This is a genomic window from Amycolatopsis sp. lyj-23 (assembly GCF_046549135.1).
In the GTDB taxonomy this organism is placed as follows: Bacteria; Actinomycetota; Actinomycetes; order Mycobacteriales; family Pseudonocardiaceae; genus Amycolatopsis.
This window is the reverse complement of sequence record NZ_JAJPWN010000016.1, coordinates 165,124-280,466: the sequence shown is the minus strand read 5'-3', so window position 1 is coordinate 280,466 and position 115,343 is coordinate 165,124. Positions and strand designations below refer to the sequence as shown.

The window sequence follows — 115,343 nt, the reverse complement described above, 5'->3', positions numbered from 1 at the left end:
GATCGGGCGCAAGTTTCCGTGCAGGATCAGTACCCGGCCGCGGTCGAGGGTGCGGATGTCGCCGGGGCGCAGCGTCGGGACGGTTTCCTCGCCGCTGGCGCCGCGCCCGACGCTGAACAGCCCGTCGCTGTGGTGCTGATGAGTGCGACGGCGGTGCTGCCCGGACAGCGTCGACAGCCACTCGAGCGTCTTGTCGTCCTTCAACCCTGGGAATGCCGTCAGAGTGAGGGTGTTGTCGATCAGCTGCAGCCGACCCGGCTCGCCGTAGAGCTCGTCCAGCTGCGAGCGGGACTGCGCGGACCAGTGGATCAGCACGCCGCGGCCGGCGGAGTCGGCGATGATCGCCGGCAGCCGCGGCACCGGAGTACCGGCGAACAGCTCGTCCAGGATCGCGGTGGTCGGCGGTTCCAGCCGGCGGCGTTCGCGGCGCAGCGCGGTGTCCTGGGCGGTGGTGAGGATCTGCTCAACCAGCGCGGTCAGCACCGGCCGGGCCTGCGGGGCCTGGTGCTCCCCGGCGATGATGAACAGGCTGCCGCGGCGGTTCAGGAACTCGTCGATGTTCAGTTCCTCGGCCGGGCCTGGGGTGGCGAAGTAGCGGATGGCGGGGTTCATGAACGGCTCGATCGCGCGCCGCACACTCATCCAGACCGCGTCGGAGGTCTCGGCGACCATCCCGATCTCCGACTCCAGGTTCTGCGCCAGCTGCGGATACTGCCGCTCCAGCAGCTCCACGGGTTCCCGGTCGGCGGGTTTGGCGATCGACCACCGCACGAGATGATCGACGGTCCGGTGATGGGTGGCGGCGGCGAGCAGGTAGGCCTGCATGACGATCGTGGCCCGGCCGCGGAACACCGCGTCGTTGCCACCGACGTTCTCCAGCCCGAGCGAGGATGCCTCGATCAGCGTCTCGGCGCGGCGCAGCGCGACCGCGGGGTCGGCGCAGCCGGAGACCGGGGACCAACGAGCGTGGGCCGGCCAGGACAGCGTGCCGGTGGCATCGATCACCAGAACGGGACCGGCCCCTGGGCGGCGAGTACGAGCGAGCAGGCACCACTCGGCGAGGTCGTTCTTGGTCGTTGAGGCGACCAAGGCGCCCGGGGCGGCGAGGACCTTGTGCACCAGGTCGGTGCGGCTCTTGCCCGAGCGAGTTGGGGCGATCGTTCCGGTCGGAGTTTCCAGCGACGTCACCAGTTGCTGGCGGCGGGGCCCGCGGTGCAGCGGGACCGCGATCTCATCGACCGGTGCGGTCCGGCGTTGCTCGTCGGTGAGATCGGCGCGAGTCCACGCGGCAGCTTTGCGCGCAGCCGCGACCGACAGGGTCTTCGCGACGTCCCGGCGGGTGGCGTGCCCGGAATCAGACGGCGCCACCCGTCGCCAGACGGGCACCGCGGCACCGACCGTGAGGCCGGCGGCGAGCATGGTGATCGTGGTGAACCAGACGTAGAACGCGACCTGGTGGTCGCTGACCGCGGCCGACCACGGACCCGGCAGCGCCGGCCCGGGATCGGCGGCGTGGAAGGCGGCCGTGAGCGCGAAGCCCGGCCACGTGGTGATCGGTGGCCAGGTCCACGTGCCGGCGGAGAAACCGGTCACTAGAACGGCCGCAATGACGACGATCGCGCCGAGGGCGCAGAGGATCGCCAGGGCGGCGACCGCGAGGCCCATCAAAGCGACGTCGCGGTCCAGGTTGAGTGTGTCGGTGCGTGTGCGCGGCATCGGCCGCTCCCTCCCGGACAGCGGGAGAAAGCGGGACCACGAGGTTCATCACAGTGGGCTCCCTCCCGGTGGCGGGGAGGGCGAGCTAGGGTCGGCGATCCGGCGGATCGCAACGATCTTCGAGGTCCAGGCCGACAGCGGTTCGAGGATGACGCCGGTGTCGGTGTCGTAGGCGTCGACGATCAGGCCGTGCCCGGCGTACATCCCGACGTGCCGCGGTACCTGTGCCGTGCCGAGGGAGCCGGGGATGAACAGCAAATCCCCGGGCTGCACCTGCTGGAGCGAGGCGACGGCGTGCCCGGCATGGACCTGGCTGACGGTGCCGGCCGGGATCCCGATCCCGGCGGCGGCCCACGCTGCAAGCATCAGCCCGGAGCAGTCGTAGGCGTTCGGGCCTTTAGCGCCCCACACATACGGCTTGCCGAGCTGATTGAGGGCGAAGCCGACCGCGGCGCGCTGGCGGACATCGGTCGGCAACGTGAACCCGAGCGGCAGCTTCGTCGGGTCCACCTGGCCCGGGTCACGCGGAATGTCAGATCCGTCCTGATCTGGGCACAGCGACTTCGCCTGCACTACCTCGGTGCCGCCGCCGGGCGGCACGGTTGGGGTCGGGTTGTCGGGGCCGGTCCAAAACCGATCCACGATGCCTGCGGCGGCGGCCTCGCGTGGGGCGTAACGGTCGGGGAAGCCGCTGCGCTGCACCGCCTGCTCCGCCCGTCCCGGGGCCATGGTGTCCCAGCCGGGCAGCGCAATCAGGGCGTCGAGGAACTTGCCGGTGGCATAAACAGGGTTGAGGATCTGCTCGCGGGTGCCCCAGCCTTGGCTCGGGCGTTGCTGGAACACCCCGACCGAGTCGCGGTCGCCGTAGTCGAGGTTGCGCAGCCCGGACTCGACCATCGCGGTGGCGATCGCGAGAACCGCGGCCCGGCGGGGCAGGCGGCGTTGCTGGACGACATCGACGATGGTGCGGGCGATGTCCATCTCGCTGGCGCCCAGTGGCTGCCGGTCCACCACGATTGAGCCACCACCCGGGCCGCCTTGCTCACACCCGGCCAGTGGCACCATCGACGCGGTCGCTGCGGGCCCGACGATCAGCGCGAGTGTGAGGATTGGCAGCAACACCAATCCGGTCAGCGCACCGCAAGCGGCAGCGAACATCCCGGTGGGCTTCATGGTGACGTCGCCGTCACGTCGTTGGTGGGTGATGGGTTCGGTTTGCGGACCAGCTGGGCGTTGGTGTCGAAGATCTGCCGTTCGATCCGGCTGAGCACGGTCTGAATCCGAAGCCCGGTCCGGTTTTCGATCTTCCACAACGCGCGGCCTTGACGGTCGTTGGCCCAGCCGGTCGTGGCCTCCTGTTCCTTCTCGGACAGGGCAAGGACATCAGCTAGTTCGCTGGCTACCCGCGTGGACTGTCCCAGCAGGACACGGATCGAGCACAGGGCCAGCAGGTCCCTGGCGATGGCGACTTCCTGGGAACCGGTGGCGCCGACGGAGAGGAAATCTCCGGGTTTGTGGCTGACCAGGACCTGGATCTTGCGTTCTGCGCGCGAGAGCCGCAGCTCGCTATCGACGGCCTGCACCGCGCGCAGCCCCAGGCGAAGCTGTCGCCAGATCTCGTCGCGGACGACGATCCGGAGCTCCCCGTCCTCCTGTAGATCCGTGGCCAGCGACGACCATGAACCCAGGCAGGTCAAGGCGACCGCGACGGCTTGGTCGCCGCGGGTGCGCAGCCGCGAGAGGTCCAGGCTTTGGATGGGGGCGTTCCAGTCGACGGTGAAGTTCGTCGGGGCGTCGAACAGCCCGGCCAGGGGTCCGCTGACCAGATTGGCCAGCGCGTCGGTGATCGAGCGCAGGTGGTCCAGGAATTGACGGCGGCCGGCGAAGCGCAGGCTCGACCAGAGCTGCTCGTCCGGGTCGGACATCGCCCGGTGGACGTCGGGGATGGTGATCGGCGCCAGGCGGGTGTAGCCGTCGCTGACGCCGAGCAGCAGCCGCAGCACCGCCGAGAGCGCGGCTTCGTCGGTGACGGTCGGCCGGTAGCCCTGAGCTTCGGCCAGCGCGACCAGCAGCTGCACCCACCGGCCCAGCACCCCGTCCAGCTCATCGCGTTGCCGAGCGGTCGACCACGCGTCCCAGCGAGCGGCCAAGGGGCCGAGGTCGAGGGCATTGAGGCGGGCGCTGCTGCCGCGGCCCAGCATGATCGGCGTGACGCCCAAGGCGTTGAGAAGTGGGGTGTATTCGCCTTTGACATCGCCGGAGATCAGGGTGCGGACCCCGGTGAGCATCATCCGCAGCAGGAACGCCACCACCGTGGAGCTCTTGCCGCGGCCGGGCTCGCCGAACAGGACCATGTTCGGGTTGGTGCAGATCGAGCGCAGGACGAACTCGACCGGATGCAGGTAGAACGCGCCGCCGGAGTGGACGTCGTAGCCCATCCGCGCCCCGACCGCCGGCAGCGGGCTCGCAACCAGCAGCGGAAACAGGCCACCGATCTCATGGGTGCCGGCCTGATAGACCTGCAGCGGCGCCGCCACGGGCGACCACCCGTACCCTGACCGGGCAAATCCCCGCCGCGGTGCCGCCCGGCGGTTTACCCGCGCGCCGCGATCGGCCGGACGCCGACTTCTCGGCGACCGCGTGCCGACAGCGGGCCCGAAAGTGGCGAGCAGTTCCGCGGCGGTCCGCTCGCCGTCGCGGCGGCTCACGATGCACCGCCGCGCAGCCGCGGCAGCCCCACACCGACCGGCAACACGGCCGCGACGAACCCGGCATCCTGGGCGAGTTCCATCCGCAGCAGCTGGAAACGGCCCGCGATGTCGTTCTCCAGCTTGGCCGCGTGGTCCTCGACATTCCACGTATCCGGGATCGTGACCGCCGCGGCGACGGCGAAGCGGACGATCCCGTGCCCGGCCGCGACGGCGTGCTCCTGCGCCCGCGCCCCGCCCGCCTCACGGGCCTCCGCGGCGCCGGAGTTGAAGCCCTTCGAGGACTTCCAGTCCCGCACCACGCCAGTGCGGAACCGCAGCCGCCGCACCGCCTTGCGGGACCGGTGCTGGGACAGGGTCTCGTAGTGGATGGCGAGGCTGCGGCGCTCGCCGGCGGTCTTGACCGCCAGCAGCCCACCCAGCGACCCGAACACCGTCCCCGCCTCCGGCATTAACACCGAGTAGGACACTGTCGCGAATCCGTCGTGGTAGTACGCTCTCGGCGAGGGGGCCGGAGCGTGCGCCGGACCCGCGGTCGCCCAGCGGACACCGGCGTCGCCGCCGGCCTGGTGGCGGCGCGTGGCGAGACTTCGCGCGGTGGCCGGGTTGAACCCGGTGCGGATCGCCACCGCCAGTTCCGGACCGGAGAGCCACTTGACGCCGGTGGCGCCGAGGGACTTCAGCTTGTCCTCGAGCCCGTCCAGCACGCGGTAGAGCACCGCGGCTCGCCCGGCGACCCCACCGCCAGCCGCGGCGGCCGGCCGCCGCAGGGCGTCTTCGGTGCCGGAGAGGGTGACGAACACTTCGTGCCGGACTGACACGGCTCCGACCAGCCGGTCCAGCTCCTCAGACGCTTGGCGAGCGAGCGCGGGGGCGTCGGGGACGTCGTGTTCGGCGCGCCAAGCCTGATAGTCGGCGCCGTCGTCGGGCACGGTGCGCACCAGCAGGCTCATCCGGTCGATGACCTCCCGCTGCCCGATCGACAACAGCAGGTTGCCCAGCCGGTTGGCCAGCCGCTCGCATTGCGCGTCCGACAGCATCCCGACACCGGCGTGGGTCAGCCGGGCGGTAGCACCCCACCGTCCATCGACGGTGTCGTGGATCAAGCAGACGCGGCCGACGTCGCGCAGCGGCGGCCCGTCGGGGAACCGCAGCCGGGCCAGCACCCCAGGCAGATCCGGCTCGTCCAGGTCGTGGGTCTGGCCGGTGACTGCGCGCGACTGCCACCGGGACCACCCCAGCGCGATGCCGGCGCGGTAGAGCAGCAGATGCCCCAGCCAGCGCAGCGCCGGGCGGCCGCGGACGGGCACCACCACCAGCGCCGCCACCGTGCCGCAGAGCCCGCCCAAGGCCAGTGCCTGACCGAATCGCCCCGCCGACACCGCGAGAATGACGGGGACGGCGAGCCCGACACACACAAACGCCTGCACGGGTGTCAGCCCGACGATCCAGCCCGCGTGTTCCTTGCGGGACAGTCCTTTGTAGATCCGGGTCGCGGCGCTCACAGCAGCACCGCTGCTTCCTCGGCCTCCCCGGCCGCCGCGCCACCGCCGTCGTCGGGGGGCGGACCGCCCGGGGGCTTCGGAGTCGGCGGCGTCGGCGGACCGGTATCGCCGGGCGGTTGCGGCGGTGGCGATTCCCCGCCGTCACCACCATCGTCGACGGACCCGGTTACGCCTGCGCCGTCCATACCGGCGGCCTCGGGGGCGGGCGGGTCCGTCACGCGGGTGGCCGGGTCACCGCCCCGATCACCCCCGTCGCCGCTGTCGGGGGTGCCGGCTCCGGGCGCATCGTCTTGGGAATCTGTGCCGCTCCCGCCCTCGCCGTCGGATGCGCTCGCGTCGCCGGCCCCCGTGGGCGGTCCGGCATTCATGGTCTCCTCGGCGGCCGCCAGGTCGAAGCGGTCGATGTTCGCCTGGTCCTGACTATCGCTGCCATCTTCGCTGTCGCCGCCCTTGTCGTTGTTGCCCATCTCTTTGCGGGCCTTCTTCGACAACACTCCGGCCATGCGCCCGGCGATGCTGTTGGAGCCGTAGGAGTCCAACCCCGCGTCCGAGAGCTTGTCCCGGAAAACGCCTTGGGGGTCGGCGTCGGGGTCGATGAAGGCGAACAGCTTGAACAGCACCAGCGGCACACACAGCGCGACGAACAGCACCCCAATACCGGCCAGCAGCCCGGACACCCCTTGCGCGCCACCGACGATCGCCACGGCCAGCACCACAACGAACGCCAGAGCGGGCTTCATCACGACGGCGACCAGGCCCCATCGGACGACTTTCCAGTACCACCGCGCGGTCGCGTCCGCCACCAGCCCGGCCGCGGCGATCGGGACTGTGGCGACCACGATGTAGATCGCGGCCTCGCGGAACACGGCCTCGAACGCGAAACCCAGCCCAGCCGGGATGACCCCAAAGGCGCCGGCCAAGCCGAGCACGACGTTCTTGACCTCATCGGAGAGGGCGTCGGTGAAGCCGGTCATGTTCAACGCGTCGCGGAAGTTCCCCACCCGCAGCCCGGTGGACAGAATCGCCTCGGTCAGGCCGTCGGCGGCGGCGAGGAACGCTGCGAGCACCCCGACTGTCACCGCGAGAGCGATGCCGTACTGAACCGGGCCGGTGATCAGGCGGACGAAGCCGCGGCCACCGTGGAGGACGGTGGTGATGATCTGCCAGAAGAACATCCCCAGTGCGATGACCCCGGAGATCCACAGCGTCATCGGCCACAGGATCGACACCGGCCCGTCCGTGGTGGACACGGTGAAGATGGAGAACTGGTCGATTAGCTGGAATGCCGTGCGCAGGATGAACAAGGCCGCGGACCAGGTCGCTGCCATGAGCTGTTCGAGAACCCCGACGGCGCTCGCTTTGGCCCCTAAGCCGGCTAGCCTGCCCAGTGCCTTCAGCAGCTCGATCTCCGCGGGCGTCATCGGTCACCCTCGCGGTTGAGGGGCCGGTAGCCGGCCGCGACCGATTCGGCGCTGCCCGGCCACGCCGACGCGGCGTAGGCGGCGCGGGCGCCGGGGGCGATCCGCCACGCGGCACCGGTCCAGCGCAGGGCCTGGCAGTCGCCGATACCCATGCGCGTGGACTGGCCTTGGTAGTCGACGCTCAGCTGCCCGAGCGTGCACACCACCGCGAACCGGCCGCCGTCGGCAGTGCCCTTGATCAGGCCCTGGGACACGTCGTAGGTCACCGTCAGGCCAGGCTTGAGCTCGCCGGGGCGGATGCCGGCTTCGTCGCGGAACGCGGTCAGCAACGCGAGCGGACCGCTGCCTTGCGGGGACGGGGCGTGCGGAAGCGCAGATTCGCTGTAGGCCCGCAGGTAGGTGTCCGGGTCGCCGCCGCGCAGTGCGGACTCGTTGAACGCGGTCAGCCAGCCCAGCGCACCTTCCGCGGTAGCCGGAAAGCCGTCGGAGATCACCCGGTTCGCGATCGGCGCACCTCGTGGCACGGTGATCGGCGGGCCGGCCGTGGCGGTGGTGAGTTCGTGCGGCAGGGCCGCTTCGGTCGGCAGGGTCAGCATGGGCCGGGTGGCCAAGGCGGTCGCCTCGTCGACCGGCGCCGTGGGTGTCGGCGAGGGTGCGGCGCCGGGCGGAGTCGCGGCCGGCGGGGGCGACGGTGGTGCTGTTGCCTGCCGAGCGACGAGCACGACCGCGACTGCGGCGACGATCAGGACGGCGATGAGGATCAGGTGGCGCGTTCGCGTGCGGGAGCGCCGCGGCGTGGTGGTGAACATGGCTCAGCCGCCCGCGAAGCTGTTGATCAGCGACCAGCCGATGCCGTAGAGGATCGCGCCGGCTACGGCGCAGAGCATCATGACGACGCCGACTTTCCCGGCACGGTGATGGTCGACCCAGCGGCCGCCGACCCAGACGATCAGCCCGATGAAGAAACCGGCGATGAGCGCGACGCCCGCGCCCCACTTGACGTTGTTGAGCAGCCCGAGGATCTTGTCGCCGCCGACCTCGGGCTGCACCGGATGCGGGTCGGGGATCTGAGCGAGCCAGTCGATGAAAATGTGCGCGGACATCGCGCCCTCCACATCGCACCGCCCGACGTCACGTCGAGCGGGTCAGGTGGGAGGGCGTTGAAGTTCTTCTCGGCTGAACGGCGGGATGGGCTCAGCCGGTGTCGGGGTCCGAGACGCGGCCGCGGACGATTCGCGGCCACCGCAGAGCCAGGCGGCGTGTCGGCGGCTGCAGCATGTGCCAGGAACGGAGCAGCTGTTCGGCGGGTGAGCGAAGCGCAGAGGGTGTCACGTCGGCCGTGATGCCGTGGTCGGCAACGTCACGCTCGTGAGGGAAGAACGCCGCGTCGGGTAGCAGGACGCTGGTGCGGCGTCCCGCGGTACCGGCCACGCCTTTGGGCCATCGGCGGGCACCCACGACGAGCAGTTGCGTGGGCGGAGTCACCGCTGCGGTCCGCACCCACGGCTCTAGCCGGGCCAGGACCTGTTCGGCGTGCGCGAGTCCGGGCACCGTGGGCCGTACCACTAGCGCGGGTATCGGTGAGGGGCTGCCGACGCGCAGCCATTGGCCCGGCCCGAGCGCAGGGTTGGTTGCCAGCCGCCACGGGTCGTGGCCGATGTCCACCACCGTCACATCGATGCCGCGACCACCGGCAGGGTGCCAGTATGGGGGCGGCGGGAACACCACCGGCTCGGCGGCGCTCTCTACCACCTCCAGGCGGGCAAGTATCGCTTGGGCGCGCCGCGAGAACCGGATGCCCGCCGCGGAGCTGGGGCCGTCCCGCCGGGGACCATCAGTGCGCGCGGCCCGCCCAAGTCCGGATCGGACCGGATCGCCGGCGTCGATGAGCAGCACCGACCGGCCCGCCAGCTGCAGCGCGTCGGCGATAACGACGGCAGTACTCGTCGCTCCGGCGCCGGGAGAGGCGGCCAGGATCGGCACGACACGGCCGAACGCCGACCAATCGACCAGCTCGACTGCGCCGTCGGCAGGAGTGGTCTGTTGCCGCCTGGTGGTCGGCGAGTCCACGCTGGAGCGGACATCCGCAGGTAGGTCCTCGAATGCGACCATGACGGGCCTCCCCTCAGCGGTGGTGGTGCGCCGGTGAAGGGTGCGGCGGTCACAGCGGGACCGTGCTCCAACCCCCTGGACGGGGTGGCGTGGGTTGCTTTCTCTCCGTGAACGGAAGATACTCGCAACGAGTGTGGCTCTTTGCTTCGATGGTAGACGCAACTCGCGATGTGTCAAATATGAGCAATCACCGCGTAGTCCACGCGCGGTAATGACAGCGAGGTTCGGGGGCAGCGTGGGACGACGGTATGAAGATGAGCCCGTTTTCGAGGACTGGGAAGAGACGTCGCCGGAGCACCTGACCTCGCCGCTGCCGCATCGCTCCTACGCCGCGCAGCAGCAGCTCACCCTCGAACTGCTCAAACTGGACACGTTCGCCGAGCGGTTGACGTACCTGTTCGATCACGAGTCGACCTACTACGCGCTCGACGGCGAGCCCGTCGTCGATCCCGAGGAGATTGCACGTCTAGTCGCCGACAGAACCCCCGGGTTCCGGAGTTTTGTCGCCCGGGTACCGCTGGTAGCACGATGGGTTCAGGCCCGCAGCGGGATTCCCGTGACCAAACAGGCGCTCCATAACTTCAAGGGCGGGGTCCGGGAGAACACCCGTCCGTCGGTCAACCGGGCATTGGCCGCGTTCTGGCGGATCCATCCGGATTTGCTTGACCCTCGCGTGCCGGCCGCGGAATTCGCGCTGCCGTATGACGAGACCGACCGCAAAGCACACGAGCTGATGACCGAGCTCGGAGGCGTCGGCGTCAATGCTCGGACCATCACCAGCTTCCTGGGCGGCGCTCAAGAGGCCGACAAGCAACAGCTGGTGAAGGTGCTGGAACGGATCGCGCAGACCGCCCGCGAAAGCGGGCACGGCCGGCCTGGCTGACGAGGCCAGACAAGGCCGCCGTCACGCTCTACCTCGGCGGGGTTGCTTCGGTCCGAGCTTCTTCGCCAAGCGCCGTACGCGACGCTCGCTCAGTGCTGCACCAGTGGCAGCCAGCCACCTGGCTCGCTTGTCGTCGTCGACGGGCAGCCGCTCGGTTTCAGGCCACCATGCATCAACATCGACATCGACGGCATCGACATCGTCGGCATCGGCATCGGCATCGGCCTGAGTGCGTCCCGCGGGTTTTGATAACCGCGCGACGATGGCGGCGATGGCGATCTCGATCTCGACGGCGGTCGCGATAGGCTCGATGTCCATCTCGTACATCAGCTCGAGGTCCCGCAGATTGTGGCGTATCGCGGACCGCGTCGTGCAATCGATCAGCTGATCCACGATGAGCAGAGCGTCCTCGATCTCGACTATCTGCTGGGTCGGGGTCAACGGCGGCTGACGGCGATGGATGAGCAGGATCCGCGTGCGCCGCCACAGACGTTCGATCGCGGCCTCCTGGCGTTGTGTGCGGCGCCGGTCGCGCCGGTCGAACGCCCTGCGGGTCACGGCGGCGAACACCGAGCCGGCGGCGAACAGCAGCAGTCCGACACCGTCGGTGAACACCGCGAAGTGGGTGCCGCGGGGCGGATGATGCGGGTCGAGCAGCAGGCGCAGGACGACGCCGAGCCGCCAGGACAGCCCGACCAGCGACACCGCCACCCCCAACTGGGCCAGGGTGACCCCGCCGCGGACCCCGGCCACCTCTCCCATCGCGACCACGGTCAGCCCGAGCAGCAGCGCCGCGAGCCATCCGACCATGTAGGTCAGGTAGATCGCGGTGTAGAGCTGCGAAGGCCACGTCGGGTTCCGAGGCGCCCCGAAGAAGGACGTGTGCGCCCCGGCCAGCACATACAGGCTGACCATCGCCGCGGCGCAGACCCCGAAAATCGTCACCACCGCCGGCATGGGCAGACGCAGCTGTCCAAGGGTGTGCAGGAACCCCGCGGTGAAGACCATCGCCACCATGGCCAGCACGTGGTGCACCACGATCGCCACGTTGTGCAGGCCGGTCAGCTGATCGGCCCAGTTCAGCGTCATCGGGTCCCCTGCCGCCAGCGACAAGGCCATGCACGCGATGCCTGCGGTCAGGAAGTGGCGGCTGAGGGTATAGCCGAACCCGCGGTTGACCAGCGCCTTCCGGACCGATTCGGTCACACCCGCGGCCGCGGCGCTGTACCAGAGCAGGGAGACCGCGTCAGGCATCGGCGCACAGGTGCCGGCGGGATCCGAACGCCGCCCGCAGCGCTGTCCGCCCGGGTGGCAGCCGGTCGCGGTGGCGTGTCATCCCGGCCCGGATGTGCGCCCGCAGCCGGTAGGCGAACTGCTCGGCTTCAACCTCGCAACGGTCGTCGGGGCAGGAGCGGCGGCCGCAGACGTAGTCGCCGGGGTGGCCGAGCAGCCAGTGCCCGATCTCGTGGTAGGCGATGTGGGCGACGTGCGCGGGGACGGCGGCGGCCGCGATCCCGAGCCAGCATTGCGTCCGCGCGCGCACCAGCAGCCCGCTGGCCCCGCCTCTCCCGGTCGGCATGCGGCCCAGAACAACGGCTGTTTCTCGTTGTTCGCCGAGGGCGTCGAGAAAGGCGCGCAGCTCGAATGGGTATTGGATGGGCAGCGTCGCGATGATGCTGTCGCAGTGCCGGATGAGCTCCTGGTCATCGTATCGTGTGGTCCCCACAGTGCCCCCTGAATGTTGGTCGAATCCAGCCGATTCCCGCCGGCTCCCGTTGGTCACGCTCAGCACTGACGATCTTCGTCGAAGCAGGTCAGAGCGTTGCGGCCATATTGACGGACGCAGTACTCCTTGGACGCCCGCAGACGCCCGCCGGATCCCGCAACGTTGGTTTGCGGGGGTCATGCGGGGGTGTTTGCGGTGTTTGCGGGGTCGATGCGGGCCCGCATGTTTCCCGAACGGACCGCATTCTTGCGTGGTGGAGGGTTGATTCCGTCGTCTCTGGCCGACTAGTCAGAAGGCATGGTGCTGAATTCGGGGGACGCGCCGACGCGCGAGACTGACAGTGATCCGGCGACGTTGGCATGGGGGTTCAACCATCTTGATCCCGCGGTTGCCGCGATGGCTTACGAGACGCTCGGGACCATTCGCCGGGGGTGTCCGGTCGCGCGCAGCGGTGAGCTGGAGGGGTTCGTTCTGGTCACCGGCTACGACGAGGTCCGCGAGGCCGCGCACGCCCCGGACCGGTTCAGTGCCTACGTCGACGGGTTGGGCGCGGCGGCGGTGGTCACCGAGATGCGGGAGGCGGTGGCGCCGATGTTCGAGACCGACGACGAGCATCATCATCAGTGGCGGCGTGCACTGATGGACTTCTTCAACCCGGCGGCCGCGGCGGCCCAGGAGCAGTACGTGCGGGCGATCTGCCGGGAGACGCTGCAGGAGCTGATTCCCCGCGGGGCGGCGGACCTCGTCGGTGGCTATACCCAGCAGGTGCCGCCGCTGGTGATCGGGCGGATGCTCGGGCTTTCGGAGCTGGAGCGGGCGTGGCTGTCGGAGCATGTGCGCGCCTTCTACGGCGCAGAGACCTTGACCGAGGCTCAGCAGATCGGCCGGGTGTACGCGGACTTCCTGCTCGGACACATCCGCGAACACCGTGCCTACCCCGGCGATGACCTGCTCTCCTGCATGGTCACCGCCGAGGTCGACGGTCAGGCCGCAACTGAGGACGAGCTGGTCAAGATGACGATGCTGATGGTCGCGGCCGGGCACCTGACCACCGCCGACGCCTGCGCCACCGCGGTCCTGCAGCTTCTGGAAGACCCCGTGCTCCGGGAGCGTGTCGCCGGCGACACGGCGCTGCTGGGGCAGTTCGTCGAGGAGCTGGTTCGCTACGAGCCGACCGTCGCGGCGACCGGCCGGACCGTCACCAGTGACACCCAGCTCGGCGGGGTACCGCTCTCAGCCGGGGATCGGCTGCTGCTGACCTGGGGCAGCGCCAACCGCGACGAACGCCGCTTCGACGACGGCGAGGTCTTTCGGCTCGACCGCGAGCGCACCCGGACACCGCATCTGGGCTGGGGCGCCGGCGAGCATCGCTGCCTCGGCCGGCACCTGGCCCGGGCCGAACTGCGAGTCATGCTGGAGGAACTGCTGCGCGCGCTCCCCGATTTCCGCCTTCAGCCCGACGCCACCGTGCGGTGCACGTTCGGGGTCATGCGCGGTGTGGCGGAGCTGCCGGTGCAGTGGAGCCGTCGCTAGCCGCGACGTGCGTGCGATACCAATCGGCGAGCTCCGTGCGTCCCCGTAGGTTCAACAGCCGGTAGATCTTCGTCAACTCGCCCTCGATCGTCCGCGCCGAATTGTGCAGGGCAGCGCCGATATCCGGGTTCGACTTCCCTTCGCTGACCATGCGGGTGATCTGCCACTGCCGCTCGCTCAGCGACGGCGTCGTGGGGTCGGTGTCGCCGAGCGCGAACGCCACGATCCGGTCGTCCCGCCACCGGCCACCGGTCAAGCGGGCTTTTTCGAATGCCTCTTCGCCGATGCCGGCGATGATCGTGTCGATCGCGATGTCGCGGTGGTGTCGCCATCCGGGCAGGCCGTTGAACCGGACGCCGTGGCGGGCTTGCAGGCTGTCCGAGCCGCCATACAGGTGGGCGCCGCCGACAAGGTCGCCGGCCAGCACGCGTTTGCGGGCTTCCTCTTCCACGCCCCACGCAGGTCCCCACAGGTCGCCGAGTTTCACCTGCGCCCGCAGCGCGTTGCGGGCACTGGCGTGCGGCTGCGATCCCTCGGGCAGGCCGCGGGTCCATTCCGCCCAGGTGATCGCCCATTCCGCACCGCGCGCATGGGCCTGCTCGAGGCACCACTGCGACATGCGGTCGGCCTCCTCGACCGGGCCGTGCAACCCGGCGGTAAAGGCGTGGAACAGCCCTGCCATGTATGCCGAGCCGTCGGCGCCGGCTGCGCGGAAGCCTTCCCGGGCCGCTTCCAGCTTGGCGTAGCCGCTGCGTTGCCCCAGGGCCACGGCGTCGTAGGTGCCGTCGATGAACTGCACCGCGGGCGCGTTCTCCATGCCGATCTTCCGGGCGAGGTTGAGGCATTCGTCGCGGTGGGCTTTGCCGCGGTCGCGGGTTCCGAGTGCGATCCAGATCCAGCCGACCATCGCCAGCGCCGAGACTCGCACCGGCGAAGGCTCCGCAGCGTCGGCCTGCAGAAGCTTTTCGACCTGGCGGCAGACGGGGATTTCGGTGGCGAAGAAGTACGGCGCGCGGGTGCGCAGCAGGTCGACCATGATCGTCAGCCCACGCTGCACCTGCCTGCGCTCCGCACACCAGGTCACGGCCGCGGTGATGTTGCCGGACTCGGCGTTGACCCCGTTCAGCCAGCACATCTCGTCCGGGCCGAACCAGCGTTCAGCCGCGTCGCGCACCAACTGCGCGACCCATGCGCAGTGGCGTTCCTCGATCGCCTCCTGGTCGCCGAAGTGCCGCAGGCGCCGGCGGCCGTACTCGCGCAGGTAGTTGTGCTGCCGATAGCGGCCGTCCGCCGACGCGCCTTCGATGATCGAGTGCTGAACCAGGTAGTCCAGCGTCGGCAGGATCTCGCCGCGGTCGACGGCGGCGTCGGCGCAGACCTGCTCTGCTGCCTCGAGGGTGAAGCCGTCGGCGAACACCGTCAGCCGGGCCCACACCCGCTGCTGCACCTCACTGCACAGGCTCCAGGATTCACCGATCGCCACGTCCAGGGCCAGGTGATGAACCTGAACTCCGCGGGTGCCCGGCGCGTAGCGCAGTGACGATCCGCCTTCCAGCCGTTTGAACACCACCGCCGGCGAGCGTCCGGTACTCAGCTGGGCCGCCACGAGTTCCAGGATGAGCGGAATCCCGTCGGACCAGCGGACCAGACCGACGATGGCCGACCAGTCATCCTCGGGGGTCAGCGGCCGTCCGACCAAGGCGGCGCGGTCAGCCAGCAGCTTCACCGCGTCGCACTCTTCGGCCTCGATGCGGCCGGCGTTCTCCTCCGGGATCTGGAGGGGACTCAGGTGCACGGTGCGCCCGCCGTGGATCTGCAGCCAGGCGCGGCTGGTCGCGATGATCTGCAGCCGCGGCGCCTGGCTGATCAGCAGGTCTACGAGTCCTTGGATGGGCTCGAGCAGCTGTTCGCAGTTGTCCAACACGACCAGGACCCTGTGGTCGCGCAGGAACCCAAGCAGCACATCCAGCGGCCGGGCGTCAGGCTGGTGATTGGCGACGCGCAAATCTGCAAGCAGCAAGTTGCAGATTCGCTCGACGGCCGCTTCTTCTCCGGCTTCGCCCCTCATTTCTGCAAGCCGAACGAAGGCGCCTGCGTCATAGGCATCGCGTCGCCGCCGAAAGACCTCCCCGGCCAGTCGCGTCTTCCCTACTCCACCACTGCCCGTCAGCATCACCAGACGGTCGCCCTGGTCGATATAGTCCCCAACCTCGACTACCTTGTGTGATTGACCGACGAGCGTCGTCGGATACACCGCACCCGGTATACCGACACTCGGCGATGGCCTACGCGCCATGTCGCCAGCGCGTTCCACCATTGACGCCCCTGCTGCGCCCGGCCGCGGTGTGCGACACCGACATCACCCCTCCTCGTGCCGTCCCTGCTCGTCACGGGCTTTTGCCGATGCCCGCATCGCCCCCTCGTCGGCGAGCGCCGCGTTCACCCAGGGTGTACCGCGCTCCGCGTCATGTTTCGTACCACGGGTAACACCGCGGCCCTCAAACATTAACCAAGGGAACACTCGATCGGGTTAATCGTCAACAAACAGATGGCGCCGCCATGACTACACTGCGTAGTCGATAGGCATTTCGACTGTCCGACCGAAACAGCTATGCAGCACGGCTCACCGAGAGCGCTCAGATCGACACTTTTCGTAATGATTCGCCGCAAGGACCACTCAACAGACCGACGAAACGCCGACATTGAGCAACACACGTTGACTTTTGTCGAGATAGGGTTATTGTTCGTCTCAGCAAGGCGGATCGTGTTCCACGCCGGGGGAGGCGTGAACTTGGCACGATCGGCCACCCACGTTGGGACTTACTCGTGCTCAGACCATCGACAGCATTTCACGCCCGGACGGCACGCGGACCGCCTTTGTCGCACCCTCCCGCCGACCCTTCTCCGCACTTCGTTCTCACCGGTCGCGCAGCGACCTTCGCGTTGACCAGGCCCACGCGGCCGGTCCACACCATCCGAAGTCTCCGCTCAGCCCCTCTTCGCGTCACCCTGGCTGCGGCACGAGGCACGCCCTTCAGCACGCCCGTCGATCACACGACGCAGCGCTGGATGGATTTCCCTTTTCATACAAGGAGAAACCTCGATGCACAGCCGTCTTTGGCATGCCCTCGCCGCGACCGCGGCCCTACTCGCCTCCACCGTAGCCACCGCCGTCGCTGCCCCCGGCACCCCCGTCGGCGACACTGGTGACCGCACGCCGATCGCCGGGAGCACCCCGGCCTGGGCCACCCCGAGCACCGAAGTCGCCCGCACCAACGAAAACACCGTCCGGCACATCCAGGTCGCCCTCGCGCTGCGCGACCAAGCCGGTGCCGAACGCCTCGCCGCGCAACTGGCGACGCCGGGCAGCGCCGAGCACGGCAAGTTCCTCTCCTCGCAACAGTTCCTCGACCGGTTCGCTCCCGCCCAGGAGACCGTCGACCAGGTGTCGCAGTGGCTGGCCAAGCAGGGCCTGCATGTGACCGGGGTCAGCGGCAACCGGCACTTCGTCGATGCCGAAGCCCCCACCGCGGCCCTGGAAACCGCGTTCGGGACGAGGATCGCCGCGTTCCGCGCTCGCATCGACGGTGTCACCCGGACGCTCACGGCCCCGGCGTCGCCGGTCACCGTGCCGGCCTCGCTGCGTGCCTCGATCACCGCTGTGCTCGGCCTGGACGACAGCGCCGCCCTGCTCAAGCCCCAGCACACCCGCCCGAACGCGGCCGCGGCCGAACAGCACTGCGCGCGCTGGTGGGGCGAGCAGAACAACACCGACGTCCCGCAGAAGTACCCGGCCGGGTCCCAGTCCAACGCCCTCTGCGGCTACACCGGCACCCAGGTCCGCGCGATGTACAAGCTGAGCAACGGAAACACCGGCGCCGGAACGACCATCGGCGTCGTCGGCGCCTACAACTCCGACACCGTCGTGGCCGACACCAACCAGGCCGCCGCCCAGCTCGGCGTCCCGCCCCTGACCGACGGCCAGTACAGCGCGGTCCTGCCGCAGGGCGGGTTCACCGACGCGACCGAATGCGGAGCCGAGGGCTGGAACGCCGAGCAGACCCTGGACGTGCAGGCCTCGCACACCATCGCCCCGGCCGCGAAAATCCGCTACTACGCCGGGAAGACCTGCAAGGGCACCGGGATCTACGACGCGTTCAACCAAGCCGTCACTGACAACGCCGTCGACGTGATCAGCAACAGCTACGGCAACGCCGACGGCGAGAACTCCCTGCCGCAGACCGCCCGAGACCAGTTCAACAGCATGGCGCTGCAGGCGGCAATCCAGGGCCAGACCATCACCGTGTCCACCGGCGACGCCGGCAACAACTCCGGCCCCGTCGGCCACCCGACCGCCAGCTTCCCCTCCTCCAGCCCGTGGGTCGTCGCTGTCGGCGGGACCAGCGTCGGACTGGACCAGAACAACCAGCCGAAAGTGCTGACCGGGTGGGAGAACAGCGGTAACACCCAATCCGGAAATTCGTGGGCGCCGCAGCGGGACGCGGACGGTCCGTTCGCCTCTGGCGCCGGCGGCGGCACCTCCGCGCTCTACGATGCGCCGGACTGGCAGGCCGGCGTCGTCCCCGGCAGCGGCGGGAAGCGGGCGGTGCCGGACATCGCGGCGCTGGCTGACTCCTACACCGGAATGCTGGTCGGTCAGACAATCAAGGGCCAGTTCGGAATCGGCTCATACGGCGGCACCTCGCTGGCCTCACCGCTGATCGCCGGGCTCGTCGCCGACGCCCAGCAGGCCCGCTCCGGCAATGCCCGCGCCGGGCTGCTCACCCCCATCCTCTACAGCCTCCGCGGATCCAGTGCGATAGCCGACGTCACTCCCCAGCAGGCCGGCGTGTGGACGCCGATGATGCACGCCTTCGGCGGCGTCGCGGTCCCCGGCGGGCAGGGCAGCTACCTGATCAACTTCGACTCCCGACCGCAGAACCTGCAAAGCGGGCCCGGCTGGGACAACGTCACCGGCCTCGGCACACCCGCCGACGGGTTCATCGGCGCACTTTCCCAGTAGCCACAACCTCTTCGTGGCAGGCCCGCTCGACGGTGGGCGGGCCTGCCACGCACTTCATCGACCGTGAGGAAGGACCGTTTCATGTCCGAGATGCCACAGCCGGCGCAGAACCGGTGGCGGGTGCTCGCGCTCTGGGTGGCGGGGATCGCGATGGTCGGCACCGCCGGTGTGCTGCTCCCACCGTCACCGACCGCGCCCCGCACCGCGCGCGGCACTGATCCGGTGGAGCTGGGAGTCGAACTGCACGCCCCGGTCGTCGCGGCCCGGGCGATTCCGAATCTGACCAGGTTGCCCGAAGCCAGCACCTTCGGCACCATTCCGGCCGCCCCGCAGGATGCGACAGTCGACGAGGCACCGGACGGACAGGTCGTGCATCCGACCGAGCCGGTGCCGGTCTTCGGCCAGCCGGGCGGGGAAGCCATCGCGGTCCTGCCGACCACGCAGCTGGGATCCGACACGTGGGTGCCGGTGATCGCCGAGGAACCGGGCTGGGTACAGGTGCTGCTGCCGTCGCGGCCCAACGGCTCCACCGGCTGGCTCTCCACCCAGGACAACACCCTCGACAGTCGGTCGACGACCGACCGGATCGTCATCGACCGGGCCGCGTTCCGGCTCACGCTCTACCGCGACCACCAGCAGATCGGCATCTGGAGCGTCGGCGTCGGCACTGCCGCGACACCGACCCCGACCGGGCGGACGTTCGTCCTCGCCTCGATGACCGACTCGAAGCAGAAATTTAGCCCGGTCATCTTCCCGCTCGGGATCCACTCCACGACCTTCACCACCTACGGCGGCGGCCCCGGCACCACCGGCATCCACGGCTGGCCCACCACCGACGTGTTCGGCCGCCCCTCCAGCGACGGCTGCATCCGCGTCCCCGCCGACGCCCTCGCCACCTTCACCAACCCCATCCATCCGATGCCCATCGGCACCCCAGTCCTCATCCGCTAACCCACCCACATCAACACTTCCGGAGAGAACAGCCATGAACACCACTCGCAACGCACTCGCTGCCGCCGGAGCCGGCGCACTGCTCATCGGCACCCTCACCACACTCGCTTCCAGCTGCACCCCGGCGACCGCAGCGCCGCCTGCCCTCGCCGCTGCCGCTGCGACGTCGACGGCGACCGGGATCTCCGTCTCCGGCGGCGAACATCTCTCGGCCAGTCCGAGCGTGTCCAGCAGTGGCGCGATCAAATCCGCCGGCGGCTCGGTCTCCACCCCGAGCGGCGCGGTCGTGGCCAGCGGAATCAGCCTTCAAGCGGGCGCCGGATTCGCCGAAGCCCGCGTCGCGTCGGTACGGGTCGGCGGAACCACGGTCGGGCCGTTCGTCGCGACCTGCCGCAACGGCTCGATCACCACCAGCGCCCCCAAGAGCGGCACCGGCAACCTGAAGGTCTCACCGGGCGGCCACGGCACCGCCGGGGTCATCACCGTCACCACCAGCACCGCCCCCACCCGCACGAACGAGTCCAGCGCACCGAACAAGCCAACCGCAGGGACGGCGATCACCGTGACCGTGGCGACGGTCAGCTGCGGCACCGGAACGCCGCCGCCGACGAGCACCCCGCCGAAGGGCAACCCGCCAACCGGCACCCGCCCCGCTCCGACGCACAAGCCCGGGGCTCCGGGGACGTCGCGGCCAGGCGCGCCTGGCCAGCGGCACCAGCAGGGCGACAACCCCGGTGACCGGACCGCACCCAAGCCGCAGCCCAAACCCGGCCACGTCGCCGTCACCGGCTGACCACCACCAAGCCGCGCGGGCCCGCACCCCCACCTCAGCCCTCACGCGGGCCCGCGCACCCCCGCTCCCACGTCCCCGCCGGCGGCCCTCCCCACGCCCGCACAACCACCCCGTCCGACTCGCCCATCAGGGGAGATCTCCATGTCCACGCTCGTGTTCAGCCACCCCAGCAACGACTACCTCGACACCGACTCCTCCGAGGACGTCCGGGCCGTGCACTTCGTCGGCTCATTGCCCGCCGCCCTGACCGGAGACCACCGAGCCACGATGCAGTGGTTCCTCGACCACACGCCCGACACGTCGCTGACCGGACTTCCGTGCGACCCGGACCCGCGATGGATCATCGACTGGCTCGACGGCCTCGCCGCCGTCGACGCCCTCGAACCCAACCGCACCGGCGCGTCTGCCGACTACGACGACATGCCGACATATCGACTCAAGGACAGGCGCTGGCTCGAATCCGAGGATCTGTCCCTCGGCCGCGCCGCGCACACCGACGCCGTCATGGCCGCCCGCGCCCAGCTACACGACGACCTCGACCTCCCACCACACCAGGTGTCGATCCCGAACCCGTACGACCTGGCACTGTTCACCTTCGGCAGCCCGAGTGCCGCGGTCACGCACCTACCGGTGTTCCGCCAGGCCGTGCTCGACGACGTCCACACCATCCACCGCCAGCACGGCAGCCAGGTCGTCTTCCAGCTCGAAACCCCCGCCGTCCTCGCAACGCTGGACCGCACACCACGGCCACTATGGCCCGCCGCCGTACGGGCGCTGGCCAAGCAAGTCGCCCGCATCTTCGCCGACGGACCGCGCGAGGCAACGTGGCGGATCCACCTCTGCCACGGCGACCTCGGCCACCAACCTCTGTTCCCTCTCACCCACCTCGTGCCAGCCGTGCAGTTCCTCAACTCGCTGCACAAGCAGCTGCAGCGGCTGCGGATCTCGATGCCTCCTGCGCACATCCCGATGTGCACCGGCACCCAGGCCCCGTCGACGGATCTGCGGTTCTACCGGGCGCTGCGGCACCTGCGCCGCGACATCGACGTCATCGCCGGCCTCGTCGACGAAACCCACCCCAAGGAGTCCCGCAGCGCACTCGGGCTGGTCGAGACCGAACTGGACCGGCCAGTGCTCGCGGTCGCCGCCGCGTGCGGCCACGGCCGCCGGCTCGTCCCCGACGCGGTCGCCAACGCTGCACTCGCCTGCGAACTCGCCCACCACACCACCGACACCCCGGCCCGCTGAATCCACCGAGAGGACTGCCGAGATGGACACTACGACCACGCCGGTACCGTCCGCGGCCGGCCAGCTGGCGGACGAAGACGAGACGCTCACCCCGATCTTGCGCACCGGGATTGTGCCCGCCCGCGCGTTGTCGGGCGGCCGGATGCACCTGCCCGGCGCTACCACCCTCGCGCCACAACGGCACGACACCACCGAAACCGCGATCGCGATCATCAGCGGCCACGTCGCCGTCCTCTCCGGCAACGCCATGCAGCCCTTCCACCCCCGTGCCGGAGACATCATCTACATCCCCGCGACCCTGCCCTACGCGGTAGTCAACCTCAGCAACAACGCCTCCGTCCTCGCCCTGGTCTTCCGCACCGACCCCGGCTTCAACACCGACGTGCACCGCATGCCCGAACTCGACCGCGCCGCTCGTGACCAGATCCCCGACTTGCGCCGCGCCCATCACAAAGCCCTGCTTACCCGCCGTAGCGGCCGCGTCCGCCGCCCGTAGCCCACCTCGGCCCGTCAAAGGCCGTCCCAGCGCCCACGCCACCTACCGGACAAGCCCGGCACCTCCCCGATACCTGGCGTGCCACACCACCGCTCGACCGGGGAGACCCCATGCGCACCTGGATCACCGACACCGCCCGCGACCTGCTCGACCAGCCGCCGCCCGGCGGACCGGTCACGCTCGACGAAATCGCCGCCTGCGCCGGAATCACAACTCATCACCTCCGGGCCTACTACGGCTCGGTCGACGCCGTCATCGCCGATGTCACGGCCGAAGCCGCACGCGCTTCCCGGATTGAGCGGTGCTGACGATGCGCTGGAAAAATCTGCATCTCCGCGGTGTCGGCGCCGCACTTGGCGAAATCGTGGCTGTCGACGACCTCGAGTCAGCCCGAACCCTGCGTGACGCCACCAGCCAGCGCGCCGTGTCGATCGCCCGCGGCAGCACCGGCATGGACCTGGCCGTCCGCGCCGGCCGCAACGCCCTCGCCAGCATGGCCATCACCACGACCGGCCCGCTGCCCGTCCCCGACTTGCACTTCCACGCCGCGATCTGGCGCGGCAGCCGCGGCATCGACTTCTGGTCCCGCGCCGCCTACGTCCGCTCCCGCCTCGGCCTGCCCGCCGGCCGCGGCATCGCCACCGAGCTCAACGCCATGAGCAACAGCCTCGTCGGCGGCATCGACATCTCCGCCCGCGTCCTCGCCGGCAGCCCCGACCTCGACACCGTCCTGCTCACCGGCGGCGAAACCTTCGGCCCACCCGCCTTCGACCACCTCACCGCCGACCACGGCATCGCCTACGGCGACGGCGGCTCCGCCCTCATCCTCGGCCGCCACCCCGGCCTCGCCCACATCCTCGCCACCAGCTCCTACACCGACCCCACCCTCGAACAACTCCACCGCGGCAACCACCGCTTCGCCCCCGCCGGCAGCACCGAACTCGGCATCGAGCGAATACGAGAACGCAAACGCCAATACACCGACGCCGTCGGCGCGGCCTCGGTCGCCCGCCGCAATCAGGACGGTGTCCGCGCCGTCATCGACGAAGCGCTCAGAGACGCCGACCTCGATCTCGACCAGATCCGCTGGGTACTGCTGCCGCACTACGGACGGCACCTGCTCGACACCCACTGCCTGCAACCGCTCGGCATCACCGCCGACCGCACCCTCTGCCACGCCGGCGACCAATGGGGCCACATCGGCCCCAACGACCAGATCATCGGCCTCACCCACCTCCTGACCCGCGGCGCCGTGGCTCCCGGCGACCACGTCGCCCTGCTCGGCATCGGCATCGGCATGACCTGGACCGCCGCGATCCTCCGCATCGACGCCACGCCATCCGGCCTGAGTGTCCTCGCCCCACCTCTGCGCTGGCCCTGGCGTATCCCGGCCGACGCGCCGCGATAACCCACGGGCCCGCCACGCCGAGCTCCGGAGGACTCCCGATGCCAGACACCTACCTGCCGTCGCGCCTCGACCAAGCCGTCTTCGGCGCCCCCTTCATCGTCATCGACGCAGACAATCACGCACACACGATCACCCGTCGCCTCGACGACGCCGCTACGATCCTCACCACCGACGACGCGGCCCGCGCGATCGTGGGCACCCTCCGCCCGCCCCTCCTTGCCATCGACATCGACCCCGAAGACACCGGCGCACATGCCGACGCGGGCGAGGCCGTCGCCGAACAGCTACTCCTGTGGGCCGACCGCTACGGCCTGCCTTGCCTCCGGCGCGCTTCCGGCCGCCCAGGACACACCCACCTCGTCATCAAGACACCGCCATGCCTGCGTCAAGAACTGCAGCGCGTCGTCTACGCGGTCGCCACCAGGCACAACGTCTCCGCCACCGTCCGGTCAACCCTCCGGCTCACCTCCTCACCACACCGACACCGGCTGCCCAGCCCGATCCTGAGCTGCACGCTGAGGACAAGCGACGTGCCAGAGCTCGTCACGTCCACGGCCCCGCGGGTAATACGACCAACGCATCGCCGCGGCAATTCAAACGTCAGCAGGTCCGAACGCGAGTACGGCCACGCCCTCGCACTCGCCCGCGCCGGCCACACCACAGCGCACGCCTGGGCATTCGCCAACCTCGCCGGCACCAAAGCCCGCGAGATCGGACAGCAAGCCTGGCGACGCTGGTTCTGGGCACCCGCCACCACGATCGCCGCCGCCGAACGCGGCCTCACCGAGCAGCAGGCGTGGGACCTCTTCCACCAAGCGTCCCCGACGCAAGCCGCCCACGTCGGGCAAGACGCCTGGCGCCGCAACCGCTGGCTACCCGCAGTTCGCGAGGCGGCCGAACCTAGGCCGCGACGACGACGCCTGGGACCACCTCAAGCCGCCAACCATCAGAACGAACCGTCACCTCGCCAGCTACGACACATCCGTGCCGCGCTTAAGGCGGCCGTGGACGGGCGGCTGGCGCGCGAAGCCGGCTCGGCGGCACGCACCGGCACGATCGCTGGCGTACGGATCAGTAGCTTGCGGGCAGCTCTCGACGCATTCGCGCACGCCGTCCTCACGACGCGGGGATCGATCTCGATTCGGCACTGGGCTGAGCGCGCGAACCTCGATCCGAAGACTGTTCGGCGCGCACGAGATGCCGCTCTCGAACTGGGCATCCTCAAACGCGTGCACAAGTACACCGGAGGCGAGACAGACTGCGACGCATTCATGTTGACCGAAAGTGCAACCGGAAATCCCAACACAGAATTAACTTCCCCCACTCCGTACACCCCCAGCCTCGGCCAAGCGGACCCCCTCAGGCTGTGGTCACAGCATCAGCGCGACAGACGCCAATTCGCCATGAACCACAGCCTGAGAGTCAAGATCGCTGAAGTCGACGATGAGCAGCCCACAGTCGAGCCTTTACCTACTGCCACCACCGACGCCGTTCCTTATCGGCAACGTGAACTCGCTGGAGTCGACAGCGCGCATTTCCGATACAGCAACTTCCTCCATCGCGTCGATTGCCTTAGCGGGGATCGAGATGCGACCTCGGGTTCGAACTGCCGGAAAGCCACCTTCATCCACAGCGCGATAGATTGTCATCGCAGAAACCCCGAGCAACTTTGCCGCTTGGCCAACCGTAAGGAAACGCGGCACACTCACATCAGACTCGGACATCACGGACCTCCGCGCGCTACGTGGTAAAGGGGAGGCCGGCACCGACGGTCCAAGTGACCGCCCACATCGGCACCATTAACTTCAGCATCCGCCAGAAACATCAACTCGTCAACCTGGCCTCGAGGCAACTAACTCAGACCTCGTCGAACCCAACACCGACGCCTTGCCATCTCGCCTCCATAAAGCAGTCGGCTGCCCCCGGCAGTCCCCGGGAGCAACCAGCCCGGAGAGATCGAAGTTGCGACTTCGTCGCAGGCGGCCGGCGTCACGCTGGACATCACACTGATCTCGAGTCATCGCAGAAGTTCGTCGATCGGCGACACGCGGGGTTGCCGACGAGCAACACCGCCTCAGCCCGACACTGACTCGAAGCCTGCCGGCCAGCGTCATGCAACGATGTGCCCCACGCATCCTTTCTCCAACGATGCACCGCCGCCGACACGCCGGCAACATGTGGCGTATGCCACACTTTGAACGGCTCCGCGTGACCCATTTCGTGACCCGAAGCCGCGTCTAACCGTGTGGTTTCTGGGGTCACACGAGCGAACCGTGAGGACATAGTGGCTGGTAGAGGCCTTGGACCGCGCCGTCACCCACTCTCCTAAAGCGGGTGTCGCAGGTTCGAATCCTGCCGGGGGCACTCAGCCAATCCATTCGCCGGAGGCAAGCGCACGCGATGCGCGCCTCGGCTAACCAGCTGTGCTCGTGAGAACCTGCTGCCCGTCCTCACCCAGCAGTTCCGACGGTTCCCCCACCCACGAGACATAGAGCCGCTCGCGCGCGCGCGAACCGGACACATACAGCAAGCTCCTCTCCCGCGCCCACGCCGCGTCTCGCTCCTCGCCTTCGAGCCGCCGCACACCCCACGGCGGCAGCTCCCTCTTGCCGGCACCCGCCACGGCGACTGCGCGATACTCCAAGCCCTTAGCGCGGTGCATTGTCATGACACGCACGACATCACCGAGCGAGTTCTCGTCAGTGTTCGCTTCCACCTTGGCAACGGGCACGCCGACGCCAGACAGCGCCTCATCGAGCTCATCAACTTGTGCCCTAGCGCGCGCCACCACTGCCATCTGCGACCAGGGGATATCCGACTCCGACCACGACCGAAGCTTTTCGGCCAGCGCAGCTCGCTCGGCCGGAGCACTGGCGAAACCACAAGCCTCCGGTTCCGGACCACCGAACTCGGAACGCGCGCCAGCCAGCGAGTCGTTCTGTCCTTCAAGGTCGTCGACAGTCTGCGCGTAGGCAATCCGTGTCGACCAATCGAGAATTTGCCTGGACGTCCGGTAGTTCACCGTCAGCCGTCGCGATCGACCCCTCGTTTCGACGCCGTACCGGGACAAGACAAGCGGCCTTCCGTAAATGCGCTGGTGGGCGTCTCCCACAATGAAAATATCGTCGACGTCAGCCGGAACCAGCGCCCGCAGCAAGCGCCAATGAGCTGGATGCAAATCCTGCGCTTCGTCGATAATCGCGTATCGATAAAGGGAAATCCCCGCTCGACGCACCCCACTTTCAGTGAGATCGCTGTCGCCGCCACCCAGCTGGCTCGCCATCGTTGCGGCGCGTGCCGCGGCCTGCGTGAACGTCATCATCTCTTGCACGTTCAGCAATTGAGTGAAACGTTCGAAAATACCCCACAAGTCGGCCCGCTGCGGACGCGAGACACGGCGACCTCGCCCGCTTCGCGAAGCGCGCAGATATCCGGCTTGTTCGTCGATTCCTTGCGCGAGCACGACATCCACCCATTCTGCTCGCAGGAAGGCGACGTCCCACTCCTCCGACGCGTGTGTTCGGGCTGCTTCCCACGCCTCCCTAACCACAGGATCCGTATCGCTCCGAAGCCGCGGCCGTACACCGGAATCATTGCCTGCAGCGAGGATCCGCTGCGCGAGTGCGTCGATGTTTCGAACCTCGACCCGCTGCAGTACCTCAGGACCGGCAAGTTCCTTGAGCTGGGATTCGATGTTCTGCGCTAAGTTCTTGGTAAAAGTCGTGAAAAGTACTTTCGCCTCACCACCTTCCCGTTCGAGACGGTTAGCCAAGTGACGAGCGCGATGGATCGCGGTCACCGTCTTGCCGGTCCCGGCACCGCCGGTGACTCGGAACGGCCCGCGCCATCCATCGTGATAAGCAAGCTTGCGCTGCAGCGGATGTAGCCATACGCGCCAGGCCTTGAAGTCGCCCTGAAGAACGGCTCGAAGCTCTTCTGCGCCCTCGCCTGCGGTGAAGGTCAAGCGAGACAGGGGTCGGTTCAGCGCTTCCAGCACGTCGCTGGTATCAATCTCCCGCTCTTCTTCTGCGATGAGGTCGGCCCATACGTCATCAGCGCTGCGTCCGGCAGCCAGATCGAGCACCGCATTGCCCTGGATTCCTGGCAACTCCGCCGCTACAGCTAGCAACTGATCCTCATCGGTGATCACCACCAGCTGTTCAGCGATGTCCTCCGCGATCCCGAATGGGTGCAGGTCTCGTGGGCGCACCCCCTTCAGTACCGGTGTTGGAACACCCTCAGCTGGTTGAGCAGCGGCAGCGCGCGTAACCGCCTCGCCAAGCGCCGCCTCGTCCACCACTTCGAGAGCGCCGGTTACCTCGTTGACGCCGAACCGGAGGCTGCCGGCGAACTTGTACGCATCGTCATGTGGCTTCACTCCGACCAGGACATACCCATGGGAGTTCGGGAGTTCGATGAGAATAGCTCGCCAGAACTCGGTTACCCGGGCTGTCTTGATGCGATTGTCGGTGACGCCCTCTGGAATTTTCAGGTCGAGGCCTGGCATATCTGGCCGTTCTTGAAGCTTGACAACGAAGTCAAGCACGCGGTTCTTGACCGAACCGTCTAGTTCGTTATAGCTACGGCTGAAGAGATCTGATACGACGACACGTACGCTCATCGGGCCTGCTTTCCGAAAGCCGCGGCGACCTTGTGCACCAGCTCCTCCTCGTCCTCCGGCCCAGCGTAAGCGAATGCTCGCCAACCGTTGTCCGTCAGCCACTCATCCCGGTGGGCGTCGCTGTCGACGACGACCGCAAGCCGCTCACCTGGCCAGCAGTATTCGACCTGCCACAGTTCCGCATCCCCGACCTCCCCGCCCGCCTCCGGGTCGGGAACACCGATCGCGGCGAGCCGTTCAGCGACAGGCGCCAGGCGATGATCCGTGTACTTGATCACGATCTCCCAACCGGGGTACCTCAGCTCGGGGTAGCTCACGTCGACTTTGATTGGCTGCGCTTCCACTCTCTTCGCGGCCAGCGGAATCGTACGGCCGCGGAACACATCAAGGGATCGCCGGGTCCAGCACTCACCCAAGCGCAGGGGCATCGTGTGGCTGTACCTGGTAAGCCGCAAGAACTGCAGAAGGTTCGACCACCGAAGCCATTCTCGCCATTGCTTGTCGTGTGCAGGACCACCTACTTCGCTGGGTCGATCGTCCAGCACGGCAACAACACCGACGCTGTCAGTGCCGTCTCCCTCCGAGCTGCCAAGAAGCGCGATCGGCAGCCCTGCCAAGCCTGCGCACGAGGCGAGCACGACCGTGCCTCCCTGACTTGAGACCGAGCCTCCGGCGGTCCACGATGCCAGCGCATCGGCAAGCTTGTCGGGTGGGAGTAGCGCCGGCGGTGCCGTGACGTGCCGGGGTGCGCCCATCAGGCCGAGGCAGGTTTGCACAGCCGTGTCGGACCACACCGCATCTCCCGGCGCCTGGAGGTACGCCATCAACGCAGCCATGGAGTTGCCCCACAGCAGCGGCGCCCTGCGATCGACCACGGCAACACGAGCAGTATTGCGCACCGTGACATCAACCAGGTCGGTCTGCCTACTCTCGTACCCATCCAGAATCCGCGCGAAATCCTCAACGTCCTCCCAGGTCAACGACCAGACTCGATAGCCATCATCGCGCAGGGCCGCTCGCTTACGCGCGTCGTCCGCGGTTCGATCGGTTTCGGCCGAGGCGTGGTACGCCTTGCCGTCCAGGTAAATCGCCACGGGTGCGTCTTGCGCGTCCTGACGAGTGAGCACGAAATCCGGCTCGGTCGTGACTGTGCCGGCCTTCACCGTGACGAGTGGCCGGAGTGTCCAGCGCCGCGGCGCACCTTCCGGTCCGAGCAGGCGGATGTCCAGTTCCTCGCCCTTGTTGCCGATCGCACCAGACCACGACTGGCCGCTGTAGCCGTCAACGGCCCGCTTGAGTTGCTCGCGGAACCGCAGCTCGAGCTCGGACAGCTGCACCGAGGAGATGTCGATGCTGGTGACAGTGCCGATGTCCGACACGTTCCAGTCCGCAAGCAGGTCGGTCAGCATATCGAGCGCGACACGCCGGTTCGCGTGCTCGACTTCGGCAGTCGACGCGACGCCCAGCAAACAGCGGTGGCACGCCGTACGGCCTTCGAACTGACAAGGGCAGGCGGCCAGCACATCGTGTGCCTGCTGCAGAATGCGGCGCATTCGATCGGGATCCCCGAACCGGTCGAGGTACCCGGTGCCGCCGGGAACCGTGTCATGCAGCACCAGGAACTGACGTGTGCGCCGGTGTTCATCGGGCATCCGGGCGGTGACGACGTCGAGATGCTGCGGGTCGCCCCCGAAGTCACGCCGCAAGCCGAGCAGCAACGCGGTTTTGAGCGAGGTCAGGCGTACGTTGACATGGAAAGTGGAGACCGGCAGCAACAGGCGCACGGCTTGTGTGGTGATCTCGTGCGAAAGCAGCAGATCTTCCCATTGGGCCGGGGTCCCGCGCCGGGTGGAGCACCAGCCCCGGTGCCGTACCTTGTCCTCCGGCCCCTGCCGGACGACACCGCAGTAGGTGCAGGTGGGGAAGCGCGGAGCCGATCCCCGCTCGCCCGCGATTGCCGTGTCAGGACCAGGACGGTCACTCCGCCCGACGTTGATCGTGCGGATCGTGGCCTGCCGGACGTATTCGGCACCGAATGCGCGGCCGGCCAGCTGCCAGGCACGCTCGACGTGTTCGGGCTCCACGTCAACGCCGGTTACCGTGGTGAATCTCGTCCGGGTGCGTTCTTCGGCCTCGTCCTCGATCAGCGCGTCGTCACGCCGGTGCACGGCGGACACCCGCCGCAGCTCCAGCACCTTGTGTACCGCTCCGGCGTCCGCTACCGAGGTGTCCCCGCAGCGCGGGCAGGACGCCGGCGCGGACTCAACGGATTCGGTGCCCCAGCCACATTCCGGGCACAGCCGTCGCCGCCGCCAGTGTGGCTGGCCCGATGGCCCGATTTCCAGTGCGTCGATCTCCACGCGGTAACCCCGGGCGTAGAACACGGCACCGGGGGCGAACTCGGTGAGTGCTGTCCGGCTGCCCCGCGCGTAAGTGTGCTCGCTGGCTTGTAGGTTCTTGTCGCCCTCGTCGTCCGTGGTCCACCACAGCGAGACATCCAGTTCAGTGTAGTCGTCGCGCAGGTTGTAGTTGGGCAGCAGCGACAGCTCGCCGAGCCCGGTAAGGGCATTGCGGTTCGAGCTGTCATGCAACATCGCCAGCATTGCCTTCAACTCACCGGCCCAGCGTCGGCGGTCCTCCTTCTGCGAGTCGTCAAGATGCCCCTGTTTGTCCAGGTCGCCGATGGATTGGGTCAGCTCTCCCACTCGCCGCTGCAACTCATTGCGGTGCGCGGTCCATTCGGCGACCGCCCGGGCAAGGGCGTCCCGCATGCCTTTCCCAGCGAACTGACGAACAGCGTTCTTGGCGGATTCGTCAAGGTGGCTACCGTAAAGATCAAGGAACTGCCGAGCCATCTCGTCTGCGTTGCCCGTGACCAGGTCCACGAACTGCCGGACCCAAGTTCCCTCGGCCAACCCCTGCTCGAAGAGCGGACCGAGCAACCTGGGCATGTCCCGGTTCAGCGTGATTTCGCCAGTGGCCACTCGGTCCAAGCAGAACGCGAGGTACTGTCGACACAGGAGCTCGGTTGCCGCAAGATAGGCAGCCGGCGGTGTGACCTCGCCGTCGATGAGGTATTTCGGCTCGGACAGGTAGTAGAGATCGCGGGGGCTGCTCGGCACGGTCGCGAGCACCAGGGCGTTTCCGGTGGAACGCCCGGCCCGGCCGACACGCTGGAGGTAGTTGGCCGGGCTACGCGGCAGCGAGGCCAGCCCGACCATCGAAAGGTCGCCGATGTCGATACCCAGTTCGAGGGTCGGCGTGCAGGTGAGCACGTTGGGATCGATAGGCGAGTCACCCTTGGCGAACCTGCGCTCAACCTGTTGACGCGTCTGATCGTCGAGCAACGCGGTGTGCTCGTGCGTCACCAGGTGCCGCAACCTGCCGGACTGGTAAAGCGTCCGATAGAAGTTGTCCCGCCGGACTGCGTACGGCTCCAGGCGGCCGGAGCAGCGCATCCGTGGACATGGTGCCTGCTGCCACAACTCGGCCCTTACGGGCGGGACCGGCTGGATGTGGTGGCACTTCGGGCAACGCAGGTGCGCGGATTCGAGTTCCGCGTCGGAGAGCGGGATGAGCAGGATATGCGCGGGATCCAGACCGAACACCGATGCACCCGACTCGGACGTGTACCGCAGCAACGGCGGTGCCTCGCCCTCGGAAAGCTGGCGCACGACCGGTTCAACCAAGGTACGGGCTTCCACGGTTCCCACGCCGAGGCAGCGCTCGGTCCAGCTGGTCAGCCACGATTCGCCGCGCGGGCGGATATTGTCGAACTCCGTCTTCGCCGCCGTGGTGAAGAACCTCGGGGCCGGCCGGCCCCGAGGGAACTTCTGCATGCCGCGCGGGCTGCCGCCCCAGATAGGCCAGCGCTTGCCGTCCCTGGCGACGTAGGTGGTCAACCACTGGTGGGCGATGCCGCCACGGCGGCGCAGCCGGTCCAGCAGCCCGAAGATCCAAATCTGGTAGGCGTCCTCGCCGGGCAGCGGCATACCGCGTTCCGGCAGGTTCTCATGCGCAGCACGGGCAAACTCAGCGTGCCGATCCAGGTCGACGTCGTGGTCGACAGCGAGAGCGCCGGTGAGTTCGAGCGTGCGGCCCAGACGCGAGCGCAGGCCCAGTTCGAGCTGAGCCTGGAAGGTCAGCCGGGTGCCCAGCAGGGAACGCCGCTTTCCGCCGGGATCGTGGTCGAGCCATTCCCCGGTCAGGCCGAGCCGCTGCGGGAAGTCGGGTGGCGCGATGGCGTAGAGGTCCTTCGTACTGCTTCCTGCGAGGTTGCGCGTCACCTCCTGGAGGCTGCGAGGCTGCTGGCCGACGGCACGCAAGACGGCCGAACGCAGGTTGAACTGGAACGCGCGGCCTTCGATGAACGCCGCACGGTGCGCCGCGTCCTGCACGGAGTCGGTGAAGACCAGCGTCTTCTTCTCTTCCTGAGCAACGAGATCCGAGCCGAACAACTGGGTGAGGGCGACGCTGACCAGCGTCGCGACCGATGAGCCGAGGAAGCGGATTCCGTCATCGGTGTCGCATGACGGACAACGCTGTGCGCTCGCCGCCTCGGCATCCGGCGTCACCAGCACGGGCAGGCCGTCCTCGCCGTCGCGGCAGTAGACGAGCGTGCGCGGGTCGATACGCCGTGCGCCGGGCTCGTCATCGTTCGCCAGCAGGATCGTGCGACTCCGGGCGCGCTCGCCGATGCTGGCGCGCCAGATCTTCTCCGGCGATCCTTCCAGTTCCTCGCCCAGCTCGGTGGCTACGGTTTGCCAGCCGGAACGCCCGCAGACACGGCAGTACGCTGCCGGCAGGTACCGGACTTCCTCTTCGGACGGCCCGTCGTGCCACCAGGCGAAGCGAGGGGTGCGCTCGACCGCACGCAGCATCCGGGTGAGCTCGCGTACCCAGAGCTGCACCTCGAGATTCAGCAACGGCCGAGTACGCCGAGGACCCGCGTCGACCCGGGCGGCCGAGATCAGCGCGAGGAATCGCAGCAGCGCCTGCTCGACGTCTTCGGGTGACTGCTGCCTGGCCACGCCCCACTGCAACACACCCGAATTCGTCACCGCGTCGACAGCTTCCGGGAGGGTCAGCGGCCCAGACGACAACGCCTGGATCACCGCCCTGGTCAGGAAGCTGCGGCTCAGCCGGCGGCCGAGGCCCAGCCGATCGGGTATCGCACCACCGAGGAATTCATGCGCCAGCGCCTGCCAGGAGTCCGGCCGCGCGGCGTCCGGGGCAGGCAGTTCCTTCACCGACAGCACGTCCGGGATGGGCAACGAAAAGTCGACGTCGGAGACCACGTCAGCGGCTTCCAGCCGGTCCTCGCTGATCACCGATTCCGGCTCGAACGGGACACCGAACACCGTCTGGGCGAACGCACGCAGCTCGGCTGAACGCGCCGTACCACCGAGCGTGGCCGAGGTGGCGACCGGCGTAACGCGCCCCAGCGGCCGGCCGGGCTCGGCGACCTTGAGCGTGGCACCGAGCCGCCGCAGGAGCATCGCCACGTCGGTGCCCTGTGCGCCGTCGTAGGTGTGGAACTCGTCCAGCACGAGAAACCGGAGGCTGGTCGCCGACTGCGACCACAGCGGTGCGTCCGCTGCCCGGAGCAGCAACAGGTCCAGCATCTTGTAGTTGGTGAGCAGAATGTCCGGCGGGTTCTCGCGTAACACCTGCCGTGAATCCACCAGATGGTCCCGGGACGGCTGGGTGTGCCGTCCCTCTCCGCCGATGTACACGCCCGCAGTGACCGCGCGCAGGTGGGGCTCGTCGTGCAGCAGTTCGGCGATGCGGCGGGCCTGATCGGAAACCAACGCGTTCATCGGATAGAGCAGGATCGCCTTGATGCCACTCTCGCTACGGGCCTTGGCTCGCGCGGCATGGTCGAGCAGGGGGACCAGGAAGGATTCGGTCTTTCCCGAACCGGTACCGGTGGTGACGATCGTCGGCTCGGCCGGGGTGCCCCGGGTGGACAACCGTTCGAATACGCGCGCCTGGTGGAGGTAGGGAACGAAGCCCTCGGGCAGCCAGTCCAAGGGGGAACGCCACCCCCGCCGCACGGGGTGGAACGGCGTGCGGACCCGCAAGTACGGCCCGCGGAAGACACCGGTTTCGCGAGCCAACAGGAACGATTCGAGCGCCTCACGCGCGTCATCGTCAGCCAGCGCGAATGTCGTCGACAAATACTCGGTAACCGCGCGCTTGGTTTCGTCCGCAAGCAGCGACGGATACATCGGCGCTCCCTCCCCTGCCTTGTTCGCTCAAAGCCCCTTCCCGATCATCGTGTCAGAGACCGCAAGCGTTAAGGTCGTTACTGAGTTGTCACGTAAGGTAGCCGACCCACGAGATCCACTCGCCTCAACTCTGATCCCAGCCCTCTGGGCCTGGCCAAATCCGGACCAGCTGCGCTGCGAGCCACCCACCGTGTTCATCGATGCTAGCTTCGTCCCATTTATCACGCTCGGCGAGCTTTGCGTTCAGCGGGAGAACGCTGTGCCGGTTCAGCTCGGCGCGTTTCACTGCCCAAGGCGAGTTCGACATCGACGAGTTGAGCGGATGCGTGACGATCGTCAGGTTCCCGAGCCGGTGCAACCGAGCCGTTCGTGCAGCCGCGTCCGTCTCACTCCCGGCGAGCGGCCACGTGTTCTCCCACTCCTGCGGCAACAGGTGCTCCAGCGATAGCTTGCCGGTGATCGGTGCTTTCTCGGTCTTCGCCGAGCGCAGACTCGCCTCGACGGCGGTCAGCGCCATCACCAGGCGCGGCGCGGAAACTGTGCCGTAGATGTCCCGAGTGCGCAGGAACTCGACGAACTCGTCGTCGCCGGGCCAACGGCTGACCGCACCCTCCGCGCCGGACAAAGCCTCATGGAGGGCGTCGTCAGCATAGCCGACGTCAGCCTTCATCTTCGCGACCAGCCTCGGCACCAGACGGTTGTAATTCTTCGCGGTCAGTCGCATGAGGACACGTCTGGCCAGCCATGATTCGAGGATGCGCAGCGCCCGTCGCCGCCGTTCGGCCGTCACCTCCGGTGAGCGGAACAGCAACAGCACGACAGGCAATACCGTTCCCGCGTCCAGCGGCTCGAACCGTGCAAAGAACTCGCCCTCCGGCGAAGCGGGCGACACCGTGTCGAACGACCGCATGATGGCGGCGTCCGCACAGAGCTCGCGGATCAGCGCTTCCGCGTCGGCCGACTGGGTCAGCACACCTTGCCGGAAGGCTGCGAACAATTCAGTGGCCGGGATGACGCGTTCGAGCCGCATGGTCAGCCAGTGCATCAGGAACAGCTCGCCGACCGGCCGGTTGAGCCGGCCCTGACGGCGCTCCTGCCGCCAGTACTCGTCGTCGAGCTGCGGCCGCCAAACCTGCTCGTACAGCGCGTCCGTGTCACAGCCCTGGGTCGATGCCAGACGGAACACCGCGTTCTTGACGAGATCCAGCGAAAGTAGCGGGGTGCCCCGTGCGTTGAGAGTCTCGAAGATCACCTGCGCGTTGTCGTCACGGTCGAGCGTGATCGAGACGACCTTGAGCAAATCGCACAAGGTGATGCGAAGCCGCTCGGCCCGCACCGCTTCGCCGTCCGCCTCCTCGCCATCCCCGGCAAGGTAATCGGCGACCTGGCGGGTGAAGTAGTCGAAGGCCTCGTCGATGAGGTTGTCGGGGTCGTCGGCGTGGCCGGGTGGAGGGCCATCTACCGCCATGACCGCGGTGAACGACGAGCGATTGGCGTTGGTCGGCCAGACTTTCAGTCGATCGATGTCCTTGGCCTTACGCGGATTGTTGACGACCAGCTCGCGCAGCAGCGCCGCGTCGTCCTCCGCCCCTGCGGCGGCAATGGCCTTGGCGGCCGCGGCGATCAGCAGCTGGAGCGTCGTAAGACGCTGCTGACCGTCGATCACCGTGTAACGCGGGATCTGGCCGGGCACGGTCTGATCCTGATCGAGCACGATCGCGCCGAGGAAATGCGACCACAGCTCGGCGCTGGTGGCGTTCTCCTGGTGTTGCAGCAAGGCGGTGATGTCGTCCCACAGCGGCGCCCACTGTTGGTCCTCGTTCCAGACGTAGGGTCGCTGGTAGAGCGGCACGATGTACCTGACATCGCGCTCGAAGAGCTGCTGGACGGTGTGGGTGTCCGGCTTCATCGCTTCTCCTGCTGGTCGAGCCTGCGGGTGAACTCGGCGTAGGCGGCTCGCATCTCGGCCTCGCGGTCGACCGGGGTGATCGGAAGTTCGTAGCGGTCGAGCAGATCGCCGCTATCCTCGCCGTTGAAGTGTGCCTGCAAGAGCTTGAAATCCTCGGGCTGCTGCTTGACCCCGTGCGTGTGATATTCCTTGGCGATCTTCCGGCCCAAGTTGTCGAAGTACATGGTGTACTCGTACTTGCGCAGTACGGCGAACTGCCCGCGGTACATCAGGCAGAGCTGATCGGCAGTGAGACCGAGCATGATCGCCACAAGCGCGTCAATCTCGACGAGTGCCGCCCGCCGCTCAAATTCTGAACGCAACGGTGTTTCCATATCCCATTCACGCTTCGCCACACCAAGCTGCGGCCAGTCCTTGAACGGCTCAGTCCACGAGTCCTCCACAAAACTCGACTCGTACAAATGCTGCCACAACGGAGCGTAGTCTCGAGTAAGACAGTTTAGCCGAAGAGTGCGCAAAAGAAGATACGGAGCTACAGGATGATCAATCGGAGCTGGCAGACGCTTGATGAGCTCATCCGAGATATCAGACTTCCCGCTCACTTTCACGAGATAATCGAAAGCCAATGACACCCAGAGGCCGCTCAATAGCACTGTCCCCCGCTTCGACTCGGCAGCCAGCGAGTGCACGGTATGGACATGTGATGCCCCTGGAAGGATCAGAGCTGCTTGTAGCGTTCGCTCGTGTCCGGATTGCACCATCCGCCGCCAGGCGAGGCGGTAGTAGTCGGTGTAGGGCCTACCGTTCCACATAGCGAGGCCCGCGTCGTAGCGTTCACGGTCGGTGGCGCGCTGGTAGTTGGTCCGCGGGATCACCCGCTCCGGCAACTCCTCCAAATCCCACTCGGAATAGTCCTTGTTGCTCCTACAACTCTCGTTCGGCTCCTTGGCGAAAGGTGTCGCAACCGAAAACTGTGGCCCTTGCAGGATCACCTCATCCCAGACCGAGGGGTACTGTGTTCGCCACTCGATGTAGTTATTCTCCTTTGCTACCTTCTCGTTCCAACCACCTGTCCATCGATAGTCGATTTTGGTCATCCTCTCGCCTTGTCCGGCAAGTGTGGCGAGCGCCTCCAACTGTTCTCGTGTCAACGGCCGAAGCAAGCGAGCATGCGGCGCCGGAGTTCCCGCTTCGTCGAAGAGAGCGACCCACTGGTCAAGCGTCTTCTCGGCAATCTCGACGATTCGCGAGGCATGTGGACGGAGATCCCAGCCGCCCCAAGGGAATTGGATGCCGGGCACCTCACCGCTGCCATCGTGGTTCAGCGAACCTTCTATGGTGTCTGGTACGAGCAGGTTAGCGATCTGCCGGAACGCAATCACGCGTGGTGACCCATAAATCTGCACACCATAGACGGTGTGATTATCCACATCCTCAAAAAGCTTCATCTCGTTGATGAACTGCCAGTGTCGCCGCAGCCTTCGGTAAGTTTCCGCACGAAGTCGCCCTCCTTTCGGGTCGGTGAAGTGACTCTCCGGATGCAGCAACCCAACAATGCCGTGTCTGCTCATGGAGCGCCAGGCACGTTCCATGAAGCTCATATAGAGATTCCCACGCAGTCCAGACAGAACGGGATGCTGCACCTCGTCACCAAGGTGCTCAACGCTGCCCGCCCACGACGCCAACTCTCCCAGATATTGACGTTCGGCCACTGGCTCGGCGATCACTTCGGCACGGCGTCGACGGAAGGTCAGATCCGGAATCTTGTCCTGGAGTACGAAGAATGGCTCGTGCTCGGCGAGCACCTCGTCATCCTTCCAGTCCAGACGTACCCAGGGCGGGTTTCCGAGTTGCAGGTCGAAGCCACCGTCGGCGAAGACCTGCGCGAAGTCCAGTTCCCAGTGGAAGAAGCCTTCCCGCTGCGCGATCTCCCGCGCCAGGCCGAGCCACCGATGCTCCAGGATCACCGACGTCACGTCGCGCATGCCGAAGTAGGTCTTCTCCAGACCGTCCACAGTAGCGAGCTCGTCGAAGCCGTCCACGCCTTCGACGAGTTCCGCCTGATCACGCACCTTGTTCTTGCCGCTGACGCCGAGCAGGCCTTCCAGCGCCGTGATCCACCGGCCCAGATCGGGCAGCTCGACATCGGTTGTGATCGGCCAGAAGAACAACGCGCACCAGGCGTCCATGGCCAACCGCAGCCGGAGGAACGGGCCGTCCGGATCACTCAGCTCGGACTCCACCCGTTCACGGGACACTGAAAGGGATTCCTCGGGCACCGAAGTGCCCCAGACGTCGATGTGGCGAGAGACCTCGCGCTCGCTGATCGCTAGGCGGTTCAAAGAGATCTTCCATAGGCGTTCGACCCGGCGGGCCAGGCCGCGCAGCCGTACGATCTCCTCCTTGCCGGGCTTGCGGGTGATGGCTTTAGCCCAATCCTTGAGCCGTTCAACCTGTTCGGGGGCGAGTTCCTTGGCTTGTTTGGCGTCCTTGACCGCGCCCCAACCGGCGGCGGGCAGCAGGAAGTGGTGGATTTCGCCTTCTGGAACAGCACCATCGATCAGCGGACGGTCGATGGGTGGGGTCGTCAGCCAGCTCTGCTTGGCGCGGCCCAGCGCGGTTAGGTCGTAGGTCGCGCGGCGGGCGCCGATGAGAGAGTTTCCGCGCTTGAGGTGCAGGCCGAACCACGGGGCCTTCAAACCCCGGTGCATCACGTTCAGCCACAGCGACACCTCGGCCAGCTCGCGGGCGGTGTCATTGAGGTCGACGCCGTAGCAGCGGTGCAATGCCAGGTATGCCTTCACCTTTTGCAGCTCGTCGCGGTAGTCCTCCGGATCGATTCGCTGCTCCAGCTCAGCCTGCCGCCGTTCCAGGTACTCAGCCGCGAGCTGGTTGATCGCCTCGTTCAGGAACGCGCCGCTCCCCATCGCGGGTTCGCAGATCCGGTACTCGAGGATCTTCGCCGCCGGCGTGGCGTCGCTGATCAACTCGGCCAGCGAGTGACGGACGACGCAGCGGGTCAACACCTCGGGCGTGTAGTACGAGGCGCTGCGCTGGCGGTCCCGGCCGGACAGGCGGTAAACGAACGTGCCGGTCGGGTGCACGACCTGGCTCTTCTCGCCGGTGAGCGGGTCTTCCCGGTGAACCACATGCCGCGCGTCGTACTGCGCTAGGTTCTCCCGGGGCACCAGCCAGATCCCCTTGGCGGGATTGGCACCGTCCTTGGCCAGTTCGACGAGTTCACGCTCGGCGATGAAGCCGCTGTAGGCCATCAGGCCTTCATAGACGGCGCCGAGCTGGTTGATGCCGAGCTGTGCGTACGAGACATAGCCACGTCGTGCGCCCTTGCTTTTCGACGGCTTGGACAGCAGCAAGAGAGCCAGAACCTGTTGCAGCACCGCGTTGCTCAGGTTCACGTTGTCGATGTGATAGGCGTGTTGCCGGTCGAAGAGGTCGGCGCGCAGTGGCTCGAACACGAGACCGTCTTCCTTGGCGGTGCCGGCACCGTGGCCCTGGTTGACCAGACGGAACAGCAGGCGCAAGGAGTCGTGCAGGTGATGCCCGTCCCGGGAGCGGCCGGTCAGCGGCCGCTGGATCAGGTCACGCAGCCGGTCCAGCCCGTAGCCCGCGTCATACTCCGGCGCGCCGACCGGAAGGATCGCCAGCTCCGGACGCGCCTCGGCGTAGAGCAGAAACAAGATCCGGTACAGGAACCGCAACGACTGGGTGGTCAGCTCGCGGGGCAGCTCCGGGATGCCCTCGACCGGGTCGCCGTTGGCACGCCGCTGGGCAATCACCTCGTTGGCGATCAGTTCGACGGAGATACGCAGTCCCTCACGCAGATCCTCGCTGACGCCGACCGCATGCTTGATCGAATCTTCGGCATACTCGTTCTGCAGGCTCGCGCCGCCATCGACCGGCAGAAGCACATCGGCGGAAACAAGACCGGCGTGCCAGGCCAGCTCCCCCGCTGCCTTGTCGTCCTTTCTGGACAGTGCCGTGTCGACGTCGAGAGCGAGATACCGGCCCTCCGCCCAGCGCTCTACATCGGACAGAACCAGCCAGCCGCCAGCCAGCACCAGCACGAACCGCGGTGCATGTTCCGTGAGGAACAGCTGCCGCACCGCCTTCGTCACCGAGGCGATCGACTCGATCTTCTCCTTGCCGTTATGGACCTTCATCGGGTCAAGCAACCAGCCGTCTTCGCCGAACAGGTCGTCGATATCGTCCACCGGTGCCGCCTGCAATACGTGCAGCGCTTCACCGGCGGGCGCCTGGACACGCGACAGGAGTCGCACCGACACGGGCGTCTCGGATTGCTCGGTTTCCAGCGTGGTCGAGGCAACAGCGAAGCCCAGCGCCTCAAGCAAGAGGGCATGCAGTCCGGTGACGGCGGCCGCGTAGCCCTCTTCGCGCGGCCGCGGAAGCGCTGCCTTGGCGTGCAAGTACCGGCCGCTGATACCCGACAAACCACGCAGCGGGTTCTGCTTTCCATGCTCGGCGCGCTCGCGCCATTCCTTGGTCAGCGTTTTGAGCTTGCCGGGAAAGGCTTCGGACAGCCAGTGCGGGGATAAGAAGTCGCCGACATTGTGGACCGAGTCGTACATTCTCTTGCCTCTCCGGCTACGCCGCGTCGGTGGGCACGATCAGGCCGATCACCCGAACGAACGGCTCATCCGCGGTCGCGAGCGAGTCGATCAGCTCCGCGGTCTCATCGCGGGTGGTGAGCACATCGTCCTTCCGCTTGCGGGAGCCGCTGCCGCGGTCGACCAGGAACAACGCGTGCTGTTCCCAGGCACCGAGCCGTTGCCGGTGCCGCTCCAGGCGAGCGAGGAGCTCACCCTCCATCTCGTCACGCCGACGCCGAAGGTCCTGCATCGCGACGTCCACCGCGGTCGGGACCAGGGGCTGCATCTTCTCCAGCCAGTGGCTCACCCCACCGCGGTTGCGGGCATGTTCCCGCAGCCCCGCGTGCTCCAGCGCGTCCCGCAAGTCACCGACGTCAGGATGATCCGGCAGACCGGTGATCGCGCCCCAGTGCGTCAGCACCGGCTGTCCGAGGGAGTTGGACCAGGTCGCCTGGGTGAGAAAGATGGGCTCGCGGACGTCGGCCGCCATCACCGGGGCCTGATCGCGACCGAACCGGGCCAGCGCCCGCCCGGCCGCCCACTCCAGGACCGGGTGGATCGGCGCGAGGTAGCTGACGTCCGGCCACAGCGTGTCGCCGTCGGCGCGGGCCTTGGCGAGGCGCTGTTCCGCGAAGCGGGGTTGCGCCGACAACCGGATCCGGGTCCGTACCTCCCGGTCGCGCAGGTAGCTTTCCGGTAGATCTTTCAGCCGCTCGGCGAGGTCCTTGGGGGTGTCGAACGCGACCAGGTCCGTTTCTTCGTCACGGTGAAGGTCGAGTGCGCCGGCGTTGGTGGTGAACTCGGCCAGCGCCTCGGCAAGGAAGTTGTCGTCATCCTCGAACAGGGTGCGCTTGGGCGTGGTCGGCACGGGCGGGTCGGTCGTGTGCTCGCCGCCGGTGGCCATGAGCGCGGCGAACGGGTTGAGCTGCGCCGGCTCGGGCTCCGGCACGACGTCGTCGAGGTCGCGGCCTTCGTCCAGGAACTTCATCACCGTGTCTTCCTCGATCTGCTCATCGTGCAGGTCGAGCAATGCGCCCGCGTCGCCCAGCGCCTGGTTCGCGGTGTGCTCCTTGACCAGGAGCTTGGTGACGACCCGCAGATCGCTGTCGGTCGTGGGGTCGTCGGCTGTCAGTGCGAGCGCGGTGATCTGCGGCTCGCGTTCCTGCAGGTAGCGGTCGATGCGGCCGTTGCGCTGCTGGATCCGGATGAAGCTCCACGGCAGGTCGTAGTGCACCAGCTGGTGGCATTGGCGATGCAGGTTGATTCCCTCCGACGCCATGTCACTGGCCAGCAGCACCCGCAGCGGACTCGCCGCGAGAGCGAAGGACTGCACGACGTTCTGTACGTCGCGATCCGGCAGCTGCGCGTGCAGCATGGCGACAGCCTTCTCCGGCAACTTGAGCCGTGCGCGAAGCTCGTCGCGCAGCCACTGCAGCGTGTCGATGCGCTCGGAGAACACGACGACGCGGGTATCGCTGTTCTTCGCGATACCGATCTCACGCAGGTGGCCCAGCAGGGCGTCGAGCTTCGCCGGGCCGGCGTGCTGGGCATCTTCGGCGAGTTTGTCGAGCCGAGTCAGTGCTGCAACTTCCGCGGCGCCGTCGGTACGTTCACGCACGTTACCCAGCCGACGCCGGATGCTGCTGCGCAGTGCGTCCGGAGACGACAGAAACGCCTTGAGCAGCGTCCAGGGGAACAGCGTGCGTCCCCTGCCGGTGACCGGAGCCTGCCCGGACGCCGGATGCAGCCAGACGTCCCGCAGTTCGTCGAGCACGGCGTGCTCTTCCGCGGTCGGAGTCACCGGCACGATGCGCGGGTCCCGGCGCGCGGCCCAGCGATGGCCGACCTCAAGCTTGACGTCCGGCGAATTCCGGTGCCGACGTACATAGAGGTGCTCGATGTCGCGGGCCAGATAGTTCGTCGGGTCGGCGATCGCCGTCGGGTCGAGAAGCTTTATCAGTTCGGCGAAGGATTCCGGCTTGCCGTTGTGTGGAGTCGCGCTGGCCAGGATCAGCGCGTCGGTCTGCCTCGCCAGCAGCCGTGCCAGCTCGTTGTTCTGCGTGCCGCGGTTGATCAGGTTGTGGCATTCGTCGATGACGACGGCGTCCCAGTGCTGGCCGGCGAGATAGTGGCGGTAGCGCGCCGGATTCTTCAGCGTGTCGATCGAGATGATGACGCGCCGGTAGTAGCTGAAGGGGTTGCGGGACGCCGGAAGCGTCTGCCGTACCTTCTGGATGCCGTCGGAGTCGAGCCGGACCAGCGGAATCGCGTACCGCGTCCACATCTCGTGCTGGAACTGCTCCAGGACCGCGCGCGGGGTGACCACCAGAATGCGTTCGCCGCGGCCGCGCTGGATCAGCTCGGTGAGCGTGATGCCGATCTCCAGGGTCTTGCCGAGGCCGACAGCATCGCCGATGAGGATGCGGGGGCGCAGGTTTGACAGGGCCTGGTGCGCTGGGCGCAGCTGGTAGTCCATCCGATCAGCCAGCCCCCGGTGCCCGGAGACGATGTCGGTGTCGGTCGCCGGCGTGGGGCTCTGTCGCAGCAGGGACTCCAGCCAGAGCCGGGCACCCCGGAATCCGGAGCTGTCGTCGGCGACCAGGCGTGTCTTGCGTGGGTCCAGCACTTCGACGTCGTCCAGCGCTGTGAAGAACCATGCGTCCTGGTCACGGACCAGCTCCGAGACACCGGTAGCTTCGATCCTCACGCCGTCATGCTCGGTGCGACGGACTGAGCGGACCAGCCACTCCTCGTCCCGCACGACGATCTGAGCGCCTGCCGCGATGTCCGCTGTACCCTTCTCCCCTGCCATTCTGGTGAGCGTACCCAGCGGGTACACGGGCTCGCCAAGTGATGACCGCGCCTCCGGCTGCTCCGTTCGAGTCACGGATGCGGTATCGATCAACGCCTATCCCGCGCTACGTCCAGATACCACATCGAGACATTGATCTGTGATAACCCTGTCCTTCGAGGAGGGAGATCAGGTGACAGAGCGTAAGGCGCTGAAGGGCCGCTACGAGCTGGAGCGGCTTCCCCTCGCCCGGGGTGGTATGGGCGAGGTATGGGTGGGCCACGACGTTGAGCTCGATCGCGAGGTCGCCGTAAAGTTCCTGCGCGTCCAGGAGGAGGTCGACCGGGATGAGCTGACTCGCCGGTTCGTCCGCGAGTCCCGCATCACGGCCCGCCTGCAGCACCCCGGCGTGCCCGCGGTTTTCGACGTCGGCACAGACGAGGGACGCCCCTACTTGGTGATGCAGCGGGTGCGTGGCATGAGCGTGAGCGATCTGCTCGCGGTGCATCATCAACTTTCAATCGGCTGGTCGGCCGCCATCGCGGCGCAGGTGTGCTCGGTACTCGTGGAGGCCCATCAGGCGTCCCTGGTACATCGTGACCTCAAACCGGCCAACCTCATGCTGGAGCCCGACGGCACAGTCAAAGTGCTGGACTTCGGGCTGGCCGCTGCACTGGGCGTCACCGATACATCGACGATCACCCGATCTGGTCAAGGCATCGGCACTCCTGCCTATATGGCGCCTGAGCAGGTGCTCGCGGCCATGAGCGGCCCCAGGACGGATTTGTACTCGCTGGGGTGCTCACTTTATGAGATGTTGACTGGTCGGCACGTCTTCACGGGTCCAACGTCGTACGCTGTGATGAACAAGCAGGTCGACCAGCTGCCTACCGCGGCACGGGAGCACCGGCCGGAGATCCCGTTCGCCCTGAATACCGTGCTGAACGGGTTGTTGGAGAAAAAACCGGAAAACCGGCCGGATTCGGCGCAGGTTGTCTATGAGCAACTGTTGCCGTTCGTCAGAGACGTCGGCTCCATCCCCAGCTTGTTGAATCCGCCGACGGACCTCAGCCCAGTTCGAATGTACGCCGCTGTGCTGAACAAGGCATTCGACGATGATTCGGCGAGTGCAGGTGCCCTGACTGCGGCGCCGAACACAGCCGCGCCGGACATCATCTCAGGTGATCTCGACGAAGCACGTGCCGCGGCCAGCGAACTGGCCACACAAGCACGCTTCAAGGAAGCCGCGCAGCTTCTGGGCGCGATGCTCGACCCCGATGTCGTCGACCTGCTCGACCCAGAGGTCGTCAACGCGCGACTTGAGTGGGCGAACATACTCTTCGAAGGCGGCGACTACCATGCCGCTGCACCCGCGTATCAGGCGTTGATCGCCGATCTGGCCGCGCGATCGGGACCTGACTCGGAACTAGTCTTTCGGTGCAGGGCACAGTACGCGGAATGCCAGGCAATGCTCGGGAACATGACCGTCGCCATCGAAACCGCGCAGCGGCTCCTAGCGGATGAGCAGCGGGTATATCACCCCACAGACCCACGGCCGTTCGAACTGCGCAGGAAGGTCGGCCAATGGCAGCTGGCGGCCGGACAGCGCGACGAGGCTGAACAGACACTGCGGACGTTGCTAGACGATCTGCTTCGCAAGTACAGCGAAACGCATCCCGCCGTTGCGAAAGTACGCGACCTGCTTGCCAGCTTGACAATTCGATAGAGCAGGACTGGAATTTCTAGCTCCACTGACCTGTCAGTAACGTAGTCATGGCCTCAGGGCAGACGGTCGGGGGCGGAGACTCTTCGAGCGATCTAAAACCGGCCGCGCTGGCATTGGAAGTTCCTGCAACGAGTGCCTTCCGTCCCTGAGATGGACAGCGAGACCGTCTCAGACCCATTATTCTAACTCAGAGTATTAAGGTGACTACTCTCGATACAAACCGAGGGGAACTGTTTGGTGTTCTCGCTTGACCGAACACCGAACACGTGCCATGATCTCGACATGTCCGTCGCGCGTGACCGTGCTGTCGATGCCGCGATCACTGCGTTCAATGCCGTTGGCATCACGGCTGCACCTTCGGCGGAGGACCTCTCCACCGGCCTCACGATCGAGATCAATGGCGTGGATTTGGAGATCGACGTCGAAGTTGCCGCGACGGTGACGCCGGAGTCACTGGCGAACCAGCTTCGTCGGCATTCCGGCGCGAGTCCTCAAGTCGCCCCGGCTCGCCTGCTCGTCGCTGATCGAATCGTGGGAGCCGCCCGCGAAGTACTCCGGGAGCAGGGTTGGAGCTGGCTCGATCTCCGAGGTCACCTGCTTCTTTCCGGCCCAGGTGTACTTGTCGATACCGCAGTTCCTGCAGCACCCGACGTCGCCCGCCCGGTCGACCTGTTCGCCGGCAAAGTCGCTCTCGAGGTCGCCTGCGCCTTGCTCCTCGCCCCTGGACGTCCAGGCTCCGTGCGACAACTCGCGCGAGAACTCCACCGGTCGCCCAGCTCGGTCTCCGTTGTCATGAACTCGCTGCGAGAAGCTCAGCTCATCGATTCACAGGGACTTCCGGTGACTCCGGAGCTGTTTTGGGAAACGGCGAGCGCCTGGCGACCAGCACGGACAATGATCGCGCGCGCGGCGCTCCTTGACGACTCCACGATTGCAGGCGCGTTGCACACGGGTTGGGAAGAGCCGCCGACAGGCGTTGGCTGGGCTTTGACAGACACAATGGCGGCTGCCGCCTACGGCGCTCCCGCCGGTGTCCGGGTTGGCTATCCACCGGACTTCTACGTCCCCGACGCGACGACGGCACACCGGGCCGAAACCCTCCTGGGCATGCCGACATCCGACGCCGCCCGTGGTGCGACCATCCGGATCGCGCCAGTGCCCCAAGTGTGTTCCCTGAGATTCCCGGCACCACCGGATGGGCCACCGTGGCCACTGGCACATCCACTGTTCGTAGCGCTCGATCTGGCCGCCGACCCCGGCCGTGGCCGGGAGATCCTCGAAGGTTGGGACCCGCCGCAAGAGGTAACGCGTGTCTGGTGATCAACCCCGCGAAGTGGAGCTGTTCGGTCCGGTTACGGCGTCCCTGGTTCAGGCGCTTCCAGAGATCGAGCGGCGGCTCGATCGGAGGATCACCGTGGTCGGCGGCCTCGCCGTCCTGTCACGCCTCGGTTCGGCCGCGCATCGGGTGACCAGTGATGTCGACACGGTCAACCGGCGGCTCGGCGGCGAACCTGGCCAGCTCGATGTCCTGCTCGCCACCGGGGCCACCGCGATCGACGGGACAGGTGCAATGATCACCACGCCGACCGGCGATGTTCGGGTGGACGTGCTCGAAGTCAGCGAGGAGCAGCTCGACGACCTCCCCGAGGATCCGACCGATCGGCTCTACCTGCTCAGTCACGACTGGGCCTTACGTTCGGCGACACCACTGCGTATTCGTGCCGTGGGTGGCGGCACAACAAGCGAACACACTGTCCAGGTCGCCGAGCCAGGACCGCTCGTCGCGACAAAGTTGCAGGCGCTGCCGAACCGGGCCCGCGTGAAGGAAGCGACCGACCTGCTCGACATCGTCCGGCTCGCCCTCGACGACGAAACAGGACCAGCCGTCCGCGCTCAGCTCGCCGCCGCCGGCGGCGTGCTTAAACAGGACGCGGCTCTGCACGTCGAACGATGGTTTGGGACGGCCGCCGAGCGGAGCTTGCGCCTCATCAGGACAACACCCAGTGGCTCCGACACCACGCCGGACACGGTTGCCCTGGTCGGCGAGCTTCTCCTCGCTTCGCTCGCGCACTGAGGACATTCAGACGGCGCCGGCGTTGAGCTGGCTCGGCATGCCGCGTGATATTCCGAGCCAGCTCGTCGTCTTACGCCGCGACGATGCCGAACGGCAGTTGCAGCTGACCAGCCGGCTCACCCGCAGCCAAGTTCGCCGCGGCCGTCAACGTCACGGCGAGGCGACGGGCCTCGTCTTCGGTCAGGTGCCAGCCCTGATTGGTCACTCCCTTGCCGCACCAGATCCGCGGGACCTCCTCGCGGACGCCCTGGTCAAGGCTCACGACCACGTGCTCGGGCTGCCACCCCAACCCAAGCCCCATCTCCTGGGCATCCTCCAAGGTCAAGGGAACCTGTTCCTCCCAGCTGGAGAAGTGACGACGATCCGGGCTGGAATCGCGATCGTCGTGTCGACCGTTGCACCAACGCGGGCAGGGCTTCGCCAGCCAGAACACCGGCCGCGAACAGATTGCCGCATCCTCGTCGGCGCAGGCGATCAGGTCTGGCGCGCCGACCTGCGTCAGGTCGACTCATTGAAGCGGAACGCGTCGGCACCGGACGCAGGTGTGCCCTCCACGCTGCGCCGCATCGAGCACGCCCAGATCCACCCCGGGCACGCTGCCCAACAGAGCCTTGTTCTCCATACCGTTCTCCTTCAACACAGAGCACGTAGACAGATCATCGAGTAATACGGCGGAGCGACACGCCGTGCAGGTGTCGCACAATCGAGTGGTTCCTTTCATGATCACGCCGCAAATTCCGTATTAGGAGGTGTCGACCTCCCCCGACAAGGAAGGCAACGCAATGCCTGACCATCAGCGGTCGCTCACCTCGCTGGAGATCATCGAACGACGCTTCAACGAGTTGACCGCGCAGCCGACCTCGCTGTCCCTCGACGGACGTGTCATCGGATTCGGCCTCCCCGACCGGCCGATCCCCCTGGATGAACTCCGGATCACGCTCCTCAAGCGCCAGACCAGCAACCAGGTGAAGAACGCCGTCTGGAGCGAGGTCGTGCGACGCGCGCAGGAACAGGGCGACCCGTGGACCACCGCGGCACTCGGGTTGATGATGCCCGGCTTGAAGAAGGTCGCCGGCAGCATCGCCCGCAACTTCCGCGGCGACATCGCCGACTTCGACGCCGAGGTCGTCGAAGGGTTTCTCCAGGCACTGAACTCCCTGGACCCGGACAAGCCGATGCTCTACTCGTCCCTGCGGTTCATGGCCCACCGCTACGGCCTGGAGGCTCGCGGCAAGGAAGACCGGATCAACGGAACACGCTCCACCTACGACGAGAGCACATTCGTCAGGTACCGAGCCAGGACAACCGGACATCCGGACCTCGTCCTGGCACAAGCCGTGAAAGACGACACTCTGACTGAAGACGAAGCCAGCCTCATCGGACGAGTACGGCTCGACGGCGAGGGAGCCGCATCCGTCGCCCACGAACGCGGCGTCTCCTCCTACCAATTCCGGCAACAACTGTCACGAGCCGAGCGTCGACTGACAGACTCCCTCACTCGCCATTCCGCCGCAGCATGAACCTCCTGGTGGTGTCGGCGGCCAATTCTGGCCGCCGACACCACCAGCGATGAAGGCTTCTCAGTGCCTCACCCCAGAAAGTTAATGCCGTGAATCATGGAATAGTTCGCAAACTCGACCGGCCTCGGTTCTACCGCGTCGCCGAGGCAGCAGCGATGCTGAACCTGTCAGCCATGACCCTCTACCGGGCAATTCAGGCAGGCGAGTTCCCCGCCATCAGAGTCCGGAACCGCATCATCGTCCCGGCGCGCGCAATCGACGACATCGAGCAAGCCGCCGTGACCAGCAACAGCGTCGTCGGCACGGCCAGCTTCACCACGCCGGCTCCACCTGCGAGACCTCAGGCGTGATCCACGCCACCGCCGGGGGTGAGCGACCAGCGCGCACGGCGCCCGCCGGCGTGTAACCCTCAAAGCCGCGACACGCCCGTGCAACAGTCCGGGATCTCATGACCCATTTCATGACCCGAAACGCTGCTACCTGGTGATGTTCAGGAGGACACCACAGAGAACCGTGAGGACAAAGTTGCAGGTAGAGGCGTCAGTCAACGCTGTTGCCCACTCTCCTAAAGCGGGTGTCGCAGGTTCGAATCCTGCCGGGGGCACAAACCCTGGTCGGGGTGATGACCAGCAGCGCCGCACTAGCCGACCCTCGCTCAACTGTCAGCCTGACAGGCGCTCGCGCCGATCCCGGGTGGGAACGAAGTCGCCGGAGCCGTGCGAGAACGGCCCCTTCCGCGAGATCACCGCAAGGAGGCCCGGCCGTGTCGGCTGAGCAGATTTCCCGTTCGACGCCTGAACCCGCGGACGTCGTGGGTTGCGTGCCGTGCGACATGATGCGCGGGCGAGTGCCTCTCCCCGGCGGGCAGATCCACGAAACGCCGGGATGGTTGGTCATGCACGTGCTCGGCACGTTCGGCCTGGGCGCCTTGGCCGTGGTGCCACGGCGGCACGTCGTCCACGTCGCCGACCTGAATGAGGAAGAAGCTGCCGGACTGGGCGGCTTGCTCACGGAAACCGCCGCCGCCGTCACGGCGCTGACCGATCCGGCGCAGGTCTACACCTGCCAGTGGTCCCACACCAACGGCGAAGCAGCCCACATCCACTTCATCCTCCAGCCGATCCGGCGCTCCGACATGGAGCGTCATCCCGGGAAGCTGGGACCCGTGTTGCAGTCGGCCATGTTCACCGCGGAGAACAAGCCCGGACTGGCCGAGGTGGAAACGTTCGCGGAGCTCGCCCGTGCGGCGTTCGCCCAGCGCGCCGGCGCGGTGAGCCCCCCGCTCGCCGGCGGACCGTCCGGAGCCGATGGTGAGTGAGCGGCCTTAGTCCCGCGCCGGCGGATCAGAGCCGGGTTTCCGGTTCGTTCGTCCCCGTTCCGCTGGGGGACGAACGAACCGATCAAGCTTCACAGCGCCAAGGTGTCACTGCGGGCAGTGTCGTGGAACCAAGCGAGCACCTCGACCAAAGTTTGCTGCCGGGCGTGATCCGTCAGCAGGTCGAGGTTGAAGCCGGGACGGTGCTCGAGCTTCGACTCCGGCAGGTCGACGCCGTCGATCTTGTTGAGCCGTTGACGCAGCTCCTCGCGGTGGCTGCGCGAGTCGAACGGTGGGCGGATGCTGAGGTGCTGGAACACCACCTCGAACTTGCCGCTCGGGTACAACGCCGCCGGCCAGATGTTGCCTCGGGGGTCCGATTTTTCCCGTGACATCAGGAAGCACGATGTTTCCTGCTCGATCCCGTACTCGAGCTGGCCGCCGAGGCTCGTCCACGCGTTGATCACCTCGGCCACCGCGCGGGCGACGTCGGGGCCCTGCCGGTCGATGAGCTGGGTCATGAACCGGTCGGCCAGCTGCCGGTCCTGGCCCGGGCCGATCTCCGGCACGCCGTCCGGGATCTCGGCCCCCAGCAGGACGGCGAGCCGTTCCGTCGCGAACCGCCGCTCCGGTTCGGCGCGTCCGTGTGCGTCGAAGGGCAGGCCCTCGGCTTCCAGCAGCGCACGCGGGTCGTCGGTCCGCGACGGGTCCACCCAGGCGAAGTTCGGCGACACCTTTCCGTCCGACTGCAGCACCCGGTGCGCGTTCGGCGTGACCACCGTCGCCAGGCGGTGGCCGACGGCGATGGCCTGGCTGCCGATCAACGCGGCCAGGTCGCCGTAGGCCGTCCACGATCCGGCGGGCAGCGCCGCCAGGGCCCGGTCCACGGCGTTCCAATCCGGGCCGGAACTCTCGGCGGCGCGCTCGGCGGGGGCGGGCCAGACGGCGATCACCCGCTCGGCCATCGCGTCGGCGCGGGCGTGGATCTGCGGACGGCTCCACCGCTCCTGTTCGGCGATCTCCTGGTTCATGCGCACGCCACTGGCGGCCAGCTGAGGCCGCTTCACGGCGAAGGAACTGTTGCTCAGCTTGGCGTTGTAACCGGTGAGAGTCAGATTGCCCAAGGTGTGCACCAAAGCTTCGTACGCCTGCCCGAAGTCCTCGCCGGTGTCGAGGTCTTCGCCGAGCATCTGCCGCCAGTCCTCGGTGGGCGTCTGGGGAAGCACGTGCTCGATGGTGAGCTCCGAAAGGTCGACCGGTTCCTTGCTGGCGTACGTCTCCTCGAGCCAGCGCAGCACCAGGGACCGTTGGGCCGGGCGGCCGTTCAAGTAGTACGGGATCGACCGGATCGCCGCACGGATGTCCTGGTCGGTCGCGTAGTACTTGCGGCCCGTCGAGAGGTACCGGTGCAACGCCTGGTCGACCGGCAGCTCACCGTCCATCTCGGTCACGATCGACAAGAGCACGCGGTTGATGCTGGCCGTGGCGCGGCCGATGAGGAGGCGGCGCACGAAGAAGCTTTCCAGGTACAGCATGCCTCGGGCGATCTGCTCCGAGTCGGCCGAACCGCGATCCCGCCGATCCAGCAGGTGCAGCAGCACCGGGTACACCGTGGTGGTGCCCCAGTCGCGGAGCCGGGCGAGCCGTCGCCGCACTTCCGGATCGGCTTCGAGGGACGGGTTGTAGATGGTCCGCAGAAGGTGCCCGAGGCGGCTGAACCGCGCCACCTCTTTCTCGATCTCTTCTTCGGTGCGCAACCGGTCGAGACGTTGCTGCTGGCGAGCGTAGGTGTCGGTCTGTTTGATACGCGGGTCGCGTTGCACGAGGTCGAGCCAGAAGAGCTGCTCCAGCTGACCGCGATCGAGGTGCTGCTGCAAGGGCAGCCACAACGATCCGTAGACCGCCTCGCCGCGGTTGGGCAACCGCATGAACAGGTAGTTCCGCAGGAGGTCGGCTTGGCTCAGGCTCAGGCCGGTGTTGTTCAGCGACTCGAAGATCCGGTGGGGGTTGTCGCCGCGCTGGGCGGTGACCGAAACCAGCGCCAGCCCGGAAATGACGGCGTCCTCGATCCGTTCGATGTCTTCCGGGTCGTCGGGATCGTCCGCCGCGACGAGCTTGGCGGAGAAGTACCGGTACGCGGCACCGATCGAATCAGTTCCGCCGGCCTGCGGCGCGGCGTAGAGGCAAGCTTGGTAGGCGGGACGATCCGCCTGGGTCGGCACCAGCTTGAGCCGCTGCCGCTCGGGCTTCCACCGGTTCACGAGGTACTGCTGGTCGATCCGCTCGCGGTGCTCGGCACCTTCCTTCTCCGCCCGGTGATCGCGGATGGCGCAGAGGAGGATGGACAAGGTGGTCAGGCGTTGCTGACCGTCGATGACCAGGAACTCCTGTACGCCGGTGGGCCCGTTGGCCGGGCTCGGCGCGAGCACGACGGATCCGATGAAGTGCGTGAGCCCGGGATCCTCGACCCGGTCGGCGGCGAGCTGGACGATGTCGTTCCACAACCGATCCAGCTGGGCGTTCTTCCAGGAGTACGTCCGCTGGTAAAGCGGAACCTGGTACTGCTTGGAACCCTCCAGGAGTTCCTGCAGCGTCGTCTCGCGAGCCGCGACCACGTTGTCCCCTCTCCGTTCGTTGTAACACCATTCATCAAGCAAGGCCGAGCCGGTGTTACTCCCCGATCGGGTTCACAACCGGTCCGTCCACCGGGCTCCATAAGCCAGCCCCGGTGTCAGGTGGCGGAACTGCAGGTGGACCTCCCCCGCCGCGTCCACCTGCAGCTTCCGGCCCCGGTAGCCCGGGTCCGGCACGTCCCTCTCGAACGCGCCGTCCAGTGCCAGCACCTCCGGCGGGGCCTCCTTGCCGAAGCGGAGGCGGAGGTCGAACACCTCGCAGCGGTGTCCCGGGACGTACACCAGCTGCGACTCCGGCTCCACCGTGAACACCGCCGCGAACTCCCACGACTCGCCGCGGCGCAGCGGGGTCGGCAGCTCCACCGTTCCCTCCGTCAGGGTTCCGCCGTACAGCACCAGGCCCTTCGCCGCCGGGATGGCCAGGGCGAACGATCCGACGCCGTCCTCGTCCGCCGACACTCGGTGCTGCTCGAACACGCACGACTCTTCCGTCACCACCGCCACCGTCAGCGCCGCCGTGTGGTACGTGCCCGGGGGTGCTCCTGGTGGGGCGCTCATGGCCAGCTCCGCCAGGAGCTCGATCGCCTCGTCCACGCGACGCCGGACCGTTCGCGGGTCGCGGTCGACGCGCAGGGCCGCCCAGCGGACGCGGTCCTGGTACAGGGGCTGGCGGGCCTCCGCCGTGATCGCGAAGGCCGCCAGCACCGCCACCCGCAGGTCCTCCGGCAGCTGCAGGGACAGCTCCGACAGCCGGCCGGAAACCTTGTCCCGGATCGTCATCATGCCGTCGGCTTCCGACACCGCGCAGGCCGCGCGCAGACACGGGCCGACCCGCTCCGGCAGCCTGCTCGCCTGCAGGCCGCGGCCCTTTCGCAGCGACTTCAGCTCACTCACCAGGTCAGCGCGGTCCACCGTCGTCTCCTTCAGTGCGTTTCCATGGCAACCCCCTTGCGGACCCCCTTTTGGACAGGGTGCGGTCAGCCGGTGGACGGGAAGTGGACAGAACGTGCATCACCGAGGCGATCAGGGCCGTCCCCACGCGGATGCCGTCGCGACCCAGGAACGTGCGGAACGTGCCGATGCGGTCCAGCGACTCCTCGTCCGCGTCGCCCACGCCGAACGTCACCACCCGGGGGTGGAACGGCCAGGCGGGGTCCGTCAGCGCCGCGAACGCGACCGGCCACGTCACCGGGTCCGTCGGCTGGCCGTCGGACAGGAAGAACACCAGCGGGCGGTGGACCACCAGGCGGTGGCGCTCCAACGTGCGCACGTCCCGGTCGATCTCGGCACGCAGGAACGTGAACACCGGGCCGAAGTTCGTGCCCGCGCACGCGCCCGGGCCGGGCACTTCGGCGAGGTCGTCCATCGGGAGCAGCGACTGGACCACCCGCGGCCGCTCCCCGAACCCCACGACGCTGCAGAACACGCGGCCGGCGATCGACGCGTCCCCGTGGACGGCGCCGCGGAACTCGCGCAGCCCGGTGTTCAGCTCGGCGATGTGGTCGGTCATCGAGAGCGAGACATCGCAGGCCACGTAACACGGCAACACGTCGGACCCCATACCGGTTTCTCCTTCACACCCCTGATCGACCGGCGGAGTCTGCCAACGCCGTGTGCACCGAACGTGGAAGAAATGCGGATTTCCGAAACCCGGACGGCCGCTTGCGCGACATCGAAAGAGGACAGCAAGCTGACGCCGGGGAGGCCGCGTGGAGTTTCGGATGCTCGGCCCGCTGGAGGCGTGGCACGACGGCGTGCCGGTGCCGCTGGGCGACCAGCAGCAGCGGTTCGTCCTGGTCGTGCTGCTCCTGCACGCCAACAAGCCGGTGACGGCCGCCCGCCTCGCCGAGATCGTCTGGGCCGACCGCGAAGCCAAGCCCACCCTGGTGCGCAGCTACATCAAGCGGCTGCGGGACGTCGTCGGGGACGCCACCATCGAGACCACCCCGACCGGCTACCTGCTGCGGGCCGGCGAGGACCAGCTGGACACCGCGCGGTTCAACCGGCTGCGCGCCGCGGCCGCCGACGTCCGGGCCGACGACCCGCGCCGGGCCATCGCGCTGCTGCGCGAGGCCGTCGCGCTGTGGCGGGGGAAGTTCCTCGAAGACATCGACATCGACCGCGTCGGCGGGGCCGAGGTCATCTCGCCGGACGACAGCTACCCCGATGCCGTCGGCGACCTGGCCGAACTGGAGCTCGAGTCCGGCGACCACCGCTCGGCACGCGACCGGCTGCGGCCGCTGGTCCAGGCCGATCCGGCCAGCCAGAAGCACGCCGAACTGCTGATGCGCGCGCTGCTGGCCGGCGGCGACCGGGTCGCGGCCCTGCGCGTCTACCACGGCACCCGCGACGCCCTCGCCGCGCTGCGCATGGCGCCCGGGCCGGTGCTGCGCAAGCTCGCCGCCCGGGCCGAACAGGGCGATCCGCCCAGCTCGCTGCCGTCCCGGCCCGGCGGGTTCACCGGCCGGGCCGCGGAAATCGCCACGATCGAAGCGGCCGCGTCGGCCGGCCGGCGCGCGGTCTGGGTCAGCGGCGCACCGGGGGTCGGCAAGTCGGGTCTGGCCATCGAAGCCGCCCACCGGCTGCGCGACCGGTTCCCCGACGGCCAGCTCCTGGCGCGCCTGAACGGCTTCACCCCGGGGGTCGACGCCGTCGACGTCGGCGACGCCCTCAGCGAACTGCTGGTCGAACTCGGCGTTCCCGCCGAGCAGATCCCGGCCACCGTCGGCCGGAAAGTGACGCTCTACCAGGCGACGCTCTGGGGCACGCGCACGCTCGTCGTCCTGGACAACGCCGCGTCGCCGGAGCAGATCCGGCCGCTGCTGCCCGAAGCGGACGGCTGCCTGGCCGTCATCACCAGCCGCCGGATGGGCGACGCCGACACCGGCGAGAACATCCGGCTCTCGCCGCTGCCGCCCGAGGAGGCGGCCGAGCTCTTCCAGGCACTGGCCGGTCCGTCGCGGCTGCGCGGCCGGGCCGCCGACGTCGCCGCGGTCGTGCGGCGGTGCGGTTTCCTGCCGATGCCCATCCGCGTCGCGGCGGCGCTGTTCCGGCGGCACGACCGGTGGCCGGTGGAGCACCTGCTGCGCCTGCTCGAGGAAAACGGGCCGTGGGGCGAGGACGCCGGCATCGCCGCCGTGCGCGTCTCCTACCAGCAGCTCGGCGAGCCGCAGCGCGCCCTGTTCCGGCTGCTGGGCAGCCTGCCCGGGCCGGACGTCGACGTCGTGGGCGGCGCGGCGCTGGCCGGCTGCGACGTCGCCGAGGCGCGGTCGCTGCTCGACGACCTGCACGAGGTCAGCCTGCTGGAGGAGGCCGCGCCCGAGCGGTACCAGATGCTCGACCCGCTCAAGGAGTTCGCCTCGGACGAGCCGGCCCCCGAGCCCGCGCTGGTCCGGCTGCTCGACTACTACCTCGTCACGCTGGCGGCCGCGGTCTGCGCCGCGTACCCCTTCGACCGGGCCCAGCTGCCGTCGACGACGGACCGCTCCTGCGCGGTGACGCCGGTCTTCGCCGACGCCGACGCCGGGTTGCGGTGGATCGTCACCGAACGCGACAACCTCGTGGCCGCCATCCGCTACGCCGCCGCGCACGCGCTGCCCGAGCACACCTGGCGGCTGGCCGTGCTGCTGTGGCGCTACTTCAACACGACCAACCAGTTCGAGGACTGGATCGGCACGCTCGAGCTCGCCTGGCGGACCGTCTCCGCCGACGCGGGCAACGACTACGGCCAGGCCCACGTCCTGCTGCGGCTGGCCACCGCGCACGACCGGCGCGGGCAGCTCGCCGAGGCCCTCGAACTCGCCGCCCGGGCGCTGCCGAAGTGGCGCCGCCTCGGCGATCCGCGCGGCGAAGCGGCGACGCTGTGCGCGCTCGCCATCCCCACCATGGAACTGGGCCGCCACGACCAGGCCATGGCCCACCTCGAAGCCGCGCTCGCCAAGTATGAACAGACCGAAGACCGGCGGGGCGAGGCCCACGCGCTGAGCATGCTGGGCTACCTCAACGAACTGCACGGCAACCTCCAGGTCGCGCTGGGGCAGCACGCGTCCGCCGCGCGGATGCTGCGGGAGATCGGCCACGTCCAGGGCGTGGCGCACACGCTCAACAACCTCGGGTCCGTGCAGGAACGGCTCGGCCTGCTCACCGAAGCGCTGGCCAGCTACACCGACGCGCACGCACACGCCGCAGCGATCGGCGACCGCTGCGTCGAGGCCTACGCGCTCAACAACATCGGCAACGTGCACCGGCAGCGCGGCCGGTACGCCGAGGCCGTCCGCTACCACGACAAGGCCCGCGAAGTGGCGGCGAACGTCCCCGACGCGGACCTGCGCACGCAGCTGTACCTCGACCGCGGCGCGACGGCGCTGGCCCGCGGCGCCCGGCAGGAAGCGCTCATCGCCTGCCAAGCGGCCCTCGACCTGGCCGACGGCAACGGCAACCGCGCCTACCGGGCCCGCGCCCACCGCCTGGTCGCCGAGACGCTGCACGCACTGGACGAGCACGAAGGCGCCGTCACGCACTGGGCCGCCGCCGAGGCCGAGTTCGCCGCGCTGGACCTGCCGGAAGCCGGTGAGGTCCGCGAAGCCCGCTCGGTGCTGGGCTGCGCCTGCGGCCCGCGGTGAGCCGTGAGTGGCGGCGCCACTCACGGCCCCGGGTTCCTCAACCGTGCCAGGGGTTGCCGTCGGTGGTGGGCGTCGGGGTCGGCGTGACGACGGGAGCGGCCGGCGCCCCGCCGTTGTCGTCCGCGTACGCGGTGGTGGAGCCGATCACCGGCAGCGCGGCCAGCGCGCAGATCGCGAACGCCGGGCCACCGATTTTGGCCAGCTTTTTGAACATGGCGAATCCCTCCTCGGGAATGGTGATTTCGCGGGCTTCGGATGATTTCCGTGCCCACCACCGAGGATTCGCGACACCGCATTCAGCGACAAGGGGTTTCCTGTTTCATAAACGAACAGGAAACAGCGACCGCTCCGGCGAAGAGCACGCCCGCGGCCGTGCACAGCGCGATCGACGTCGTCGTCGCGGTCAGCAAGGCGCCCAGGACCGCCACCCCGAGGGACGCACCCGCCTGGCGGGACGCGTTCAGCGCGCCGCCCGCGACGCCGGTCAGCTCGGGCGGAGCCGCGGCGACCACCATCGCCAGCAGTGACGGGATGGCCAGCGAGACGCCGAAGCCCAGCAGGGCCAGCGCGACCACCGACAGGGCCGCCGACGTCGTGCACGCCTGGAGCAGGGTTCCGCCGGACATCAGCGCGAACCCCGATACCGCCGGAATCCGCGGACCGGACCGAGCCACCAAGCGGCCGGTGAGAATCGGGTTGAACGCCGTCGGGATCGTCAGCGGGAGAAAGGCGATGCCCGTCGCCGACGGCGGATAACCGCGGCTTTCCTGGAAATACAGCGACAGCACGAACAGCACTCCGGACAACCCGAAGTTCACGATCGCGCCGGCCAGCAAACCGAGCGGGAACGCGCGAGCGCGGAACAGGGACGCCGGGAGCATCCGCTGGAACCGCACGAACACCGCGGTCGCCGCCGCGGTGACCAGCAGGACCGCCCACGAGCTCTCGATCAGCGCGTACACCAGTGTCGACAAAGCGACTACGGCGGCCGTCTGACCGACAACATCGACGCGGCCGGGCCTCGCCGGGCTCGGCGGAGCCGAGCGGGACAGCGCCCGAGCGACCGCGGCGACCGGCACGTTGACCAGGAAGATCGCCCGCCAGCCGAACGCTTCCGTCAGGACGCCGCCCAGCAACGGGCCGGCCACCAGGCCGATCCCGCTCACCGCGGCCCACACGCCCATCGCCTTCGCCCGCGCCGATGGCACCGGGTAGGCCGCCGCGATCAACGACAGCGAGGACGGCACCAGCAGCGCGCCCGCGACGCCGAGCAGCGCCCGGAGCGCGATGAGCACCGGCGTGGTGGACGACAGCGCCGACAGACCGGACAGCACCGCGAAGGAAACCAACCCGAGGGAGAACACGCGGCGGGCGCCGAACCGGTCCGAGCACGCTCCCGCGGTGAGCAGGAACGCCGCGAACGTCAGCGTGTAGCCGTTCGAAATCCACTGCTGTGCCGCCAAAGACGGCGAAAGGGCCGGAAGCGCGACCGTCACGATCGTCGTGTCCAGCATGACCAGGAAGTAGCCCAGCGAAAGGCCGGTGAGAAGTCTTGCCACGCCCGGAAGCCTGGACGCTCGGTGACATCGGCGGAAGCAGGCAGTTACGATGGCGGGTATCGGGACCGCCGATGGGGGATGCCATGGAACTGCGCCACCTGCGCACCTTCCGCGTCGTCGCGCGGACGCTCAACTTCACGCACGCCGCCGCCGAACTGCACTACGCGCAGTCCAGCGTCACCGAGCAGATCCAGGCGCTGGAAGCGGAACTGGGCTCGAAGCTGTTCGAACGCGGGCGGCGGCTGCGGCTCACCGGCGCCGGCGAGCGGCTCGTCGGCTACGCGGACCAGGTGCTCGAACTCGTCGAGGAAGCCAGGGCCGCGGTCGACGAGGAGCGCGGTGAACCCGAAGGCGACCTGACCATCGGTGCACTCGAAACGCTGTGCGCAAACCGGATTCCCGCTCTCTTCGGCGAGTACCGGAAGCGGTGGCCACGCGTGCGGATCACCCTCGGAGAGGGCGGGCGCGGTGAGCTCTACCAAGCCGTGCAACGGTCCGAAATGGACGTTTGCTTCACCTTCGGCGACCCACCGGCCGACCCGGCCCTCGCCAGTGCGTCGCTGGGCACCGAACCGCTCGTCGTGATCGTCCCGCCGGGACACCCGCTGGCCCTCGAACCGGAAATCCGGCCCGGTGACCTCGACGGCGTCGGGTTCCTGGCGACGCCGAAGGGCTGCGGCTTCCGGGAGATGCTGGACCGGCTCGACGGACCGGTGGTCGAAGCCGAGGTCGGCAGCCTCGCCGCGCTCGCGCGGTGCGTGGCCGCCGGCCTGGGGTGCGCGATCGTGCCCGCCCTCGTCGAGCACGAGGGCGCGATCGCCGTGCCCCTGGCCGGCGCGGCCACCGACGTCACCATGACCTGGCGACGCCGCGACGAGCACAAGCCGAGCGTCGCCGCGCTGCTCGCCACCGCCTACGCGTTGTCCAGCACGGACACCAGCCCGTCCGGCAGCTCCAGGGTGAAGGCCGGCGCGATCGACTCGTAGTGTTCCCACGTGCGCGGGCCGATCAGCGGGATCACGCCCTTGCGCAGCAGCCAGGCCAGCGCCACCTGGTTGCCCGACGCACCCAGTTCCGAAGCCACCTTCGCGACCGCGGCCAGCCGCGCTTCCGAGGCCGGGCCCGCGTAGGACCGCCAGACCGGAGTGGACTCGCGGTAGGCAGCGTCGTCGTAGATCCCGCGCAGCAGCGAAGAATACGCCGCCAGTGACACGTCCGGGTGCACCGACAGCCAGTCCAGCAGCTCGGCGCCCGCGACCGAAGGGACGTCGGCGCCGGTGGGGCGCAGGTACGAGTGCTGGACCTGGACCGCGACCGGTGACGCCCAGCCGTTGGCCAGCGCCAGGGCGCGGATGCGCTCCAGCCGCCAGGTCCGGACGTTGCTCCAGCCGATGTACCGCACCTTGCCGGACCGCACCAGAGTGTCCAAAGCGGACAATGTCTCTTCGAGCGGGACGCGGCGGTCGTCCACGTGGACGTAGTAGAGGTCGAGGTGGTCGGTGCCCAGGCGGCGCAGGCTCGCCTCGGCCTCGCGCTCGATCACGGCGGCCCCCGCGCCCTCGAACGTGCGCTCCACCGCGTCCCAATCCACCGTGCCGTCCGGACGCCGGGCCGCGCGGGCCGCCGGGAGGTCCGTGATGCCCGCCGACACTTTCGTCGCCAGGAAGACGCGGTCGCGCCGGCCCCGCAGCAACCGGCCCAGCAGGGACTCGCTTTCGCCGCCGGTCGCGTCCGGCGCCCACCAGGCGTAGCAGTTCGCCGTGTCCAGGAAGTCGCCGCCGGCGTCGAGGTACACGTCCAGGATGCGAGCCGACACCGGCTCGTCGGTCGCCGTGCCCATCGTCATGCAGCCCAGCGACACCTGGCTCACGTACTGGCCGGTCCGGCCCAGTTCCACCTTCTTCATGCCGACCACGCTAGGCCCGGATCGGTCCGGTACTACGATCCAATTCCGTGGCCGGATCGCAGACCGATTGGGGCGTGCTGCTGGACCTGACCGGCCCGGGCCCGAAGCACGAACAGCTGGCCAGGGCCCTGCGCCAGGCGATCCGCGACGGCGGTCTCGAAGACGGCGTCGAGGTACCGCCGAGCCGTCGGCTGGCCGCCGACCTCGGATGCTCGCGCTGGGTCGTCACGCAGGCGTACGCACAGCTCGTCGCCGAGGGCTACCTGGCCGGGCACGCCGGGTCGGCGACCCGGGTCCGTCGCATGGCGAGCGGGACCGGGCCGAAGGCCCCGGCACGAGCCACCCCGCCGCCGCGGTACGACCTCGCGCCGGGTCTGCCCGACCTGCGGAACTTCCCCCGCCGGCCGTGGGCGGACGCCGTGCGCGAGGTCCTCGCGAACACGCCGTACACCGACTTCGGCCTGCCCGAGCCGGATGGCCATCCCCGCCTGCGGCGGGTCATGGGCGACTACCTCCGGCGCGTCCGCGGCGCCGCCCCCGGCACCGTGCTGATCTGCGGCGGCGTCACCGACGGCGTCACCGGCGTGTGCCGCGCCCTGGTGGAGCGCGGCCACACCCGGCTCGCCGTGGAGGATCCGGGGTGGACACGGTTGCGACGGGCGGCCGAAGGCGCCGGGATGACCGTCGACCCGGTGCCGGTCGACGACGAAGGCCTCGACGTCGGGCGCATCCCGGCGGGCGTCCGCGCGGTGCTCGTCACGCCCGCGCACCAGTTCCCGACCGGTACCGTCCTTTCGCCGCGGCGGCGGGCCGAGCTGCTGGCCTGGGCGTGGGACGTCGACGGGCTGATCCTCGAAGACGACTACGACGCGGAGTTCCGGTACGACCGGCGGCCCGTCGGCACCGTCCAGGGCACCGCCCCCGGGCGGGTCGCGCTCTTCGGGTCGGTCAGCAAGACGCTCAGCCCCGCGCTCGGGCTCGGCTGGGCCGTCTTACCTCCACAGTGGACAGTGCGCGCGCACCCGCCGCCGGTGGTCGACCAGCTCGCGCTCGCCGGGTTCGTCGAAAGCGGCGGCTACGACCGGTACCTGCGCAGCGCCCGGCTGCGCTACCGCGCCCGGCGCGACCGGCTCGTCGCCGCGCTCGGGCCGGCGCGGCTCTCCGGGGTCGCCGCGGGGCTGCACCTGCTGCTCCACCTCGACGGGGACGCCGCGGTCGTCGTCCGGCGGGCGCGCGCGGCCGACGTCAAGGTCGCCGACCTCGACGACTACCGGACGGCTCCCGGCGAGCCCGCGCTCGTTCTCGGGTACGGCAACCTCGCCGACTCCGGCGTCGAAGCCGCCGCGGCGCTGCTGCGCCGAGCTATGACAACGGCTTGACCTGGTTGCCGCCTTCCCAACGGGGTGGCGATGTGAAAAGCTGCTGGACGGTCCGCTCTTGACAACGTTGTCACCCGGGAGGTGCGCCCCATGGGGTCGCAAAGCAGACGGCTGGTCGCCGCCGCGGCCGCCGCGCTCGTGGTCGCCGCCACGAGCCAAGCCACCGCACACGCCGCCGCGCCGGTCGATCCGGTGAGCCTGGTCAACCCGTTCGTCGGCACGCAGAACTTCGGCAACACCTTCCCCGGCGCGAGTGCGCCGTTCGGGATGGTGCAGGTCAGCCCGGACACCGGCGGTCAGGGCGGCTACGACTACCTGCAGAACGCGATCTACGGCTTCAGCCAGACGCACCTGTCCGGCGTCGGCTGCGGCGTGATGGGCGAACTGCCGGTCATGCCGACCACCGGCGCCGTGGACAACGTTGACAAAAATGCCTACAAGTCGGAGTACAGCCACGACGACGAGCACGCCGAGCCCGGCTACTACCGCGTCGGCCTGAAGAAGTACGGCATCGACGCCGAGCTGACGGCGACCGCGCGCACCGGCTGGCAGCGCTACACCTTCCCGTCGACCGGGCAGGCGAACGTCCTGTTCAACACCGGCCAGGCCAACCAGTCGGTCAAGGACTCCGAGATCCACGTCGTCGGCGACCGCACGCTCGAAGGCCGGGTCAAGGCCGGCGGGTTCTGCGCCGGGCACGACGAGCACACCGTCTACTTCACCGCCACCTTCGACCGGCCGTTCAGCTCGTTCGGCACCTGGCGCGGCTCGACGCGCACCCCGGGCGGCCGCGACGCCGCGGGCACCGGCGACAACGGCGCCTGGGCGAGCTTCGACGCGACCACCGACCACGACGTCGTGCTCAAGGTCGGCCTGTCCTACACCGGGCTCGACGGCGCCCGGAAGAACCTCGCGGCGGAGACGTCGGGCCACGACTTCGACGCCACCCGGGCCGCCCTGCACCAGCAGTGGGTCGACCGGCTCGGCGCGATCAAGATCGGCGGCGGCACGACCGAGCGGCAGACGGCGTTCTACACCGCGCTCTACCACGCGCAGCTGCACCCGAACCTGGCCGGCGACACCGACGGCGCGTACACCGGCTTCGACGGCAAGGTCCACACCGCGAGCGGCTACACGCCGTACCAGAACTTCTCGCTGTGGGACACCTACCGGCCGCAGAACCAGCTGCTGGAGATGCTGGAACCACAGGTCGCGCGGGACGTCGCCCTGTCGGTCGTCGCGATCGGCCGCGACGGCGGGTGGCTGCCGCGCTGGGCGCTGGCCGGCAGCGAAACCAACATCATGACCGGCGATCCGGTGACGCCGTTCCTCGTCGAGGCGTGGTCGAAGGGCCTGCTCGCCGGGCACGAAGAAGAGGCGTACGCGCTGCTCAAGAAGAACGCGACGAGCACGCCGCCCGCCGATTCGCCGTACAACGGCCGCTCCGGCGTCAACTACTACAACGAGCGCGGGTACATCCCGAGCGGGCTGGAACTGGGCAAGGACTGCGCGGCCAAGGGCGGCGACAACGACTGCGAGCACCCGGCTTCGGCGACCATGGAGTACTCGGCGGCCGACGCGGCGCTCGCGCTGATGGCTCGTGGTCTCGGCCACCAGGCCGACGCGCGGATGTTCGCCGACCGCGGCCAGTGGTACCGCAACCTGTGGGACTCGTCGATCCAGCAGTTCCGCCCGCGCACCACCGAGGGCACCTTCCTCACGCCGTACAACCCGGTCGACGCCGACCACCAGTTCCACGAAGGCGGCGCCTACCAGTACCAGTGGCTGGTGCCGCAGGACCCGGCCGGGCTCGTCTCGCTGATGGGCGGCCGTCCGGCGACGGAGAAGCGCCTCGACTCGTTCTTCGCGTACAGCAATCTGTTGAAGGACCCGGCGGGCACCGCGCGGAAGGACTGGATCGCCAGCCCGTACGACTACTACGGCAAGGCGACCTACAACCCGAACAACGAGCCGGACCTGCTCGCGCCCTACACGTACAACTGGGTCGGCGCGCCGGCGAAGACGGCGACCGTCGTCCGCGCGGCGATGACGCTGTTCACGACGGGCCCCGACGGCATGACCGGCAACGACGACCTCGGCACGATGTCGGCCTGGTACGTCTTCTCGTCGCTGGGGCTGTACCCGACGATGAGCGGCGCGAACTTCCTGGCCGTGTCGAGCCCGCAGTTCGAGTCGGCGACCGTCCGCATCGGACAGTACGGCCGGGCGCAGGGCGGGACGCTCACGGTGTCGGCGCCGGGTGCGAGCGACACGAACCGGTACATCCAGAGCGTGTCGCTCAACGGCCGGGACGTCCGGCAGACGTCCCTCGACTGGTCGTCGCTGGCCCACGGCGGGACGCTCTCGCACAAGCTCGGGTCGCGCCCGTCTTCGTGGGGCACGTCGGTGGCCGCGGCCCCGCCTTCGGTGAACAACGCGGTGGGCGACCTGCGGCGGCACGTCGACGCGTCCCTGCGGCAGACGTCGGTGGTGATCCCTGCCGGGGCGGCGCAGCAGGTCCACCTCGACCTCGACGTCCTGGCGCAGAACCCGGCTCTGCAGCCGGTGACGGTTTCGGTCACCTCGCCGTGGAAGGCCCGGGTCCAGCCGCTGGTGCTGGTCTGGTCCGGACGGCTGCCGGTGCAGCAGTCCGTGCCGATCACGGTGGACGTGCCGGCCGGGACGGCCGTGGGCACGTACCCGGTGCAGGTGGCGGTGTCGGGACTGGGCGCGAACAAGGTGACGCGCTCGGCGACGATCGAGGTCCGGACGCCGTCGACGTGCGTCTCGCCGGGTCCGCAGTGCGCGGTCGACCTTGGCCGCGACCGCAACCACGACGGCACGGCGACCGTGGCCGCCTCTTCGGAAGGCAACTTCGACGGCAGCGGCTGGAGCTACGACGCCGCGTTGCTGCCGCCGGCGGGTCCGGTGACCTGGGACGGCGTCACGTACGCGGCGCCGGACGCTTCGGGGACTTCGCCCAACTTCGTGGAGGCCCGCGGGCAGTCGCTGCTGCTCCCGGCCGGTCAGCACACGGCGCTTCGCGTCGTGGGGGCCTCGCACAACGGCCCGGTGTCGACGACGGTGACCGCGCACTACACGGACGGGACGAGCGCCGATCTGGCGTTGACGTTCGGTGACTGGGCGGGGTCCGGGAGCCCGGTGGTGCTGGAGATGCCGCACCGGATCAAGGCCGGGAGCGGGGTCGACGGACCGCCGGTGCGGCTGTTCGGGATCTCGGGTGAGCTCGACGGCGGGAAGACCGTGCAGTCGGTGAGCCTGCCGAACGACCCGCGGGTGGAGATCTACGCCCTCACCCTGGTGTGACGGTCCGGTTCGCCGGGGACTCCGGTCCCCGGCGAACCGTTCCGCCGGATCAGGGCGACGCCAGACTTCCGGGGTTGCGGCGGCCGGTCGGCTTGCGGAATCGATCGACTGACGGCTCGCTTCCGCCCAGGTCGCCTGGTGCCGGTCAAAGAAACGTTTCCAGTCCGCCGACATAGTCACCAGCGCCACCATCGGCAGCGCGATCGACGCCTCAATCAGCAGCAACGTGGCGTGCGCACGATCGAGGCGTTGCGGCGGAAGATCCTCCTGCGGCTGTCGACTGATTCCGGGTCGACCGCGACCAGGTCGGGGAGCTTGAGCAGCACCTCGTGCAGGGGCGGTCGGCTTCAGGACCGGCGATCGCGAGGTAACCGTGTTCGAAATCGAGGGGCGACCGGGCACCTGGCACGGAGGCAGCATCCGGCCAGGGTCGTGGGACATCAGCACCCCGGCAAGGCCGTCAGGCGACGATCCGCGGTTCGGAAGCCAGCCGCGACAGGACGTGCGTCAGGCGGCGAGCCGCCACGTCCCACTCCTCCAGCGCGCTCCCGCGGCCCAGCGCCGCCGTGCGCAGTGACCGGCGTAGCTCCGGGTCGGCGTACCACCTGTGCAGCGCGTCCGCCAGTGCGAACGGGTCGTCCGGGGCGACCAGCAGGCCCGGCACCTCGCCGTCGGCGTCGACGCCCAGTGCGTCGTACACCCCGCCCACCTCCGTGGCCAGCACCGGGATCCCGCGGGCCAGTGCCTGCGCCACGAACATGCCGGACGTCGCCGCGCGGGCCGGGATCACCAGCAGGTCCGCCGCGTTGTAGGCCGCGGCGAGGTCGACCGCGTCGCCCGCCAGCGTGATGCGGTTGCCGAGGCCGAGGCGCTCGATCGACCAGCCGAGCTCGTCGACGTACGCGCGGTCCGCCGCCAGTGAGCCCGCGAACACGCACGACAGCGCCAGGTGGTCCACCTCGCCGAGGGCCTGGACCAGCACGTCGTGGCCGTTGCGGCGGGTCACGTCCCCGACGCAGAGCAGGCGGGACACGCCGTCCGCGCCCGCCGCGAGCGGGGCCGCGTCGGTGCCCGGCTTGGCCACGTAGACGCGGCTCGGGTCCAGGTCGTGGCGGTCGATCAGCAGCCGGGCCAGCCACGGGCTGGTCGCCACGACCATCCCGGCCATCCGCAGCGTCTCGCGCTCGCAGGCGTCCAGCTCGGCAGCGTGCGCCGGGGTGAGGCCCGGCTCGTCGGCCAGGGCCTGGTGGACCAGCACGGCCAGGCGCAGCCGCCGCGCGTGCGGGACGACGATCTCGGGGACGCCGGCGGCGATCATGCCGTCGAGCAGCACGACCGTCCGGTCCGGGAGCGCGGCCAGCGACCGCGCCAGCCGGCGTCTCGACGCCGCGTCCGGTTCCGGCCAGTCGCCGGCGATCGGCAGTTCCAGCACCGGCTGGCCGACGGCGGGCAGGTTCTGGCACATCCGCTTGTCGTAGGTGTCGCTGCCCGGCGGCGCGGCCGGGAGGATGAACACCATCGGGTCGGCGGGCCTCATCGCGCGCGCCGGAGCAAGGCGGTGGGAACGGGCACAGCTACCTCCAGCGTGGGTCGACGGCGGTGACGGCTCATACGTCACACGCACCCCGGCGCGGGAAGGTTCAGTTCTGCGCGTCGATCATCCAGACGCCGTTCACCTGGACCATCGTGAAGGTGTCGTTCTCGCCGTTCCCGCCGTCGTAGCTGACGTGCGCCGTGACCCGGTTCGGCCCGGCCTCCTTCACGCCCGACACCTGCACGGACCGGTAGCGCGACCAGAAGCTCTTGTACGTCTCGTATGTCTGGTTGCGCGAGGCCCGGAAGTGCGGGGTGAGCAGGTTCCACGCCGCTTCCGTGTTGGCCGGCAGCAGCCCGTAGTAGGCGGTGAGGGCGTCGACGGCCGTCTTCGACGAGGCCACGGTCGAGACCGTCGGCGAAGTCGACGGCGCCGAGGTCGGCGTCGGCGAAGGGGACGGCGACGGGGTCGACGCCGGTGTCGAGGGCGGCGCGGACGCCGAAGACGACGAGGTGGACGACGGCTGCGACGGCGGCGGGGCGGCGACGTTGCCCTCCGGCGGCTTCTGCCGCACGATCAGCAGGATCGCCACGACGACCGCGATGCACAGCAGCGCCGCGCCCGCGCCGACGGCGATCAGGCCCTTGCGCGCACCCGGCGACACCGCGGTGACCTCGCCCTTGGGCGCGGCGGCCGCGGCCGGCGCGGCCGCCACCGCCGGGACCTCGGTCTCGGGGATGGTCGCCGCGAGCACCGAGTCGCCCGGCTCCGCGTCGTGCAGCAGCGCCAGCAGCTCCTGCTCGACCTCGTCCATCGACGGGCGCTCGGCCGGCTCGGAGGCGAGCATCCGCAGCAGCAGCGGCGTCAGCCGGCCCGCCTTCTCCGGCGGCACGATCTCGCCGCTGGAGGCCTTGTAGAGCAACGCGATCGGGTTGTCGGCCGTCCCGTACGGCGACTGCCCCTCGACGGCGGCGTACAGCGTGGCGCCGAGGGAGAAGACGTCGGCGGCGAAATCCGCGTCCTCGCCGCGGGCCACTTCGGGCGCGAGGTAGGCGGGGGTGCCGGCGATCTCGCCGGTGGCCGTCAGCTTGACGTCACCGATCGCGCGCGAGATGCCGAAGTCGGTGATCTTCGCCGTGCCGTCCTCGGAGACCAGGATGTTGGCCGGCTTCACGTCGCGGTGCACGACCCCGGCGCGGTGCGCGCCGGCCAGCGCCGAGCTGATCTGCACGCCGACGCGGATGGCCTCGTCCACCGTCGCCGGCTTCTCGCCGAGCACGAGGGCCAGGCTCTTCGACGGCAGGTACTCCATCACCAGCCACGGCCGGTCCTCCTCCTCGAGGACGGCGAACACGGTGATCGCGTGGGAATGCTGCAGCCGCGCGGCGATCCGCGCCTCGCGCATCGCGCGGTTCTTCGCCTCTTCGGTGCGTTGCTCGTCGTGGTCGTGCGGCAGCAGGAGTTCCTTGATCGCCACGGTGCGGTCGAGCTTTTCGTCCTGGGCCCGCCACACCGTGCCCATCGCGCCGCCGCCGATCGGCTCGAGCAGCCGGTACCGATCGCGGATCCGGCGACTTTCCACGAGCATCCACCATTCTCCGAAGTGGCCGACGAGATCCGGTCAGCATGCCAGCCGCGGCGGCCGACCGGTACCAACGTAACCGAAAGCCTTGCGCGGACAGCGCAAAAAAGCGCTGTGGCGCCGCCCACGGTGTACCCAGGAATCCTAACGAACAACCCCGTACGCGCGATCAAGTGCGTCCACGATCTCCTTGCGCAGCCCGGCGCCGACGGCGATCGTCGCCGCGGAACCCACCGTGTGCTCGCTGCCGTCGCGGTCGGCGACGGCGCCGCCGGCCTCGCGCACGAGCAGTACGCCCGCCATGGTGTCCCACGGGTTGTTGGAAAGGATCAGTGCGGCGTCGAGCTTTCCGTCCGCCACCCAGGCGAGGTCGATGGCCGCCGTGCCGAGCATCCGGATCTTCTGCGCCCGCGCGCCGAGGTCCGCCAGCAGGGCCAGCCGGGCGCGGTTCTTCTCCTCGGCGAGCTCGCCGATCGCGAAGTCGCCGACGGCGATCATGGCGTCGGAAATCTCCGTCGCGGTGGAAGCGCCGACGCGCTCTCCGTTCGCGAAGGCACCTTCGCCGCGCGCGGCGGTGTACGTGACGCCGAGGTACGGCAGCGTGATCGCGGCGACCGTGCTGTGGTCGCCGTCCACCAGCGCCAGGGAAATCCCGCAGAGCGGAATTCCGCGGGCGAAGTTCGCCGTCCCGTCGATGGGGTCGAGCGCCCACCAGCGGCCACCGCCGTCCCCGCTGCGGCCGCGCTCTTCGCCGAGGATCCCGATCTCCGGCGTCTCGGCGGCGAGGAACTCCCGCAGCGCGTCCTCGACCGCGGTGTCGACGTCGGTCACCAGATCGCGATCGCCTTTCGCGGACACCGAAAAACTCGGGCGCGACCGGACGATCTCCGTCGCCTTCGCCACGGCCTCGCGCGCGACGTCCAGTAGTGCGGCATGCTCGGTCATGACTCCAACCTAGTGAAGGGCCGCAGCGATGACCGATCCGTTCCCGCTCGCCACCACCGCCGACGAGCAGGAGCGGCGGGCGCCGGTCGCGGTGCTGCCGGTCGGCAGCTTCGAGCAGCACGGCGCGCACCTGCCGCTGGCGACCGACACGATCATCGCGGCGACGCTGGCGAAAGCCGTGGCCGAGGCGTACCCGGTGCTCCACCTGCCGCCGATCACGATCTCGTGCTCGCAGGAGCACGCCGGGTGGGCCGGCACGGTGAGCATCTCGGCGCGCACGCTGCACGCCGTGGTCACCGACGTCGCCGCGTCGCTCGAGGCGTCCGGCGTGGACCGGCTCGTGCTGGTCAATACGCACGGCGGGAACTACGTACTGTCCAATGTGGTCCAGGAGGCGGCCGGCGCGATGGCGCTGTTCCCCGGCGTCGCGGACTGGCAGGCGGCGCACACCGCAGCCGGCCTGCGGACGTCGCTGGACGACGACATGCACGCGGGCGAGCTGGAGACGTCGATCCTGCTGCACGCCCACCCGCACCTGGTCCGCCCGGGACACGAGACGGCCGACCACGTCACCGACCGGGAACACCTGCTGACGCTGGGCCTGCGGGCGTACACGGAGTCCGGGGTGGTCGGCCGTCCTTCGCTGGCCAGTGCGGCCAAGGGGCACGTCGTGCTGGACACGCTGGTCCAGCGCTTCGCCGGCGTCCTCGAGGTGTTAGGCGCCTGAGGACGCCTGGCCCAGGTGCGGCAGCAGGTGGGCCATCCGCTCGGCCTTCGTCCGCAGGTACCGCAGGTTCTCCGGATTCGGCGGAACCAGCAGCGGCACCCGCTCGCTGATCCGGATTCCGTACCGGGTGAGCTGTTCGACCTTCTGCGGGTTGTTCGACAGCAGCCGCACCGAGCGGACGCCGAGGTCGGTCAGGATGCCCGCCGCCGCGTGGTAGTCGCGGGCGTCGACGGGCAGGCCCTGCACCAGGTTCGCGTCGACCGTGTCCAGGCCCTCGTCCTGCTGCAGCCGCATCGCCTCGAGCTTCGCGAGCAGGCCGATCCCGCGGCCCTCGTGGCCCCGGACGTACACCAGCACGCCCGAGCCCTCCTCGACGATCCGGTCCAGCGCCGCCGCCAGCTGGTCTCCGCATTCGCAGTGCGTGGAGCCGAGCACGTCGCCGGTCAGGCACTCGCTGTGCACCCGGGTCAACGCGCCGAGCGGGGAGATGTCCCCGTAGACCACCGCGAGCTGTTCGGTGCCGGCGCGGTCGAGGTACCCGACGGCGCGGAACGTCCCGTGCCGGGTCGGCAACCGGGTTTCGACCACCCGCTCGACCACGGCCCGGCGCGGCAGATCCCCGGCGACCTCACTTGCGGTCATGACTTCAACCCCACTTCCGTTTCCGTTCCCGTGTCGGCCGCGACGCGCGGAGCGGGCACGACACCGGTGTGCGGAGCGCGGGTCGCGCGGAACCCGGCGACGCTCCGGACGAGCAGGACACCGGCGCCGGGCAGGCTCGCGACCAGCGTGAGCACGCCGTAGACGACGGCGACGGTGACACCTTGGGCGGCTCCGAGCCCGGCCGCGCCGAAGAGCAGGGCGCAGACGCCCTCGCGCGGGCCGAAGCCGCCGACGTTGAGCGGGAGGCCCATCGCGAGCAGCGCGAGGACCATCAGGGGCACGAGCTGCCAGACCGGCGCACCGACCCCGGCGACCCGGGCCGCGACGACGAACAGCGCCAGGTGCCCGGCCAGCGTCGCGACGGACAGGAAGCCCACGCTGGGCCACGTCTCGCGGGTCAGCAGGCCGAGCCGCACGTCGGCCAGGGTGGCGGCGAAGCCGCGGCGGGCCTTCGACGAGCTGCGGATCCAGCGGCCGCCGAGCAGCCGGCCCACGACCAGCGCGGCGACGGCGGCCAGCACGACGACCACCCCGGCCACCACGACGACCTCGCGGAACGCGCCGGGCACGACGTCCGGCGAGGCGAGCACGACGGCGACCGCGGACGCGATCAGCACGACCTGGCCCGCGGTGCGTTCCAGGACGACGGCCCGCACGCCACGCGGCACGTCCCCGCTGTCGCGGCCGTGCTGCACCGCGCGGTGGACGTCGCCGAGGACGCCGGCGGGCAGCACGCCGTTGAGGAACAGCGCGCGGTAGTAGTCGCCGACGGCGGTGCGCAGGGAAAGCCGCAGGCCGAGCCGGGTGGCGACGATCTGCCAGCGGCCCGCGCTGAACAGCGTCGTCGCGAAGCCGATGACGAGCGCGGCCAGCACCCCGGGCACGCTGATCCGGCCGAGGCCGTCGAGGAAGGCGGCGCTGCCGAGCTGCCAGACGAGGACCGCGAGGATGCCGGCCGCGCCGAGGATGCGCAGCCAGGCCAGCGCGCGCTTCACGCCGCCACCTCCCGGCTCGGCGGCAGGACCAGCAGGTCACCGTGCCCGATCACCGCGTGCAGCTCGCCGGCCGCCGCCAGCTCGAGCCGCCGCCGCAGGTAGCCGCCGGCGGCCGGACGCAGCTCCGGCGACTGTTCGACGGCGGCGCCGACCCAGCCTTCGAGCCACTGCCGCTGCAGTTCCGCCTGGTCCGGGCCGAGCCGCCAGGCGCTGCCGGCCCGGACGACCGTGGCCCCGAGCCTGCCGAACTCCGCCGCGGCGACGTCGACGGCGTCCGGGCCGAGCAGCCGGCGGCTGTCGTCGGCGACCCGGCGCTGGTGGGCGTTGAACGCGGCGGTGACGGCCGGGTCGAGCGGGTCGGCGGGCGAGAGCTCCACCTCGCCGGTGACCGACAGCACCAGCAGCGCCGCGCAGCCGGCTTCGGCGACCGCCGCGGCCAGGGCCGTGACCTCCTCGCGGGTCAGCAGGTCGAGCAGCGCGGACGCGGTGACCAGCGATGTCCCGGCGAGGTCGGCGGCCCGCAGCGCGGTGACGTCCCGCTGCTCGGCGACGACGTCGACCGGGCTGCCGTCGAGCGCGGTGCCCGGCAGGCTCTCCTTCGCGTGGGCGAGCAGTTCGGTGTCGTGGTCGTGCAGGATCCAGTGCTGGGTGCCGGGCAGGCGGGCGGCCAGCCAGCGGCCGAGCGAGCCGGTGCCGCAGCCGAGGTCGCGGATCACGACGTCCTCCGGCAGGAACGAGCGCAGCGGGTCGAGCAGCTCGGTGGCGCGGGCCGCGGCGTCGGCGGGTTCGCGCAGGTAGAGCCAGTCCGGCGCGAACGCGGTCATGCCGCCGCCTCCTGCCGCAGGAGGATGTCGGCGATCCGGCGGGCGGTGTCGTCCCAGCCGGTCAGGGTCTCGCGGCGCAGCTTCGCCGACGCGCGCAGCCGCGTCCGCAGCGCGGGCTCGGTGAGCCAGCGGCGCAGGGCGGCGCCGAGCGCTTCGACGTCGTCGCCGGGCACGAGCATCCCCGGCACCGAACCGTCCGGGGCGACGCCGACCGTGTCGGGCAGCGCGTCGACGTCGGTGGTCAGCACCGGCACGCCCCGGGCGAGGGCCTCGGTCACGACCATGCCGAACGTCTCGGCGCGCGAAGGCAGCACGAGCAGGTCGGCGGTGTGGTAGGTCGCGGCCAGCGCCGCGCCCGTGCGCGGGCCGGTGAGCGTGAAGCGGGCGCCGAGCCGGTGCTCGCGCAGCCGCTCGACGTACTTGGTCTCGCGGCGGATCCCGCCGACGCATTCGCAGGTCCAGCGCAGGTCGGCGACGGTCTCCAGGGCCTGGGCGAGCACGCCCTGGCCCTTGCGCGGGGTCACGTTGGCCACGCAGACCAGGCGGGAGACGCCGTCGGTGCCGACGGCCGGTGGCGCCGGGTCGACGCCCGGCGTCACCGCGTGCACGCGGTGCGGGGCCAGGCCGTGGTGGCCGATCAGCCGCCGCGCGGCCCACTCGCTGGTCGCGACGACCGAGCCGGCGGCCAGCAGCGTCTCGCGTTCCAGCGCGTCGAGCTGGGCGGCGAGCGCGGGCGGCAGGCCGGTCTCGTCGGCCAGCGGCAGGTGCACCAGCACCGAGATCGACAGCCGCCGGGTCTGCGGGACGACGACCTCGGGCACGCCGCAGGCGACCAGCCCGTCGAGCAGCACGGCCGAGCCGGTGGGCAGCGCGGACAGGAGGTGGCCGAGAACCGCGCGGGTCTCGGTGTCCGGCCGCGGCCAGCTGCCGGACACGGCGATCTCGTGCACGTCGAAGCCGGCGGCGGCGAGCCGGTCGCACATCCGGCGGTCGTAGGTGTTGCCGCCACTGGGGACGGACGAGTCGTCGACGTCCCCGGGCAGGACCACGTACACGCTGTTCACAGTGCACGCTCGTAACTCGCCCACGCGACGTGCGATTCGTGCAGCGCCACGGTGATCCCTTCGAGGCCGCGCGCGCCTTCGCCGAGGCGTCCGGCGTGGACGGCGCCGGCCAGGCGGTCGGCGATGACCTTCGCGAGGAACTCGGTCGAGGTGTTGACGCCCTTGAACTCCGGCTCGTCGTCGAGGTTGCGGTAGTTGAGGTCGCTCAGCACCGCCCCGAGCTCTTCCGTGGCCTTGCCGATGTCGACGACGATGTTGTCCTCGTCGAGCTCGGCCCGGCGGAAGGTCGCATCCACCAGGAAGGTCGCGCCGTGCAGGCGTTGCGCGGGTCCGAACACTTCCCCGCGGAAGCTGTGGGCGACCATCACGTGGTCACGGACGGTGATGCTGAACACGAGACCTCCGATGCGGTTTTCGGGTGGACGTGGTCATTGCGGCTGATACATGACACGGAGGCAGGAGGCGGAAAGTTCATCCGCGGCCAGCCGGGGTAACACGGACGGAAGATCTTCAAACCTGCATTCGCCGCTGACCAGCGCGTCGAACGCGGGATCGGCCAGCAGATCCAGGGCGACGGCGAGGCGCTCGGCGTAGTCGCGGTCCGGCCGGGCGACCGTCCCGACCTGGCTGCTGCGGATCACCAGGCGCCGCGAATGGAAGTTTTCGCCGAGCGGCACGCTGACCCGGCGGTCGCCGTACCAGGACATCTCCACGACCTCCCCTTCCGGCGCGAGCAGTTCCAGTGCTTTGGCGAGGCCGCCTTCGGACGCGCTCGCGTGCACGACGAGGTCGCAGTCGCCGAGCGCCTCGTCCGGGGTGGAGAAATCGACTCCCAGCGCGGCGGCGACGTCCGCTTTGGCCGGATCGACGTCGACCAGCTGCACGCGGGTCGCCGGGAAGCCGTCGAGGAGCTTCGCGACGCTCGCGCCGACCATGCCTGCGCCGATGACGGCGATCCGGTCGCCGAGCCGCGGCCGCGCGTCCCAGACGGCGTTCACCGCGGTCTCGACCGTGCCGGCGAGGATCGCGCGCCCGGGCGGGACGGCGGCCGGGACCGGCGTCACCGCGGTCGCCGGGACGACGTAGGCGGTCTGGTGCGGGTAGAGGCAGAAGACGGTCCTGCCCTGCAGGTGCGCCGGGCCCTGTTCGACGACACCGACGTTGAGGTAGCCGTACTTGACCGGGCCCGGGAAGTCGCCCTCCTGGAAGGGGGCGCGCATGACCTCGTGCTGGCTCGCCGGGACACCGCCGCGGAAGACGAGGGTTTCGGTGCCGCGGCTCACCCCGGAACACAGTGTGCGCACGAGCACGTCGTCCGGTCCGGGCACCGGCAGCCGCGCCTCGCGCAGCTGTCCCGTGCCGGGGCGTTGAACCCAGAAAGCCTGTTCCACGTGTTTCTCCTCGAGCGGGCGACCGGAGGCTGTGTCGCCACCCTATGAGCAATCCGCGGAGACGACGATGATCAGACAGGACCTTCTCCTGCGCGCGGTGGTGCCGGCACCGGTGCTCACCGCGGGGGTCTTCGCGGGCGGCTTCTCGCCGCTCGCCTGGGCGACCGGAGTCGTCTACGGGCTGGCGCTGGTGCTGCTTACCGAGTGGGGGCTGCGCCGCAGCGGCCGCGGCGCCTTCGGGCCGGCGGACTGGATCACGTTCGCCCGCGCGCTCCTGGTCGGCTGCGCCGCGGCGCTGATCGCCGAGGGCGGCTTCTCGCTGGGCTGGCTGGCCGGGCTGGTGGGGGTGGCGCTGCTGCTGGACGGCCTCGACGGCCAGGTCGCGCGGCGCACGGGGACGGCGTCGGAGTTCGGGGCGCGGTTCGACATGGAGGTCGACGCGTTCCTGATCCTGCTGCTGTGCATCCAGGTGTCCCACGCACTGGGGCCGTGGGTGCTGGCCATCGGCCTGATGCGGTACGCGTTCGTTGCCGCCTCCTGGGCCGTGCCGTGGCTGACCGCGCCGCTGTACCCGAGCATGGCGCGCAAGACGGTCGCGGCCGTGCAGGGGGTGGTGCTGGTGGTGGCGGTCTCGGCCCTGCTGCCGCCGTCGGTGACGCTCGCGGCGGTGGCGCTCGCCCTGGCCTCGCTGGTGTGGTCGTTCGGCCGGGACGTCGCCTGGCTGGCCCGGCACCGCGTCGAACCGGCCCGGGTCACCACGCTCACCCGCGCGTCCCTGCGCCGTCCGCTCGGCTACGGCCACAACCAGGCCGCCTAGCTCGACTCCCGGGCCGCGCGGGCCCGGCGTTTCCCCTCGTGCATCGCGACCACCCGGGCGATCGGGATCGTGTGCCCCTCCTGGACCAGGTCCGCGGGCAGCACGAACGGCTCCGGCATCTCCGCCGTCCACGGGTCGCCGTCGTCCAGCAGGTCCGGGACCGTGTGGACGGTGAAGTCACCCGGCCGGACACCGTCCGCGTCGGCCCAGCGGACCGGGAACGACACCGGTGCGCCCGGGCGGTGGCGCGGGCTGTAGACCGAGACGACGGTCGCGCCGCCGGCCCGCGTCGAATCCAGGAACACCTTGCCTTCGCGACGCTCGACCACGAACTCCGTCGTGCCGAGCGCCGGGTCGATCCGCTCGGCCCTGGCCGCGACCGCGCGGGTCGCCGCCGCGATGTCCTCCGTCGCCTGGCCGGGCGCGAGCGGCACGAAGACGTGGACCCCCTTGGAGCCGCTGGTCTTGAGCGCGCCGTCGAGGCCGTCGTTGCACAACGCCTCCCGCACCAGTTTCGCGGCGCCCACGGCCAGCGAGAACGGGGCGTCCGCGGGCGGGTCGAGGTCGAGGACCAGGTGCGTCGGCCCGCTCGCGGGCTCACCGCGGAACAGCGACGTGTGGTACTCGATCGCGCGCTGGTTGCCGAACCACAGCAGTGTGCGCAGGTCGTTGCAGAGGCCGTAGGTGACTTCGCGGCGGGATCGGTCGGCCCACAGCGCCCGGCGCGCCACCCACTCCGGCGTGTACTTCGGCAGGTTTTTCTGCATGAACGGCTCCTGGCCGCGCAGCACCCGCACGACGCTCAGCAGCCGGTCGTGCAGCTCCGGCAGCATCCGGCCGGACACCGCTTCGAGGTAGTCGAGCAGCTCGCGCTTGGTGACGCCCGCCTCGGGGAAGACTTCCTGGTCGAGACTGCTCAGCTTGACGCCGTGCCGCACTTCGTCGCCGCTCATCGGCCCACCCTCGCGCCCCCGCGCGCAGTGGTCAACTCCGAACGGGCGGACCCGGCGCCGGCACCGTCATGAACGGTAGGCCGCCCGGGCGAAGGCGATCAACGCGCGCGCGGCCGGGCTCAGCGGCCCCTCCGTCCGCCAGGCCAGCGCGAGCATGCCCCGCAGCCCCGGCCCGCGCAGCCCGATGATCCGCAGCTCCGCCTGGTGGTACCGGGCCAGCGACTCCGGCACGATCGCGACCCCGAGCCCGCGGGTCGCCAGCTGCACCAGGACGTTCGGGTCGGCCGCCTCGAACGCGATCCGCGGCGTGAGCCCCGACCGCGCGAAGGCGGCGTCCAACGCCGTACGCAGGCCCGTCCCCTTCGGCAGCGCCATCAGCGGCAGGCCGTCGAGCTCGGGGATGTCGACCTCGTCCCGGCCGTCGAGGGGACCGCCGGGCGCGGTGACGGCCAGGAACGGCTCCTCGAGCAGCACCTGCGTCGCGATGCCGGACGGCGGCGCCGTCGAGATGCCGACGACGGCCAGGTCGAGGCGTCCCTCGCGCAGCGCCGCGAGCATGGTGTCGGAGTCGGCCTCGGAGAGCGTGATCTCCACGGCCGGGTAGCGCTCGTGGAAGCCGGCCAGCAGGTCGGGCAGCCCGACCGGCCCCACCGACGTCACCATGCCGATCGCCACCTGCCCGCGGACCAGGCCGGCGAGCTCCTCGACGGCTTCGCGCACTCCGCGCACCGCCGCGAGCGCGGCCCGGGCGTGCGGCAGGGCCGCGGCGCCGACGTCGGTGAGCCGGACCGTGCGGCCGGAGCGGTCCAGCAGCTCCTGCCCCAGCTCCCGCTCCAAGCGCTTGACCTGCGCGCTCACCCCGGGCTGGGCGACGTGCAGCCGCTCCGCCGCGCGGGTGAAGTTGCCTTCCTCCGCGACGGCGACGAAGTAGGCGAGCTGGTGCAGTTCCATAAGCAGTGATTCTAGCTAGTAGAAAAACCAGATCTTGGACTTCTGATCGCGTTCGCCCGAAGCTGGGAGCAGCGAACGGAAGGAGCCGAAATGAACACCCTCGTCCCAGGTCAGGACGGTTACCTCGAAGAAGTTGCCGGGTTCCAGACGGCGGTGCCCACCTCGCCCGCGGTGGTCGTCGCCGCCGAAACCGCCGAAGACGTCGTCGCCGCCGTGCGGTACGCGGCCGAGCACCGGCTGCCCGTCGCGGTGCAGGCCACCGGGCACGGCCTGACCGCCGGCACGGACGGGGTGCTGATCAGCACCCGCCGGATGACCGGCGTCGAGATCGACGCCGAAGCCCGCACGGCCCGCGTCGAAGCGGGGGCGCGCTGGGAAGCGGTGATCGAAGCCGCCGGCCGGCACGGCCTGGCGCCGCTCAGCGGCTCGTCCCCGGACGTCGGCGTCGTCGGCTACACGCTCAGCGGCGGCTTCGGGCTGCTGGCCCGCCGGTACGGCCGCGCGGCCGACCACGTCACCGCCCTCGACGTCGTGACCGCGGACGGCGAGCTCCGGCGCGCCGAACCCGGCTCGGACCTGTTCTGGGCGCTGCGCGGCGGCCGGGCGCGCTTCGGCGTCGTGACGGCGATCGAGTTCGGCCTGGTCCCGGTCACCGAGCTCTACGGCGGCAGCCTCACCTTCGACAGCGCGGACGTGCCCTCGGTGCTGCGGGCCTGGCGGACGTGGTCGGCGGCCGCGCCGGACACGCTCACGACGTCGGTGGCGATGATCCCGTACCCCGACCTGCCGGTGGTGCCGGAGCAACTGCGCGGGAAGCACGTCGCCCAGGTCCGGATCGCCTACCTCGGCGAGGACGGCGACGAGCTCGTGGCGCCGCTGCGGGCCGTCGCCCCCGCGCTGGCGGACACCCTGCGGGTGCTGCCGTACACCGAGTCGGGGTCGATCGCGGCCGAGCCGCGGCAGCCGCACGGTTACCACGGCACGAACGCGACGGTGTCCCAGCTGAACGACGCCATGCTCGATGCGGTCGTCGAGCACGCCGGCCCGGGCGCGGCCGCGCCGCCGGTGCTCATCATCGACCGGCTGGGCGGCGCGCTCGCCCGGACCCCCGGGATCCCGGGGGTGGGCTGGGACCGCTCGGCGGAGTTCGTCGTCCGGGCGTTGTCGATGGTCGGCGACGACGGCGTGGCGGCCATCCGCCGGGGGCACGCGAAGCTGTTCGACGCGCTGGCGCCGTGGACGACCGGCCGGCTGCTGCCGTTCGTCTACGGCGAGCACGCGCCGGAGGAGGTCGCGGAGAGCGTTTTCCCGGCCGCGGACCTGCAGCGGATTCGGGAACTGAAGCGCCGGTACGACGCCGGGAACGTCTTCCGCGCGGGGTGAGGCGGCGGAACGAGCGGGAAATGCGGGCCATATACTCGGCCGTCGAGCACACCGATTGGGGAACCGTCTTGCGCACGATGAGCCACGAGGACTACCTCGGCATGCGGCGGTTCCCCGGGCTCGACGGCCTGCGCGCGCTCGCCGCGACGATGGTCATCTTCTTCCACTTCGGCGGGCCGAACTGGACGTGGCTGTCGGGCTGGGTCGGCGTCTACCTCTTCTTCGTGCTGTCCGGGTTCCTGATCACGACGCTGCTGCTGCGCGAGCAGGACCGGACCGGCCGGATCTCGCTGTCCAACTTCTACATCCGGCGCGTGTTCCGGATCCTGCCGCCGTACCTGGTGATCCTCGGCGGGATCGTCGCTTTCGTCATCCTGCGCGGCGAGTTCTACTCCCGCGACTTCCCACAGGCGCTGAAGTACTACCTGACGTTCCTCAACGAGTTCCTGCCGGCGGCCACGCACGGCGCGGACAACTTCTTCAGCGGCTCGTGGACGCTCGGGATCGAGGAGAAGTTCTACCTGGTCTGGCCGTTCCTGCTGGTGGCGATCGGGATCGGCGCGGCGAAGCGCAAGTTCCTGCTGGTCGGCGCGGCGATGATCGCGCTGCTGGCGCTGGTCCCCCTGACCACCGGCGGCTGGGTCCTCGAGTACTCGCAGACGGCGATCTACCGCTCGACGATCCACTACTTCATCCTGGCGGGCGGCTGCCTGCTGGCGATCCTGCTGCACTACCGCCGCGGGTTCGCGCTGCTGAAGCCGCTGACGCACCCGCTGGCGGCGATCCCGATCGTCGCGGCGTTCGCGGTGCTGCACACGAACTTCGACGACCTCTGGCACGAGACCCGCAACAACCTGTGGCTGCTGGTGGCGTACGCGGCGCTGACGATGCTGCTGCTGATCGTGCTGGTCAGCCCGGGCCCGCTGCGCTGGCTGCTGAGCACGGCTCCGCTGCGGTTCGTGGGCGAGCGGTCGTACTCGCTGTACCTGCTGCAGGGGCCGGTGCACTTCGTCGTCGTCCAGGCGGTCCCGGGCCTCGGGCCGCACCGGACGGTCTCGGCGGTGACGGTGTTCATCGTCGGCCTGGCGATCGCGGACCTGATCCACCGCTGGGTCGAGAAGCCGCTGATCGACGTGGGCAAGCGGGTCATCGCCCGCAAGGAGGCCCGGCACGCGGAGCGGCGGGAAGCGGAACGGCCCGCCGAAACGCGCACCGAACCCGAGCCCGCGCCCATCGGGTCCTGACCGGAGGGTCCGCTGCCGGTCCGGGCCTGGACGCGGCCGTTCTGGCGCTGGTCACGCACCGGCACCCTGTCCGCGCCGGTGGCGCAGGTCCGGGTGGTCGCCGAGGCGATCGACGAACTCGACGCGATGTCTCGGTCAGAGTGAGCCAGGTGATCATGCCATCGGCCGGTCCCGCGGCGGACTCACCGCCGGGATCCACCTGGCCTGTGACGGCCACAGCCCCGGCCCTTGCCGGTGTGCTGACCGGCGGCAAGGTCTACGGCTGCACCATGTTCACGCAGGTCATGGCGGGCCTGAGTTCCGTTGGACCGGGGCCGGGCCGGTGGGCGCCCACCGACCGCGTCGCCTACAAACGCCGAAACGTCGTCGAGCGCTGCTTCAACCGTCTCAAGCAGTTTCGCGCCATCGCCACTCGCTTCGACAAGACCGCCACCTCCTACCGAGGCCTGATCGACCTGGCCACGGTGCTCCTCTGGCTTTGAGGACAGGCCCTAGCAGGCCGGCCCGTCGCAGGTGCCGCGTTCGTAGGCTTCCAGCGTCGTGATCACCAGCCGGCGTTCGGCGGGCGACAACGGCGTCAGGGCGTCGCTCCAGGCTTTCGCGCCGCGGGCGAGCCAGGCGTCGACGGCCGGGCGCTTGTCCTCGGTGATGCTGACGATCGTGCGGCGGCGGTCGGCCGGGTCCTCGTCGCGGTTCAGCACGCCCTGGCGGCTGAGGTCGCCGACCATCAGGCTCGCCGTCGTCGGCGCGACCTGGAGGCGGGTGGCCAGCTCGGTGACCGTCATCGGGCCGTCGAAGAGCAGGTACGACAGCAGCGAGAGGTGCCTCGGCGCGAGTGCGCAGCCGTTGAGCTCGGCCGGCACCGGCGTGCGCTTCGCGCGGCCGACCAGGCGCGGCATGAGCAGCAGCAGCTGCCGCACGCCGTCCTCGACACTCGGCCCGGCCTCCGTTGACACCACTCACCTCCCGTCGGTAGCTTTGCTTGCAAAGCAAACACTTACGAGCCTACCTCGCGTTCGGTAGAGCCTACCGGCCAGAAACAGGGGATCCCATGACCGCGCCAGCCGACATGAACGAGTTCAACAACCAGGTCGTCACCGAATTCCGGGCCAACGGAGGCAAGGTCGGCGGCATGTTCGAGGGCAAGAACGTGCTCTTGCTCACCACGGTCGGCGCGAAGAGCGGCGCCGAGCGCCTGTCGCCCCTGGTGTACACGAAGGACGGCGACCGCTACGTCATCGCGGCGTCGATGGGCGGCGCCCCGAAGAACCCGGCCTGGTACCACAACCTGGTCGCGAACCCGAAGGTCACGGTCGAGGTCGGCACGGAGAAGTTCGAGGCGACGGCCACGGTGATCGCCGACCGCGCCGAGCGCGACCGCCTGTACGCGGGCATGGTCGCCCACGCGGAGGGCTTCGCGGACTACGAGAAGAAGACCGACCGGCTCATCCCGATCGTGGTCCTGGAGCGCTGAGCCGCCGGGACCCGATGGACGCGGGCTCGGGCCCGGCGCGCGTTTCGGCGAGACTCGCCGTTCCGCGTGCCGGGCTTTCCTGCGGGCGGTGGTCGTCAGGCGGGCACTAGGCGTCGCCGCGTTTTTCGCGGGCCAGCTTGCGCTGGGCTTCCGCGCGTTCCCGGCACCGGCGGAGGAATTCCTCGTCGTCTTCCGGGCTCGTCGCCGCGAACCGGCCCGGGCGGTCGTATTCCGGGAACGCCGGCGCGTGGCGCTCGTACGGGCCGCGCGCCCGCACCGACTGCTGCGGCCGCCCCGCCACCAGCCAGATGATCGAACCGACCAGCGGCACCACCAGCACGAGCAGCAGCCACAGCCCCTTCGGCAGGTTGCGGCAGGACGATTCGTCCGTCGTGATCACGTCGACCAAGCAGAAGATCCACAATCCGAGCGTGACGAAGCCGAGCAGACCGTCGAAGTAGAGCAATTCCCCGCCTTCCCCCAAGAAATGACGCGGTAAGTCTTAGCAGACCGCCCCCGTCGTGCGGCCGCGGGTCACCGGCAACGCCGAGGGCATCCGGAGATTCGGCGACGAAACCCAGCTCGGTTCCGTTTCTGTCAGGCGGAAACCGCGCAACGCCGCCAGAACACCGGCGGCGAGGGCACGCGCGTGCCGCGACCCCGGGCACGCGCGCGGTCCGGCCCCGAACGGCGTCCCCGCGAGGGACACGATGACGTCCTCGCCGTCGATCCGGCGGCGCGTGGCGAGTACCGGCTGCCCGGCCGGTTTTCCGGTCAGCGCCGCGAAAAGCTCGTTGCCGATGAGGCCCGCCGTGGCGTCGCAGGCCTGGACGAGCAGCCCGATCCGCGCCGCCGCGAGTTCCGTCGGGCCGCCGCACACCGCGACCAGCCGCGTCAACGCCGCTTCGGCGGCCGCCGAAGCCTTGACGTGCGGGTGGTAGGCCGCCGCGACCGGGACGACGTCGGCCGAAACGTCCGGCAGGCCCAGCGCCTCGGCGAGCACCCCGACCGGCACCGGCCGCGCGAGCTCGGCCATCACGTCGACGACGTCGAGGCCGGACACGATCCGGCGAGTTCGTGAGAAAGCGTTGTCCCGCAATGCGTCGGGATCGACCGGAGCCAGCAGGTCCACGGCGAGCGCCCGCCGCCGGACGTGGTCGGGGCCGTTGCTGAAGCGCGCCACGGACGCGCGCAACCACGCGACGCTGCCGCGCGGGACGTCGTGCGGCACGGGCGGAACCGGAGCGGAAAGCGAGGTCATACAGGGAAGTTAGCCGCGGAAAACGTCGGCGACGGCCGAAGTGTCAGAGCAGCGGCGGCACCGGGAACCACGTCGCCTGCGGGCCGCCGCACCGCGTCGCGCGGGGGACGTCGTGCTGGAACCACCACGCCTCGGTGACCCGGCCGTCCGGGAGCCGGTACGTCGGCGGGCCGCCGACCCGGACCAGCCCGGCGGCCTGCAGCGACCGCGCGCTGGCGAGGTTGCCGACCTCCGCGCCGGCGCGCACCCGCGCCAGGCCGAGGTGCTCGTGCGCCAGGGTCAGGCCGGCCGCGAACAGCACCCGGCCGTGGCCGCGGCCGCGGTAGGCCGGGGCGAGGTAGCCGCCGGTCTCCGGGCCGCCGTCCTCGCCGGTGTGCACGCTCACCAAGCCGGCGCAGCGGTTCGCCTCGACGTCGATCATCACCAGGTCGATCGACTGCGGATCGGGTGCGGCCCAGTCCGGGCCGGTGCCGGGCACGACCCGCAGCGCGTCGGCCCGCGCCGGCTCGGCGACGATCGAGTCGCGCTGCCAGCCGAGCCACCGCTGCGCGGCCGGATCACTGCCGCCCGCGACGGCGGCGGCGTACTCCCACGCGGTCGGGGTGCGGAACAGGAACCGGCCGCTGCGCAGCACGTGACCCTGCCGGTCGCAGGCCCGTTTGGTCATCAGGCGGCCGCGGCGGGTGAGCCGGTCGAAGATCCCCTTGGTGGCTGGCAGCATCGCGGCGAAATCGTAGCGGAGCGATCGGGGCGGTTGTTGCTATCGTGGCGCGATGACGGCCGTACCCGAGGCAACCGAACTGGACGGCTCCGGCCGGTCCGCCCAGCCTCGCCAGCTCATCGTGACGGTGTACGGCCTCTATTCGCGCACCGAAGGCGGCTGGCTCTCGGTCGCCTCGCTGATCGACCTGCTCGCCGCCGTCGGCGTCGACGAGCCCGCCGTGCGATCGTCGATCTCCCGGCTGAAGCGGCGCGGGATCCTCGAGGCGGTCCGCCGCGACGCGACGGCGGGGTACGAGCTGTCCGACGAAGCCCGGGAAATCCTGCGCGAGGGCGACGAGCGGATCTTCCGCCGCGAGCGCGCGACCGCGGACGACGGCTGGCTGCTCGCGGTGTTCTCGGTGCCCGAGACCGAGCGCCACAAGCGCCACCTGCTGCGCACGCAGCTGGCTCGGATGGGGTTCGGCACCGCGGCCTCCGGCGTCTGGATCGCCCCGGCGCACCTGCACGCGGCGACCGAGGAAGCGCTCACCCGGCTGGGCCTGGCCGGGTACGCCGACCTGTTCCGCGCCGACCACCTCGCCTTCGGCGACGTCGCGGCGAAGGTCCGCGACTGGTGGGACCTCGACCGGCTGGACGAGCTGTACACGACGTTCCTCGACGAGCACGGCCCGGCGCTGCGCCGGAAGTCCGTGACCGAAGAGCAGGCCTTCGCCGACTACGTCCGCGTGCTGAGCGGCTGGCGGCGGATGCCCTACCTCGACCCGGGCCTGCCGGCGGAGTTCCTGCCGGCCGGCTGGTCCGGCATCCGCGCGGCCGAGCTCTTCTTCGCGCTGCACGCGAAGCTCGAGACGCCGGCCCGCGCGTACGTCGCCAAGGCGATCAACCTCGGCTGAGCACCGCGAAGCCCTGCACCTCGACCAAGGCTTCCTCGTCCCACAGCCGGGAGACGCCGATTCCTGCCATCGCCGGGTATTCCGTACCCGCGAGCCGTTTCCAGACCCGGCCGATCTCGCGCGCGTTGGCCCGGTAATCGGCCATGTCGACGATGTAGATCGTCACGCTGCAGAGGTCCGCCGGCGTGCCCCCGGCCGCGCGCAGCGACGCCAGCAGGTTGCCCAGCGCGCGTTCGAACTGCGCGACGACGCCGTCGCCGACGATCCTGTTCGACGCGTCGAGCGCGGTCTGCCCGGCGAGGAAGACGACCCGGCCCTCGGCCACCACCGCGTGCGAGAACCCGGACGGCTTGCCCAGCTCCGGCGGGTTGATGCGTTCCATGCCGGACACGGTACGCCATCTATCGCATCATTGACGGTCGTAGCCACCACGACATACCCTGGACGGCGTGCGTATCGCGGTCATCGGTGGCGGCCCGGCGGGTCTGTACTTCGCCGCGCTCGCGAAACAGCTCGGGCCCGGCCACGAAATCACCGTCTGGGAGCGCAACGCGCCGGACGACACCTTCGGCTTCGGCGTCGTGTTCTCCGACGAGACGCTCGGCGGCATCGAGCACGCCGACGCGGCGGTGCACGAAGCCATGAAGGCCGAATTCGCGCGGTGGGACGACATCGACGTCCACTACCGCGGCACGGTCACCACCTCGGGCGGCCACGGCTTCGCCGCGATGAGCCGCAAGCGCCTGCTCGGCATCCTCCAGAGCCGGTGCGCCGAACTCGGCGTCGGCCTGCACTTCCGCGAAGAGGCGCCCACGGACCTGGCAGGCTACGACCTCGTCGTCGCGGCCGACGGCGTCAACTCGGCGGTGCGCGCCCGGTACGCCGAGACGTTCCGGCCGAGCGTCGAGACGCGCCGGTGCCGGTACATCTGGCTGGGCACGGACCTCGTGTTCGACGCCTTCAAGTTCTACGTCCTCGAGACGCCGGCCGGGATCATGCAGATCCACGGCTACCCGTACGGCCGCGACGGCAGCACGTTCATCCTCGAGGTATCCGAGGACGTCTGGCAGCGGACGTTCGGCCCCGTCGCCGCGACGTCGCTGCCGCCGGGTCAGAGTGACGAGAAGTCGATCGCGCTGATCCGCGAGCTCTGCGCCGACGTCCTGGACGGCCACCAGGTCATGGCGAACAACTCGAAGTGGGTTTCGTTCGGGACGGTCCGCTGCGAGACGTGGGTGCACGAGAACGTCGTCCTCCTCGGCGACGCGGCGCACACCGCGCACTTCTCGATCGGCTCCGGCACGAAGCTCGCGATGGAGGACGCGCTCGCGCTGGCCGCGTGCCTGCACGAAAACGACGGTGTCTCGGCCGCCTTGAAGGCCTACGAGCTGGAACGGCGGCCGGTCGTCACGTCGACGCAGCGGGCCGCGCAGGCCAGCCTGGAGTGGTTCGAGAACATCGCGCAGTACGCCCACCAGGAGCCGCCGCAGTTCGCGTTCAACATCCTGACGCGCAGCCGCCGCGTGACCTACGACAACCTGCGTCTGCGCGACCCGAAGTTCGCCGCCGAGCTCGACCACTGGTTCGCCCGCTCGCTCGGGACGACGTCGCGGCCGCCGATGTTCCAGCCGTTCTCCCTGGGCGGGCTGGAGCTGCCGAACCGGATCGTGGTGTCGCCGATGGACATGTACTCCGCGGAAGACGGCGTGCCGGGCGACTTCCACCTCGTCCACCTCGGCAGCAAGGCCCTGGGCGGCGCCGGGCTGGTGATGACCGAGATGGTCTGCGTCTCCCCCGAAGGCCGGATCACCCCCGGCTGCGGCGGGTTGTACACCCCGGAACAGGAAGCGGCGTGGCGGCGGATCGTCGACTTCGTGCACACGCAGACACCGGCGCGGATCGGCGTCCAATTGGGACACTCCGGGCGCAAGGGTTCGACCAAGCTGATGTGGGACGGCATCGACGAGCCGCTCGCGGACGGGAACTGGGAGGTCTGCGCGCCGACCGCGTTGCCCTACTCGGAGCGGAACCAGGTGCCGCGGGAACTGTCCACAACGGATCTTGCGGAGATCCGTGCGCAATTCGCCGAGTGCGCTCGCGCGGCCGCTCGCGCCGGGTTCGACGTCCTCGAGCTGCACTGCGCGCACGGCTACCTGCTGTCGTCGTTCCTCTCGCCGCTGACCAACCACCGCACGGACGCCTACGGCGGCTCGCTCGAGAACCGGCTGCGGTTCCCGTTGGAGGTCTTCGACGCGGTGCGGGCGGTGTGGCCGGATTCCCGGCCGATGACGGTCCGGATCTCGGCGACCGACTGGTGCGAGGGCGGCATCGACGCCGACGACGCCGTCGAGATCGCGCGCGCGTTCGCTGCCCACGGCGCCGCGGGCATCGACGTCTCGACCGGGCAGGTCGTCAGCGAAGAGCGCCCGCAGTACGGCCGCAGCTACCAGACACCGTACGCCGACCGGATCCGCAACGAAATCGGCGAGGAGTACGGGATCGCGGTGATCGCGGTCGGCGCGATTTCCTCCTACGACGACGTCAACTCGCTGATCCTGGCCGGTCGCGCGGACCTCTGCGCGCTCGGCCGGACGCACCTGTACGATCCACAGTGGACGTTGCACGCAGCGGCCGAGCAGGGCTACCCGATGCCGTGGCCGAAGCCGTTCGCCGCGGGCAGCCGCAAACCGCAGACGGGCCGCTCCGACGGGCCGGAGCCGCGTCTCGACCTCGTCCGGTCCGGTCCGGCCGGTACCGCCCACGCCCGCTGGCGACCGGGAGCTTCGTCATGACTTTCGCACTGGATCCCGCTCAGCAGGCCTTCGCCGCCGACGTCCGCAGGTTGGCGGCCGAGCAGCTGCTCCCCCTCGCCGAGTCCGGTGTGGAGGGTGCGGTGAACCGCCCGCTGCTGAAGGCGATGGGTGCGCTCGGCCTGCTCGCGCGGCTCTTCCCCGGCGTCGGCTCGGGCACGCCGTCACGGCAGGCCGCGGCGACGGACCTGTGCATCCTGCGCGAGAACCTCGCCACCGTCAGCACGGAGGCCGAGACGGCGCTGGCCCTGCAGGGGCTGGGAAGTTACCCGGTGCTGCAGTCCGGAAGGGACGAACAGGTGGCGCGCTGGCTGCCGGCGGTGGCGGCGGGCGACGCGGTCGCGGCGTTCGCGCTGACCGAGCCGGATGCCGGTTCCGACGCGGCCGCGCTTTCGCTGGCCGCGGAGCCCGACGGCGACGGCTGGCGGCTGACGGGGTCGAAGATGTGGATCTCGAACGCCCCGGAGGCCGACTTCTACACGGTGTTCGCCCGGACGACGCCGGGTGCGGGCGCCCGCGGGGTGAGCGCGTTCGTCGTCCCCGCCGACCGCCCCGGCCTGGGCGGCGAGCACCTCGACCTGGTCAGCCCGCACCCGATCGGCACGGTGACGTTCGACGGCGTTCCCGTGCGGCGTGAGGAACTGCTCGGCGAGGAGAACCGCGGGTTCGCGGTGGCGATGCGGACGCTGGACCTGTTCCGCCCGAGCGTCGGCGCGTTCGCGGTCGGGATGGCCCAGGCCGCACTGGACGCCACGGTGGCCCACACGGGTTCGCGCGAGGCGTTCGGCGGCCCGCTGATCAAGCAGCAGGCGGTGGCGCACACGCTGGCGGAGATGGCCACGCGCACGGAAGCGGCCCGCCTGCTGGTCTACGCGGCGGCGAGCGCGTACGACGCGGGCGAGCCGAACCTCGGCGGCCGCGCGGCGATGGCGAAGCTGTTCGCAACGGAGGCGGCCCAGTTCGTCGTCGACTCGGCGGTGCAGTTGCACGGCGCCCGCGCGCTGCGGCGCGGGCACCTGCTGGAGCACCTGTACCGCGAGGTCCGCGCCCCGCGCATCTACGAGGGCGCGTCGGAGATCCAGCGGACGATCATCGCGCGCTGGCTGACCTCCCGGAGGCCGTGAGGGGTACCACGGGCTGAGCAACCAGGGCTCACCCGAAGACCAGGTCGACGCCCTTGTCCACGCAGAGCTGCAGGACGACCACCAACCGGCGAGCGTCATCTCCGTGCCGCCGGAGAAGGGGATCGGCGCTTCCGCCGCGAGGCTCGTCGGCGATCTCCCGCAGGCGGGGCAGGAGCGCGGCGCACTGCGCCGGTGTGAGGTCGGGACCTCCGTCGTCGGGATGGTCGAGGAGCGGGGCCAACGTGGTGGCGACACCCGCCCACGGGCGCTCGCCGCCGAAGCCGTGCATGTCGTCCAGGGCGAAACCCTCGACCGCGGCCAGCCACCGGCGGAACGCGTGGAAGCTGTTGTAGGACCAGGAGACGTCCGCACTGCCGGTATCGCCGTCTCCTGGGAACAACGTGAGCCCCACGCGCCCTCCTTCGTCGCCCGAGCCCCCAGCATCGCTCCTGGGCCCGGGCGCCGGCAACCGGAATACCCGGCGCCCGAACACGCACGACCGCGTTCGGGCGCCGGACCGGCGTGAACTCAGCTGCCGCGGACCCGGCGGACCGTGTCGCGGTAGAAGTACCCGCTCTGCTTGATCGTCCGCTCCTGCGTCTCGTAGTCCACCCGGATCAACCCGAACCGCTTCGCGTACCCGTACGCCCACTCGAAGTTGTCCAGCAGGGACCACGCGAAGTACCCCCGCACGTCCGCGCCGGCCTGGCGGGCCGCTGCCACCGCGGCGATGTGCGACGCCAAGTACGCCGTGCGGGAATCGTCGCGGACGAAACCCGACGAGTCCGGGTCGTCGTCGAACGCCGAGCCGTTCTCCGTGATGTACATCGGGAGGCCCGGGTAGTCGCGGCCCAGGCGCGTCAGCAGCTCGGTGAACTTGCCCGGCAGGATCTCCCAGCCCATCGCCGTCGTCGGCTCGCCGAACGGGACCACGCGCGAGGCCGGGGCGCCGTCCGCGTCCACTGTGGAACCCGATTCGTCCACTCCGGAAAACTGCTGGCCGAAGTAGTAGTTCACGCCCAGGAAGTCCAGCGGGGCCGAGATCACGTCGAGGTCGCCGTCCTGGACCGGGAGGCGGACTCCGCGCGCCGCCAGGTCGTCGACCACGTCCGCCGGGTAGCGGCCGTGGACCAGCGGGTCCAGGTAGATGCGGACGCCGAGGCCGTCCGCCTGGCGCGCCGCGCGGACGTCCTCCGCGGAGTCCGTCGCCGGGTCGGCCGTGCACATGTTGAGCGTGATGCCGAACTGCGTGTCCGCCGGAGCCGCCTCGCGCATGCGCTGCACCGCCAGCCCGTGGCCGAGCAGCAGGTGGTGCACCGCGTGCAGCCCGGCCGCGTAGTCACGGCGGCCCGGTGCCATCACGCCGTGCACGTACCCGTGCATCGCCGAGCACCACGGCTCGTTCAGCGTCGTCCAGTGGCGCACCCGGTCGGACAGCCGGTCGAACACCAGCATCGCGTAGTCGGCGAACCGGTACGCCGTGTCGCGCGCCGGCCAGCCGCCCGCGTCCTCCAGCTCCTGCGGGAGGTCCCAGTGGTACAGCGTCAGCCACGGCGTGATCCCGCGGCTCAGCGTCTCGTCGACGAGCCGGTCGTAGAACCCGATGCCCGCCTCGTTGACGCCGCCGCGGCCGCGCGGCTGGACCCGGGGCCACGCCACGGAAAACCGGTACGTGTCCGCGCCCAGCTCGTGCACCAGCTCGATGTCCGACGGCATCCGGTGGTAGTGGTCGCACGCCACGTCGCCGGTGTCGTTGTTGTCGATCGCCCACGGCACCCGGCAGAAAGTGTCCCAGATGGACGGAGTACGGCCGTCCTCCGCGACCGCGCCTTCGATCTGGTACGCGGCGGTGGCCACGCCCCAGCGGAAGTCCGGCGGCAGGGTGTCGATCAGCGCCTGCTGCTCGGCGGTCGCGGCTGTGGTCTCGGTCAAGGCGGCTCTCCTCCAGGGGTTTCGGACACCGGCGGTCAGGAAGTGGCGACGGGGTGCAGCCAGCACGCCACTTCGCGCGCCGGGTCGCCCGGCGTGCCCAGTAGCGGCACGCGGTCGGGACACGGCTCGAAAGCCTTGGGACACCGCGGGTGGAACGCGCAGCCGGACGGCATCCCGCGCGTGTCCGGTGGCGAGCCGGGGATCCCGGCCAGCTCGCGCCGCGGTCCCCGCAGCGCGGGGAACGAGTTCAGCAGACCGTGGCTGTACGGGTGCAGCGCGTCCCGGTAGAGGTCCGCCGCCGGCGCCTGCTCGACGATCCGGCCGCCGTACATGATCGCGATCCGGTCCGAGAACTCCACCAGCAGCGAAAGGTCGTGCGTGATGAACAGGACGGAGAACCCGAGCCGCTCCCGCAGTTCGACCAGCTGGCCGAGGATCTGCCGTTGCATGACGACGTCGAGCGCGGTCGTCGGCTCGTCCATGATGACGACCCGCGGCTCCAGGGCCAGCGCCATCGCGATCATCACGCGCTGGCGCATGCCGCCGGACAGCTGGTGCGGGTACGCCTCCAGCCGGTCGGCCGAGATGCCGACCAGCTTGAGCAGGTCGCGCGCCCGCGCCACCCGGCTCGCCTTCGTCGACTTCGGCTCGTGCGCCTTGATGACGTCGACCAGCTGCGTGACGACCTTGTGCACCGGGTTCAGCGAGTTCATCGCGCCCTGGAACACAATGGACGTTTCGGCCCACCGGAAGTCGCGCAGCTGCTTGTCCGTCAGGCGGAGGACGTCGTACGGCTCGCCGTCGGCGGGGTGGTAGATGACCTCGCCGCCGCGGATCACGCCCGGCGGCGCGAGCAGCCGCGTCAGCCCGTAGGCCAAAGTGGACTTTCCGCTGCCGCTTTCCCCGGCCAGGCCGAGGACTTCGCCGCGGTGCAGCGTCAGGTGCACGTCCCGCACCGCCCGGACGGCCTCGTCGCCGACGCCGTAGTCGACGTCCAGGCCCTTGATCTCCAGCACCGGGTCCATCACGGCCGTTCCTCCCGCCCGAGCACGGGCGTGAAGCCCACGCGCATCCGATGCGTCCGCCCGTCGGCCCCCTTGACGCGGGACTTGCCGCTGCCGCGCAGCCGCGGGCTGACGAACTCGTCGATGCCGAAGTTGAGCAGGGACAACGCCGTGCCCAGGATGGCGATCGCCAGCCCGGCCGGCACGAACCACCACCACGCGCCCTGGGCCAGCGCCTGCTGGCTCTGGGCCCAGAACAGGATCGTGCCCCAGTTCCAGTTGGACAGTCCCGAGACGCCGACGAACGCCAGCGTGATCTCCGACATCACCGCGAAGATCACCGTGCCGACGAAGCTGGAGGCGATCACCGCGGTCAGGTTCGGCAGGATCTCGAAGAAGATGATCCGCCACGTCGACTCGCCGGTCGCCCGGGCCGCTTCGACGTACTCCCGGCCTCTCAGTGACAACGTCTGCGCTCTCAGCACCCGCGCGCCCCACGCCCACGACGTGAACCCGATGATCACCGCCACCAGGATGTCGCCGCCGGTCGGCACCGCGCTGCCGATGATGATGATCAACGGCAGCGCGGGGATCACCAAGAACACATTGGACAGCGCGGACAGGCCTTCGCCCGGTGTGCCGCCGAGGTAGCCGGACGTCACGCCGACGATCACCGCGAGGATGGTCGCCACGATCCCGGCGGCCAGCCCGACCAGCATCACGCTGCGCGTGCCGACCACGACCTGGCTGAAGATGTCCTGGCCGAGGTGCGTGGTGCCGAACCAGTGCCGTCCGGACGGCGCCTCCAGCAGGTCGCTGCTGCGCGCCGACGGGTCGTACGGCGCGATCCAGTCGCCGATGACCGCGATCACCAGGAAGAAGACGATGACGGCGAGGCCGGTGCCGGTCTTGCCGCCGGTCAGGAACCGGAAGCGGCGCCGGCGTGCGGCCACCGCTTCGAGCGGGAGGGCCTGGGCGACCTTGACGTCCGCCGCGGGTACGGCCATGTCAGCCCTCCTTCCGGGTGCGCGGGTCGAGCGCCAGGTAGGCGACGTCGGCGAACAGGTTCGCCACCAGCACCGAGAGCGTGATGATGAGGAAGATGCCCTGCATCAGCGGGTAGTCCTGCGAGCCGACGGCCTGGAACAGCTGGTAGCCGACGCCGGGGTAGGAGAAGACGATCTCCACCAGCAGCGTGCCGCCGACGATGAACCCGAGCGCCAGCGCGAAGCCGGACACGCTGGGCAGCAGCGCGTTGCGGGCGGCGTACCCGACCATCACCCGGCGTTCCGGCAGGCCCTTGGCGTGCGCGACGGTCACGTAGTCCTCCGAAGCGACGGTGACCATCATGTTGCGCATGCCCAGGATCCAGCTGCCCATCGAGCTGATCAGGATGGTCAGCGCGGGCAGCAGGCTGTGCTGGATCGCGCTGCCGATGAACCCGGGGTCCCAGCCCGGGACCGTGCCCGGGTCGTAGCCGCCGGACGACGGGAAGAAGCTGCCCGGGCCGGCCAGCAGCGTCAGCGCGATCAGGCCGAGCCAGAAGTACGGGATCGACGAAAGGAACGTCGTCACCGGCAGCAGGCCGTCGACCCACGAGCCGCGCTTCCAGCCGGCGACCACGCCGAGCCCGGTGCCGACCGCGAAGCCGACGACCGTGGTGATGCCGACCAGGATGATCGTCCACGGCAGACTGTCGCCGAGCAGGTCGGACACCGGCGTCGGGAAGAACGTGAACGAGATCCCGAGGTCGCCGCGGAACAGCTGGCCCCAGTAGTCGAAGTACTGGGAGATCAGGCTTTCGTTCTTGTCGAGTCCGAACAGGACGTACAGCGACTGGATCGCGTCCGCGCTGATCATGCCCTGGTTCTTCGCGATCAGCGACTGCACCGGGTCGCCCGGGATCAGCCGCGGGATGAAGAAGTTGATGGTGACGGCGGCCCACGCCGTGAAGACGTAGAAGACCAGCCGTTGCAGCAGGTACCTCATCGGGCGGCCCCGTCGTAGAGCCAGCACGCGGCCCAGTGGCCGGGCGCGTCGCCGACGTCGAACCGCGGCGGCAGGTCGGTCGTGCACCGCTCCATCGCCACCGGGCAACGCGGGTGGAACCGGCAGCCGGACGGCGGGTCGATCAGGCTCGGCGGTTCGCCGGACCCGCGCTCCGCCGGGGTCTCGGCGGGGCCGGCGCCGCCCGCGATCCGGTCCGGGTCGGGTGCGGATTCGATGAGCAGCCGCGTGTACGGGTGCGCCGGCCGCTGCGTGATGGTTTCGCTGTCGCCGCCTTCGACCATCCGGCCCGCGTACATCACCATCGTCTCGTCGGCGAAGTAGCGCGCGGACGCGATGTCGTGCGTGATGTACAGGATCGCCAGGTGCAGGCGCTCCTTCAGGTCCCGCAGCAGGTTCAGCACGCCGAGCCGGATCGAGACGTCCAGCATGGAGACCGGCTCGTCGGCCAGCAGCGCCTCCGGGTCGGCGCCGAGCGCCCGCGCGATCGCGACGCGCTGGCGCTGGCCGCCGGACAGCTCGTGCGGGAACTTGTCGATGTAGCGCTCGGGCGGGGTCAGCTGGACGCGCGAGAGCAGCTCGTGCAGCGACTTCTCGAGGTCCTCGCCCGCCCGGCCGTGGATCTTCAGCGCCCGCGTCAGGTGGTAGCGGACGGTGTGCACCGGGTTCAGCGAGGCGAAGGGGTCCTGGAAGATCATCTGGACCCGGCGGGCGTAGGCGCGGAACGCCCGCCCGTGTTTGACGTCCACCGTCTCGCCGTGCAGCCGGATGTCACCGCCGGTGCGCGGGTACAGGCCCGCGAGCAGGCGCGCGACCGTCGACTTGCCGGAACCGGACTCGCCGACCAGGGCCGTGACGCGGCCGCGGCGGAGCGTCAGGGTGACGTCGTCGACGGCCTGGATGCTGCGGCGCGGCCCGGTGAGCGCCGCGCGCCCGCGCCGGCGGACCGGGAAGTGTTTCGTGAGGCCCGCGGCTTCGAGGACCACGGGGAGGTCCCCCTCCGACCCGACGGCGACGGGGTCGGAGGGGGACTGCTCGGTCGTCACGGCTGAATCCGCCATCGTCAGGCCGCGGGCTTGAGGTGCAGGACGATGTCGAGCGCGTTGCGCAGCGTCGGCTGGGCCGGCGCGTACGGGTTGGCGTCGTCGGGCCAGCCGACCCAGTTCTTCGTGCTGTACTCGCCGCCGGAGTTGGCCGCCGACGTCGGGATCATCGGCTGCTGCTCGATCATGATCTTCTGCAGCGTCGCCATGGCCGCGGTGCGGGCGGCGTCGTCCTCGGCGTTCGCGTAGGTCTCGAGCGCCTTGGTCGCCTCGTCGTTCTTGAAGCGGCCGTAGTTGCCGTTGATGCCGCCCTGGCCGGTCGGCTTGTAGCGGTTGCCGTCCATGACGTCGCGGTACATGTCGTACGGCGTCTGCCCGTCGTTGGTCCAGTGCATCAGGCCTTCGAAGTCACCGGTGTCGACCGACTTCATCCACGCGTCCTGGTTCATCTTGTCGACCGTGGCGGTGATGCCGAGCTGCGCCAGGTTGTCCTTGATGATCTCCAGGTCGGTGATGTAGTCCGACCAGCCGGACGGGACGGTGAGCTTGATGGCCACCGGCTTGCCGCTCGGGTCGGCCAGCTTGTCGCCGTTGTACTTGTAGCCCGCGCCGGTCAGCAGCGCCTTGGCGCCCGCGACGTCGACCTGCACCGACCGGCCCTTGTACTGCGGCGCGATGAACGGGTCGCCCGCCGGCGTCGGGATGCCGGTGACCTGGTCGTTCTTCGGGTAGAAGTAGCCGGCTTCACCCTGGTTGAAGATGTCGTCGCGGTTGACCACCTTGTTGATCGCCTGGCGCAGCTTCGGGTCGTTCCAGGGAGCCTTCTCGGTGTTGAACCACAGGCCGTGGACGGCCAGCTGCGCCGGGAACCACAGCTTGTAGTGCTGCGGGTCCTTGTTGGTGTAGACGGCCTTGTAGTTCGGGATGAACACGAAGCTCCACTCGGCCGCCCCGTTGACCAGCGCGCTCACCTGCGCGTTGTTGTCGGTGTAGGAGGTGTAGCGGATCTCCTTCACCTTCGGCGCTTCCTGCCAGTAGCCGCTGTCGCGCCGCACGACGATCATCGTCTGCGGAGTGGCCGACTTCAGCGTGTACGGGCCGGTGCCGATCGGGTTCTTATTGAGGTCCAGCGCCGGGTCCTTGACGTCCTTCCAGACGTGCTTCGGCACGACGAGCGTCTGCAGGATCTTGACCTGGTTGACGAACTGCGAGTTGTCGAAGCCCAGCGTGACCTGGTTGCCGGCCGCGGCGATGTCCTTGTACGGGACGGCGTCGACGTTCAGCGCCTTGTTGTCGCGCAGCAGCTGGAAGGTGTAGGCGACGTCCTCGGCGGTCATCGGCTGGCCGTCGGAGAACTTGACGCCGTCACGGACGGTCAGGACGAGCTTCCGGTAGTTGTCCGACCAGTCCCACTTGGTCGCCAGCCACGGCTTGCCCGGGTCCTGCGGCTTGACGCGGTTCAGCATGACCAGGGGCTCGTAGATCATCCACCGGTAGCCCATGTTCGACAGGGCGGACGTCTCCAGGAACGGGTTGTTGTTCTCGGCCTGCGGGCCGTCCGGCTTGCCGACGCTCAACACGGCGTCCGGATTGCTCTGGGCGGCGTTGGTGCTGCCGCTGCCACATGCGGTGAGGCCGCTCAGGGCCATACCCGCGACCAGCGCTGCGACCACTGCGCGCTTGACTCGCATCGGTCCTCCTAGTCATCGACGACTACTTGCTGTCGACTGGTAGCGAGCCCCGACCGCCGGCGACCGAACGACGTCCCGAAGTCAACCTGGGTGACTCCGGTCACGTCAATAACACGGTGGTAACATTTCGTGCCTAAGTTTAAGTGCTGAAAGAACGCGCGGTCTGGACCTGTTGATCGAAGTACTCCCTGCGACGCAAGGGTTTCAGCCGGTCCGGCCACCGTTCGCCAGCAGTTCGGCGATCGGCAGGGTCGCCGCGCCGAGCGCCACCGCCTCGGGCCCGAGCCTGCCGAGGACGACTTCGGTGCGCTCGGCCAGGTAGCCGAGGGCGTGCCGGCCGACGGCGTCCCGGACCGCCGGGAGGATCGCCTGCCCCATGATCGCCCCGGCCGAGCCGGAAAGCACCACCCGATCGGGGCTGAGGAGGTTGATCAGGTTCGCGATGCCGATGCCCAGGTACTCGCCGGTCTCGGCGAGCACGTCGGCGGCCGGGCCGCCGCCCGCCGCCTCCGCGACGATCCGGGCCAGTTCCCCGTCGCTTTCGTCCCCGATGACCGGTTCGATGCCGGCGCGCTCGGCGTAGTGGCGGACGACCGCCTCGGTGCCGACGTAGGCCTCCAGGCAGCCGTGGGAGCCGCACCGGCAGGCCGCCCCGGCCGCCTTGACGACGGTGTGGCCCCACTCGCTGGTCGTGATGTCCGGGTGCGAGCGCCCGGCCGTCGCGACGGCGGCCCCGACCCCGACGCCGAGGAGGGCGACGATGGCGCGTTCGGCGCCCCGGCCGGCCCCGCGCCAGGTTTCGACCTGGCCGAGCGTGCGGGCCCGGTTGTCCAGGTGGACCGGCAGCTTCCGGGGCGACTTGCCGTCCGGCCGGGGCAGGCCCGCCGGGAACAGCGCCTCGATGTGCGGGTCGATCAGCTCGGCGAAGTCCACCCCACGCCAGCCGAGGGTCGGCGCGTGCACGATCCCGCCGTCGCGGACCGCCCCCGGTACGCCGATGCCGACGCCGAACACCGCCTCCGGGTCGCCGCCGTCGAGCACCTCGGCGATGCCCGTGCGCACCAGCCCGGCCACTTCGTCCGGGTCGAGCCGGGTGCCGACCAGCGGGTGGCGCACGGTGCCGAGGGTGCCGAGCGCGCAGTCGAAGAGGCCGACTTCGACGTGCGTTTCGCTGACGTCCACGCCCACGACGTGCCCGAACTCCGGCCGCACGGCCAGCAGCGTCCGCGGCCGCCCGCCGTCCGATTCGACCGATCCGGCCTCCGCCACGACGCCGTCCGCGATGAGCTCGGAGACGACGTTGGTAACGGTGGCGGCCGAAAGTCCCGATTCAGCTACCAGTTCCAGTCTGCTGACGGGACCGCGGAGGTAGAGCGAGGAGAGCAGTGCCGCGCGGTTGTGCCGCCTGAGGTCACGGGTCGTCTGGCGCACCACCTGGGTCACCGGGAGGATTCTGCCAGACCGCGGCCCCGCCACCATGGGTTCGGGACTTAGTTCACCACTTAATACATAGCCACAACTTACGGTGATCAGGCATCCTGTCAGTGAGCCGGTAAGAAGTTCAGATGGGTTGCCCATGGCGAGCAAGCGCACCACCGTCCGCGATCTGCGGCGGCACAACCGATCCCTGCTGCTGTCGAAACTGTACTTCGACGGCCCGCTGTCGAGGCACGAACTGAGCCAGCTCACCGGATTGAGTGCCGCCACGGTGAGCAACGTGACGGCCGAGCTGGGTGAAGAACGCCTGATCACCGAGGCCGGCCAGGTCGAGTCGGACGGCGGGCGGCCCCGGGTGCTGCTGCGCGTGGACCCGGCGTACGGGCACGTCGCAGGCGTCGACATCGGCGAAACCGGCGTCAAGGTGGAGCTGTTCGACCTGGCGATGAGCCGGCTGGCGACGGTCGAGCACCCGCTCCCGAAGGCGCCCGACGCGGCGACCGCGGTCGCCCAGGTGACGTCCGGCCTGCGGGAGGTGTTCGCGAGCGCGGGCATCGACGAATCGGGTGTGCTGGGCGTCGGCATCGGCGTGCCGGGCACGGTCGAGCAGGGCGCCCAGGTGCTGGTGCACGCGCCGACGGTGGGCTGGGACGCGGTGCCGTTGACGGCGTTGCTGCAGGAAGCGGGGGTCGGGCTGCCGCTGTTCGTCGACAACGGCGCGAAGACGCAGGGCCAGGCGGAGATGTGGTTCGGCGCGGGCCGCGGCGCCCGCCACGCCGTGATAGCGCTGATCGGCTCCGGCGTCGGGGCGGCCGTGGTGACGGACGGGACGACGTACCGCGGCTCGACGAGCAGCGCGGGCGAGTGGGGCCACACGACGATCGCGTACGGCGGCCAGGAGTGCCGCTGCGGTTCGCGAGGGTGCTTGGAGGCGTACATCGGCGCGGGCGCGGTCCTGGCGCGCTACCGCCGCGCCCGCGGCAAGGACATCACGGGCGAGGACGAGCAGGCCCAGTTCTCGGCGCTGCTGTCGGCGGCCACGAAGTCGAAGACGGCGGCGCGGGTGCTCGACGAAACGGCGGGCTACCTGGGCGCGGGCATCGCGAACCTGATCAACTTGTTCAACCCGGAGCGCATAGTGATCGGCGGCTGGGCGGGCCTGGCCCTGGGCGAGCAGCTCCTGCCGAGAATCCGCGAGGCGGCGGGCGACCACGCGCTGCAGCACCCGTTCAGCCAGACATCGATCCAGCTGGGCTCACTGGGCCTGGACGCGGTGGCCACAGGAGCGGCAACGCTCCCGGTAGCGGACCTGCTGGCCCAGGGAGCAACATCGAGGATCGCCAAACCGGGAGCCCCGAAGTCGGACGCGGCGTAAGCCCAGGAAGCTGGAAGCCCGGACACACACGACGGCGGCGCAAGCCGCCCGCCCCGCCACACGCCCAACGGGCAGCGGTCACGAAAACCGGCACCGCCGAAGACCCACACCTGCCGAGCACCCAACAGGCAGCGGTCACCAAAACCGGCACCGCCGAGAACCCACACCTCCCCAGGCACCCCGATCCGAAGCCAGAACACGGCCGGCGACGCCGGGTCAAGGCACGCTTTCCCGCCTTGACGCGGCGCCGCCGGCCGTAGTCACAATGGCGGCTTCGGGGTGCCGGAGGAACGCGAAGCCAGAGCTACTGGTCCGGCAGATCACCCGAGATGGATCAAAGCTCACCCGGCAGACCGCGTTCCACTGAGCGGGAACCGCAAACTCCTCCACCCCACCACCCCTTAATTCGGGTTGAAAAAAATGACCCGTGCGAGTGTTGCCCGGCTTGTCTGGACCATGCATACTTTGTTGCCAAGCACAACAAAGTGCCCGCCGACGCTCACCAAGTCCGGCCCCGCCCAGGACCGCGAGCGACGGCTGACCGGTCACGCCTGCCGCCGCCCCGGCATGCGCGGCCACCTCCCCTCCCCCGCGTTCCGTGCTGCGCGCGGAACGCCGATCCCCACGGTGAGAGAGGCGACAACGATGTCCACCTCCAGGAAATCCCGCTGGGCGGCACTCCTCGCCGCCTGCGCACTGCTCCTCCCCGGGCAGCAGGTCCTCACAGCGACCGAGGCCGCAGCCGCGGCCACCTTCACCGATGACTTCAACGGCCCCGCGGGCGCCGCCGTCGACGGGTCGAAGTGGCAGCTGGAAACCGGCGACAACGTCAACAACCACGAGCGGCAGTACTACACCTCCGGCACCAACAACGCCCAGCTCGACGGCCAGGGCCACCTCGTCATCACCGCCAAGAAGGAAAACCCCGGCAACTACAACTGCTGGTACGGCCGCTGCGAGTACACCTCCGCCCGGCTCAACACCGCAGGCAAGTTCAGCCAGGCCTACGGCCACTTCGAAACCCGCATGAAGCTCCCGCGCGGGCAGGGCATGTGGCCGGCGTTCTGGATGCTCGGCGGCGGCAACTGGCCCACCGACGGCGAAATCGACGTCATGGAGAACGTCGGGTTCGAGCCGAACACCGTGCACGGCACCATCCACGGCCCCGGCTACTCCGGCTCCGGCGGCATCGGCGCGGCCTACAACGGCCCCAACTTCTCCGACGACTTCCACACCTACGCCGTCGACTGGGCGCCCAACCAGATCAAGTGGTACGTCGACGGCAACCTCTACCAGACGCGCACACCCGCGGACCTCAACGGCAACCGCTGGGTGTACGACCACAACTTCTTCATCATCCTGAACCTCGCCGTCGGCGGGTACTGGCCCGGCGACCCCAACAGCAGCACGCAGTTCCCGCAGCAGCTGATCGTCGACTACGTGCACGTCACGAACACCTCGAGCCAGGGCGGCGGCCGGACCGGCACCATCACCGGCATCGGCGGCAAGTGCGTCGACGTCGCCGGCGCGAACTCCGCCAACGGCACGCCGATCCAGATCACCGACTGCAACGGCAACGCCGCGCAGAACTGGACCGTCGGCACCGACGGCACCATCCGCGCCCTCGGCAAGTGCATGGACGTCTCCGGCGCGGGCACCGCGGACGGGACGGCGGTGCAGCTCTACGACTGCAACGGAACCGGCGCCCAGCAGTGGGTCGTGACCGGCGCCAAGGACATCGTGAACCCCAACGCGAACAAGTGCCTCGACGCCACCGGCAACTCCAGCGCGAACGGCACCCGCCTGCAGATCTGGACCTGCGGCGGCACCGCCAACCAGAAGTGGACCACTCCCTGATCGCCCGGGCCGGGAGCGCGTAGCTCCCGGTCCGCTCCCCAAGGAGAACTACAAGTGCGGCGAATCCTCGTCGCGCTAATGGGGTGTGCCCTGTTAGCGCTTTCTTCCTTCACGACCGGCTCGGCCCAGGCGGCGGTCGAAGCGGGTCCGTCCGCGAGCCAGCTCCTCGCCAAAACCCAGACGTGCCAGCAGATCTCCAACGGCAAGTACTCCTTCGACGAAGGCGGCGCGGCGACCGTGCCCGTCTGCCAGGCCAACGGCGCGGTGTTCTTCACGGCCGACATGGACGTCGACTGCGACGGCGTCCGCACCACGCAGTGCAACGAGAACACCGACTGCTGCTTCTACCCCGACACCGCGTTCCACACTTCCACCGATCAGCCACTGAACGCGGCGCAACTGCCCTACATCGTGCTGCCGCAGCCGACGTCCACTTGGGACTACCGCAACTACGGCATCGACGGCGGCTCGGTCGTGGCGGTGGTCTACAACAACCAGGTCACCTACGCGGTGGTCGGCGACACCGGCCCGACGAGCATCATCGGCGAGGCCTCCTACGCCACCGCCGCGAGCCTCGGCATCAACCCGGACCCGAAGAACGGCGGCACCGAGGGCCCGGTGACCTACATCGTGTTCCCGAACACGCACGTCAACCCGATCGAGAACCACGCCAACGCGGTCAGCCTCGGCGAGCAGGTCGCGACGCAGTTCGCGGGCGGCACGACACCGCCGCCCACCGGGAACGGCGGCGCGATCACCGGCATCGGCGGCAAGTGCGTCGACGTCGCCGGCGCGAACAACGCCAACGGCACCGCCGTGCAGCTCTACGACTGCAACGGCACCAGTGCGCAACAGTGGACGGCCGGCAGTGACGGGTCGCTGAAAGCCCTCGGCAAGTGCCTCGACGTCACCAGCGCGGGCACGGCCAACGGCACGACGACGCAACTGTGGGACTGCAACGGATCGGGCGCCCAGAAGTGGACGGCGAACGGTTCGAAGAACCTCGTGAACGCCGGCTCGGGCAAGTGCCTCGACGCGACCGGCAACTCCAGCGCCAACGGGACCCGGCTCCAGATCTGGACCTGCGGGTCCGGCGCGAACCAGAAGTGGACTCTGCCATGAGAAAGCGTTCTCTCCTCGCGGCGACAGCCGCGGCCGCGCTCACCGCGGCCACCTTCGCCGTGCCCGCGCAGGCCGCCGGCGAAACGGTCAACATCTGGCTCACCACGACCAGCGACGCCGGCGGGCGGACGGTCACCCGCGGCCTCCAGCAGCAGACTCCGGTGGCGTTCGCCGCGGGCACCGGCAGCGGCGGGGTGACCATCAACGTCAACGAAAACACCACCTACCAGCAGTTCGAAGGCGGCGGAGCGTCCTTCACGGACACCGCGGCCTGGCTGATGAACTCCAGCGGCGCGCTGTCACAGGCCACCCGCGACGACACCATGCGGAAACTGTTCGACCCGAACAACGGCATCGGCCTGAGCTTCATCCGCAACCCGCTCGGTGCGTCCGACCTGGCCCGCTACAGCTACACCTTCGACGACGTGCCGGCCGGCCAGACCGACCCGAACCTGACGCACTTCTCCATCGCCCACGACCAGGCCGACGTGCTGCCGCTGACCAAGCAGGCCAAGCAGCTCAACCCGCAGGCCAAGGTGATGGCGTCGCCGTGGAGCGCGCCGCCGTGGATGAAGGACAACGACAGCTACCTGCTGGGCTGGGTCGAATCGCAGTACTACCCGGCCTACGCGCAGTACTTCGTCAAGTACCTCCAGGCCTACCAGGCCGCGGGCGTGCCGATCGACTACGTCTCGATGCAGAACGAGCCGACGTGCTGCTCGAGCTACCCGTCGACCAACTGGAACGGCGCCGGACTGGCGTACTTCGCGAAGAACAACCTGCTGCCCGCGCTCCAGAACGCCGGCCTGTCCACCAAGGTGCTGGCCCTGGACTGGAACTGGGACACCTACGCGTCCTACGGCGCACCGACGCTGGACGACCCGGCGATCCGCACCCACCCGAACTTCGGCGGCGTCGCCTGGCACGGGTACGGCGGGGACATCGCGCAGCAGACGACCACGCACAACCAGTACCCGAACGTCAACGCCTACTCGACCGAGCACTCCGGCGGCACCTGGATCTCGAACCAGCAGGCCGAGGACATGAACAACATCGTCGACTACACGCGCAACTGGTCGAAGAGCGTCACGAAGTGGAGCCTCGCCGTCGACCAGAACATGGGCCCGCACAACGGCGGCTGCGGCACCTGCACCGGCCTGATCACCGTCCACAACGGAGACTCGCGCAGCGGGCAGGTCGACTACACCGTCGAGTACTACACGATGGGCCACCTGACGAAGTTCGTGAAGCCGGGCGCGTACCGGATCGACTCGAACGACAACTCGACCGTCCGCAACGTCGCCTGGAAGAACCCGGACGGCTCGAAGGCGCTGATCGCGTACAACTCCGGGACCGGCAGCCAGAGCGTCCGGGTGAACTGGGGCGGCTCGTCGTTCAGCTACACCCTGCCCGGCCACACGTCGGCGACGTTCACCTGGAACGGCACCCAGGGCAACGGCGGCACCACCGGCAAGACCGGCCCGATCACCGGCCTCGGCGGCAAGTGCATCGACGTCGCGGGCGCGAACAGCGCCAACGGCACCGCGGTCCAGCTCTACGACTGCAACGGCTCGACCGCGCAACAGTGGACCCTCGGCACCGACGGCACGCTGAAGGCGCTCGGCAAGTGCCTCGACGTCACCGGACAGTCCACAGCGGATGGTGCTCAGCTGCAACTGTGGGACTGCGGCGGGACGGCCAACCAGAAGTGGGCGGCCACGGCGGCCAAGGACATCGTCGGCGCGGGTTCGAACAAGTGCGTCGACGCCACCGGCAACACCAGCGCCAACGGCACCCGGCTGCAGATCTGGACCTGCACCGGTGCGGCCAACCAGAAGTGGAACGTGCCCGCATGAAACTCAAGGCAGTTTTCGGCGCACTGATCGCCACCTCGGCGCTGGTGCTCGTCCCCGGCGTCGCCCACGCGGCGACCGGGCCGATCACCGGCATCGCGGGCAAGTGCGTCGACGTCAACGCGGCGAGCACGGCCAACGGCACCGCGATCCAGCTCTACGACTGCAACGGCACCAATGCGCAACAGTGGACGGTCGGCAGCGACGGTTCACTGCAGGCGCTGGGCAAGTGCCTGGACGTCACGAGCGCCGGCACCGCGAACGGCACCACCGTCCAGCTCTGGGACTGCAACGGCTCCGGCGCCCAGAAGTGGACGGCCAACGCGGCGAAGAACCTGGTCAACACCGGGTCCGGCAAGTGCCTCGACGCCACCGGCAACTCCAGCGCCAACGGGACGCGGCTGCAGATCTGGACGTGCGCGAGCACGGCCAACCAGCAGTGGACGCTCCCGTCCGGCGGTACGACTCCGCCGCCCGGGCCAGGCGTGATGGCCGTGGCGCCGTACCTCTACAACGGCTGGGGCGACCCGCCCAACCCGGCGACGATCCAGAACGCCACCGGCGTCAAGTGGTTCACGCTGGCGTTCGTGCTGTCCAACGGCTACTGCAACCCGCAGTGGGACGGCGGCCGGGCGCTCACCGGCGGCGTCGACCAGGGCACGATCAACACGGTCCGCGCGGGCGGCGGCGACGTCATCCCGTCGTTCGGCGGCTACTCCGGCAACAAGCTGGAGTCCTCCTGCGGCAGCGCGGGCGAGCTGGCGGCGGCCTACCAGAAGGTGATCAGCGCCTACGGCCTCAAGGCGATCGACATCGACATCGAGGCCGACGCCTACAGCAACGCGACCGTGCAGCAGCGCACGGTCGACGCGCTGAAGACGGTCCGGGCGAACAACCCGGGCATCAAGATCTACATCACCTTCGGCACCGGCCAGTCCGGACCCGACAACAGCCTGGTGAACCGCGCGGCGCAGGCCGGCCTCACGGTCGACGGCTGGGTCATCATGCCGTTCGACTTCGGCGGCGCCGGCCAGAACATGGGCACGCTGACGCAGCGGGCGGCCGAAGGGCTCAAGAACGTCGTCAAGAGCGCGTACGGCTACGACGACGACACCGCCTACCGGCACATGGGCATCTCGTCGATGAACGGCATCACCGACAACGGCGAGACGGTCACGCTGAACGACTTCACGACCATCCTGGGCTACGCCAACGCGCACCACCTGGCCCGGCTGACGTTCTGGTCGGCGAACCGCGACCGCCCGTGCCCCGCCGGCTATCCGAACAACGACACCTGCTCCGGTGTCTCCCAGCAGGCGTGGGACTTCACGAGGATCTTCGCCCGCTACGCCGGCTGACCCCGCACCACCCCGAAGGCCCGGCCGGAGTTCCGGCCGGGCCTTCGTGCGTGCTGGGCTGCCGGGCCGCGGCCCTGGGGAAGCGGCGACCCGGCAGCGAGGGGTCCCGCCTGCCGCTGGGGGTCTCCGGCGGCGGAACCGCCTCCGAGGCTATCGACCGGATATCGCGTCCGGCTCGTGCTCGGACCGTCCGAACGCTCAACCCTGCCCGAACGCCCCGCTACTCCGCCGCGATGGCCGCGCGAGCCGCCTCGGCCCGGTCGGCGTACGCGCCCACCAGCTGCTCCTCGGCGTCGTCGAGGTACTTCATCAGCAGCTGCTCCGCGCCCGGGCCGTCGCCGGCCTCGATGCGGTCGAGGATCTCGTGGTTGCGGGGCAGGTAGCGCTCGTGGAAGCGCCGCGGCTCGGCCATGATGTGGAACACCAGCCGCAGCTCGGCGGTCAGCCGGGCGACCAGCTCGTTCACCCGCTCGCTGCCCGACAGCGCGGCCAGCTCCTGGTGGAACCAGACGTTCGCGGTGCCGAGGTCCTTCCAGTTGCCGCTGCGCGCGGCCTCGTCGCCGATCTCGACCTTCTCCTTGATCCGCGCGAACGACGGCGGCTTGGCCGTCACCCCGCGGACCGCCGCGCATTCGATGATCTTGCGCACCCGGTAGATGTCGACGACGTCCTCGACGCTCGGGATGCGGACGAAGACCCCGCGGTTGAGCTCGTGGGCCAGCAGCCGCTCGTGGGTGAGCAGCCGGAACGCCTCGCGCAGGGTGTTGCGGGAGACGCCGAGCGCGGTGCCGATGTCCTGCTCCGACAGCCGGCCGCCGGGGAGGAAGAACCCCTCCGCGATGCGGTTGCGCAGCACGCCGGCGACCCGCTCGGCCGTGCTCTTGCGCGTGACCAGGCTCCGATCGGCCGCCAGGCCCGCGGCGCCGCTGTCTTCGATGACCACGCCACCAATGCTACCCGGCACCCAGAGGACGATCGAATTGGTGTCTTGTGGAATTGTTCAACAATCTCTACCGTGTGAGGCACGCCACGATGAGAGACACTGGCCAGGAGGTGCTCCATGACTGCCACGACCGCTACCGAGTCCCGGCCGTTCGACTGGTTCCGCACACTCGGAAAACGGGGCCGCCGCGCCTTCGCCGGTGCGTTCGGCGGGTACGGCCTGGACTCGTTCGACTACCAGACCCTGCCGCTCGGCCTGGCCGCGATCACCGCGTACTTCGGCATTTCCAGCGGCGAGGCCGGTCTGCTCGGCACGACGACGCTGGTCGTCTCGGCCGTCGGCGGCGTCGGGGCGGGCATGCTGGCCGACCGGATCGGCCGCGTCCGCACCCTGCAGATCACCATCGCGATGTACACGGTCTTCACCGTGCTCTGCGGGTTCGCCCCCAACTTCGAGACGCTGCTGGTCTTCCGCGCGCTGCAGGGCCTCGGCTTCGGCGGCGAGTGGGCGGCCGGCGCCGCGCTGGTCGCGGAGTACTCGCAGGCCAAGTACCGCGGCCGGACCGTGGCGTTCGTGCAGAGCGCCTGGGCGGTCGGCTGGGGCCTGTCGGTGATCGTCTACACCGTCGTGTTCAGCGTGGCCAGCGACGACGTGGCCTGGCGGATCATGTTCTGGACCGGCGTCATCCCGGCGTTGCTGGTGCTGTGGGTCCGCAAGAGCGTCCAGGACGCGCCGCGCGCCGAAGAGCGGCTGAAGACCGAGCGCCCGAAGGGCACGCTCGGCAAGATCTTCAAGGGCGATCTCCTGCGCACGACGTTGTTCGCCGCGCTGCTGGCCACCGGCGTCCAGGGCGGGTACTACACGATCTCGACGTGGCTGCCGTCCTACCTCAAGAAGACGCGCGAGCTGACCGTCATCGGCACCGGCGGCTACCTGGCCTTCCTCATCACCGGTGCCTTCGTCGGGTACGTCTGCGGCGGCTACCTGACCGACCTGCTGGGCCGCAAGAAGACCTTCCTGACGTTCGCGCTGCTCTCGGCCGCGTTGATCGTGGCGTACACGCAGATCCCCAAGGGCGCCAACGGGCTCGTGCTGGTGCTGGGCTTCCCGCTCGGGTTCTCGATGTCCGCGATCTTCAGCGGGTTCGGCGCCTACCTCGCCGAGCTGTACCCGACGGCGCTGCGCGGCACCGGGCAGGGCTTCACGTACAACTTCGGCCGCGCGGTCGGCGCGATCTTCCCGACCGTCGTGGGTTTCCTCGGCGCGGGCGGCGCGATCGTGTTCGGCGCGCTCGGCTACGGCATCGCCGTGCTGGCCCTGCTCGGCCTCCCGGAGACCCGCGGCATCGAACTCGCCGACTGAGGGGGACCCATGACGACCATCGACGAACTGGCCACGTTCACCCCGGCGCAGGCCCGGGCGGCGTTCCGCTCCGGCACCGCCCACCCCACGACCGGCTGGGCCGGCGGCTTCACCCAGACCAACCTGATCGCCGTGCCCGAGGACTGGGCCTACGACGTCCTGCTGTTCTGCACCCGCAACCCGCAGCCGTGCCCGCTGCTCGACGTCACCGACCCCGGCGACCCCGCCACCCGGCTCGCCGAGGGCGCGGACCTGCGGACCGACCTGCCGCGCTACCGGATCTGGCAGAACGGCGTGCTCGCCGGGGAGGTGGCCGACGCGACCGGTCTGTGGCGCAGCGACATGGTCGCCTTCTCCATCGGCTGCAGCTTCACCTTCGAGACGGCGCTGGCCGCCGAGGGCGTCCCGCTGCGGCACGTCGAGCAGGGCCGCAACGTCGCCATGTACGTGACGAACCGGCCGTGCGCGCCCGCCGGGCGGCTGTTCGGGCCGATGGTGGTGTCGATGCGGCAGATCCCGGAGGACCGCGTCGACGACGCCATCCGGATCACCCGCGCGATGCCGGCCGTGCACGGCGCCCCGGTGCACATCGGTGACCCGCGCGCGCTGGGCATCGAGGACCTGGCCCGGCCGGACTTCGGCGACCCGGTGGACGCGCAGCCCGGGGACGTGCCGGTGTTCTGGGCATGCGGCGTCACCCCGCAGGCAGCGCTGATGGCGTCGCGGCCTCCCTTTGCGATCACCCACGCGCCGGGGTACATGTTCATCACCGATCGGCACGACAGCGAATACCGGGTGGGCTGAAATGGACCTGAACAGCGATCTCGGCGAGGGCTTCGGCGCCTGGGAGATGGGCGACGACGAAGCCATGCTCGACATCGTGACCAGCGCGAACATCGCGTGCGGCTTCCACGCCGGCGACCCGTCGGTGATGCGGCGGGTGTGTGAACTGGCGGCCGAGCGCGGGGTGGCGATCGGCGCGCACGTCGGCTACCGCGACCTGGCCGGCTTCGGCAGGCGGGCGCTGGCCATCGCACCGGACGAACTGGCGGACGAAGTGCTCTACCAGATCGGCGCGCTCGACGCGTTCGCGCGCGCGGCGGGCAGCTGCGTGACGTACGTGAAGCCGCACGGCGCGTTGTACAACACCGCGGCCGTGGACGTCGAGCAGGCGGCGGCGATCGTCGAGGGCCTGCGCCGGTACGACCCCGAACTGGCGTTGCTGTGCCTGCCGAACTCGGAGATGCAGCGGGAGGCGGAGAAGTCCGGCGTGGTGGCCTACGCCGAGGCGTTCGCCGACCGGGCCTACACCGCCGACGGCAAGCTCGTGCCGCGCGGGCGGCCGGGCGCGGTCCTGCACGACGCGGCTTCGGTGGCCGAGCGCGCGGTCGGCATGGCGACCGGCGGCGTCGTCACGGAGAACGGCACCAAGCTCGAGCTGCGCCCGGATTCCCTGTGCGTGCACGGGGACACCCCTGGCGCGGTCGAGCTGGCCCGGCGGATCGAAGCGGCCCTGACCGAGGCGGGCATCCAGCTCGCCGCGTTCACCGGATGACCGTCCGGCTGCTGCCGTGCGGCCGGCGCGCGGTGCTGGTGGAGACGGCCGACGTCCTGGGGTTCCAGGCGGCGGTCTCCCGCCTCGAACCGGACGGGGTGGAAGAGCTGGTCCCGGCGGCCCGGACGCTGCTGGTCCGCTTCGACCCCGCGGTGACGAACGCGGAACGGCTGGGTGCGCTGCTGCGTCGAGTGTCCCCTGTGGACAGTGCGGCGGCGGACGCGGGCGAGGTGGTGGTCCCGGTGGTGTACGACGGCGAGGACCTCGCCGACGTCGCCGCGGAGACGGGGTTGAGCGTTCCTTCCTTGATCTCGCGGCACACCGCCGGAACGTACGTTTCGGCGTTCTGCGGATTCGCGCCCGGCTTCGCGTACCTGTCGGGGTCGGACCCGGTGCTGCACGTGCCGCGCCGGTCGTCGCCGCGCACCCGGATCCCGGCGGGCTCGGTGGCGATCGCGGGCGAGTACAGCGCGATCTACCCGAGCGCGTCCCCGGGCGGCTGGCGGCTGCTGGGCCGGACGGACGTGCCGGTGTGGGACGTCGAACGCGACCCGCCGAACCTGCTGCCGCCGGGTACCCGGGTGCGCTTCGAGGCGGTGCCGTCGTGAAGCTGGAGGTCGTCCGGCCGGGGTTCGCCACGACGGTGCAGGACCTCGGCCGTCCGGGCCACGCGGCCCTCGGCGTCGGCCGGTCCGGCGCGGCCGACCGCGGGTCGTACCGGCTGGCGAACCGGCTGGTCGGGAACCCGGAGGGGGCGGCGGCCCTGGAGGTCACGCTCGGCGGGCTGGTGCTGCGCGCTTGCGGCGTCACGACGGTGGCGGTCACCGGCGCCGACTGCCCGCTCTCGAAGGTTGGCCTGAACGGGCCGATCACGCTGCGGCCCGGGGAGGAACTGGCGCTGGGCACGGCGGTGTCGGGACTGCGGTGCTACGTCGCGGTGCGCGGCGGCATCGACGTGCCGCCGGTGCTCGGGTCCCGGGCGACGGACACGCTCGGCAAGCTGGGCCCGCCGCCGGTGACGGCCGGGACGCTGCTGCCGATCGGCCCGGCCCCGCGGACGTTCCCGGTGGTGGACCTCGCGCCACGGGCGGCCCGGCCGGCGGACCCGGTGCTGCGCGTGACGCCGGGCCCGCGTCGCGACTGGTTCGCGGCGCCGGACGAGCTTTTGTCCACTGTGTACACGGTCTCGCCGGACTCGGACCGCGTCGGCATCCGGTTCACCGGGCCCGCGCTGTCCCGGGCCCGCCACGACGAGCTGCCGTCGGAGGCGTGCGTGCCGGGATCGGTGCAGGTACCGCCGTCGGGCCAGCCGATCCTGTTCCACGCCGACCACCCGGCGACCGGCGGTTACCCGGTGATCGCCGTCGTCGAGGAGGAGGACCTCGACCTGGCCGCTCAGCTTCGCCCCGGCCAAACCGTGCGCTTCCGTCCCGCGTCGTGCGGGGCAAGGCGGGGGTGCTAACCCGCCTTGCCCCGCACGACCACCAGCCAGGCGACGTTCGTGACCGCGATCGCGAGCCACGCCGCCCAGGCCACGCCGGGTGCGACCCAGGCGGTGGCGACCCCCAGTGCCACCGTCACCACCACGGGCCACGCGCGCGGCGGCCGGCTCGGCCGCCGCTCGGCGAAGTAGGCGTCCAGGGCCTCGGCGACCTGGTCGTCGATTTCGTCGCGCAGCCGGGCGTCCAGGTCAGACATGCGCCGGCGCCGGCCGCGGCACCGCGGCCGACAGGCACGCCAGCGCCAGCGGTACCTCCAGGCCGGCCATGAGCAGGGAAAACACCACGTCGTCGCCGGCCGTCACGACGTCGAACCAGGCGTCGGCCAGCAGCAGCGTGGCCGTGGCCGTCGCGACCAGCGGCGTTCGCGCGTCACCGCGGCTCAGCAGCCACGCCGTGAGCAGCAGACCGAGCGCTTCCGCCGCGTCGAGGCCCGTCCAGGCCAGCCGCCAGTGCTGCGCCGCCACGACGTCCGGCAGCGTCGTCCCCAGTACCGCGATCCACGGCAGCAGGCCCAGCCCCGCCGCCCAGAACAGCTTTTTCATGCGAACCCCCGTGCTCTCTCCCGACCCAAGGTAGCGATTGCAGAGGTTCTTTGCAAACAATCTCTGTAGTACGCTCGCGGCATGGTCGAACGTCCCGAAAAGCGCGTCCTGACCGGCGCGGACCTCAAGGCCTTCTACAAGGCACTGGCGAATCCCGTGCGCCGGGACATCCTCGGTTACCTGGGCAAACACGGCGAGGCGAACTCGACGAGCGTCGCGAAGGCCCTCGGCGAGAGCACCGGGACGACCAGCTACCACCTCCGGCGGCTCGCCGACTTGGAGCTGATCGAGGAGCTCACCGACCGCGGGGACGGCCGTGAGCGCTGGTGGAAGTCGCGCTCGAAGGACATCTACACCCCGCCGGGGCTCGAGCTCGCGCCGGACGAGCGCGAGGCGATGCTCAAGCTCGGCGCCCTCAAGATGAGCCACGACCTGGGCCTGGTCACGCGGGCGTACGCGGGCTACGAGCACTCCGAAGGCTGGAACCAGATCCACCGCGCCGGGCTGTACCTGACGAAGGAGCAGGTCACGTCCTTCGTCGAGGAGTACCAGAACCTGGTGTGGAAGTACGCCACCGAGCCGGGGCAGCACCCCGAAGGGTCGCGCTCGGTGGCCGTCCGGTTCGTCGTGGTGCCGGACGAGGAGTCCACAGAGGACTAGAGGCCGGACACCCGCAGCGTGATGTTCAGCCGCCCGGTCAGGCCCAGCGCCGGGTCGGCCGTGCCCGGCAGGATCTTCGGCACACCGTGGTAGGCCAGCCGGGACGGGCCGCCGAACACGAACGCGTCCCCGGAGCGGAGTTCGACATCCGTGTACGGCCGGCCGCGGGTTTCGGTGTTGCCGAAGCGGAACACGCAGGCGTCACCGAGGCTGAACGACACCACCGGTTCCAGGCTGCGCTCGTCCTTGTCCTGGTGCAGCCCCATCTTCGCGGTGGCGTCGTAGAAGTTCACGAGCGCGATGTCCGGCGCGTACGTCTCGGACGGCTCGCCGTACGCGGCCGCGAGCGCGCGGCGGCCGAGGTCGCCGAGCCAGTCCGGGAAGGGCAGCACCGGCGTCCCCTCGCCGGTCGTGCGCGAGTAGCCGTACGGGTACCAGTGCCAGCCGAGGCAGACCGATTTCACCGACATCACGCCGCCGTTCGGCAGCCGGGTGTGGCGGTAGCCGGACCACCCGCGGCAGGCGGCGACGAGCTCGCGCTGCTCGTCGAAGGCGAGCCAGTCGGGCAGGTGCACGGCGCCGGGCGCGAGCTCGGCGCGCGGGCGCGGGAGGAGGGCGTCCATCACCTCGATTGTGCCGGAGTCCCCCGCCGCACACGGTAGGTGATCATCGCGGGCACCACGCGGTGACCGCGGAACGTGATGCCCGCGGTGGCGAACAGCCGCAGGAGTCGCCCCGATGGACCAACGGGACGGTCCTGCGGCCGCATCCCCTCGCTTTGGGCCACCATGGACTAGACGTTCCCACACCTGAATGTCCCAAGCCAGCGTGGATCAGCTACGAACGGGTCTCTTGACCGCGGCGCCGCCGATCACTCACTGAACGTCACAACGGTGACGCCCGCCTGCGCCGGCACCGGGTCGTTCATCGCGGCCAGCGCGGCCGGGACGTCGTCGAGCCCGATGCGCCTGCCGATCAGCGCGGCGAGGTCGATGCCCGCCGTCTCGACGACGCGCAGCAGCTCCGGGTATTCGTGGGCGGGCAGCCCGTGGGTGCCGACCAGCTCCAGCTCGCCGCCGATGACCCGGTGCATCGGGATCGGCGCGATGCCCTGCGCGGGCGGCATCAGCCCGGCCTGCACGTGCCGGCCGCGCTTGCGGAGGCTGCCGACCGACGCCGCGCACGTCGATGGCGCGCCGAGGCAGTCGAGCGAGACGTGCGTGCCACCGCCGGTCAGCTCGCGCACGTGCGCGGCGACGGCCTCCGGACCGTCGAAGGCCGACGAGTCGACGGTGACGGCGGCACCGGATTTCGCCGCGAGCTGCAGGGCGGCCGGCGAAACGTCGACCGCGACGACCTTCGCCCCGGCCGCGACGGCCAGCAGCACCGCCGAAATCCCGACGCCGCCGCAGCCGTACACGGACACCCACTGGCCCGCGGTGACGCGGCCCTGCCGCAGCACCGCGCGGAACGCCGTGCCGAACCGGCAGCCCAGCGCCGCGGCCTCGGCGGCGCCGAGCGAGTCCGGCAGCGCGACCAGGTTCGTCTCGGCGTGCTCGATGGCGACGCGCTCGGCGAACGAACCCCAGTGCGTGGCCCCGGGCTGGAACTCGCGGTCGCAGATCTGCTGGTCACCGCGGGCGCACTGGGCGCAGGTGCCGCAGGCGCAGACGAAGGGCACGGTGACGCGCGCGCCGAGTTCCCAGCCGCGGACGCCGTCGCCGAGCGCGACGACCCGGCCGGCGAGCTCGTGTCCGGCGACGTGCGGCAGCGTGACGGCGGCGTCGTGGCCCTGCCAGGTGTGCCAGTCACTGCGGCAGACGCCGGTGGCGTCGACCTCGATCACCGCCCCGCCCGGCGCGGCCACCGGCTCCGGCACGTCCCGCACGACGGGCGGGACGCAGAACTCCTCCATCACGACAGCTCGCATGGCGCGAGCCTAACCGCCCCTCAGGTGAGCGCGTGGAACCTCGTCCGGTGCCGCGGCGGGCCCAGCAGCTTGCTGAGCGAGCCGTCCGGCACGTTCAGGATGTCCTCGAGATTCCGCAGGGCCTCCAACGATTCCGGCCGCTCGGGACGGCACCGCCCGGACTGCCAGTGGCTGAGGGTGGCCAGGCTGACCGTGGTTCCCCTGCCGCGCAAGCGATAGCGGATCCGCTCGAGGCCGAGGCCGCGGGCCCGGATCGCCGCCCGCAGGGCCACGTCGAACGGCCCGGCTGCCAGCAGCCGGCTCAGCTCCGCCTGTTCCCCCCGGTCGATGGTGCGTGTTCGCTGACCGGTCATCACAACGCTCCGAAGCACTCCCGTTTACAGAACATTGGAGCGTAGGCGCCGCTTCCCAAGATCGGAAGGGCCCTCACCCACCTGCCTTGCGCGTCTCGTCGGCGATCGCTGCGAACGGTTCCGCGTAGCCGGAGTTGATCGTGACGTAGGAAATCCCCCACCGTTCCCGCCACCGGAGAAGGGTTTCCGCGGCGTGGCCGGGATCTTCGGGCAGGACGGTCACGGCGCCGCCCGCGACGAGTTCGGGCACGTCGACCCCGGCCCACCGCGCGATCCCCGGCGACGGCGCGGTCCCGACGGCCATCAGGTTCAGCCCGAGTTCGATCTCCGGCAGCCGCGGCCCGGCGAGCGCCCGGAATCGATCCACAATGGACTGCGCCTCGGCTTCGGTCGTCGTCGGCGCCCAGCTGAACGTGACGGTGTCGGCTTCTTGCGCGGCGAGCGCCAGCATTTTCGGCCCGCCGCCCGCGAGCACCAGCCGCGGCCGGTCGGCGCGCTGCTTCAGGTGAGCGATGGTGGCGGCCATCCGTGTGATGCGCTCACCCGGTGAGGGGAACTCCCGGCCGAGGCCTGCGGCGTGCGCGTCGGCCCCGGGCCGCCCGACGCCGAGCCCGAGCTCGAACCGGCCGCGGGTCTGCTGGTGAAGGGTCTGCACCTGCCAGTCGAGGGCCCGCGCGTCGCGGAAGGGGTCGGCGA

General features: G+C 69.7%; 93 protein-coding genes and 1 pseudogene (2 of these 94 only partly in view). 39 read left to right on the top strand and 55 right to left on the bottom strand.

The features are described from left to right. The 8 genes from ACLJPY_RS35745 to ACLJPY_RS35710 form a co-directional block, all read right to left on the bottom strand. Positions 1-1,716, bottom strand: the 5' portion of a protein-coding gene (locus ACLJPY_RS35745; protein WP_410595400.1) for a type IV secretory system conjugative DNA transfer family protein. Its footprint begins 141 nt before the window's first position; 1,716 of the gene's 1,857 nt are visible here — the first part of the coding sequence; it begins with the start codon at positions 1,714-1,716; its stop codon lies beyond the left edge, outside the window. A 48-nt stretch (positions 1,717-1,764) separates the two neighbouring features. Next, positions 1,765-2,889 carry a C40 family peptidase gene (locus ACLJPY_RS35740; RefSeq protein ID WP_410595399.1) on the bottom strand — a complete coding sequence of 375 codons (1,125 nt, stop codon included), beginning with the start codon at positions 2,887-2,889 and terminating at the stop codon, positions 1,765-1,767. Beyond that, a complete protein-coding gene (locus tag ACLJPY_RS35735; RefSeq protein ID WP_410595398.1) occupies positions 2,886-4,424 on the bottom strand; it encodes an ATP-binding protein in 1,539 nt (512 codons plus the stop codon). The genes ACLJPY_RS35740 and ACLJPY_RS35735 overlap by 4 nt, the downstream gene beginning before the upstream one ends. Then, entirely contained in the window at positions 4,421-5,929 is a 1,509-nt protein-coding gene (locus ACLJPY_RS35730; protein WP_410595397.1) for an SCO6880 family protein, read from the bottom strand. Before ACLJPY_RS35730 ends, ACLJPY_RS35735 begins: the two co-directional genes overlap by 4 nt. After that, on the bottom strand, positions 5,926-7,350 hold the full coding sequence (locus ACLJPY_RS35725; protein ID WP_410595396.1) for a hypothetical protein: 1,425 nt from the start codon (positions 7,348-7,350) through the stop codon (positions 5,926-5,928). Before ACLJPY_RS35725 ends, ACLJPY_RS35730 begins: the two co-directional genes overlap by 4 nt. Continuing rightward, complete coding sequence (locus ACLJPY_RS35720; protein ID WP_410595395.1) at positions 7,347-8,159, bottom strand: hypothetical protein; 813 nt, start codon at positions 8,157-8,159, stop codon at positions 7,347-7,349. The genes ACLJPY_RS35725 and ACLJPY_RS35720 overlap by 4 nt, the downstream gene beginning before the upstream one ends. A 3-nt stretch (positions 8,160-8,162) precedes the next feature. Next, complete coding sequence (locus ACLJPY_RS35715; protein ID WP_410595394.1) at positions 8,163-8,453, bottom strand: hypothetical protein; 291 nt, start codon at positions 8,451-8,453, stop codon at positions 8,163-8,165. A gap of 91 nt (positions 8,454-8,544) precedes the next feature. Next, positions 8,545-9,462, bottom strand: a complete 918-nt coding sequence (locus ACLJPY_RS35710) for a hypothetical protein (protein WP_410595393.1) — start codon at positions 9,460-9,462, stop codon at positions 8,545-8,547. Between the two features lie 235 nt (positions 9,463-9,697). On the opposite strand from ACLJPY_RS35710, the gene ACLJPY_RS35705 reads away from it, so the two are divergent. After that, a complete protein-coding gene (locus ACLJPY_RS35705; protein WP_410595392.1) occupies positions 9,698-10,345 on the top strand; it encodes a hypothetical protein in 648 nt (215 codons plus the stop codon). A 21-nt stretch (positions 10,346-10,366) separates the two neighbouring features. Here the strand turns inward: ACLJPY_RS35705 and ACLJPY_RS35700 are convergent, their stop codons facing one another. After that, positions 10,367-11,599, bottom strand: coding sequence for a hypothetical protein (locus tag ACLJPY_RS35700; RefSeq protein WP_410595391.1), 1,233 nt, complete (start codon positions 11,597-11,599; stop codon positions 10,367-10,369). Continuing rightward, positions 11,592-11,924 (bottom strand): ImmA/IrrE family metallo-endopeptidase, encoded by a 333-nt coding sequence (locus ACLJPY_RS35695; protein WP_410595390.1) that lies wholly within the window; start codon positions 11,922-11,924, stop codon positions 11,592-11,594. The genes ACLJPY_RS35700 and ACLJPY_RS35695 overlap by 8 nt, the downstream gene beginning before the upstream one ends. Before the next feature lie 444 nt (positions 11,925-12,368). Between ACLJPY_RS35695 and ACLJPY_RS35690 the strand changes: the two genes are divergently transcribed. After that, positions 12,369-13,604 (top strand): cytochrome P450, encoded by a 1,236-nt coding sequence (locus ACLJPY_RS35690; protein WP_410595389.1) that lies wholly within the window; start codon positions 12,369-12,371, stop codon positions 13,602-13,604. On the opposite strand, the gene ACLJPY_RS35685 is transcribed toward ACLJPY_RS35690, so the two are convergent. Then, on the bottom strand, positions 13,558-15,777 hold the full coding sequence (locus ACLJPY_RS35685; protein ID WP_410595415.1) for a helix-turn-helix transcriptional regulator: 2,220 nt from the start codon (positions 15,775-15,777) through the stop codon (positions 13,558-13,560). The genes ACLJPY_RS35690 and ACLJPY_RS35685 overlap by 47 nt on opposite strands. 930 nt (positions 15,778-16,707) lie before the next feature. Here ACLJPY_RS35685 and ACLJPY_RS35680 point away from each other — a divergent pair. The 7 genes from ACLJPY_RS35680 (at position 16,708) to ACLJPY_RS35650 (ending at position 23,523) form a co-directional block, all read left to right on the top strand. After that, positions 16,708-18,627 (top strand): protease pro-enzyme activation domain-containing protein, encoded by a 1,920-nt coding sequence (locus tag ACLJPY_RS35680; RefSeq protein WP_410595388.1) that lies wholly within the window; start codon positions 16,708-16,710, stop codon positions 18,625-18,627. A gap of 81 nt (positions 18,628-18,708) precedes the next feature. After that, positions 18,709-19,578 (top strand): L,D-transpeptidase family protein, encoded by an 870-nt coding sequence (locus ACLJPY_RS35675; RefSeq protein WP_410595387.1) that lies wholly within the window; start codon positions 18,709-18,711, stop codon positions 19,576-19,578. 34 nt (positions 19,579-19,612) lie between these two features. Continuing rightward, complete coding sequence (locus ACLJPY_RS35670) at positions 19,613-20,371, top strand: hypothetical protein (protein WP_410595386.1); 759 nt, start codon at positions 19,613-19,615, stop codon at positions 20,369-20,371. Positions 20,372-20,512: 141 nt separating this feature from the next. Beyond that, positions 20,513-21,619, top strand: coding sequence for a hypothetical protein (locus tag ACLJPY_RS35665; protein WP_410595385.1), 1,107 nt, complete (start codon positions 20,513-20,515; stop codon positions 21,617-21,619). A gap of 22 nt (positions 21,620-21,641) precedes the next feature. Beyond that, entirely contained in the window at positions 21,642-22,115 is a 474-nt protein-coding gene (locus ACLJPY_RS35660; protein WP_410595384.1) for a cupin domain-containing protein, read from the top strand. Positions 22,116-22,225: 110 nt separating this feature from the next. Continuing rightward, a complete protein-coding gene (locus ACLJPY_RS35655; protein ID WP_410595383.1) occupies positions 22,226-22,423 on the top strand; it encodes a hypothetical protein in 198 nt (65 codons plus the stop codon). A 56-nt stretch (positions 22,424-22,479) separates the two neighbouring features. After that, positions 22,480-23,523, top strand: a complete 1,044-nt coding sequence (locus tag ACLJPY_RS35650) for a 3-oxoacyl-[acyl-carrier-protein] synthase III C-terminal domain-containing protein (RefSeq protein ID WP_410595382.1) — start codon at positions 22,480-22,482, stop codon at positions 23,521-23,523. Between the two features lie 1,466 nt (positions 23,524-24,989). Here the strand turns inward: ACLJPY_RS35650 and ACLJPY_RS35645 are convergent. The 6 genes from ACLJPY_RS35645 to ACLJPY_RS35620 form a co-directional block, all read right to left on the bottom strand. Continuing rightward, a complete protein-coding gene (locus ACLJPY_RS35645) occupies positions 24,990-25,172 on the bottom strand; it encodes a hypothetical protein (RefSeq protein WP_410595414.1) in 183 nt (60 codons plus the stop codon). Positions 25,173-25,936: 764 nt separating this feature from the next. Then, a complete protein-coding gene (locus ACLJPY_RS35640) occupies positions 25,937-28,144 on the bottom strand; it encodes a UvrD-helicase domain-containing protein (RefSeq protein WP_410595381.1) in 2,208 nt (735 codons plus the stop codon). After that, positions 28,141-34,374: a DEAD/DEAH box helicase gene (locus tag ACLJPY_RS35635; RefSeq protein WP_410595380.1), complete on the bottom strand. Its 6,234-nt coding sequence runs from the start codon at positions 34,372-34,374 to the stop codon at positions 28,141-28,143. The genes ACLJPY_RS35640 and ACLJPY_RS35635 overlap by 4 nt, the downstream gene beginning before the upstream one ends. Before the next feature lie 124 nt (positions 34,375-34,498). Beyond that, positions 34,499-36,283, bottom strand: coding sequence for a DUF262 domain-containing protein (locus ACLJPY_RS35630; protein ID WP_410595379.1), 1,785 nt, complete (start codon positions 36,281-36,283; stop codon positions 34,499-34,501). Next, the gene (locus tag ACLJPY_RS35625; RefSeq protein WP_410595378.1) at positions 36,280-40,890 is read right to left on the bottom strand and encodes an Eco57I restriction-modification methylase domain-containing protein; all 4,611 of its coding nucleotides are present in this window, start codon (positions 40,888-40,890) and stop codon (positions 36,280-36,282) included. Before ACLJPY_RS35625 ends, ACLJPY_RS35630 begins: the two co-directional genes overlap by 4 nt. A 16-nt stretch (positions 40,891-40,906) precedes the next feature. Continuing rightward, on the bottom strand, positions 40,907-43,723 hold the full coding sequence (locus ACLJPY_RS35620) for a helicase-related protein (RefSeq protein WP_410595377.1): 2,817 nt from the start codon (positions 43,721-43,723) through the stop codon (positions 40,907-40,909). Between the two features lie 172 nt (positions 43,724-43,895). On the opposite strand from ACLJPY_RS35620, the gene ACLJPY_RS35615 reads away from it, so the two are divergent. The 3 genes from ACLJPY_RS35615 to ACLJPY_RS35605 all read left to right on the top strand — a co-directional run bounded on the left by ACLJPY_RS35615 (position 43,896) and on the right by ACLJPY_RS35605 (position 47,502). Then, positions 43,896-45,428 carry a protein kinase domain-containing protein gene (locus ACLJPY_RS35615; protein ID WP_410595376.1) on the top strand — a complete coding sequence of 511 codons (1,533 nt, stop codon included), beginning with the start codon at positions 43,896-43,898 and terminating at the stop codon, positions 45,426-45,428. A gap of 282 nt (positions 45,429-45,710) precedes the next feature. After that, on the top strand, positions 45,711-46,748 hold the full coding sequence (locus tag ACLJPY_RS35610) for a hypothetical protein (RefSeq protein ID WP_410595375.1): 1,038 nt from the start codon (positions 45,711-45,713) through the stop codon (positions 46,746-46,748). Positions 46,749-46,761: 13 nt separating this feature from the next. After that, on the top strand, positions 46,762-47,502 hold the full coding sequence (locus ACLJPY_RS35605) for a hypothetical protein (protein ID WP_410595374.1): 741 nt from the start codon (positions 46,762-46,764) through the stop codon (positions 47,500-47,502). Positions 47,503-47,572: 70 nt separating this feature from the next. On the opposite strand, the gene ACLJPY_RS35600 is transcribed toward ACLJPY_RS35605, so the two are convergent. Next, positions 47,573-47,935, bottom strand: a complete 363-nt coding sequence (locus ACLJPY_RS35600; protein WP_410595373.1) for a DUF6907 domain-containing protein — start codon at positions 47,933-47,935, stop codon at positions 47,573-47,575. 316 nt (positions 47,936-48,251) lie between these two features. Between ACLJPY_RS35600 and ACLJPY_RS35595 the strand changes: the two genes are divergently transcribed. From ACLJPY_RS35595 to ACLJPY_RS35585, 3 genes are all read left to right on the top strand, one after another. Continuing rightward, a complete protein-coding gene (locus ACLJPY_RS35595) occupies positions 48,252-49,022 on the top strand; it encodes a hypothetical protein (RefSeq protein ID WP_410595372.1) in 771 nt (256 codons plus the stop codon). Between the two features lie 89 nt (positions 49,023-49,111). Then, entirely contained in the window at positions 49,112-49,372 is a 261-nt protein-coding gene (locus ACLJPY_RS35590; protein WP_410595371.1) for a helix-turn-helix domain-containing protein, read from the top strand. 413 nt (positions 49,373-49,785) lie between these two features. Then, positions 49,786-50,340 (top strand): hypothetical protein, encoded by a 555-nt coding sequence (locus tag ACLJPY_RS35585; RefSeq protein WP_410595370.1) that lies wholly within the window; start codon positions 49,786-49,788, stop codon positions 50,338-50,340. Positions 50,341-50,429: 89 nt separating this feature from the next. On the opposite strand, the gene ACLJPY_RS35580 is transcribed toward ACLJPY_RS35585, so the two are convergent. The 3 genes from ACLJPY_RS35580 to ACLJPY_RS35570 form a co-directional block, all read right to left on the bottom strand. After that, on the bottom strand, positions 50,430-52,952 hold the full coding sequence (locus ACLJPY_RS35580; protein WP_410595369.1) for a DUF262 domain-containing protein: 2,523 nt from the start codon (positions 52,950-52,952) through the stop codon (positions 50,430-50,432). A 72-nt stretch (positions 52,953-53,024) separates the two neighbouring features. After that, positions 53,025-53,882, bottom strand: coding sequence for a hypothetical protein (locus tag ACLJPY_RS35575; protein ID WP_410595368.1), 858 nt, complete (start codon positions 53,880-53,882; stop codon positions 53,025-53,027). Then, entirely contained in the window at positions 53,869-54,531 is a 663-nt protein-coding gene (locus ACLJPY_RS35570; RefSeq protein WP_410595367.1) for a vWA domain-containing protein, read from the bottom strand. The genes ACLJPY_RS35575 and ACLJPY_RS35570 overlap by 14 nt, the downstream gene beginning before the upstream one ends. A 148-nt stretch (positions 54,532-54,679) precedes the next feature. On the opposite strand from ACLJPY_RS35570, the gene ACLJPY_RS35565 reads away from it, so the two are divergent. Next, entirely contained in the window at positions 54,680-57,592 is a 2,913-nt protein-coding gene (locus ACLJPY_RS35565) for an AfsR/SARP family transcriptional regulator (protein ID WP_410595366.1), read from the top strand. Positions 57,593-57,629: 37 nt separating this feature from the next. Here ACLJPY_RS35565 and ACLJPY_RS35560 read toward each other — a convergent pair whose 3' ends face one another. Both ACLJPY_RS35560 and ACLJPY_RS35555 read right to left on the bottom strand, forming a co-directional pair. Then, on the bottom strand, positions 57,630-57,806 hold the full coding sequence (locus tag ACLJPY_RS35560) for a hypothetical protein (protein WP_410595365.1): 177 nt from the start codon (positions 57,804-57,806) through the stop codon (positions 57,630-57,632). Positions 57,807-57,888: 82 nt separating this feature from the next. Continuing rightward, positions 57,889-59,151: an MFS transporter gene (locus tag ACLJPY_RS35555; protein WP_410595364.1), complete on the bottom strand. Its 1,263-nt coding sequence runs from the start codon at positions 59,149-59,151 to the stop codon at positions 57,889-57,891. 83 nt (positions 59,152-59,234) lie between these two features. Between ACLJPY_RS35555 and ACLJPY_RS35550 the strand changes: the two genes are divergently transcribed. After that, entirely contained in the window at positions 59,235-60,137 is a 903-nt protein-coding gene (locus ACLJPY_RS35550; protein WP_410595363.1) for a LysR family transcriptional regulator, read from the top strand. Here ACLJPY_RS35550 and ACLJPY_RS35545 read toward each other — a convergent pair. Continuing rightward, entirely contained in the window at positions 60,065-61,057 is a 993-nt protein-coding gene (locus ACLJPY_RS35545; protein WP_410595362.1) for an aldo/keto reductase, read from the bottom strand. The two genes, ACLJPY_RS35550 and ACLJPY_RS35545, sit on opposite strands and share 73 nt — an antisense overlap. 47 nt (positions 61,058-61,104) lie before the next feature. On the opposite strand from ACLJPY_RS35545, the gene ACLJPY_RS35540 reads away from it, so the two are divergent. Both ACLJPY_RS35540 and ACLJPY_RS35535 read left to right on the top strand, forming a co-directional pair. Beyond that, a complete protein-coding gene (locus ACLJPY_RS35540; protein WP_410595361.1) occupies positions 61,105-62,436 on the top strand; it encodes a PLP-dependent aminotransferase family protein in 1,332 nt (443 codons plus the stop codon). Between the two features lie 90 nt (positions 62,437-62,526). Further along, on the top strand, positions 62,527-65,763 hold the full coding sequence (locus ACLJPY_RS35535; protein ID WP_410595360.1) for a GH92 family glycosyl hydrolase: 3,237 nt from the start codon (positions 62,527-62,529) through the stop codon (positions 65,761-65,763). Positions 65,764-66,223: 460 nt separating this feature from the next. Here ACLJPY_RS35535 and ACLJPY_RS35530 read toward each other — a convergent pair whose 3' ends face one another. The 3 genes from ACLJPY_RS35530 to ACLJPY_RS35520 form a co-directional block, all read right to left on the bottom strand. Beyond that, positions 66,224-67,282 (bottom strand): glycosyltransferase family 4 protein, encoded by a 1,059-nt coding sequence (locus tag ACLJPY_RS35530; RefSeq protein WP_410595413.1) that lies wholly within the window; start codon positions 67,280-67,282, stop codon positions 66,224-66,226. A gap of 121 nt (positions 67,283-67,403) precedes the next feature. Next, complete coding sequence (locus tag ACLJPY_RS35525; RefSeq protein WP_410595359.1) at positions 67,404-68,885, bottom strand: serine/threonine-protein kinase; 1,482 nt, start codon at positions 68,883-68,885, stop codon at positions 67,404-67,406. Positions 68,886-69,023: 138 nt separating this feature from the next. Continuing rightward, positions 69,024-69,824 carry an inositol monophosphatase family protein gene (locus ACLJPY_RS35520; RefSeq protein WP_410595358.1) on the bottom strand — a complete coding sequence of 267 codons (801 nt, stop codon included), beginning with the start codon at positions 69,822-69,824 and terminating at the stop codon, positions 69,024-69,026. Positions 69,825-69,852: 28 nt separating this feature from the next. Here ACLJPY_RS35520 and ACLJPY_RS35515 point away from each other — a divergent pair, with 28 nt between their 5' ends. Then, the gene (locus ACLJPY_RS35515; protein ID WP_410595357.1) at positions 69,853-70,551 is read left to right on the top strand and encodes a creatininase family protein; all 699 of its coding nucleotides are present in this window, start codon (positions 69,853-69,855) and stop codon (positions 70,549-70,551) included. Here the strand turns inward: ACLJPY_RS35515 and ribA are convergent. Genes ribA through ACLJPY_RS35485 form a run of 6 tightly spaced genes read right to left on the bottom strand, consistent with a single transcriptional unit; the run spans position 70,540 to position 75,488 of the window. Next, complete coding sequence (gene ribA, locus ACLJPY_RS35510) at positions 70,540-71,193, bottom strand: GTP cyclohydrolase II (protein WP_410595356.1); 654 nt, start codon at positions 71,191-71,193, stop codon at positions 70,540-70,542. The two genes, ACLJPY_RS35515 and ribA, sit on opposite strands and share 12 nt — an antisense overlap. Next, positions 71,190-72,209 carry a lysylphosphatidylglycerol synthase transmembrane domain-containing protein gene (locus ACLJPY_RS35505; RefSeq protein ID WP_410595355.1) on the bottom strand — a complete coding sequence of 340 codons (1,020 nt, stop codon included), beginning with the start codon at positions 72,207-72,209 and terminating at the stop codon, positions 71,190-71,192. The genes ribA and ACLJPY_RS35505 overlap by 4 nt, the downstream gene beginning before the upstream one ends. Then, positions 72,206-73,033, bottom strand: coding sequence for a methyltransferase domain-containing protein (locus ACLJPY_RS35500; protein ID WP_410595354.1), 828 nt, complete (start codon positions 73,031-73,033; stop codon positions 72,206-72,208). The genes ACLJPY_RS35505 and ACLJPY_RS35500 overlap by 4 nt, the downstream gene beginning before the upstream one ends. After that, positions 73,030-74,097 (bottom strand): glycosyltransferase family 4 protein, encoded by a 1,068-nt coding sequence (locus ACLJPY_RS35495; RefSeq protein ID WP_410595353.1) that lies wholly within the window; start codon positions 74,095-74,097, stop codon positions 73,030-73,032. Before ACLJPY_RS35495 ends, ACLJPY_RS35500 begins: the two co-directional genes overlap by 4 nt. After that, positions 74,094-74,492: a 6-pyruvoyl trahydropterin synthase family protein gene (locus ACLJPY_RS35490; RefSeq protein ID WP_410595352.1), complete on the bottom strand. Its 399-nt coding sequence runs from the start codon at positions 74,490-74,492 to the stop codon at positions 74,094-74,096. The genes ACLJPY_RS35495 and ACLJPY_RS35490 overlap by 4 nt, the downstream gene beginning before the upstream one ends. Positions 74,493-74,525: 33 nt before the next feature. Beyond that, positions 74,526-75,488, bottom strand: a complete 963-nt coding sequence (locus ACLJPY_RS35485; RefSeq protein WP_410595351.1) for a zinc-dependent alcohol dehydrogenase — start codon at positions 75,486-75,488, stop codon at positions 74,526-74,528. 67 nt (positions 75,489-75,555) lie between these two features. Here ACLJPY_RS35485 and ACLJPY_RS35480 point away from each other — a divergent pair, with 67 nt between their 5' ends. Further along, positions 75,556-76,305 (top strand): CDP-alcohol phosphatidyltransferase family protein, encoded by a 750-nt coding sequence (locus ACLJPY_RS35480; protein WP_410595350.1) that lies wholly within the window; start codon positions 75,556-75,558, stop codon positions 76,303-76,305. Here the strand turns inward: ACLJPY_RS35480 and ACLJPY_RS35475 are convergent. Next, entirely contained in the window at positions 76,302-77,258 is a 957-nt protein-coding gene (locus ACLJPY_RS35475) for a DNA polymerase domain-containing protein (RefSeq protein ID WP_410595349.1), read from the bottom strand. The genes ACLJPY_RS35480 and ACLJPY_RS35475 overlap by 4 nt on opposite strands. A 66-nt stretch (positions 77,259-77,324) precedes the next feature. Beyond that, complete coding sequence (locus ACLJPY_RS35470) at positions 77,325-78,209, bottom strand: LysR family transcriptional regulator (protein ID WP_410595348.1); 885 nt, start codon at positions 78,207-78,209, stop codon at positions 77,325-77,327. 90 nt (positions 78,210-78,299) lie between these two features. On the opposite strand from ACLJPY_RS35470, the gene ACLJPY_RS35465 reads away from it, so the two are divergent. The 3 genes and pseudogenes from ACLJPY_RS35465 to ACLJPY_RS35455 all read left to right on the top strand — a co-directional run. Beyond that, positions 78,300-79,592 (top strand): FAD-binding oxidoreductase, encoded by a 1,293-nt coding sequence (locus ACLJPY_RS35465; RefSeq protein WP_410595347.1) that lies wholly within the window; start codon positions 78,300-78,302, stop codon positions 79,590-79,592. A 77-nt stretch (positions 79,593-79,669) separates the two neighbouring features. Further along, complete coding sequence (locus ACLJPY_RS35460) at positions 79,670-80,836, top strand: acyltransferase family protein (RefSeq protein WP_410595412.1); 1,167 nt, start codon at positions 79,670-79,672, stop codon at positions 80,834-80,836. A 347-nt stretch (positions 80,837-81,183) separates the two neighbouring features. Further along, positions 81,184-81,318 (top strand): annotated as a pseudogene (locus ACLJPY_RS35455) (IS5/IS1182 family transposase); the annotation flags it as partial. Between the two features lie 9 nt (positions 81,319-81,327). Here the strand turns inward: ACLJPY_RS35455 and ACLJPY_RS35450 are convergent. Then, positions 81,328-81,792, bottom strand: coding sequence for a MarR family winged helix-turn-helix transcriptional regulator (locus tag ACLJPY_RS35450; RefSeq protein ID WP_410595346.1), 465 nt, complete (start codon positions 81,790-81,792; stop codon positions 81,328-81,330). A gap of 95 nt (positions 81,793-81,887) precedes the next feature. Here ACLJPY_RS35450 and ACLJPY_RS35445 point away from each other — a divergent pair, with 95 nt between their 5' ends. Continuing rightward, entirely contained in the window at positions 81,888-82,310 is a 423-nt protein-coding gene (locus tag ACLJPY_RS35445; RefSeq protein ID WP_410595345.1) for a nitroreductase family deazaflavin-dependent oxidoreductase, read from the top strand. 106 nt (positions 82,311-82,416) lie between these two features. Here the strand turns inward: ACLJPY_RS35445 and ACLJPY_RS35440 are convergent, their stop codons facing one another. The 3 genes from ACLJPY_RS35440 to ACLJPY_RS35430 form a co-directional block, all read right to left on the bottom strand. Then, complete coding sequence (locus ACLJPY_RS35440; protein WP_410595344.1) at positions 82,417-82,776, bottom strand: PLDc N-terminal domain-containing protein; 360 nt, start codon at positions 82,774-82,776, stop codon at positions 82,417-82,419. Between the two features lie 36 nt (positions 82,777-82,812). Next, positions 82,813-83,493, bottom strand: coding sequence for a hypothetical protein (locus ACLJPY_RS35435; protein WP_410595411.1), 681 nt, complete (start codon positions 83,491-83,493; stop codon positions 82,813-82,815). Between the two features lie 121 nt (positions 83,494-83,614). Next, positions 83,615-84,292: a GNAT family N-acetyltransferase gene (locus ACLJPY_RS35430; protein ID WP_410595343.1), complete on the bottom strand. Its 678-nt coding sequence runs from the start codon at positions 84,290-84,292 to the stop codon at positions 83,615-83,617. Between the two features lie 52 nt (positions 84,293-84,344). Between ACLJPY_RS35430 and ACLJPY_RS35425 the strand changes: the two genes are divergently transcribed. Next, positions 84,345-85,187, top strand: coding sequence for a PaaX family transcriptional regulator C-terminal domain-containing protein (locus ACLJPY_RS35425; RefSeq protein ID WP_410595342.1), 843 nt, complete (start codon positions 84,345-84,347; stop codon positions 85,185-85,187). Here ACLJPY_RS35425 and ACLJPY_RS35420 read toward each other — a convergent pair. After that, a complete protein-coding gene (locus ACLJPY_RS35420; protein ID WP_410595341.1) occupies positions 85,174-85,569 on the bottom strand; it encodes a RidA family protein in 396 nt (131 codons plus the stop codon). The two genes, ACLJPY_RS35425 and ACLJPY_RS35420, sit on opposite strands and share 14 nt — an antisense overlap. Positions 85,570-85,636: 67 nt before the next feature. Here ACLJPY_RS35420 and ACLJPY_RS35415 point away from each other — a divergent pair, with 67 nt between their 5' ends. Both ACLJPY_RS35415 and ACLJPY_RS35410 read left to right on the top strand, forming a co-directional pair. Then, a complete protein-coding gene (locus ACLJPY_RS35415; protein WP_410595340.1) occupies positions 85,637-87,979 on the top strand; it encodes a bifunctional salicylyl-CoA 5-hydroxylase/oxidoreductase in 2,343 nt (780 codons plus the stop codon). Then, a complete protein-coding gene (locus ACLJPY_RS35410) occupies positions 87,976-89,121 on the top strand; it encodes an acyl-CoA dehydrogenase family protein (protein ID WP_410595339.1) in 1,146 nt (381 codons plus the stop codon). Before ACLJPY_RS35415 ends, ACLJPY_RS35410 begins: the two co-directional genes overlap by 4 nt. Before the next feature lie 28 nt (positions 89,122-89,149). Here ACLJPY_RS35410 and ACLJPY_RS35405 read toward each other — a convergent pair whose 3' ends face one another. From ACLJPY_RS35405 to ACLJPY_RS35370, 8 genes are all read right to left on the bottom strand, one after another. Beyond that, positions 89,150-89,533, bottom strand: coding sequence for a hypothetical protein (locus ACLJPY_RS35405; protein WP_410595338.1), 384 nt, complete (start codon positions 89,531-89,533; stop codon positions 89,150-89,152). Between the two features lie 116 nt (positions 89,534-89,649). Beyond that, the gene (locus ACLJPY_RS35400; RefSeq protein WP_410595337.1) at positions 89,650-91,053 is read right to left on the bottom strand and encodes a GH1 family beta-glucosidase; all 1,404 of its coding nucleotides are present in this window, start codon (positions 91,051-91,053) and stop codon (positions 89,650-89,652) included. Between the two features lie 35 nt (positions 91,054-91,088). After that, the gene (locus ACLJPY_RS35395; protein ID WP_410595410.1) at positions 91,089-92,078 is read right to left on the bottom strand and encodes an ABC transporter ATP-binding protein; all 990 of its coding nucleotides are present in this window, start codon (positions 92,076-92,078) and stop codon (positions 91,089-91,091) included. Next, the gene (locus tag ACLJPY_RS35390; RefSeq protein WP_410595336.1) at positions 92,078-93,064 is read right to left on the bottom strand and encodes an ABC transporter permease; all 987 of its coding nucleotides are present in this window, start codon (positions 93,062-93,064) and stop codon (positions 92,078-92,080) included. Before ACLJPY_RS35390 ends, ACLJPY_RS35395 begins: the two co-directional genes overlap by 1 nt. Before the next feature lies 1 nt (position 93,065). Then, positions 93,066-94,046 (bottom strand): ABC transporter permease, encoded by a 981-nt coding sequence (locus ACLJPY_RS35385; protein ID WP_410595335.1) that lies wholly within the window; start codon positions 94,044-94,046, stop codon positions 93,066-93,068. Beyond that, complete coding sequence (locus ACLJPY_RS35380; RefSeq protein ID WP_410595334.1) at positions 94,043-95,110, bottom strand: ABC transporter ATP-binding protein; 1,068 nt, start codon at positions 95,108-95,110, stop codon at positions 94,043-94,045. The genes ACLJPY_RS35385 and ACLJPY_RS35380 overlap by 4 nt, the downstream gene beginning before the upstream one ends. 17 nt (positions 95,111-95,127) lie before the next feature. Continuing rightward, entirely contained in the window at positions 95,128-96,798 is a 1,671-nt protein-coding gene (locus tag ACLJPY_RS35375) for an ABC transporter substrate-binding protein (RefSeq protein WP_410595333.1), read from the bottom strand. 204 nt (positions 96,799-97,002) lie between these two features. Then, on the bottom strand, positions 97,003-98,241 hold the full coding sequence (locus ACLJPY_RS35370) for an ROK family protein (protein ID WP_410595332.1): 1,239 nt from the start codon (positions 98,239-98,241) through the stop codon (positions 97,003-97,005). A 133-nt stretch (positions 98,242-98,374) separates the two neighbouring features. Between ACLJPY_RS35370 and ACLJPY_RS35365 the strand changes: the two genes are divergently transcribed. The 5 genes from ACLJPY_RS35365 (at position 98,375) to ACLJPY_RS35345 (ending at position 105,800) form a co-directional block, all read left to right on the top strand. Next, complete coding sequence (locus tag ACLJPY_RS35365; protein WP_410595331.1) at positions 98,375-99,610, top strand: ROK family protein; 1,236 nt, start codon at positions 98,375-98,377, stop codon at positions 99,608-99,610. Positions 99,611-100,255: 645 nt separating this feature from the next. After that, the gene (locus ACLJPY_RS35360; RefSeq protein WP_410595330.1) at positions 100,256-101,467 is read left to right on the top strand and encodes a family 16 glycosylhydrolase; all 1,212 of its coding nucleotides are present in this window, start codon (positions 100,256-100,258) and stop codon (positions 101,465-101,467) included. 54 nt (positions 101,468-101,521) lie between these two features. Further along, positions 101,522-102,589: an RICIN domain-containing protein gene (locus tag ACLJPY_RS35355; protein ID WP_410595329.1), complete on the top strand. Its 1,068-nt coding sequence runs from the start codon at positions 101,522-101,524 to the stop codon at positions 102,587-102,589. Further along, entirely contained in the window at positions 102,586-104,445 is a 1,860-nt protein-coding gene (locus ACLJPY_RS35350; protein WP_410595328.1) for a ricin-type beta-trefoil lectin domain protein, read from the top strand. Before ACLJPY_RS35355 ends, ACLJPY_RS35350 begins: the two co-directional genes overlap by 4 nt. Further along, positions 104,442-105,800 (top strand): ricin-type beta-trefoil lectin domain protein, encoded by a 1,359-nt coding sequence (locus ACLJPY_RS35345; protein WP_410595327.1) that lies wholly within the window; start codon positions 104,442-104,444, stop codon positions 105,798-105,800. The genes ACLJPY_RS35350 and ACLJPY_RS35345 overlap by 4 nt, the downstream gene beginning before the upstream one ends. Before the next feature lie 220 nt (positions 105,801-106,020). On the opposite strand, the gene ACLJPY_RS35340 is transcribed toward ACLJPY_RS35345, so the two are convergent. Further along, complete coding sequence (locus ACLJPY_RS35340) at positions 106,021-106,743, bottom strand: GntR family transcriptional regulator (RefSeq protein ID WP_410595326.1); 723 nt, start codon at positions 106,741-106,743, stop codon at positions 106,021-106,023. 117 nt (positions 106,744-106,860) lie between these two features. Between ACLJPY_RS35340 and ACLJPY_RS35335 the strand changes: the two genes are divergently transcribed. The 5 genes from ACLJPY_RS35335 to ACLJPY_RS35315 are packed head-to-tail and all read left to right on the top strand — an operon-like array spanning position 106,861 to position 111,122. Beyond that, positions 106,861-108,105: an MFS transporter gene (locus ACLJPY_RS35335; RefSeq protein WP_410595325.1), complete on the top strand. Its 1,245-nt coding sequence runs from the start codon at positions 106,861-106,863 to the stop codon at positions 108,103-108,105. Positions 108,106-108,114: 9 nt separating this feature from the next. Continuing rightward, complete coding sequence (locus ACLJPY_RS35330; protein ID WP_410595324.1) at positions 108,115-108,909, top strand: putative hydro-lyase; 795 nt, start codon at positions 108,115-108,117, stop codon at positions 108,907-108,909. A gap of 1 nt (position 108,910) precedes the next feature. Continuing rightward, on the top strand, positions 108,911-109,660 hold the full coding sequence (locus ACLJPY_RS35325; protein ID WP_410595323.1) for a LamB/YcsF family protein: 750 nt from the start codon (positions 108,911-108,913) through the stop codon (positions 109,658-109,660). Beyond that, positions 109,657-110,268 (top strand): 5-oxoprolinase subunit B family protein, encoded by a 612-nt coding sequence (locus ACLJPY_RS35320; RefSeq protein ID WP_410595322.1) that lies wholly within the window; start codon positions 109,657-109,659, stop codon positions 110,266-110,268. Before ACLJPY_RS35325 ends, ACLJPY_RS35320 begins: the two co-directional genes overlap by 4 nt. After that, positions 110,265-111,122: a biotin-dependent carboxyltransferase family protein gene (locus ACLJPY_RS35315; RefSeq protein ID WP_410595321.1), complete on the top strand. Its 858-nt coding sequence runs from the start codon at positions 110,265-110,267 to the stop codon at positions 111,120-111,122. Before ACLJPY_RS35320 ends, ACLJPY_RS35315 begins: the two co-directional genes overlap by 4 nt. On the opposite strand, the gene ACLJPY_RS35310 is transcribed toward ACLJPY_RS35315, so the two are convergent. Beyond that, positions 111,119-111,358 carry a hypothetical protein gene (locus tag ACLJPY_RS35310; protein WP_410595320.1) on the bottom strand — a complete coding sequence of 80 codons (240 nt, stop codon included), beginning with the start codon at positions 111,356-111,358 and terminating at the stop codon, positions 111,119-111,121. The genes ACLJPY_RS35315 and ACLJPY_RS35310 overlap by 4 nt on opposite strands. Continuing rightward, positions 111,351-111,704, bottom strand: a complete 354-nt coding sequence (locus tag ACLJPY_RS35305; protein ID WP_410595319.1) for a hypothetical protein — start codon at positions 111,702-111,704, stop codon at positions 111,351-111,353. The genes ACLJPY_RS35310 and ACLJPY_RS35305 overlap by 8 nt, the downstream gene beginning before the upstream one ends. Before the next feature lie 81 nt (positions 111,705-111,785). On the opposite strand from ACLJPY_RS35305, the gene ACLJPY_RS35300 reads away from it, so the two are divergent. Beyond that, complete coding sequence (locus tag ACLJPY_RS35300) at positions 111,786-112,364, top strand: ArsR/SmtB family transcription factor (protein WP_410595318.1); 579 nt, start codon at positions 111,786-111,788, stop codon at positions 112,362-112,364. On the opposite strand, the gene ACLJPY_RS35295 is transcribed toward ACLJPY_RS35300, so the two are convergent. From ACLJPY_RS35295 to ACLJPY_RS35280, 4 genes are all read right to left on the bottom strand, one after another. After that, positions 112,361-112,987 carry an alpha-ketoglutarate-dependent dioxygenase AlkB family protein gene (locus ACLJPY_RS35295; RefSeq protein ID WP_410595317.1) on the bottom strand — a complete coding sequence of 209 codons (627 nt, stop codon included), beginning with the start codon at positions 112,985-112,987 and terminating at the stop codon, positions 112,361-112,363. The two genes, ACLJPY_RS35300 and ACLJPY_RS35295, sit on opposite strands and share 4 nt — an antisense overlap. A gap of 248 nt (positions 112,988-113,235) precedes the next feature. Beyond that, positions 113,236-114,294 carry a zinc-binding dehydrogenase gene (locus ACLJPY_RS35290; RefSeq protein ID WP_410595316.1) on the bottom strand — a complete coding sequence of 353 codons (1,059 nt, stop codon included), beginning with the start codon at positions 114,292-114,294 and terminating at the stop codon, positions 113,236-113,238. Positions 114,295-114,314: 20 nt separating this feature from the next. Next, positions 114,315-114,647, bottom strand: coding sequence for a transcriptional regulator (locus tag ACLJPY_RS35285; protein WP_410595315.1), 333 nt, complete (start codon positions 114,645-114,647; stop codon positions 114,315-114,317). Positions 114,648-114,720: 73 nt separating this feature from the next. Then, positions 114,721-115,343: the 3' portion of an LLM class flavin-dependent oxidoreductase gene (locus ACLJPY_RS35280; RefSeq protein ID WP_410595314.1), read on the bottom strand. Its footprint extends 196 nt past the window's final position; the window shows 623 of its 819 coding nt (coding positions 197-819); the start codon falls outside the window, past its right edge — the gene reads right to left on this strand; the stop codon is at positions 114,721-114,723.

Bases quoted from the DNA above. Each gene is read 5' to 3' on its own strand.
- ACLJPY_RS35635 (WP_410595380.1), bottom strand. From the start codon at position 34,374: ATGTATCCGTCGCTGCTTGCGGACGAAACCAAGCGCGCGGTTACCGAG.
- ACLJPY_RS35460 (WP_410595412.1), top strand. From the start codon at position 79,670: ATGAGCCACGAGGACTACCTCGGCATGCGGCGGTTCCCCGGGCTCGAC.
- ACLJPY_RS35610 (WP_410595375.1), top strand. From the start codon at position 45,711: ATGTCCGTCGCGCGTGACCGTGCTGTCGATGCCGCGATCACTGCGTTC.
- ACLJPY_RS35685 (WP_410595415.1), bottom strand. From the start codon at position 15,777: ATGCTGACGGGCAGTGGTGGAGTAGGGAAGACGCGACTGGCCGGGGAG.
- ACLJPY_RS35560 (WP_410595365.1), bottom strand. From the start codon at position 57,806: ATGTTCAAAAAGCTGGCCAAAATCGGTGGCCCGGCGTTCGCGATCTGC.
- ACLJPY_RS35300 (WP_410595318.1), top strand. From the start codon at position 111,786: ATGGTCGAACGTCCCGAAAAGCGCGTCCTGACCGGCGCGGACCTCAAG.
- ACLJPY_RS35715 (WP_410595394.1), bottom strand. From the start codon at position 8,453: ATGTCCGCGCACATTTTCATCGACTGGCTCGCTCAGATCCCCGACCCG.
- ACLJPY_RS35725 (WP_410595396.1), bottom strand. From the start codon at position 7,350: ATGACGCCCGCGGAGATCGAGCTGCTGAAGGCACTGGGCAGGCTAGCC.
- ACLJPY_RS35365 (WP_410595331.1), top strand. From the start codon at position 98,375: ATGGCGAGCAAGCGCACCACCGTCCGCGATCTGCGGCGGCACAACCGA.
- ACLJPY_RS35675 (WP_410595387.1), top strand. From the start codon at position 18,709: ATGTCCGAGATGCCACAGCCGGCGCAGAACCGGTGGCGGGTGCTCGCG.
- ACLJPY_RS35425 (WP_410595342.1), top strand. From the start codon at position 84,345: ATGACGGCCGTACCCGAGGCAACCGAACTGGACGGCTCCGGCCGGTCC.
- ACLJPY_RS35335 (WP_410595325.1), top strand. From the start codon at position 106,861: ATGACTGCCACGACCGCTACCGAGTCCCGGCCGTTCGACTGGTTCCGC.
- ACLJPY_RS35700 (WP_410595391.1), bottom strand. From the start codon at position 11,599: ATGCCTGACGCGGTCTCCCTGCTCTGGTACAGCGCCGCGGCCGCGGGT.
- ACLJPY_RS35360 (WP_410595330.1), top strand. From the start codon at position 100,256: ATGTCCACCTCCAGGAAATCCCGCTGGGCGGCACTCCTCGCCGCCTGC.
- ACLJPY_RS35445 (WP_410595345.1), top strand. From the start codon at position 81,888: ATGACCGCGCCAGCCGACATGAACGAGTTCAACAACCAGGTCGTCACC.
- ACLJPY_RS35695 (WP_410595390.1), bottom strand. From the start codon at position 11,924: ATGCCGACCGGGAGAGGCGGGGCCAGCGGGCTGCTGGTGCGCGCGCGG.
- ACLJPY_RS35500 (WP_410595354.1), bottom strand. From the start codon at position 73,033: ATGACCGCGTTCGCGCCGGACTGGCTCTACCTGCGCGAACCCGCCGAC.
- ACLJPY_RS35470 (WP_410595348.1), bottom strand. From the start codon at position 78,209: ATGGAACTGCACCAGCTCGCCTACTTCGTCGCCGTCGCGGAGGAAGGC.
- ACLJPY_RS35645 (WP_410595414.1), bottom strand. From the start codon at position 25,172: ATGACAATCTATCGCGCTGTGGATGAAGGTGGCTTTCCGGCAGTTCGA.
- ACLJPY_RS35350 (WP_410595328.1), top strand. From the start codon at position 102,586: ATGAGAAAGCGTTCTCTCCTCGCGGCGACAGCCGCGGCCGCGCTCACC.
- ACLJPY_RS35390 (WP_410595336.1), bottom strand. From the start codon at position 93,064: ATGGCCGTACCCGCGGCGGACGTCAAGGTCGCCCAGGCCCTCCCGCTC.
- ACLJPY_RS35655 (WP_410595383.1), top strand. From the start codon at position 22,226: ATGCGCACCTGGATCACCGACACCGCCCGCGACCTGCTCGACCAGCCG.
- ACLJPY_RS35690 (WP_410595389.1), top strand. From the start codon at position 12,369: ATGGTGCTGAATTCGGGGGACGCGCCGACGCGCGAGACTGACAGTGAT.
- ACLJPY_RS35680 (WP_410595388.1), top strand. From the start codon at position 16,708: ATGCACAGCCGTCTTTGGCATGCCCTCGCCGCGACCGCGGCCCTACTC.
- ACLJPY_RS35625 (WP_410595378.1), bottom strand. From the start codon at position 40,890: ATGTACGACTCGGTCCACAATGTCGGCGACTTCTTATCCCCGCACTGG.
- ACLJPY_RS35375 (WP_410595333.1), bottom strand. From the start codon at position 96,798: ATGCGAGTCAAGCGCGCAGTGGTCGCAGCGCTGGTCGCGGGTATGGCC.
- ACLJPY_RS35410 (WP_410595339.1), top strand. From the start codon at position 87,976: ATGACTTTCGCACTGGATCCCGCTCAGCAGGCCTTCGCCGCCGACGTC.
- ACLJPY_RS35395 (WP_410595410.1), bottom strand. From the start codon at position 92,078: ATGGACCCGGTGCTGGAGATCAAGGGCCTGGACGTCGACTACGGCGTC.
- ACLJPY_RS35285 (WP_410595315.1), bottom strand. From the start codon at position 114,647: ATGACCGGTCAGCGAACACGCACCATCGACCGGGGGGAACAGGCGGAG.
- ACLJPY_RS35570 (WP_410595367.1), bottom strand. From the start codon at position 54,531: ATGGGGTCCGACGTGTTGCCGTGTTACGTGGCCTGCGATGTCTCGCTC.
- ACLJPY_RS35345 (WP_410595327.1), top strand. From the start codon at position 104,442: ATGAAACTCAAGGCAGTTTTCGGCGCACTGATCGCCACCTCGGCGCTG.
- ACLJPY_RS35530 (WP_410595413.1), bottom strand. From the start codon at position 67,282: ATGGTGTTCATCCTCCCGGCCGCGCCGCCGGGCAGCGACACCTACGAC.
- ACLJPY_RS35430 (WP_410595343.1), bottom strand. From the start codon at position 84,292: ATGCTGCCAGCCACCAAGGGGATCTTCGACCGGCTCACCCGCCGCGGC.
- ACLJPY_RS35305 (WP_410595319.1), bottom strand. From the start codon at position 111,704: ATGAAAAAGCTGTTCTGGGCGGCGGGGCTGGGCCTGCTGCCGTGGATC.
- ACLJPY_RS35710 (WP_410595393.1), bottom strand. From the start codon at position 9,462: ATGGTCGCATTCGAGGACCTACCTGCGGATGTCCGCTCCAGCGTGGAC.
- ACLJPY_RS35670 (WP_410595386.1), top strand. From the start codon at position 19,613: ATGAACACCACTCGCAACGCACTCGCTGCCGCCGGAGCCGGCGCACTG.
- ACLJPY_RS35720 (WP_410595395.1), bottom strand. From the start codon at position 8,159: ATGTTCACCACCACGCCGCGGCGCTCCCGCACGCGAACGCGCCACCTG.
- ACLJPY_RS35525 (WP_410595359.1), bottom strand. From the start codon at position 68,885: ATGCTCGTGGAAAGTCGCCGGATCCGCGATCGGTACCGGCTGCTCGAG.
- ACLJPY_RS35545 (WP_410595362.1), bottom strand. From the start codon at position 61,057: ATGAAGAAGGTGGAACTGGGCCGGACCGGCCAGTACGTGAGCCAGGTG.
- ACLJPY_RS35290 (WP_410595316.1), bottom strand. From the start codon at position 114,294: ATGCGAGCTGTCGTGATGGAGGAGTTCTGCGTCCCGCCCGTCGTGCGG.
- ACLJPY_RS35630 (WP_410595379.1), bottom strand. From the start codon at position 36,283: ATGAAGCCGGACACCCACACCGTCCAGCAGCTCTTCGAGCGCGATGTC.
- ACLJPY_RS35550 (WP_410595363.1), top strand. From the start codon at position 59,235: ATGGAACTGCGCCACCTGCGCACCTTCCGCGTCGTCGCGCGGACGCTC.
- ACLJPY_RS35520 (WP_410595358.1), bottom strand. From the start codon at position 69,824: ATGACCGAGCATGCCGCACTACTGGACGTCGCGCGCGAGGCCGTGGCG.
- ACLJPY_RS35475 (WP_410595349.1), bottom strand. From the start codon at position 77,258: ATGAGCGGCGACGAAGTGCGGCACGGCGTCAAGCTGAGCAGTCTCGAC.
- ACLJPY_RS35295 (WP_410595317.1), bottom strand. From the start codon at position 112,987: ATGGACGCCCTCCTCCCGCGCCCGCGCGCCGAGCTCGCGCCCGGCGCC.
- ACLJPY_RS35330 (WP_410595324.1), top strand. From the start codon at position 108,115: ATGACGACCATCGACGAACTGGCCACGTTCACCCCGGCGCAGGCCCGG.
- ACLJPY_RS35740 (WP_410595399.1), bottom strand. From the start codon at position 2,889: ATGAAGCCCACCGGGATGTTCGCTGCCGCTTGCGGTGCGCTGACCGGA.
- ACLJPY_RS35535 (WP_410595360.1), top strand. From the start codon at position 62,527: ATGGGGTCGCAAAGCAGACGGCTGGTCGCCGCCGCGGCCGCCGCGCTC.
- ACLJPY_RS35320 (WP_410595322.1), top strand. From the start codon at position 109,657: ATGACCGTCCGGCTGCTGCCGTGCGGCCGGCGCGCGGTGCTGGTGGAG.
- ACLJPY_RS35325 (WP_410595323.1), top strand. From the start codon at position 108,911: ATGGACCTGAACAGCGATCTCGGCGAGGGCTTCGGCGCCTGGGAGATG.
- ACLJPY_RS35665 (WP_410595385.1), top strand. From the start codon at position 20,513: ATGTCCACGCTCGTGTTCAGCCACCCCAGCAACGACTACCTCGACACC.
- ACLJPY_RS35385 (WP_410595335.1), bottom strand. From the start codon at position 94,046: ATGAGGTACCTGCTGCAACGGCTGGTCTTCTACGTCTTCACGGCGTGG.
- ACLJPY_RS35465 (WP_410595347.1), top strand. From the start codon at position 78,300: ATGAACACCCTCGTCCCAGGTCAGGACGGTTACCTCGAAGAAGTTGCC.
- ACLJPY_RS35420 (WP_410595341.1), bottom strand. From the start codon at position 85,569: ATGGAACGCATCAACCCGCCGGAGCTGGGCAAGCCGTCCGGGTTCTCG.
- ACLJPY_RS35310 (WP_410595320.1), bottom strand. From the start codon at position 111,358: ATGTCTGACCTGGACGCCCGGCTGCGCGACGAAATCGACGACCAGGTC.
- ACLJPY_RS35660 (WP_410595384.1), top strand. From the start codon at position 21,642: ATGGACACTACGACCACGCCGGTACCGTCCGCGGCCGGCCAGCTGGCG.
- ACLJPY_RS35480 (WP_410595350.1), top strand. From the start codon at position 75,556: ATGATCAGACAGGACCTTCTCCTGCGCGCGGTGGTGCCGGCACCGGTG.
- ribA (WP_410595356.1), bottom strand. From the start codon at position 71,193: ATGACCGCAAGTGAGGTCGCCGGGGATCTGCCGCGCCGGGCCGTGGTC.
- ACLJPY_RS35620 (WP_410595377.1), bottom strand. From the start codon at position 43,723: ATGGCAGGGGAGAAGGGTACAGCGGACATCGCGGCAGGCGCTCAGATC.
- ACLJPY_RS35515 (WP_410595357.1), top strand. From the start codon at position 69,853: ATGACCGATCCGTTCCCGCTCGCCACCACCGCCGACGAGCAGGAGCGG.
- ACLJPY_RS35640 (WP_410595381.1), bottom strand. From the start codon at position 28,144: ATGAGCGTACGTGTCGTCGTATCAGATCTCTTCAGCCGTAGCTATAAC.